General features: G+C 62.7%; 95 protein-coding genes, 2 tRNA genes and 1 pseudogene (1 of these 98 running past the window's edge). 38 read left to right on the top strand and 60 right to left on the bottom strand.

The window, feature by feature from the left end:
• Nucleotides 1-330: 330 nt before the first annotated feature.
• Nucleotides 331-1,590: a UDP-N-acetylglucosamine 1-carboxyvinyltransferase gene (gene murA / locus M1L53_RS23995; RefSeq protein ID WP_003941314.1), complete on the bottom strand. Its 1,260-nt coding sequence runs from the start codon at nucleotides 1,588-1,590 to the stop codon at nucleotides 331-333.
• 54 nt (nucleotides 1,591-1,644) lie between these two features.
• On the opposite strand from murA, the gene M1L53_RS23990 reads away from it, so the two are divergent.
• Nucleotides 1,645-2,217, top strand: coding sequence for a cob(I)yrinic acid a,c-diamide adenosyltransferase (locus tag M1L53_RS23990; protein WP_030537338.1), 573 nt, complete (start codon nucleotides 1,645-1,647; stop codon nucleotides 2,215-2,217).
• A 10-nt stretch (nucleotides 2,218-2,227) separates the two neighbouring features.
• Here the strand turns inward: M1L53_RS23990 and M1L53_RS23985 are convergent, their stop codons facing one another.
• The 22 genes from M1L53_RS23985 to argS all read right to left on the bottom strand — a co-directional run bounded on the left by M1L53_RS23985 (nucleotide 2,228) and on the right by argS (nucleotide 25,574).
• Nucleotides 2,228-2,650 (bottom strand): DUF2550 domain-containing protein, encoded by a 423-nt coding sequence (locus M1L53_RS23985; protein WP_029255703.1) that lies wholly within the window; start codon nucleotides 2,648-2,650, stop codon nucleotides 2,228-2,230.
• Nucleotides 2,651-2,699: 49 nt separating this feature from the next.
• Nucleotides 2,700-3,068: a F0F1 ATP synthase subunit epsilon gene (locus M1L53_RS23980; protein ID WP_054186742.1), complete on the bottom strand. Its 369-nt coding sequence runs from the start codon at nucleotides 3,066-3,068 to the stop codon at nucleotides 2,700-2,702.
• Between the two features lie 6 nt (nucleotides 3,069-3,074).
• Nucleotides 3,075-4,526 (bottom strand): F0F1 ATP synthase subunit beta, encoded by a 1,452-nt coding sequence (gene atpD, locus M1L53_RS23975; RefSeq protein WP_003941349.1) that lies wholly within the window; start codon nucleotides 4,524-4,526, stop codon nucleotides 3,075-3,077.
• A gap of 3 nt (nucleotides 4,527-4,529) precedes the next feature.
• Complete coding sequence (locus M1L53_RS23970) at nucleotides 4,530-5,513, bottom strand: F0F1 ATP synthase subunit gamma (protein WP_003941320.1); 984 nt, start codon at nucleotides 5,511-5,513, stop codon at nucleotides 4,530-4,532.
• A gap of 48 nt (nucleotides 5,514-5,561) precedes the next feature.
• Nucleotides 5,562-7,205, bottom strand: a complete 1,644-nt coding sequence (gene atpA, locus M1L53_RS23965; protein WP_007726218.1) for a F0F1 ATP synthase subunit alpha — start codon at nucleotides 7,203-7,205, stop codon at nucleotides 5,562-5,564.
• Nucleotides 7,206-7,267: 62 nt separating this feature from the next.
• Nucleotides 7,268-8,092 carry a F0F1 ATP synthase subunit delta gene (locus M1L53_RS23960; protein ID WP_003941304.1) on the bottom strand — a complete coding sequence of 275 codons (825 nt, stop codon included), beginning with the start codon at nucleotides 8,090-8,092 and terminating at the stop codon, nucleotides 7,268-7,270.
• A gap of 5 nt (nucleotides 8,093-8,097) precedes the next feature.
• Nucleotides 8,098-8,658: a F0F1 ATP synthase subunit B gene (locus M1L53_RS23955; RefSeq protein WP_003941337.1), complete on the bottom strand. Its 561-nt coding sequence runs from the start codon at nucleotides 8,656-8,658 to the stop codon at nucleotides 8,098-8,100.
• Nucleotides 8,659-8,665: 7 nt separating this feature from the next.
• The gene (locus M1L53_RS23950; protein WP_003941327.1) at nucleotides 8,666-8,908 is read right to left on the bottom strand and encodes an ATP synthase F0 subunit C; all 243 of its coding nucleotides are present in this window, start codon (nucleotides 8,906-8,908) and stop codon (nucleotides 8,666-8,668) included.
• Nucleotides 8,909-8,991: 83 nt separating this feature from the next.
• Complete coding sequence (gene atpB / locus M1L53_RS23945; RefSeq protein ID WP_042445557.1) at nucleotides 8,992-9,819, bottom strand: F0F1 ATP synthase subunit A; 828 nt, start codon at nucleotides 9,817-9,819, stop codon at nucleotides 8,992-8,994.
• A gap of 280 nt (nucleotides 9,820-10,099) precedes the next feature.
• Nucleotides 10,100-10,570, bottom strand: coding sequence for a glycine zipper family protein (locus M1L53_RS23940; protein ID WP_030537336.1), 471 nt, complete (start codon nucleotides 10,568-10,570; stop codon nucleotides 10,100-10,102).
• Nucleotides 10,571-10,602: 32 nt separating this feature from the next.
• Nucleotides 10,603-11,790, bottom strand: coding sequence for a glycosyltransferase family 4 protein (locus M1L53_RS23935; protein ID WP_083471113.1), 1,188 nt, complete (start codon nucleotides 11,788-11,790; stop codon nucleotides 10,603-10,605).
• Nucleotides 11,787-13,112, bottom strand: coding sequence for a serine hydroxymethyltransferase (gene glyA, locus M1L53_RS23930; RefSeq protein WP_054186743.1), 1,326 nt, complete (start codon nucleotides 13,110-13,112; stop codon nucleotides 11,787-11,789). The genes M1L53_RS23935 and glyA overlap by 4 nt, the downstream gene beginning before the upstream one ends.
• A gap of 2 nt (nucleotides 13,113-13,114) precedes the next feature.
• Nucleotides 13,115-13,777: an L-threonylcarbamoyladenylate synthase gene (locus M1L53_RS23925; protein WP_003941345.1), complete on the bottom strand. Its 663-nt coding sequence runs from the start codon at nucleotides 13,775-13,777 to the stop codon at nucleotides 13,115-13,117.
• Nucleotides 13,774-14,706, bottom strand: coding sequence for a peptide chain release factor N(5)-glutamine methyltransferase (gene prmC / locus M1L53_RS23920; RefSeq protein WP_054186744.1), 933 nt, complete (start codon nucleotides 14,704-14,706; stop codon nucleotides 13,774-13,776). Before prmC ends, M1L53_RS23925 begins: the two co-directional genes overlap by 4 nt.
• Nucleotides 14,707-14,783: 77 nt before the next feature.
• Complete coding sequence (prfA, locus tag M1L53_RS23915; protein WP_003941341.1) at nucleotides 14,784-15,863, bottom strand: peptide chain release factor 1; 1,080 nt, start codon at nucleotides 15,861-15,863, stop codon at nucleotides 14,784-14,786.
• 146 nt (nucleotides 15,864-16,009) lie between these two features.
• Nucleotides 16,010-16,246: a 50S ribosomal protein L31 gene (rpmE, locus tag M1L53_RS23910; protein WP_003941310.1), complete on the bottom strand. Its 237-nt coding sequence runs from the start codon at nucleotides 16,244-16,246 to the stop codon at nucleotides 16,010-16,012.
• A gap of 225 nt (nucleotides 16,247-16,471) precedes the next feature.
• Nucleotides 16,472-18,622, bottom strand: coding sequence for a transcription termination factor Rho (rho, locus tag M1L53_RS23905; RefSeq protein ID WP_054186745.1), 2,151 nt, complete (start codon nucleotides 18,620-18,622; stop codon nucleotides 16,472-16,474).
• A gap of 503 nt (nucleotides 18,623-19,125) precedes the next feature.
• Nucleotides 19,126-20,070 carry a homoserine kinase gene (gene thrB / locus M1L53_RS23900; protein ID WP_054186746.1) on the bottom strand — a complete coding sequence of 315 codons (945 nt, stop codon included), beginning with the start codon at nucleotides 20,068-20,070 and terminating at the stop codon, nucleotides 19,126-19,128.
• Between the two features lie 44 nt (nucleotides 20,071-20,114).
• A complete protein-coding gene (gene thrC, locus M1L53_RS23895) occupies nucleotides 20,115-21,197 on the bottom strand; it encodes a threonine synthase (protein WP_003941280.1) in 1,083 nt (360 codons plus the stop codon).
• Nucleotides 21,194-22,507, bottom strand: coding sequence for a homoserine dehydrogenase (locus M1L53_RS23890; RefSeq protein ID WP_007726192.1), 1,314 nt, complete (start codon nucleotides 22,505-22,507; stop codon nucleotides 21,194-21,196). The genes thrC and M1L53_RS23890 overlap by 4 nt, the downstream gene beginning before the upstream one ends.
• A complete protein-coding gene (gene lysA / locus M1L53_RS23885) occupies nucleotides 22,504-23,925 on the bottom strand; it encodes a diaminopimelate decarboxylase (protein ID WP_003941384.1) in 1,422 nt (473 codons plus the stop codon). The genes M1L53_RS23890 and lysA overlap by 4 nt, the downstream gene beginning before the upstream one ends.
• Complete coding sequence (gene argS / locus M1L53_RS23880) at nucleotides 23,922-25,574, bottom strand: arginine--tRNA ligase (RefSeq protein ID WP_007726189.1); 1,653 nt, start codon at nucleotides 25,572-25,574, stop codon at nucleotides 23,922-23,924. Before argS ends, lysA begins: the two co-directional genes overlap by 4 nt.
• 216 nt (nucleotides 25,575-25,790) lie before the next feature.
• Between argS and M1L53_RS23875 the strand changes: the two genes are divergently transcribed.
• On the top strand, nucleotides 25,791-26,618 hold the full coding sequence (locus tag M1L53_RS23875) for a DUF3105 domain-containing protein (RefSeq protein WP_003941378.1): 828 nt from the start codon (nucleotides 25,791-25,793) through the stop codon (nucleotides 26,616-26,618).
• The gene (locus M1L53_RS23870) at nucleotides 26,611-27,330 is read left to right on the top strand and encodes a DUF305 domain-containing protein (protein WP_007726186.1); all 720 of its coding nucleotides are present in this window, start codon (nucleotides 26,611-26,613) and stop codon (nucleotides 27,328-27,330) included. The genes M1L53_RS23875 and M1L53_RS23870 overlap by 8 nt, the downstream gene beginning before the upstream one ends.
• Nucleotides 27,331-27,385: 55 nt before the next feature.
• On the opposite strand, the gene M1L53_RS23865 is transcribed toward M1L53_RS23870, so the two are convergent.
• Nucleotides 27,386-29,755, bottom strand: coding sequence for a phosphoketolase (locus tag M1L53_RS23865; protein ID WP_007726185.1), 2,370 nt, complete (start codon nucleotides 29,753-29,755; stop codon nucleotides 27,386-27,388).
• A 243-nt stretch (nucleotides 29,756-29,998) separates the two neighbouring features.
• Between M1L53_RS23865 and M1L53_RS23860 the strand changes: the two genes are divergently transcribed.
• The 4 genes from M1L53_RS23860 (at nucleotide 29,999) to M1L53_RS23845 (ending at nucleotide 34,427) form a co-directional block, all read left to right on the top strand.
• Nucleotides 29,999-30,074 (top strand) — tRNA-Arg (locus tag M1L53_RS23860).
• A gap of 89 nt (nucleotides 30,075-30,163) precedes the next feature.
• The gene (locus tag M1L53_RS23855) at nucleotides 30,164-31,090 is read left to right on the top strand and encodes a LysR substrate-binding domain-containing protein (RefSeq protein ID WP_054186747.1); all 927 of its coding nucleotides are present in this window, start codon (nucleotides 30,164-30,166) and stop codon (nucleotides 31,088-31,090) included.
• Between the two features lie 128 nt (nucleotides 31,091-31,218).
• Nucleotides 31,219-32,547, top strand: coding sequence for an MFS transporter (locus tag M1L53_RS23850; RefSeq protein ID WP_007726181.1), 1,329 nt, complete (start codon nucleotides 31,219-31,221; stop codon nucleotides 32,545-32,547).
• A 2-nt stretch (nucleotides 32,548-32,549) separates the two neighbouring features.
• The gene (locus M1L53_RS23845; RefSeq protein WP_047270164.1) at nucleotides 32,550-34,427 is read left to right on the top strand and encodes an FAD-dependent monooxygenase; all 1,878 of its coding nucleotides are present in this window, start codon (nucleotides 32,550-32,552) and stop codon (nucleotides 34,425-34,427) included.
• Nucleotides 34,428-34,500: 73 nt separating this feature from the next.
• Here M1L53_RS23845 and M1L53_RS23840 read toward each other — a convergent pair whose 3' ends face one another.
• On the bottom strand, nucleotides 34,501-36,030 hold the full coding sequence (locus tag M1L53_RS23840) for an MFS transporter (RefSeq protein ID WP_054186748.1): 1,530 nt from the start codon (nucleotides 36,028-36,030) through the stop codon (nucleotides 34,501-34,503).
• A gap of 85 nt (nucleotides 36,031-36,115) precedes the next feature.
• Here M1L53_RS23840 and M1L53_RS23835 point away from each other — a divergent pair, with 85 nt between their 5' ends.
• Complete coding sequence (locus M1L53_RS23835; protein ID WP_003941367.1) at nucleotides 36,116-36,493, top strand: MarR family winged helix-turn-helix transcriptional regulator; 378 nt, start codon at nucleotides 36,116-36,118, stop codon at nucleotides 36,491-36,493.
• A gap of 233 nt (nucleotides 36,494-36,726) precedes the next feature.
• The gene (locus M1L53_RS23830; protein WP_054186749.1) at nucleotides 36,727-37,878 is read left to right on the top strand and encodes a N(5)-(carboxyethyl)ornithine synthase; all 1,152 of its coding nucleotides are present in this window, start codon (nucleotides 36,727-36,729) and stop codon (nucleotides 37,876-37,878) included.
• Between the two features lie 9 nt (nucleotides 37,879-37,887).
• Here M1L53_RS23830 and M1L53_RS23825 read toward each other — a convergent pair whose 3' ends face one another.
• The 5 genes from M1L53_RS23825 to M1L53_RS23805 form a co-directional block, all read right to left on the bottom strand.
• Entirely contained in the window at nucleotides 37,888-38,259 is a 372-nt protein-coding gene (locus M1L53_RS23825; protein ID WP_054186750.1) for a nuclear transport factor 2 family protein, read from the bottom strand.
• Entirely contained in the window at nucleotides 38,256-39,410 is a 1,155-nt protein-coding gene (locus M1L53_RS23820) for a 3'(2'),5'-bisphosphate nucleotidase CysQ (RefSeq protein ID WP_054186751.1), read from the bottom strand. Before M1L53_RS23820 ends, M1L53_RS23825 begins: the two co-directional genes overlap by 4 nt.
• On the bottom strand, nucleotides 39,407-41,251 hold the full coding sequence (cysC, locus tag M1L53_RS23815) for an adenylyl-sulfate kinase (protein WP_042923180.1): 1,845 nt from the start codon (nucleotides 41,249-41,251) through the stop codon (nucleotides 39,407-39,409). The genes M1L53_RS23820 and cysC overlap by 4 nt, the downstream gene beginning before the upstream one ends.
• On the bottom strand, nucleotides 41,251-42,177 hold the full coding sequence (gene cysD, locus M1L53_RS23810) for a sulfate adenylyltransferase subunit CysD (RefSeq protein WP_003941285.1): 927 nt from the start codon (nucleotides 42,175-42,177) through the stop codon (nucleotides 41,251-41,253). Before cysD ends, cysC begins: the two co-directional genes overlap by 1 nt.
• 143 nt (nucleotides 42,178-42,320) lie before the next feature.
• Complete coding sequence (locus tag M1L53_RS23805) at nucleotides 42,321-43,256, bottom strand: helix-turn-helix domain-containing protein (protein WP_047270168.1); 936 nt, start codon at nucleotides 43,254-43,256, stop codon at nucleotides 42,321-42,323.
• Between the two features lie 116 nt (nucleotides 43,257-43,372).
• On the opposite strand from M1L53_RS23805, the gene M1L53_RS23800 reads away from it, so the two are divergent.
• Genes M1L53_RS23800 through M1L53_RS23790 form a run of 3 tightly spaced genes read left to right on the top strand, consistent with a single transcriptional unit; the run spans nucleotide 43,373 to nucleotide 46,471 of the window.
• Nucleotides 43,373-44,539, top strand: a complete 1,167-nt coding sequence (locus tag M1L53_RS23800) for a hypothetical protein (protein WP_030537322.1) — start codon at nucleotides 43,373-43,375, stop codon at nucleotides 44,537-44,539.
• 2 nt (nucleotides 44,540-44,541) lie between these two features.
• On the top strand, nucleotides 44,542-45,324 hold the full coding sequence (locus M1L53_RS23795) for an SDR family oxidoreductase (RefSeq protein WP_054186752.1): 783 nt from the start codon (nucleotides 44,542-44,544) through the stop codon (nucleotides 45,322-45,324).
• Nucleotides 45,325-45,331: 7 nt separating this feature from the next.
• Nucleotides 45,332-46,471 carry a sulfotransferase gene (locus M1L53_RS23790; protein WP_003941406.1) on the top strand — a complete coding sequence of 380 codons (1,140 nt, stop codon included), beginning with the start codon at nucleotides 45,332-45,334 and terminating at the stop codon, nucleotides 46,469-46,471.
• 73 nt (nucleotides 46,472-46,544) lie between these two features.
• Here M1L53_RS23790 and M1L53_RS23785 read toward each other — a convergent pair whose 3' ends face one another.
• Together M1L53_RS23785 and M1L53_RS23780 are read right to left on the bottom strand one after the other, a co-directional pair.
• Complete coding sequence (locus M1L53_RS23785) at nucleotides 46,545-47,390, bottom strand: alpha/beta fold hydrolase (RefSeq protein WP_054186753.1); 846 nt, start codon at nucleotides 47,388-47,390, stop codon at nucleotides 46,545-46,547.
• On the bottom strand, nucleotides 47,387-49,177 hold the full coding sequence (locus M1L53_RS23780; RefSeq protein WP_054186754.1) for an amidohydrolase family protein: 1,791 nt from the start codon (nucleotides 49,175-49,177) through the stop codon (nucleotides 47,387-47,389). The genes M1L53_RS23785 and M1L53_RS23780 overlap by 4 nt, the downstream gene beginning before the upstream one ends.
• A 97-nt stretch (nucleotides 49,178-49,274) precedes the next feature.
• Here M1L53_RS23780 and M1L53_RS23775 point away from each other — a divergent pair, with 97 nt between their 5' ends.
• A complete protein-coding gene (locus tag M1L53_RS23775; protein WP_054186755.1) occupies nucleotides 49,275-49,922 on the top strand; it encodes a TetR/AcrR family transcriptional regulator in 648 nt (215 codons plus the stop codon).
• A gap of 394 nt (nucleotides 49,923-50,316) precedes the next feature.
• Nucleotides 50,317-50,442, top strand: a complete 126-nt coding sequence (locus tag M1L53_RS23770; RefSeq protein WP_003941303.1) for a hypothetical protein — start codon at nucleotides 50,317-50,319, stop codon at nucleotides 50,440-50,442.
• A gap of 82 nt (nucleotides 50,443-50,524) precedes the next feature.
• Here M1L53_RS23770 and dcm read toward each other — a convergent pair whose 3' ends face one another.
• Together dcm and M1L53_RS23760 are read right to left on the bottom strand one after the other, a co-directional pair.
• Entirely contained in the window at nucleotides 50,525-51,820 is a 1,296-nt protein-coding gene (dcm, locus tag M1L53_RS23765; protein WP_054187334.1) for a DNA (cytosine-5-)-methyltransferase, read from the bottom strand.
• A 159-nt stretch (nucleotides 51,821-51,979) separates the two neighbouring features.
• A tRNA-Cys gene (locus M1L53_RS23760) sits at nucleotides 51,980-52,050 on the bottom strand.
• Between the two features lie 233 nt (nucleotides 52,051-52,283).
• Between M1L53_RS23760 and M1L53_RS23755 the strand changes: the two genes are divergently transcribed.
• Entirely contained in the window at nucleotides 52,284-53,552 is a 1,269-nt protein-coding gene (locus tag M1L53_RS23755) for a multidrug effflux MFS transporter (protein ID WP_142006224.1), read from the top strand.
• Here M1L53_RS23755 and mraY read toward each other — a convergent pair.
• The gene (gene mraY / locus M1L53_RS23750; RefSeq protein ID WP_003941316.1) at nucleotides 53,549-54,625 is read right to left on the bottom strand and encodes a phospho-N-acetylmuramoyl-pentapeptide-transferase; all 1,077 of its coding nucleotides are present in this window, start codon (nucleotides 54,623-54,625) and stop codon (nucleotides 53,549-53,551) included. The genes M1L53_RS23755 and mraY overlap by 4 nt on opposite strands.
• Nucleotides 54,626-54,710: 85 nt before the next feature.
• Between mraY and M1L53_RS23745 the strand changes: the two genes are divergently transcribed.
• Nucleotides 54,711-55,244 (top strand): MarR family winged helix-turn-helix transcriptional regulator, encoded by a 534-nt coding sequence (locus M1L53_RS23745; RefSeq protein ID WP_054187333.1) that lies wholly within the window; start codon nucleotides 54,711-54,713, stop codon nucleotides 55,242-55,244.
• Nucleotides 55,245-55,321: 77 nt separating this feature from the next.
• On the opposite strand, the gene M1L53_RS23740 is transcribed toward M1L53_RS23745, so the two are convergent.
• The 11 genes from M1L53_RS23740 to M1L53_RS23690 form a co-directional block, all read right to left on the bottom strand.
• Nucleotides 55,322-56,098 carry an enoyl-CoA hydratase gene (locus M1L53_RS23740; protein ID WP_003941374.1) on the bottom strand — a complete coding sequence of 259 codons (777 nt, stop codon included), beginning with the start codon at nucleotides 56,096-56,098 and terminating at the stop codon, nucleotides 55,322-55,324.
• Nucleotides 56,098-56,991, bottom strand: a complete 894-nt coding sequence (gene mmsB / locus M1L53_RS23735; protein ID WP_003941308.1) for a 3-hydroxyisobutyrate dehydrogenase — start codon at nucleotides 56,989-56,991, stop codon at nucleotides 56,098-56,100. Before mmsB ends, M1L53_RS23740 begins: the two co-directional genes overlap by 1 nt.
• Before the next feature lie 23 nt (nucleotides 56,992-57,014).
• Nucleotides 57,015-58,073 (bottom strand): enoyl-CoA hydratase/isomerase family protein, encoded by a 1,059-nt coding sequence (locus tag M1L53_RS23730; protein ID WP_054187332.1) that lies wholly within the window; start codon nucleotides 58,071-58,073, stop codon nucleotides 57,015-57,017.
• Nucleotides 58,070-59,230, bottom strand: coding sequence for an isobutyryl-CoA dehydrogenase (locus M1L53_RS23725; RefSeq protein WP_054187331.1), 1,161 nt, complete (start codon nucleotides 59,228-59,230; stop codon nucleotides 58,070-58,072). Before M1L53_RS23725 ends, M1L53_RS23730 begins: the two co-directional genes overlap by 4 nt.
• 14 nt (nucleotides 59,231-59,244) lie before the next feature.
• Entirely contained in the window at nucleotides 59,245-60,762 is a 1,518-nt protein-coding gene (locus M1L53_RS23720; protein ID WP_054187330.1) for a CoA-acylating methylmalonate-semialdehyde dehydrogenase, read from the bottom strand.
• Between the two features lie 88 nt (nucleotides 60,763-60,850).
• Complete coding sequence (locus M1L53_RS23715; protein ID WP_054187329.1) at nucleotides 60,851-61,567, bottom strand: copper homeostasis protein CutC; 717 nt, start codon at nucleotides 61,565-61,567, stop codon at nucleotides 60,851-60,853.
• Nucleotide 61,568: 1 nt separating this feature from the next.
• Nucleotides 61,569-62,348 carry a glucosamine-6-phosphate deaminase gene (gene nagB, locus M1L53_RS23710; protein ID WP_007726140.1) on the bottom strand — a complete coding sequence of 260 codons (780 nt, stop codon included), beginning with the start codon at nucleotides 62,346-62,348 and terminating at the stop codon, nucleotides 61,569-61,571.
• Nucleotides 62,336-63,577, bottom strand: a complete 1,242-nt coding sequence (locus M1L53_RS23705) for an N-acetylglucosamine-6-phosphate deacetylase (protein ID WP_083471163.1) — start codon at nucleotides 63,575-63,577, stop codon at nucleotides 62,336-62,338. The genes nagB and M1L53_RS23705 overlap by 13 nt, the downstream gene beginning before the upstream one ends.
• A complete protein-coding gene (ptsP, locus tag M1L53_RS23700; protein ID WP_054187328.1) occupies nucleotides 63,574-65,247 on the bottom strand; it encodes a phosphoenolpyruvate--protein phosphotransferase in 1,674 nt (557 codons plus the stop codon). Before ptsP ends, M1L53_RS23705 begins: the two co-directional genes overlap by 4 nt.
• Complete coding sequence (locus M1L53_RS23695) at nucleotides 65,247-65,516, bottom strand: HPr family phosphocarrier protein (protein ID WP_003941322.1); 270 nt, start codon at nucleotides 65,514-65,516, stop codon at nucleotides 65,247-65,249. The genes ptsP and M1L53_RS23695 overlap by 1 nt, the downstream gene beginning before the upstream one ends.
• A gap of 2 nt (nucleotides 65,517-65,518) precedes the next feature.
• Entirely contained in the window at nucleotides 65,519-66,862 is a 1,344-nt protein-coding gene (locus M1L53_RS23690) for a PTS transporter subunit EIIC (RefSeq protein ID WP_003941307.1), read from the bottom strand.
• Nucleotides 66,863-67,189: 327 nt separating this feature from the next.
• Here M1L53_RS23690 and M1L53_RS23685 point away from each other — a divergent pair, with 327 nt between their 5' ends.
• Nucleotides 67,190-67,420 (top strand): glucose PTS transporter subunit EIIB, encoded by a 231-nt coding sequence (locus tag M1L53_RS23685; protein ID WP_003941324.1) that lies wholly within the window; start codon nucleotides 67,190-67,192, stop codon nucleotides 67,418-67,420.
• Entirely contained in the window at nucleotides 67,417-67,875 is a 459-nt protein-coding gene (locus M1L53_RS23680; RefSeq protein WP_019749215.1) for a glucose PTS transporter subunit IIA, read from the top strand. The genes M1L53_RS23685 and M1L53_RS23680 overlap by 4 nt, the downstream gene beginning before the upstream one ends.
• 54 nt (nucleotides 67,876-67,929) lie before the next feature.
• Here M1L53_RS23680 and M1L53_RS23675 read toward each other — a convergent pair whose 3' ends face one another.
• The 3 genes from M1L53_RS23675 to M1L53_RS23665 form a co-directional block, all read right to left on the bottom strand.
• The gene (locus M1L53_RS23675; RefSeq protein WP_007726130.1) at nucleotides 67,930-68,679 is read right to left on the bottom strand and encodes a GntR family transcriptional regulator; all 750 of its coding nucleotides are present in this window, start codon (nucleotides 68,677-68,679) and stop codon (nucleotides 67,930-67,932) included.
• 149 nt (nucleotides 68,680-68,828) lie between these two features.
• Complete coding sequence (locus M1L53_RS23670; protein ID WP_047270178.1) at nucleotides 68,829-69,602, bottom strand: SWIM zinc finger family protein; 774 nt, start codon at nucleotides 69,600-69,602, stop codon at nucleotides 68,829-68,831.
• Nucleotides 69,599-72,415, bottom strand: coding sequence for a DEAD/DEAH box helicase (locus M1L53_RS23665; RefSeq protein ID WP_058227690.1), 2,817 nt, complete (start codon nucleotides 72,413-72,415; stop codon nucleotides 69,599-69,601). The genes M1L53_RS23670 and M1L53_RS23665 overlap by 4 nt, the downstream gene beginning before the upstream one ends.
• Nucleotides 72,416-72,478: 63 nt before the next feature.
• On the opposite strand from M1L53_RS23665, the gene M1L53_RS23660 reads away from it, so the two are divergent.
• From M1L53_RS23660 to M1L53_RS23635, 5 genes and pseudogenes are all read left to right on the top strand, one after another.
• Nucleotides 72,479-73,399, top strand: coding sequence for an NADP-dependent oxidoreductase (locus M1L53_RS23660; RefSeq protein ID WP_042445331.1), 921 nt, complete (start codon nucleotides 72,479-72,481; stop codon nucleotides 73,397-73,399).
• A 361-nt stretch (nucleotides 73,400-73,760) separates the two neighbouring features.
• Nucleotides 73,761-75,020, top strand: a complete 1,260-nt coding sequence (locus M1L53_RS23650) for a site-specific integrase (RefSeq protein WP_011133407.1) — start codon at nucleotides 73,761-73,763, stop codon at nucleotides 75,018-75,020.
• On the top strand, nucleotides 75,017-77,503 hold the full coding sequence (locus tag M1L53_RS23645) for a site-specific integrase (RefSeq protein WP_261949274.1): 2,487 nt from the start codon (nucleotides 75,017-75,019) through the stop codon (nucleotides 77,501-77,503). Before M1L53_RS23650 ends, M1L53_RS23645 begins: the two co-directional genes overlap by 4 nt.
• 58 nt (nucleotides 77,504-77,561) lie before the next feature.
• Nucleotides 77,562-78,845, top strand: coding sequence for an IS256 family transposase (locus M1L53_RS23640; RefSeq protein ID WP_047269195.1), 1,284 nt, complete (start codon nucleotides 77,562-77,564; stop codon nucleotides 78,843-78,845).
• Nucleotides 78,846-78,906: 61 nt separating this feature from the next.
• Nucleotides 78,907-79,407, top strand: a pseudogene (locus tag M1L53_RS23635) (HNH endonuclease family protein); the annotation flags it as partial.
• Between the two features lies 1 nt (nucleotide 79,408).
• Here the strand turns inward: M1L53_RS23635 and M1L53_RS23630 are convergent.
• Nucleotides 79,409-80,641 (bottom strand): amidohydrolase family protein, encoded by a 1,233-nt coding sequence (locus tag M1L53_RS23630; RefSeq protein ID WP_054187325.1) that lies wholly within the window; start codon nucleotides 80,639-80,641, stop codon nucleotides 79,409-79,411.
• A 158-nt stretch (nucleotides 80,642-80,799) separates the two neighbouring features.
• Between M1L53_RS23630 and M1L53_RS23625 the strand changes: the two genes are divergently transcribed.
• The gene (locus M1L53_RS23625; RefSeq protein WP_054187324.1) at nucleotides 80,800-81,435 is read left to right on the top strand and encodes a TetR/AcrR family transcriptional regulator C-terminal domain-containing protein; all 636 of its coding nucleotides are present in this window, start codon (nucleotides 80,800-80,802) and stop codon (nucleotides 81,433-81,435) included.
• On the opposite strand, the gene M1L53_RS23620 is transcribed toward M1L53_RS23625, so the two are convergent.
• A complete protein-coding gene (locus M1L53_RS23620; RefSeq protein WP_020908339.1) occupies nucleotides 81,422-82,996 on the bottom strand; it encodes a molybdopterin-dependent oxidoreductase in 1,575 nt (524 codons plus the stop codon). The two genes, M1L53_RS23625 and M1L53_RS23620, sit on opposite strands and share 14 nt — an antisense overlap.
• A 127-nt stretch (nucleotides 82,997-83,123) precedes the next feature.
• Here M1L53_RS23620 and M1L53_RS23615 point away from each other — a divergent pair, with 127 nt between their 5' ends.
• Together M1L53_RS23615 and M1L53_RS23610 are read left to right on the top strand one after the other, a co-directional pair.
• Nucleotides 83,124-83,942: a shikimate 5-dehydrogenase gene (locus M1L53_RS23615; RefSeq protein ID WP_007726117.1), complete on the top strand. Its 819-nt coding sequence runs from the start codon at nucleotides 83,124-83,126 to the stop codon at nucleotides 83,940-83,942.
• A 13-nt stretch (nucleotides 83,943-83,955) separates the two neighbouring features.
• Nucleotides 83,956-84,417 (top strand): DUF6328 family protein, encoded by a 462-nt coding sequence (locus M1L53_RS23610; protein ID WP_042447880.1) that lies wholly within the window; start codon nucleotides 83,956-83,958, stop codon nucleotides 84,415-84,417.
• Nucleotide 84,418: 1 nt separating this feature from the next.
• Here M1L53_RS23610 and M1L53_RS23605 read toward each other — a convergent pair whose 3' ends face one another.
• The gene (locus M1L53_RS23605; protein ID WP_042447884.1) at nucleotides 84,419-85,255 is read right to left on the bottom strand and encodes a sulfurtransferase; all 837 of its coding nucleotides are present in this window, start codon (nucleotides 85,253-85,255) and stop codon (nucleotides 84,419-84,421) included.
• Nucleotides 85,256-85,277: 22 nt separating this feature from the next.
• Nucleotides 85,278-85,901 carry a LysE family translocator gene (locus M1L53_RS23600; protein ID WP_003941342.1) on the bottom strand — a complete coding sequence of 208 codons (624 nt, stop codon included), beginning with the start codon at nucleotides 85,899-85,901 and terminating at the stop codon, nucleotides 85,278-85,280.
• A gap of 102 nt (nucleotides 85,902-86,003) precedes the next feature.
• On the opposite strand from M1L53_RS23600, the gene M1L53_RS23595 reads away from it, so the two are divergent.
• Genes M1L53_RS23595 through M1L53_RS23585 form a run of 3 tightly spaced genes read left to right on the top strand, consistent with a single transcriptional unit; the run spans nucleotide 86,004 to nucleotide 88,198 of the window.
• A complete protein-coding gene (locus tag M1L53_RS23595; RefSeq protein ID WP_003941284.1) occupies nucleotides 86,004-86,477 on the top strand; it encodes an Lrp/AsnC family transcriptional regulator in 474 nt (157 codons plus the stop codon).
• A gap of 36 nt (nucleotides 86,478-86,513) precedes the next feature.
• Nucleotides 86,514-87,752, top strand: coding sequence for a benzoate/H(+) symporter BenE family transporter (locus M1L53_RS23590; protein WP_054187323.1), 1,239 nt, complete (start codon nucleotides 86,514-86,516; stop codon nucleotides 87,750-87,752).
• Nucleotides 87,749-88,198 (top strand): thioesterase family protein, encoded by a 450-nt coding sequence (locus tag M1L53_RS23585; protein WP_042447890.1) that lies wholly within the window; start codon nucleotides 87,749-87,751, stop codon nucleotides 88,196-88,198. Before M1L53_RS23590 ends, M1L53_RS23585 begins: the two co-directional genes overlap by 4 nt.
• On the opposite strand, the gene M1L53_RS23580 is transcribed toward M1L53_RS23585, so the two are convergent.
• A complete protein-coding gene (locus M1L53_RS23580) occupies nucleotides 88,195-89,223 on the bottom strand; it encodes a phosphotransferase family protein (RefSeq protein ID WP_054187322.1) in 1,029 nt (342 codons plus the stop codon). The genes M1L53_RS23585 and M1L53_RS23580 overlap by 4 nt on opposite strands.
• A gap of 221 nt (nucleotides 89,224-89,444) precedes the next feature.
• Here M1L53_RS23580 and pdhA point away from each other — a divergent pair, with 221 nt between their 5' ends.
• From pdhA to M1L53_RS23555, 5 genes are read left to right on the top strand one after another with little or no spacing between them, the layout of a single operon-like run.
• Nucleotides 89,445-90,533, top strand: coding sequence for a pyruvate dehydrogenase (acetyl-transferring) E1 component subunit alpha (pdhA, locus tag M1L53_RS23575; protein WP_047270247.1), 1,089 nt, complete (start codon nucleotides 89,445-89,447; stop codon nucleotides 90,531-90,533).
• Nucleotides 90,530-91,507, top strand: a complete 978-nt coding sequence (locus tag M1L53_RS23570) for an alpha-ketoacid dehydrogenase subunit beta (RefSeq protein WP_054187321.1) — start codon at nucleotides 90,530-90,532, stop codon at nucleotides 91,505-91,507. The genes pdhA and M1L53_RS23570 overlap by 4 nt, the downstream gene beginning before the upstream one ends.
• Entirely contained in the window at nucleotides 91,504-92,712 is a 1,209-nt protein-coding gene (locus M1L53_RS23565; protein ID WP_054187320.1) for a dihydrolipoamide acetyltransferase family protein, read from the top strand. The genes M1L53_RS23570 and M1L53_RS23565 overlap by 4 nt, the downstream gene beginning before the upstream one ends.
• A gap of 10 nt (nucleotides 92,713-92,722) precedes the next feature.
• Nucleotides 92,723-93,928 carry an MFS transporter gene (locus M1L53_RS23560; protein ID WP_054187319.1) on the top strand — a complete coding sequence of 402 codons (1,206 nt, stop codon included), beginning with the start codon at nucleotides 92,723-92,725 and terminating at the stop codon, nucleotides 93,926-93,928.
• A 29-nt stretch (nucleotides 93,929-93,957) separates the two neighbouring features.
• Entirely contained in the window at nucleotides 93,958-94,611 is a 654-nt protein-coding gene (locus M1L53_RS23555; protein ID WP_007726101.1) for a hypothetical protein, read from the top strand.
• Nucleotides 94,612-95,005: 394 nt separating this feature from the next.
• On the opposite strand, the gene M1L53_RS23550 is transcribed toward M1L53_RS23555, so the two are convergent.
• The 4 genes from M1L53_RS23550 to M1L53_RS23535 all read right to left on the bottom strand — a co-directional run bounded on the left by M1L53_RS23550 (nucleotide 95,006) and on the right by M1L53_RS23535 (nucleotide 99,934).
• Nucleotides 95,006-96,436: an NAD(P)(+) transhydrogenase (Re/Si-specific) subunit beta gene (locus tag M1L53_RS23550; protein WP_054187318.1), complete on the bottom strand. Its 1,431-nt coding sequence runs from the start codon at nucleotides 96,434-96,436 to the stop codon at nucleotides 95,006-95,008.
• On the bottom strand, nucleotides 96,436-96,759 hold the full coding sequence (locus tag M1L53_RS23545; protein WP_003941319.1) for an NAD(P) transhydrogenase subunit alpha: 324 nt from the start codon (nucleotides 96,757-96,759) through the stop codon (nucleotides 96,436-96,438). Before M1L53_RS23545 ends, M1L53_RS23550 begins: the two co-directional genes overlap by 1 nt.
• Nucleotides 96,759-97,868, bottom strand: coding sequence for a Re/Si-specific NAD(P)(+) transhydrogenase subunit alpha (locus M1L53_RS23540; protein WP_261949273.1), 1,110 nt, complete (start codon nucleotides 97,866-97,868; stop codon nucleotides 96,759-96,761). The genes M1L53_RS23545 and M1L53_RS23540 overlap by 1 nt, the downstream gene beginning before the upstream one ends.
• Before the next feature lie 527 nt (nucleotides 97,869-98,395).
• Entirely contained in the window at nucleotides 98,396-99,934 is a 1,539-nt protein-coding gene (locus M1L53_RS23535; protein ID WP_054187317.1) for an AMP-binding protein, read from the bottom strand.
• Nucleotides 99,935-100,125: 191 nt separating this feature from the next.
• Between M1L53_RS23535 and M1L53_RS23530 the strand changes: the two genes are divergently transcribed.
• Nucleotides 100,126-100,944, top strand: a complete 819-nt coding sequence (locus tag M1L53_RS23530) for a maleylpyruvate isomerase family mycothiol-dependent enzyme (protein ID WP_054187316.1) — start codon at nucleotides 100,126-100,128, stop codon at nucleotides 100,942-100,944.
• Between the two features lie 34 nt (nucleotides 100,945-100,978).
• The gene (locus M1L53_RS23525) at nucleotides 100,979-101,602 is read left to right on the top strand and encodes a Type 1 glutamine amidotransferase-like domain-containing protein (RefSeq protein ID WP_003941379.1); all 624 of its coding nucleotides are present in this window, start codon (nucleotides 100,979-100,981) and stop codon (nucleotides 101,600-101,602) included.
• Nucleotides 101,603-101,659: 57 nt separating this feature from the next.
• Here the strand turns inward: M1L53_RS23525 and M1L53_RS23520 are convergent, their stop codons facing one another.
• On the bottom strand, nucleotides 101,660-101,986 hold the full coding sequence (locus M1L53_RS23520; protein WP_003941297.1) for a hypothetical protein: 327 nt from the start codon (nucleotides 101,984-101,986) through the stop codon (nucleotides 101,660-101,662).
• 574 nt (nucleotides 101,987-102,560) lie between these two features.
• Between M1L53_RS23520 and M1L53_RS23515 the strand changes: the two genes are divergently transcribed.
• On the top strand, nucleotides 102,561-102,830 hold the full coding sequence (locus M1L53_RS23515; protein ID WP_007726096.1) for a GNAT family N-acetyltransferase: 270 nt from the start codon (nucleotides 102,561-102,563) through the stop codon (nucleotides 102,828-102,830).
• Between the two features lie 161 nt (nucleotides 102,831-102,991).
• Complete coding sequence (locus M1L53_RS23510) at nucleotides 102,992-104,218, top strand: MFS transporter (RefSeq protein ID WP_039972654.1); 1,227 nt, start codon at nucleotides 102,992-102,994, stop codon at nucleotides 104,216-104,218.
• Here M1L53_RS23510 and M1L53_RS23505 read toward each other — a convergent pair.
• A protein-coding gene (locus M1L53_RS23505; RefSeq protein ID WP_007726092.1) for a carboxylesterase/lipase family protein crosses the window boundary here: on the bottom strand, nucleotides 104,211-105,367 show its 3' portion. It continues 412 nt past the right edge of the window; the window shows 1,157 of its 1,569 coding nt (coding positions 413-1,569); its start codon lies beyond the right edge, outside the window — the gene reads right to left on this strand; it ends in the stop codon at nucleotides 104,211-104,213. The two genes, M1L53_RS23510 and M1L53_RS23505, sit on opposite strands and share 8 nt — an antisense overlap.

Genomic DNA, 105,367 nt, shown 5'->3' with positions numbered 1-105,367 from the left:
GCCGCTCCGGGGCAACTTTTCCAGCCTATCCCAACCTGGCCACCGGCGCAAACCGCTGAACATTCGGGGAAGAACTGGAGGTGAAGCACAACCATACACGATGGAAACTACTTCGAAATTTGGTCAGGCACTTCGTACAACCTCGTGTCACTCGCCGTAAAGGCGGGAGTCGGCGTCCGTGTCGCTCTGACTTGGAATAAGTTACGCGAACCTTCAATCAATTCACAAATCGCCTGGTCACTACAGCGATTGGCCGGCTAAGGCCAGGTCAGACTGTTGCGCCTATCTGCCAATCGCGAATAGACCCGAGTGTGACGCCGAGCACCGAACCTATTCGGAGCCCACCCGCTCGATCACTCCCCCAAGTCCACGGAGATTCTCGACGAATCGCGGGTACCCACGGTCGATGTGGAAGATGTCGTGAACTTCGGTGGTTCCGTCCGCAACCAACCCCGCAAGCACGAGCCCGGCGCCGGCCCGAATGTCCGAAGACCACACCGGTGCACTCGACAACACCGGAACTCCGCGGATCACCGCATGGTGACCGTCAGTACGAGCGTCGGCGCCGAGTCGGATCATTTCCTCGACAAATCGGAAACGCGATTCGAATACGTTCTCGGTGATCATCGACGTGCCTTCGGCAACCGCAGCCAAACCGATTGCCATCGGCTGCAGGTCGGTCGGGAATCCGGGGTACGGCAATGTTGCGAAATTGACCGCTTTAGGCCGTTCACGCTGAATGACGCGGAAACCGTCAACCTCGGGAGTCACCTCCGCGCCGGCCGTCCGAAGCTTGTCGAGGACCAGTCCGAGATGCTTGTGGTTCACCCCACGAACGCGGACGTCACCCCTGGTCATGGATGCCGCGACACCCCACGTTGCAGCGACGATCCGATCGCCGATGACACGGTGCGTAGTCGGTTCCAACTTGCGGACGCCTTGAATGGTGAGCGTCGAACTTCCGCCGCCAGATACCTTGGCGCCCATCTCGTTGAGCATGTTGCACAGATCCACGATCTCGGGCTCACGTGCAGCGTTGTCGATCACTGTCTCACCACGGGCGAGGACCGCTGCCATCAAGATGTTCTCGGTTGCACCCACAGACGGGAAGACCAGGCGGATGTTCGCTCCATGCAGGTCGTCTGCCTCGGCCACTACACATCCGTGTTCGATCTCGCTGCGCGCACCCAACAGGCGGAGCCCGGATTGGTGCATGTCGAGGGGCCTCGAACCGATGGCGTCACCGCCAGGCAAGGCAACAACAGCGCGTCTACAACGCGCGACCAGCGGACCGAGAACACACACTGACGCTCGGAACTGTTTCACCGCATCGAAGTCAGCGTGATACTTCGGCTCGGCCGGCGTCGTGATCCGCACTTCGGAATCTTCGAGTTCGACTTCGCAGCCCAGACCTCGCAGAACGTCCGCCATCAGCGGTACGTCGAGAATGTCCGGGCAGTTGGTCACGACAGTGGTGCCTTCGGCCAACAGCGCCGCGGCCATCAGCTTCAGCACACTGTTCTTGGCCCCTCCCACCAGTACTTCACCTTCGAGGCGGTTACCCCCGGTCACAAGAAAGTGCTCACTCACGGTTCACAGCCTAGAGCCACAACCTCGTCGGCACCGCGCCGGTACCGTAGCCCTATGTCTGTTCACCTGACGAAGATCTACACCCGGACCGGCGACGACGGGACCACGGGCCTCAGCGATTTTTCCCGCGTGTCCAAGAACGATCCGCGTCTGATCGCCTACGCGGATTGCGACGAGACCAATGCAGCGATCGGTGTGGCCGTTGCCCTCGGCACTCCCCCGGAGAATCTCCTCGCAATGCTGCGCCAGATCCAGAACGACCTTTTCGACGCAGGGGCCGACTTGTCCACCCCCGTGGTCGAGAACCCGAAGTACCCGCCGCTACGAGTGACTCAGTCCTACATCGATCGACTCGAAGGATGGTGCGATGAACTCAATGAGCAACTGGCACCGTTGAATTCGTTCATTCTGCCGGGCGGAACCGCCTTGGGAGCCCTGCTTCACGTAGCAAGAACCGTCTCGCGGCGTGCTGAGCGTGCGGCTTGGTCCGCCATCAATGCGAACCCGGAGGACACGAGCGTGCTCCCCGCGAAATACCTCAACAGATTGTCGGATCTGCTCTTCATCATGGGAAGAGTGGCAAATCCTGAAGGCGATGTGCTCTGGAAGCCCGGCGCCGGGGCTTGAGCGGGACCGGTCAGGCGGTGCGTCGCCTACGGGCGCGCCCGTCCGGCCGCGATTCCACCCAGGACAGGAACGCTGTCAATGCTCCACTGTCCAAAGCGATTTCGTAGGCCGACGAGCCGTCATTGACCTTGACCACGACGATGTCGTCGCTCATGATGTCGAATTCGGTACCCGAGGGAGAACGACGGCTCTCGACCTCGATACCTTGACGATCGATCCTGGAGTCCGGGCCCGGCCGCAGACTCGACAGTTTGAAAAAGACAAAGGTGCTTTCGCCGTAGCGAATGATTCCGTGACGCCACCCGCTGTCCCCCGGGGACGGCAGAACACGAAGCAGTGCAGCGGTACCGCCGCGACGCAGAACCAGCAGACGATACAGAAAAGCCGCGACGAGAACCGCGAGCAGCACAACCAGAATGATCAACACAGTCATTCCGAATGTCACTGTTCGTCGGCTCCCGTCGCGGCTTTACTCGAGTAACTTACGCGCGCTCGACGGCCCGGAGCTGACCCTTGGCGACCGCAGTCGCTTCGAGGTCGCCCGAGTTCTCGGCCAAGACAGCCTTGGCTGCCTCGACGTCGATGTCCTGTGCCATGTCCGCGGACTCGGCAAGGATCGTCACCGTCGTCGCAGTGACGGAGAGAAATCCTCCGTGTACCGCAGCAACGATACGCTCGCCGTCGACCGAGGTGATCGACACGGTTCCGCCCTCGATCAGCTGGCCGAGGACCGGCTCATGCCCAGGCATGATTCCGATTTCACCCTCGGTGGTCTGAGCGCTGACCAGCGTCGCCGAACCAGACCACAAGCGCTGCTCGACGGCAACGAGTTCTACGGTCATCTCAGCCATCGTGGACTACTTCCCGGCCATCTTCTTGGCTGCAGCCTCGACGTCGTCGAGTCCACCGCAGCTGTTGAATGCCTGCTCGGGCAGGTGATCGAACTCGCCCTTGCAGACGCGGTCGAAGGCTTCGATCGTGTCGCGGAGCGGCACGACGGAGCCGGGCTCACCGGTGAACTTCTCGGCAACGATGAAGTTCTGGCCGAGGAACTTCTGGATACGACGGGCGCGGCCGACGAGGACCTTGTCCTCTTCCTGAAGCTCGTCCATACCGAGGATGGCGATGATGTCCTGCAGTTCCTTGTACTTCTGCAGAATGCGCTTGACCTCGTTGGCAACGCGGAAGTGCTCGGCACCGACGATGCCGGGCTCCAGGATGCGGGAGGTCGAGCTCAGCGGATCCACAGCGGGGTAGATACCCATCTGCGAAATCGGGCGCGAAAGCTCGGTGGTGGCATCGAGGTGCGCGAACGTCGTAGCCGGCGCGGGGTCGGTGTAGTCGTCGGCGGGCACATAAATAGCCTGCAGCGAGGTGATCGAGCGACCGCGAGTCGAGGTGATGCGCTCCTGGAGCTCACCCATCTCGTCCGCCAGCGTGGGCTGGTAGCCCACTGCCGAAGGCATACGGCCGAGGAGGGTGGAAACCTCGGAGCCTGCCTGCGTGAAGCGGAAGATGTTGTCGATGAACAGCAGAACGTCCTGGCCCTGAACGTCGCGGAAGTACTCCGCCATCGTCAGTGCGGACAGGGCGACGCGCATACGCGTTCCGGGCGGCTCGTCCATCTGGCCGAAGACAAGGGCGGTGTCCTGGAGGACGCCCATCTCTTCCATTTCCAGGTGGAGGTCGGTGCCCTCACGGGTACGCTCACCGACGCCTGCGAACACCGAGGTGCCCGAGAACTCGCGAGCGATACGCGTGATCATTTCCTGGATCAGAACGGTCTTGCCGACGCCGGCGCCACCGAACAGGCCGATCTTTCCACCCTTGACGTACGGGGTGAGAAGGTCGATGACCTTGATGCCGGTCTCGAGGATCTCGGTCTTACCTTCGAGCTGATCGAAGGCTGGTGGCTTGCGGTGGATGCCCCACTGCTCGCCGTCGCGGCCGAGGCCGGGGGTGTCGAGGCAATCGCCCAGGGCGTTGAACACGTGGCCCTTGACGACGTCACCGACGGGAACCGAGATCGGCTTGCCCGAGTCGGTCACTGCAGTGCCGCGGACGAGGCCGTCGGTGGGCTGCATGGAGACGGTGCGGACCAGGTTGTCACCGAGGTGCTGTGCAACCTCGAGCGTCAGCGTCTTGGCGACCGAGGGAAGCGTGATCTCGGCGTTCAGGGCGTTGAACAGTTCAGGAACAGCGCCACGCGGGAATTCAACGTCCACGACGGGACCGATGACCCGCACGACGCGGCCGGCTACGGCCGAAGCCGAACCTGCCCCGTTGTTTTCGGTTACTGCTGCGGTCATGTGCTAGTCACTTCCTGCGCTCGAGGCGAGCGCGTTGGCGCCGCCGACGATCTCGCTGATTTCCTGGGTGATCTGGGCCTGGCGAGCCTGGTTGGCCTGACGGCTCAACGTGTTCACCAGTTCGTTTGCGTTGTCCGTCGCGGCCTTCATGGCAGTACGACGGGCTGCCGACTCCGATGCCGCAGCATCGAGAAGCGACGAGAAGATACGAGTGCTGACGTACTTCGGGAGAAGAGCGCCGAGAAGCTTCTCGGGCTCGGGCTCGAAGCTGAAGTCCGCGACGGGGCCATTGTCATGGTCGTCGTCGTGGCCGTTGGTCAGCATGTCGTCACCGAGTTCGATGCGCTCTTCCGACACGAAGACCTCGAGAGGAGCCATACGGCGAACCTCGGGAGTCTGCGTCAGCATCGACACGAAGCGGGTGTAGACGATATGGAGTTCGTCGACGCCCTCGATCGTGCCTTCACCGTTCGGAGCGGCAACCTGGTTACCCGAACCAGCCATGAACAGCTCCACCAGGTGGCGGCTGGCCTTCGCTGCATCCGAGTAACCCGGATCCTGCGAGAAGCCCGTCCACGCAGCACCGATGTCGCGGCCGCGGAACGTGTAGTAGCCGAGCCCCTTGGAACCGAGCACGTACACGACCGGCTCCTTGCCCTCGCTGCGGAGGAGAGCCATGAGCTCTTCTGCCTGCTTGAGGACGTTGGAGTTGTAGCCACCACACATGCCGCGGTCACTGGTGACAACGAGGACCGCTGCCCGCTTGGGCTCCGGACGCTCGTTGAGCAACGGGTGATCGAGCGAAGCAGACGCACTCGCCAATTCGGTGAGTACCTTCGTGATCTCCTCGGCATACGGCTTGGACGCGGCGACGCGAATCTGAGCCTTGGTGATACGCGAAGTCGCGATCAGTTCCTGTGCCTTGGTGATCTTCTTGGTCGAGTTGACCGACTTGATACGAGACCGCAATTCGAGAATGCTCGCCATCGATCAATCACTCTCCCTTCGGAATTCGCAGTGTCATGGGCGCGTACGTCACTTGCTGACGGTCTTGCGCTTGACGTTGATCTGCTCGTTCGCGACCTCGTCGGCGCCCAAAGCGTCAGCCTCGGCTTCGTTCACGACCCGGCTTCCGTCGGATGCGATGAAGCCTTCCTTGAACTTGTTCGTCGCGGCGATCAGCTCAGCAGCGTTGTCGGCATCGAGTGCCTTACCGCCGTTGATGCTGGAGTAGACGCCAGCAGCCGAGTGCTTGAGGTCTTCGAGCAGTTCCTTCTCGAAGCGACGGACGTCGCCGATCGGAACGCTGTCGAAGATGCCTTCGCCGGCCAGGTAGATCGAGACGATCTGGTCCTCGACGGGGATCGGGCTGTACTGATCCTGCTTGAGTAGCTCGACCAGACGGGCGCCGCGCTCGAGCTGAGCCTTGGAGGCAGCGTCGAGGTCGGAAGCGAAGGCGGAGAACGCTTCGAGCTCACGGAACTGAGCCAGTTCCAGACGCAGCGAACCGGAAACCTTCTTCATGCCCTTGGTCTGTGCAGCGCCACCGACGCGGGAGACCGAGATACCGACGTTGATCGCGGGGCGAACGCCCTTGTTGAACAGGTCGGACTCGAGGAACACCTGACCGTCGGTGATGGAGATGACGTTGGTCGGGATGTAAGCCGAGACGTCGTTCGCCTTGGTCTCGATGATCGGCAGAGCCGTCAGCGAGCCACCGCCGAGTGCGTCGGACAGCTTCGCCGAACGCTCCAGCAGACGGGAGTGCAAGTAGAAGACGTCACCGGGGTAAGCCTCGCGTCCCGGCGGGCGACGCAGCAGCAGCGAGATGGCGCGGTACGCCTCTGCCTGCTTGGTCAGGTCGTCGAACACGACCAGAACGTGCTTGCCCTGGTACATCCAGTGCTGGCCGATGGCCGAGCCGGTGTACGGTGCGAGCCACTTGAAGCCTGCGGAATCAGATGCCGGAGCAGCAACGATGGTGGTGTATTCCATCGCGCCCTTCTCCTCGAGGGCAGCCTTGACGCCCGCGATGGTGGAACCCTTCTGACCGATGGCAACGTAGATGCAGCGCACCTGCTTGTTGACATCGCCGGAATCCCAGTTGGCCTTCTGGTTCAGGATGGCGTCGATGCAGACCGCGGTCTTGCCGGTCTTGCGGTCGCCGATGATGAGCTGGCGCTGGCCGCGGCCGATCGGGGTCATGGCGTCGATAGCCTTGATACCGGTCTGGAGCGGCTCTTCGACCGGCTGGCGCTCGAGCACCGAAGCGGCCTGGAGCTCGAGTGCACGGTTCTCGGTGCTCTCGATCTCGCCGAGGCCGTCGATGGGCGCACCCAGCGGGTCGATGACGCGGCCGAGGAAAGCATCGCCGACGGGAACCGACAGAACGTCGCCCGTGCGCTTTACTTCCTGGCCTTCTTGAATGTTCTGGTAATCGCCAAGGATGACGGCACCGATTTCGGTGGCATCCAGGTTGAGCGCGACGCCGACGATTCCACCGGGGAACTCCAACAGCTCGTTGGACATAGCCGAAGGCAGGCCAGAGACGTGCGCAATGCCGTCACTGGTGTCGGTCACTGTGCCGACCTCCTCACGGGAGGCCTCCGGGGAGTAGCTCGCGGTGTAGTTGTCGATCGCGCTACGGATCTCGTCGGAGGAGATCGTCAGCTCCGCCATGTTTTTCCTGCTCTCGGTGTCTGGTCTTCGAAAAGATCTGGAGTATGTGTTCGGCTGAAGGACTACTTGAGGTTCTTCCGCAGTGCTGCGAGTCGACCCGCTGCGCTGCCGTCGATAACCTCGTCGCCCACCCGGACGACCAAGCCGCTGAGGAGTTCTGGATCGACCTCGACGTGCACTGCTACCGGCTTCCCGTAGGTGCGGGTAAGAGTGCTCGCCAAGCGATCCGACTGCTCCGAGCTCAACGCCGAGGCGCTGCGAACGTGAGCAACGGTGGTATCGCGCTGCGCTGCGGCAAGATTCGACAGCTGATCGAAAGTGTCTGCGGGTGCAGACTTCAACCGGCCGACAGCCTGTCCGGCGAGTGCCTCGGTGACCGCGGTGACCTTGCCGTAGAGCAAGCGGGAGAGGAACTCACGCTTGCGGGCTGCGGGAACCGACAGATCCGAGAGCGTCTGCTCCAGGCTGGGATCCCCTGCCACGATGCGACCGAGACGGAAGAGCTCGTCCTCAACGGTGTCCAACTGGCTCTGATCGGCTGCGGCGCGGAGCAGAGCTTCGCGTCCGAGCAGTTCGAGCGAGTTGACCAAGTCGCGGGCCGCAGACCAGTCCTGGCCTGCAGCTGCCTTCACGGTGGCGAGCGCCTCGGCGCCGACCTTTCCGGAGAACAACTGCTCTGCCAAAGCCTGGCGACCAGCGGCCGGTGCCGAAGCGTCAGCCAGCGCGCTGCGAAGAGCGCGCTGGCCGTCGAGTACCTCGACCACCGAGAAGAGCTCGGACCCAGCCTGAGCAGAAGCAGCAGTTGCGGCTCCTGCAGAGACGGCGCCCAGGGCACTGCTCAGCGCAGAACGAGTCTGCGCCAAGGCTTCACGGCTCGCTGCGTACATGTTGCTCACTTCCTGGCTGAATCAGCGCTGACGGTGTCGAGCTCGTTGAGGAAACGATCAACCGTTCCGGCGCGCTTCACGTCGTCGGCGAGGGACTCCCCGATGACCTTCTCGGCCAGGTCTACAGCGGTCTTGCCGAGATCCGAGCGGAGCTCAGCGACAATCTGCTGACGCTGGGCGACGAGCTGGCTGTGGCCTGCGGCCACGATGCGGTCGCTCTCGTCCTGCGCCTGAACCTTCATGTCAGCGATGATCTGCTGACCCTGGGTACGCGCTTCCTCACGGATCTGCGCTGCCTCGGTACGAGCTTCGGCGAGCTGCGCGCGGTACTGCTCGAGCGCTGCTGCTGCCTCCGCCTGTGCGTCTTCGGCTTTCTTGATGCCGCCCTCGATCTGCTCGGTGCGTTCGGCCAAGACCTTCTGGAACTTCGGAAGAACGAGCTTCCAGAAGACGAAACCAACTACTACGAGCGCGACCGCGGACCACACGATGTCGTATGTCTCGGGGATGAGGGGATTGTGTTCAGTCGTCCCCTCCGCCGCGAGAATTGCGATGGTGGCTGCCATGTCGGTCTTAGAAGATGAAGCCGGCGACGAGGCCGATCAGCGCGAGGGCCTCGGTGAATGCAATACCGAGGAACATGGTGGTACGAACCTGGCCGGCCATCTCGGGCTGGCGGACCATGCCTTCGATTGCCTTGCCCACAACGATGCCCACGCCGATGCCGGGGCCGATTGCTGCGAGGCCGTAGCCGATGGCTCCGTAGCCGCGCGACTTGGTCTCGACAACTTCCTGAGCGAGGTAAGCGATGCTCATGGTGTTCCATTCCCTTTCTGTTGACCTCCGCCGGATTCGGCAAGAGGCTCAGTTCTTGGTGTAGCTGGTGAGGAGGTAAAAGGTCAGTGCTCGTCGGCGTGGAGCGCCAGATCGATGTACACCGCGGTCAGCAGCGCGAACACGTAAGCCTGCAGGAAGATGACCAGCAGCTCGAAGAACGTGAATGCGATACCGGCAATGATCGACGGAACACCGAAGATCGCCTGGAATCCGCCGGACACGAAGAAGAAGTAGTTCGTCGCGCTGAAGAACAGCACCAGCAGGATGTGGCCGGCCAACATGTTGGCCATGAGACGAACCATCAGCGTGAACGGGCGCAGGATGAAGGTCGAGATGAACTCGATGGGCACCAACAAGAAGTGCAGGGGCAGCGGGACGCCGGGAACGACGATGCTGCTCTTGACGTACTTGAAGAAGCCGTACTTCTTGATTCCGACGTAGTTGAACACGATGTAGGCGAGCGCCGCGAGTACCAGGGGCATACCGATTCGTGCGTTCGGCGAGATGTTCAGGAAAGGAATGATGCTGGCCAGGTTGCTGGCGACCACGATGAAGAAGATCGTCGTGATGACCGGCAGGAAGCGCTTGCCCTGTTCCTTGCCCAGGATCTCCTCGGCGATGTTGATCCGAACGAAGTCGAGCGCAAGCTCAGCGGCGTTCTGAAGTCCGCGGGGAACCAATCGAGGGCTGCGCATCGCGATCACGAAGAAGGCTGCGACCAGCACCGACATCAGCAGACGAATCAGCATCAGACGGTCGAGCTCGAAGGGGCCCGCGTGGATCAACACGGAGGGCGGGAAAAAATCGTCTAGTGACGGCGCATGGAATTCATCCGCGGCCAGGGTGGTGACGCTCAGCGTTCTCTCCCGTAGTCGGTCCGCAGCCATCATTGACTGCGGTTCGATCGGACATTGACGATCTACAAGTCGACAAGTTCGACTCGCGCATTCGTCAGCAGCTGGAGAACCCTAGAGGGGCCTGGCGTCTGTCGGTGTCGGCGACTCTCGTCGACTCAGTGGTCAGAATTTCGACCACCTGCGAGCACATGGCATCGTCGGCTGAGTGTTACTCGGCCCACCATTGCTCTCGCTTGAACCGAACCTTATCAAGTCATCTACGACATTGTGTAGATGGGGTACCTGGAAGTCCGATTAGTTACCTCTTGTAGTACTACTCGTCGTCGTCGACGTTGCTGCTGGGAGCGGGATCGACGTACGGAGTTTTGGTTCCCAGGACGCCGTAAGTCTCCGCACCGAGCACCACGACCAGCGACATGATGATGACCAGGACGAGGGCGGTCTTGTTGTAGAAATCCATGTCCGAGAGGACAAAGAGAACCACCATCGCGAGAATCATCTTCAGCAGCCAGGTACCGAGCAGAACGGCACCGGCCGTGAGCGCAGGCAGCTTCGCTGTGAGCAGCACGCCCAACGCCGTGAACAAGATGAACCCGCCGCCGACGGCTGCGCCGATCAGAGCGCCGTAGACGCCTTCCTTACCGGCGAAGAGCCCGCCCAGGAGCGCGCCGACCACGGCCAGCGCGATCAGCCCCATCACACCCCACTTCACGGCCGACTTCATGGCGGCGGTCGAATCAGGGATGGGTTGCGAGGCAGGTACAGGCTGCGGCGTGTTCGTCACGATGCCCAAGGGTAATGGATCGGAAAACTTGGCTAGCGACGCTGCTGCTTGCGATCGATCAGGGAAGGCACCGCAGTGAAGAACAACGCAAGAACCAAACCGGCCGCGACGAGTACAACAACCAGCTGACGATTGAGCAGCGAGGATCCGACGGCACCGAACGCCAGGACGCTGACCCACAGGTAGATGACCAGCACAACTCGTCGGTGCGTGTGTCCGATCTGCAAGAGGCGATGATGCAGGTGCATCTTGTCCGGACTGAACGGACTGACGCCCGCTTTCGTCCGGCGGATCACGGCCATGAGCATGTCCAGCATCGGGATGAACATCACAGCCCCGACCAGCAACAACGGCGCGAGGAGGCCGACGAGGTCGCGGGTTCCGTAAGCAGCGAGCGGAATACGACCGGATGCACTGGTGGAGATCGCGGCCAGCATGAGACCGATCAACATCGACCCGGAATCGCCCATGAAAATGCGCGCTGGATTGAAGTTGTGTGGAAGAAAACCGAGACAAGCGCCTGCCAAAGCCGCCGCGATCATCGCCGGCGGGTAGACACTCGCGTCGCCGCCCTGATCGTGGAGAAGACCGATCGAGAAGATGAGGATGGCGAGCGCCGCAATCAGACCCAACCCGGCGGCCAATCCGTCGAGACCGTCGACAAAATTCATGGCGTTGATGGTCGCGACGGCAACAGCAACGGTGAACAGTCCGGATTGAATCTGATCGAGGATGATGGTGGACCCACCGTCACCGCCGAACGGGTTGTAGATGATGAACCAGCTGACGCCCATCACCACGAGAACGCCGGCAGCAGTCACCTGACCGACAAATTTGGTGAGGGCGTCGAGGCCCCACCTGTCGTCGATCACACCCACGAGGACGATGACGGCGCCAGCTACGAGCGCAGCGTGTACGTCAGGACTGCCGAAGCCGAAACCTCTTGTGAGCGCGGGTAATTGCTGCGCAAACAGCAGACCGACAGCCATGCCGATATACATTCCGACGCCACCGAGGCGCGGAATCGGCTCGACGTGAACGTCCCGATCACGAGGAATCGCGACAGCGCCGAACCGCAGCGCCAACAACCGGACTGCGCCAGTCGCCAGGTAGGTCACCACCGCCGCCGTACACAGCACGAGCAAAAGTTCACGGATGGGAACACCCGCTCCCCCGCCACCCTGTGCCAGATACGTGGTCGCCTCGTAGGAAGTGATCACTGCTCGAGATCACCCGTCTGGCGGGCATAGGCAGGCTTTGCCCGGACCAGTTCGCGAACGCCGTCGGCAACTGCTGCCAACTCGGCCTCTCCTGACGTGGTGGCGGGGTCCGCGACAACTGCGCGCGCGATCAACTCCCCCACCACGCTCATGTCGGAGCGGTTGAAACCCTGGGTCGTCACGGCCGCGGACCCGACGCGGATTCCGGACGTGACGGCGGGCGACTGCGGATCGAACGGAATCGCGTTCTTGTTGAGCGTGATCGAAGCCAGTCCGCACCTACGCTCGGCGTCGACGCCGGTGACACCGCTTGCGCGCAGGTCGAGAAGCGCCAGATGTGTGTCGGTTCCACCGGACACGGTGCGCAGACCGCGAGCTTCCAACGACAGCGCGAGCGCCGATGCGTTGGCAACCACTTCCTGTGCATACCAACGATATTCCGGCGTCGACGCCTCTTTGAACGCAACCGCTTTCCCGGCGATCGCATGCATCATCGGGCCGCCTTGAATGAAGGGGAACACCGCGCGATCTACAGCCGAGGCATGCTCGCTGCGGCACAGGATCATTCCGCCGCGCGGGCCTCTGAGGACTTTGTGCGTCGTCGCGGAGACGACGTCGGCGTACGGAACGCACGAAGGTATCGCCCGGCCTGCCACCAGTCCGATGAAGTGGGCGGCGTCGACCCACAGGATCGCACCGACCTCGTCTGCGATCGAGCGGAAGGCTGCGAAGTCGATGGTGCGGGAGTACGCGGTCGCGCCGGCGACGATGATTTTCGGCTTGTGCGCCAGAGCCAGGGTGCGAACCTCGTCGTAGTCGATCAATTCGGTGGCCGAATCGACGTGATAGGGAACGGTGGTGAACCACTGCCCAGAAAAGCTGACGCGAGACCCGTGAGTCAGATGCCCACCGTGCGGCAGACTCATCGCCAATACGGTGTCGCCGGGCTTGGCGAATGCGGCGTACACCGCGAGATTCGCAGTGGCCCCCGAATGCGGTTGGACGTTGACGTGCTCGGCGCCGAACAGCGCCTTTGCCCGATCGATCGCCAGATTCTCGGCTACGTCGACGTACTCGCACCCGCCGTAGTAACGCCGACCCGGATAGCCCTCGGCGTACTTGTTGCTCAGGGTCGAACCCAAGGCAGCCAGTACCGAGGGGCTGGTGAAGTTCTCGCTCGCGATGAGTTGAAGTCCGTCGCGTTGACGCTCGAGTTCGGCCAGCGCAACAGCCGCGATCTCGGGGTCTGCCGTGGCAAGCTCACCGAAATCCGGTCCCCAATACGTGGATTCCCCCGCGCGCTCGCCGCCGGCGCCGACCATCGTTACGAAACTCCCTCTACGAGACTTTCCGGACTGGTGCCCAATACCTCGGCGATGGATTCTGCCGAGACGGCACCCACTCGCAAGATACGCGGTGAATTGCCGGTCAGGTCGACGATCGTGGAAGCAACGGCGTGTTCGGCCTTGCCCCCGTCGAGATACACGCTGGCAGATCCGCCGAGCTGATCTCGGGCCTCCTCGACGGTAGTTGCCGGCGGACGCCCCGAAATGTTGGCGCTCGAGACGGCAAGCGGTCCGACATCGCGCAACAGTTCGAGAGCAACCGGGTGCAAGGGCATGCGGAGCATGACGGTTCCGCGGGTGTCACCGAGGTCCCAGGCAAGTGAAGGCGCCTGCTCGACGACCAAACTCAGTCCGCCGGGCCAGAATGCGCGGATCAGATCCCGTGCCTGCGGGCGCACGCTGTAGACGAGCCCGTCGATGGTGTTCCACGATCCGACCAGAACCGGGACGGGCATGTCTCGCCCGCGTCCCTTGGCGCGCAACAGACTCGTGACAGCTTCGCTGTCGAACGCGTCGGCGGCGAGTCCGTAAAGGGTGTCGGTAGGGAGAACTACGAGTCGGCCGGCCTTGAGCGCGTTCTTCGCGGCGGCCAAGCCTGCGGTTCGGGAATCTGTCTGACTGCAGTCGTACACGGTACTCACTCAGCCATCCTTTCACTCTGCGCTTCGGGCGTTCGATTCCGCTGTGCTTCGACGTCGGTGGCGACACGTCTGGCGACGACGAATCGCGGACGACCGGCAAGATCTGGATGCTGCGCGACCTCGCCGAATACCCGGCGCGCCGAGAACAGCGCAGCGACGCCGTCCCCGTTGGTGTCGTCGTGCTCGATGCCTGCCGCGCCGCCGATTCGAAGCCACCGCGCGATGTTGCTGATCATGGGTTTGATGACGGACAGACCGTCGACGCCACCGAACAACGCGGTGTGCGGGTCGTAATCCATGACCTCAGGCTGCAATTGCGCGCCTTCGGGGATGTACGGCGGATTGGAAACGACCAGATCGACGCCGCCCTCGAGCCCTGGCAACAGGTTCCGATCGGTGACATCGCCCTGATGCAGATGGATCGGTGTATCACCGGCTGCCTCGCGGTCGGCAGCATTACGACGCGCCCACGCCAGGGCGGCGGGCTCCTTCTCCACGGCGTGAACGACGGCGTCCGGACGGGCCTCGGCGATGGACAGCGCGAGTACACCCGATCCCGTGCACAGGTCCAGAACTACCGGCGGCTTGCTTCCGCAACCTTCGAGGAACGAGAGTGCCCAACCCATGAGCAGTTCGGTTTCCGGCCGCGGAATGAAGACACCCGGCCCGACAGCGACGTCGATGTTGCCCATCGACGCGACTCCGATGATGTGCTGCAACGGAATCCGCTTCACCCGTTGCGCAACCAACTCGTCGAACGCCGCGATGACCTCGGGATCGACCAACGGAATCAGCCCGAGACGCGTGCGTTCGACCCCGAGCAGGTGGGATGCCAACAACTCGGCGTCGGTGCGTGGGCTGGGCACACCTGCGGCGTCGAGCTGTTTTGCAGCTTCGATCAGCGCCAAACGAAGTGGAAGTCGACTCACGGGTACAGCCTGCCACGCTCGACCGACACGCGGTTCACCGAGTTCCCGGCGGGATGGAGGTCAGTCATGGTCTGCATCTACTCGGCCGCGAGACGCGCCTCTCGGTCCGCCTTGCCCAATGCATCGAGAAGTGCGTCGAGCTCACCGTCGAGCACCGCGTCGAGGTTGTGCGACTTGAATCCGATGCGGTGATCGGTGATGCGGTTCTCGGGGAAGTTGTAGGTGCGGATGCGCTCCGAACGGTCCACCGTCCGAACCTGACTCTGGCGACCTGCCGACGCTTCAGCGTCCGCGGCTTCCTCGGCGACTACCTGCAAACGGGCTGCAAGGACCTGCATGGCGCGCGCCTTGTTCTGGAGCTGCGAACGCTCGTTCTGGCAGGTGACGACGATGCCGGTCGGAAGGTGCGTGATTCGGACAGCAGAGTCGGTCGTGTTGACGCCCTGACCGCCCTTGCCGGACGAACGGTAGACGTCGATACGCAGGTCACTTTCGTCGATCTGGACCTGCTCGACCTCTTCGGGCTCCGGGTAGACCAGAACGCCGGCAGCCGAAGTGTGAACGCGCCCCTGGGATTCGGTGACGGGCACTCGCTGGACGCGGTGAACGCCGCCCTCGAACTTCAGCCGCGCCCACACTCCGTCCGGGGTGTCCGACTTGCTCTTGATCGACAGCGTGGCTTCCTTGTATCCGCCGAGATCGGAGACCGTCGCGTCGAGAATCTCGACGCGCCAGCCATGCCGTTCCGCGTAGCGGACGTACATGCGGGCCAGGTCCGAGGCGAAGAGCGCGGATTCTTCGCCGCCCTCACCGGACTTCACTTCGAGGACGATGTCGTCGCCGTCATGCGGATCACGCGGCGCCAACTGATCGGTAAGCGTCTGCTCGAGCTGCGCGACCTCGGCTTCGAGATCGGGGATCTCGGCGGCGAAGCTGGAATCGTCGGCGGCTAGTTCGCGCGCGGCTTCCAGATCGTCCTGCGCAGCGGTGAGCTTGTTGTACGTCGACATGATCGGCGAGAGCTCGGAGAACCGTTTACCGACGCGCCTGGCAGCGGCAGGGTCGTTGTGCAGCGCCGGATCGGACATCTGTGCTTCGAGACCGGCGTGCTCCGCCAAGATGTCGTCGATGGCCGAGGGCTGGGTTGCGCCTGCCATGGTTCGCTCCGCTCTGAGTTTCGATTCCTACGGTGCGCGCTTGAAGGTATTTCGACGCCGGGACCCGGGAAACGCGCAAACCGAGTGCAGGCACAAAAAAGCCGACGCCCGATCTGCGCATGGCAGATCGGGCGTCGGCGGAACAGCTAGGACTCGGTGGCCGGGACCTTGCTGTCTGCGCGCTTGCCGTAGCGAGCCTCGAAGCGAGCGACGCGTCCACCGGTGTCGAGAATCTTCTGCTTGCCCGTGTAGAACGGGTGGCACTGCGAGCAAACCTCGACGTTGATGCGTCCGGACTCCTTGGTGCTGTGGGTCTCGAACGTGTTACCGCAACCGCAGACGACGGTGGTCGCTACGTAGGTTGGGTGGATTCCTGCCTTCATGGTGTCCCTTTCAATGGTCGCCGGGTCGACGTCGCCAATCGACATCGTGAACCGGAACCGGACTCGGCCGTTCAGTATGCCAGATGCGGTACCTCACCGGATAATCCGCGTCTCGCACGCCTCGGGGTGGCTGTACGAAGTTGTCAACGCACTGCCCCTCGGTTTTGTTCCGCCCACGCAAAAGGCCCACAACCAGCTGGTTGTGGGCCTTTGACGTCGAGCCGATCAGTCGTCGATCGCACCCGGTGCGGTCTTGGAGACCTGCATCAGGAACTCGAGGTTGTTCTTGCTCTTCTTCAGTCGATCGATCAGCAGATCGATGGCCTGATGCGAGTCCAGACCGGACAGGACGCGGCGGAGCTTGTGCAGCACCGCAGCTTCGTCCGGGCTCAGGAGCAACTCGTCCTTACGCGTGCTGGACGGGTTGACGTCCACGGCCGGGAACACGCGGCGTTCGGCGATCTTGCGATCGAGCTTGAGCTCGGCGTTGCCGGTGCCCTTGAACTCTTCGAAGATCACGGTGTCGCCGGTGGATCCGGTCTCGACCATTGCGGTAGCGATGATGGTGAGCGATCCACCGTTCTCGATGTTGCGGGCAGCACCGAGGAAACGCTTCGGCGGGTAGAGCGCCGTCGAGTCGACACCACCGGAGAGGATGCGTCCCGACGCCGGCGAGGAGTTGTTGTACGCACGACCCAGACGCGTGATGGAGTCGAGCAGTACGACGACGTCCTTACCCATCTCGACCAGGCGCTTCGCACGCTCGATTGCCAGCTCGGCAACTGCGGTGTGATCTCCCGGCGGGCGGTCGAAGGTGGAGGAAATGACCTCACCCTTCACGCTGCGCTGCATGTCGGTCACTTCCTCGGGACGCTCGTCCACGAGGATGACCATCAGGTAGCACTCAGGATTGTTGGTGGCGACGGCATTCGCGATCGCCTGCAACACGCTGGTCTTACCGGCCTTGGGCGGGCTCACGATGAGGGCGCGCTGGCCCTTACCGATGGGCATCACCAGGTCGATGACACGCGTGGTGAGAATGTGCTGCTCGGTCTCGAGGCGCAGACGCTGGTTCGGGTACAGCGGCGTGAGCTTGTTGAACTCGGGGCGCTTCTTCGCGGCCTCGACGTCGCCGCCGTTGACCGTGTCGATACGGACCAGCGGGTTGAACTTCTGACGCTGGCTGCCCTGCTCACCGTCACGCGAGACGCGGACGGCACCGGTGATGGCGTCGCCACGGCGAAGGCCGTTCTTGCGGATCAGGTTCATGGAGACGTAGACGTCGTTGGGACCGGCGAGGTACCCGGACGTACGCACGAAGGCGTAATTGTCGAGGACGTCGAGGATGCCGGCGACCGGCTGCAGGACGTCGTCCTCACGAATCTCGGTCTCGCGTGAATCGTTGGGTGCGCCACCCTCACCGCGATCGCGACCACGGCCACGGCGCTCGCGGAAACGGCGTCCGCGGCGTCCGCGTCCACCCTCTTCGTCGTCGTCCGGTCCGTTGTTGCGGTTGTCCGTGCGAGGACCGGCGTTGTTCTGATTGCCGCGGTCCTGGCGGTCCTGGCGATCCTGGTTGCCCCGGTTGCCCTGGTTCTCACGCTGGCCCTGGTTGTCCCGATGGCCCTGGTTGTCCCGCTGGCCCTGGTTGTCGCGCTGGCCCTGGTTGTCGCGGTTGCGCTCGCGGCGGGGACGCTCGTTGCCCTGCTCGGCGGGAGCCTGATCAGCGTCGGACTTGCCCTCGGTGCGCGCAGGACGCTCGGCCGAAGCCTCGGCCTTGGCGGTCTCGGCGACCTTCGAAGAATCGGCGGCCTTCGCGGTGTCCGCGTCGGACTTCGCCGAAGGAGCTTCCTGCTCGATGCTCAGTTCGCCCTGGTCGGGTGAACCTGCACGACGAGCGGCGCCACGACGCTGACGTCCGCGACGGGGTGCGCTCTGATCGGAATCCTCGGCGGATTCGGTACGCGCAGGCGCGGCCTCGGCAGGAGCCGATTCGGCTGCCGGAGCTGTTTCGGCTGCGGGGGTTTCGGTGCGTGCGGCGCGAGTGCTCTTGGCACGAGTGCGCGCAACGGGTGCGTCGTCGAGAGTGAGTTCACTCTGTGCGGGTGCAGCCTTTGCGCTGCCGCCCTGGCGCTCTTTGATGGCTGCGATCAGGTCACCCTTGCGCATGCCGGAAGTGCCTTTGATGCCCAGTTCACCCGCAAGAGTGCGGAGTTCGGTGAGCACCATGCCGGAGAGTCCGGCACCACGGCGCGTTTCGGCACGCTTCGTGGAGGTCGCCACCGCACCGTTCGATGCTGAAGATGACGCCTGAGAATTGTCGCCTGATTCCGACCCGGCGGGTGCAGAAGTGGCGATGAGGTCCGTATCGGTCACGGAGGTCCTTTCCTTCCCTCACTCGCACTGCGCAAAGTCGAGGGTTCGTCCCGCAGTTCGATTGAATACCGAACTCGGTGGTGCCGTACGTGGTTGCTGTCCAGAACTGCCGGCTTGTCCGCCGTCACATGATTGTCGGAAACTCTCGCCTCAAACTTTTCATGCGCTCGCAAACCTGCCCAACGCGCCTTCGTCGACGATTCACTCCCCCGTGTGTTGAACCCCAGAGTGATGGAACCTCTGAGTGTTCGATCCGCGGAGGATTCAAACCTTCGGAGAAGGTACAAGCGTGAGGATCATGCCTGCGAGAATCATGCCAAGGACTGTGGACCCCGATTGGGAAGGAGTTTTGCCCCCTGGTGATGCACCGGCGACTGACGCGCACGATGTACGGACATAGCCCAGGATAGCGCCCAAACCTGAGTCCGGCAAGAATTTGGACGACTGGGTGTGTCAGTTCACTACCGATCGGTAGTGGGCGATCACCTGGACCAAGGCAGGGATCAGACCGTCGTCGTGGATACTTCGACGCCGTCGGCGATGTCCAATTCGAGCACACGTAGTCCGTCTGCCCGCGCCGCTTCCGCGAGTTCGTCGGGGAAAGGTTCTGTGCTGAGCGCCAACACGGTGGGGCCGGCTCCCGAAACGGTCGCAGCAATACCCGCCTCGCGCAGGATCCCGATCCATCGCGTCGTGAGCGGAAGCGCGGGTGCGCGCTGTGCCTGATGCAGGCGATCCTCGGTGGCCGCCATCAACAGATCGGGCCGAGCAGTGAGCGCAACGACGGCGAGCGCGCTGCGGCTCGCGTTGAACGAGGCATCCTGGTGCGGAACCAATTCGGGCAGGAGCCCGCGAGTGTGTGCGGTGGACGACCGCTCCTCGGGAACCAGTGCCACAGCACGGATGTCGGGATGGACGTCGAGTTTGGCCGCGGAGTAGATCGGCTCGTCGCCTTCGACGGCCGGTGGGCAACTCCACGAGACGACTGCGCCACCGAGAACACTGGCAGACGCGTTGTCCGGGTGACCTTCGAACTCGGACGAGAGTTGAACCAACTGCTCTTCCGTCAAGCCGATCTCGGCATCGAGCGCGCGCGCCAGACCGTTGGCTGCTGCCAATCCGCCGACAGCCGCGGAAGCCGAGGATCCCAACCCGCGCGAATGCGGAATCGCGTTGCGGCACAACACGTCCAGGCCACTGGCCCACACTCCGGCCGCTTCGAGACCACGCTCGATGGCGCGGACCACGAGATGCGAAGGACCCCAGGGCACGTCGGCAGCGCCTTCACCTTCGACGCGAATCTGAAGGCCTGAATCCGTTGTGGTGACCACGATTTCGTCGTACAACCCCAACGCCAGACCGAGGGTGTCGAACCCCGGCCCCAAGTTCGCACTCGAGGCCGGGACGCGAGCAGTCACCGAAAGGCCGATAGGCAGGGTTATAGTCATGTCAGACACCGGATTCCGCGGAGTGGTCGATGAATCCACGGACACTATGCAAGCTCGAGGGCAGCCGCGACGGCAACGGGATCGACACCGATCGGCTCGACGTTCGGCATACCCTTCAAAGCCGTGTCAGGATCCTTGAGACCGTTACCGGTCACCGTGCACACGACGGTCAGGCCCGGCTCGAGCCAGCCCTCTGCACGTGCGGCGAGCAGGCCGGCGACGCTGGCTGCCGACGCCGGTTCGACGAAGACGCCCTCGGTGGCGGCGATCAGACGGTAAGCCTCGAGGATCTTCTCGTCGGTGGCGGCACGGAATGCACCGTTCGACTCTTCCTTCGCGGCGACAGCGCCGTTCCAGGAAGCGGGAGAACCGATTCGGATTGCGGTGGCGATGGTTTCGGGATCCTTGACGGGTGCACCGTTGACCAGCGGAGCCGCTCCGGCTGCCTGGACGCCGAGCATGCGGGGCTTGACCGTGGTCAGACCGTCCGCGTAGTACTCGGAGTATCCGCGCCAGTACGCGGTGATGTTACCGGCGTTTCCGACCGGGAGTGCGTGCACGTCGGGAGCCTTGCCGAGGACGTCCATGATCTCGAATGCCGCGGTCTTCTGGCCTTCGATGCGCACCGGGTTGACCGAGTTGACGAGACCGATGGTGGGGAATTCGGCCGTGGTCTTGCGTGCCAGCTCGAGGCAGTCGTCGAAGTTGCCCTGGACCTGAATGATCTTGGCGCCGTGCATGACTGCCTGCGCAAGCTTGCCCATGGCGATCTTGCCCTGCGGGATGAGCACGGCGCAGGTCATGCCGGCCTTGGCTGCATACGCAGCGGCCGAGGCGGAGGTGTTGCCGGTGGACGCGCACAGAACTGCGCGCTGGCCACGGGCCAAGGCGTCGGTGACGGCCATCGTCATGCCGCGGTCCTTGAAGGAACCGGTGGGGTTGAGGCCCTCGACCTTGAGGTAGACGTCGCAGCCGGTGATCTCGGAGAGGTGGCCGGCCGGCAGGAGCGGGGTGCCGCCTTCGCGCAGGGTGACGGTCTTCCAGTTGTCACCGATCGCGAGACGGTCCCGGTATGCCTCGATGAGACCCGGCCATGCCTTGTGGACGGGGTTGACGATGCCGGTCATTGTTCAGTGCCTTCCAGTCGCAGCACGCTGGTCACAGCGGTGACGAATTCGAGTTCGTTGAGGGCCGCCACGGTCTCGGAGAGAGCCGCGTCGGTTGCTACATGAGTGACGACCACCAGACGCGCGCCGGCGCCGGCGCCCTCCTGGCGGACGACGGAGATGCTCACGCCGTGCTTGGCGAACTCGGCGGCGACTGCGGAAAGCACACCTTCCTTGTCCGCGACCTCCATGTTCACGTAGTAGCGCGTGAGGATGTCGCCCATCGGGGCGACCTTGAGCTTGGCGTACTTGGACTCGCGGGGGCCGCGGCCGCCGTGAACCTTGTTGCGCGCAGCCATCACCAGGTCACCCATCACCGCGGAAGCGGTGGGGGCGCCGCCTGCGCCCTGGCCGTAGAACATGAGCCGGCCGGCGTTCTCTGCTTCCACGACAACGGCGTTGAACGCGCCGTTGACCGAGGCCAGCGGATGGCTGAGCGGAACCAGCGCCGGGTACACGCGAGCGGAAATCCGCTCCTTGCCCTTGGGCGTGACGATGCGCTCGCAGATCGAGAGCAACTTGATCGTGCAGTCGAGTGCCTTCGCCGAAGCCAGGTCGGCGGAGGTGATCGTGGAGATTCCTTCGCGGTACACGTCCGCGGCAGTGACGCGGGTGTGGAACGCGATCGACGCGAGGATCGCTGCCTTCGCCGCGGCGTCGTAGCCTTCGACGTCCGCGGTCGGGTCGGCTTCCGCGTATCCGAGGCGTCCGGCTTCGGCCAAGGTCTCTTCGTAGTCGGCGCCGGTCTCGTCCATCGCCGAAAGGATGAAATTGGTGGTGCCGTTCACGATTCCGGCGACCTTGTTGACACGGTCTCCGGCCAACGACTGTGTGAGCGGGCGGATCACGGGGATCGCGCCGGCAACAGCGGCCTCGAAGTACAGGTCGACAGAGTTGGCCTCTGCAGCCTCCGCCAATTCACCGGTGTGGTCCGCGAGCAGCGCCTTGTTGGCGGTTACGACCGACTTACCGGAGTTGAGGGAAGAGAGAATCAGCTTGCGAGGGAGCTCGATTCCGCCGATCACCTCGACCACGATGTCGACGTCGTCACGACCGACCAGGGACTCGGCGTCCGTCGTCTGCAGTTCCTCGGGAATTCCGCGGTCCGAGCCGATACGGCGGACGGCAACCCCCCGCAGTTCCAACGGGGCGCCGACGCGAGCTTCGAGTTCCTCGGCCTGCTCACGAATGATCCGGACGACCTCGCTCCCGACGTTGCCGAGGCCGAGAACGGCCACACCGATAGCGCGATGCGCCGATTCGCTCGTCACTGCGATACCTCCAAGCTGAGCAGATCTTCCACTGTTTCCCTCCGCAGAATCACGCGTGAGACTCCGTCACGCACCGCCACCACGGCTGGGCGGGTGAGCAGGTTGTACCTGCTCGACATCGAATAGCAGTATGCACCGGTCGCTGCTACCGCTAGTAAATCACCGGGCCCGACGTCCTCGGGCATCCAGGTGTCCCGAATGACCACGTCACCGGACTCGCAGTGCTTACCGACGATACGTGCAACGACGGGATCAGCCTCGGAAGTTCGCGAAACCAACTTGGCTTCGTACTCCGCACCGTAGAGGGACGTGCGGATGTTGTCGCTCATCCCGCCGTCGACGCTGATGTAGCGGCGTGTCAGCGAGCTACCCACCGTGACGTCCTTGATGGTGCCGACCTCGTAGAGCGTCACCGTGCCAGGTCCGGCGATGGCGCGGCCGGGTTCGACGGCAAGCGTCGGCTCCGGCAATCCGGCCAGTGCGGACTCGTTGCGCACGATGTGGCCGAGCTTTGCTGCCAGTTCGTCGACGGGCGGCGGGTCGTCGGAGGGGATGTACGAGATCCCCATGCCGCCGCCGAGGTCGATGATCGAAATCTGCTTGGTCTTCTCGACTCCGAACTCGGTGACGACGTCGCGGAGCAAACCGATCACGCGGTGCGCTGCCACCTCGAAACCGTCGACGTCGAAGATCTGCGAACCGATGTGGCTGTGCAGGCCGACCAGGCGCAAGTTGTCGGCAGCGAAGACGCGACGGACCGCGTCGATCGCCGCTCCCCCGGCCAGCGAGAAACCGAACTTCTGGTCCTCGTGTGCGGTGGAGATGAATTCGTGAGTATGCGCTTCGACGCCGACGGTCAGTCGGATCAACACGTCCTGAACGACACCGGCCTCACCGGCGACACGATCGAGTCGGTCGATCTCGATCGACGAGTCGAGCACGACGTGTCCGACGCCCGCGGCGACACCAGCGGCCAGTTCGGCGACTGACTTGTTGTTGCCGTGCATGGCAATTCGCTCGGCCGGGAAGTCCGCGTGCAACGCGATCGCCAGTTCGCCGCCGGAGCAGACGTCGAGCGAGAGGCCTTCGTCGGCGACCCAGCGTGCGATCTCGCCACAGAGGAATGCCTTGGATGCGTAGTGCACCTTGGCATCCGGGCCGAAGGCGCGGGCCATGTCACGGCAGCGCGAGCGGAAGTCGTCCTCGTCGATGACGAACAGCGGGGTGCCGTACTTCTCGGCAAGTTCACCGACCTTGACACCCGCGAGGGTCACTTCACCGTCGTCGCCACGAGAAGCGTTGCGCGGCCACACCTGCGGTGAGAGTTCGCCGAAGGCTTCGGGGCTGGTCGGACGGTCGGGCAAGCCGGGGGCCTGCAACTGCTCGGCGTGCTTGGGGCCGGCGGGGTGCGCGTTCACATTTGCTCCGGTGCGGTGACGCCGAGCAGTTCGAGACCGTTGGCCAGGACCTGTCGGGTGGCGGCGCAGAGAGCCAGACGCGCGCGGTGCACGTCGGTGGCGTCTTCGTCGCCTTGCGGAAGGATGCGGCACGCGCCGTAGAAGCGGTGGTACGCACCCGCGAGTTCTTCGAGGTAGCGGGCAATACGGTGCGGCTCACGCAGATTCGCAGCGCTCGACACGACGCGTGGATACTCGCCGATCGTGCGGATGAGGTCACCCTCCTGCTCGACGGTGAGCAGGGCGAGGTTGCTCGCGTCGGCGGACAGACCGAGGTCTGCGGCGTTGCGGGCGATCGCCGAGAGGCGTGCGTGCGCGTACTGCACGTAGTAGACGGGGTTCTCGCTGCTGGTCTTGGTCCACAGGTCGAGGTCGATGTCGATGCTCGAGTCGACCGACGAGCGGATCATGACGTAACGCGAGGCGTCGACGCCGATTGCCTCGACCAGGTCGTCGAGGGTGATGACGGTGCCTGCACGCTTGCTCATCTTGACGGCAGTGCCGTCCTTGACGAGGTTGACCATCTGGCCGATCAGCACCTCGACGGTGTCCGGATCGTCGCCGAATGCGGCAGCGGCAGCCTTGAGACGGCCGATGTAACCGTGATGGTCGGCGCCGAGCATGTAGATACAGAGGTCGAACCCACGGGCGCGCTTGTTCTGGAAGTAGGCGATGTCACCGGCGATGTAGGCGGCGTTGCCATCGCTCTTGATGACGACGCGGTCCTTGTCGTCGCCGTAGTCGGTGCTCTTGAGCCACCACGCACCGTCTTCGTGGAAGAGGTTGCCCGAACCCTTGAGGGATTCGACGGCCTTCTCGACCGCACCGGATTCGAAGAGCGAGTTCTCGTGGAAGTAGACGTCGAAGTCGACGCCGAAGTCGTGCAGGGTCTGCTTGATGTGCGTGAACATCAATTCGACGCCGATGGCGCGGAAGGTTTCCTGCTGCTCGTCGGCAGGCAGATCCATGACGTCGGGACGCTGCTTCAGAACCGAGGCGGCGATGTCGGCGATGTATGCACCGGCGTAACCGTCTTCGGGAGCAGGTTCACCCTTCGCTGCAGCGATCAGCGAACGCGAGAAGCGGTCGATCTGGGCACCGTGATCGTTGAAGTAGTACTCACGTGTTACCAAACCACCCTGCGCGGACAGAATGCGTCCGAGCGCGTCTCCGACTGCGGCCCAACGGGTTCCACCGAGGTGAATCGGTCCGGTGGGGTTGGCGGAGACGAATTCGAGGTTGATCTTCTTGCCGGCGAGGGAGTCACCCGAGCCGTACGACGCACCGGCTTCGAGAACCGACACGACGATCCCGCCCTGGGCGTCCTTGTCCAACCGAATGTTGAGGAAGCCGGGCCCGGCGATCTCGGCGGATTCGATTCCGTCGGCAGCGGTGAGGGCTTCGGCGATCCAGCCCGCCAGCTCGCGGGGATTCGTGCCGACCTTCTTGGCTACCTGCATGGCAATGTTGGTGGCGTAATCGCCGTGCTCGGGGTTGCGTGGTCGCTCGACGGTGAGGGTTTCGGGTAGCACGGATACGTCGAGGCCACGATCGGCAAGGACGCTCGCTGCGGTTCCGCGGAGCAGTTCGGCAAGGTCAGCTGGAGTCACAGGTATTCATCCTATTGCCTGCACACCGGAAGTGGAGACTCGCCTCACGCCTCGCTCTCCGTGAACGTGCGCGGGGCCGCTGTGGCGTGTCGCACGCCACTCTCAAAGTTTGCCCTCAGACTCGGAAAGTACAGTGGTAATGCCCGAGCTACCACCGCGTACCTTCATGCGCGGGCGCGCCACACCTCAAGCCCACACACCGAAAGAGCCCAATCGATGCCAAGCGGTTCCGATAGTCGCGGTCCCAACAAGAACTCCGGGGCCAAATCAGCCAAGGCCATCAAGGCCGCCAACAAGAACAGTCGGCCGGCCAAGAAGGGCAAGGGCGGCGTCCCCGCTCCCCGCCAGATCCCCTGGCTGTCGATCGGCGCCGGTGTGGCTGTGCTCGCACTCATCGCCGTGCTCGGTATCAATCTGTGGCCCAAGGTCGAGGAGCGGCAGGCCCTCGAGCCGTACAAGTACAGCTCCGAGAACAAGGATCCGTCCGACAAGATCGACGGCGTCCTCAAGATCGAGTACCCGGCCGGCCAGCACGTCGATTCCACTCAGCGCGTGGCGTACGACCAGACCCCGCCGTTCGGTGGCCCGCACGACGCCACCTGGGCTAACTGCACCGGAACCGTGTACGCCGACCCGATTCGCACCGAGAACGCCGTCCACTCGCTCGAGCACGGCGCCATCTGGATCACGTACAACCCCGATCTCGTCGACCAGGACCAGATCGACAGTCTCGCCGGACGCGTGAACGGCAAGTCCTACATGCTGATGTCGCCGTACCCCGGTCAGAGCAGCCCCATTTCTCTGCAGTCGTGGGGCCATCGCCTCGAGATCGACAAGGCCGACGACGATCGCATCGATCAGTTCATCACTGCGCTGAACCAGAACCCGAACGTCTACCCCGAGGTCGGCGCGAGCTGCACCAACCCGCTGTTCACTCCGTCGACGTCGCCGTTCGATCCGACACCTCCGGGCGCCGACGCCATCCAGATGGACGGCACGGGCGCTACCCCGGCCACCGACGAACAGATTCCCGCCGGTGGATAGTTCGACGAACACCGATCAGTCTTCGAAGCCGAGTCAGCGCACCGCACTGCTGATCATCGGTCTGATCGGCGCGATCGCCGTCGGTTTTGCGCTCGGCGCACTGACCAACCTCCTCGGACCCGATGCGAAGTCGTCACTGACCGTTCCGGCTTCGGATTCGGTGGACGTGGGCTTCGCGCAGGACATGAGCGTGCATCACAGCCAGGCCGTCGACATGGCGGCCATCGCCCTGACGAAGTCCACCGACAACGACGTACGCACGCTCGCGTTCGACATCTTGACCACGCAGCAGAACCAGCTCGGTCAGATGCAGGCGTGGCTGACCATGTGGGATCAGCCGCTGTCCAAGGTGGGCCCGTACATGGAGTGGATGTCGTCCGATTCGGGCTCCGGCCATGGATCGCACGGGACTTCGGCCACGATGGACATGAGTCATTCCGGGCCGGTCGACACGATGCCCGGCATGGCGTCCCCCGAGGACCTTGCGGCTCTCCGCGCAGCGGAAGGTCTGCAACTCGACACCTTGTTCCTGCAGCTGATGCTTCGTCACCACGAAGGTGGGCTTCCGATGATGGAGTACGCAGCAGCCGACGCCACCGAGGGGCCGGTGCGCAGCCTGGCGCAGACGATGGTCAACACGCAGCAGAGCGAGTCCAAGCTGATGACCGACATGTTGGCAGCTCGCGGCGCAGTGCCACTGCCCATGAACTGAGCAGAACTGAACTGAGCCGAAATTGTTCAGACCCAACTGGGCCTGGTCCTGAATTTCAGGACCAGGTCCAGTTTTCTACTTCCGGCATGTCTTCGAGGTGCTCGACGATGTAACGCGAGTGCTTTTCGAGTTGTGTGCGGCAGAACTCCGCCAACTCGGACGCCCCGGCCGGCCGACGCTTGGAGCGTCGTAACGCCTCGATCACCAGGTGGTAGCGGCTCATCTTGTTGAGGACAACCATGTCGAACGGTGTTGTGGTTGTTCCCTGTTCACTGAATCCGCGAACGTGGAAGCGCTCGGGACTCGGACGCCCGTGAATCAGTTCGTGCACGGCACGCGAGTATCCGTGGAATGCGAACACGACGTCGGTCTGCGCGGAGAACAGATCGAGGAAGACCCGCTCCCCGAATCCGTGGGGATGCTCGGTTGGCGTCAGCAAGGCCATCAGATCGACGACGTTGACGACGCGGGTGATCAGTTCGGGTGTGTGATCGCGCAGCAACTGTGCAGCAGCCAGGATCTCCTGCGTCGGCACATCTCCCGCGGCGGCCAGGACCACGTCCGGTTCCTGTCCGCGAGCCTCGGTTCCGGCCCATTCCCAGACCGAAGCGCCCGCCGCGCAGTGCTCGTGCGCTTGCTCGAGCGTGAGGTACTGCAGGTGCGGTTGCTTGTCCACGACTATCAGGTTGACGTGGTCGGTACTACGCAGGCAGTGGTCCGAGATCGAGAGCAAGGTGTTGGAATCCGGCGGCAGCCACACGCGGATCACACTGGGTGCCAAGGGAATAACGGCGTCGATCATGCCGGGGCCCTGATGACTGAATCCGTTGTGATCGTTGCGCCAGCACGTACTGGTCAACAGCACGTTGAGCGAAGCGACGGACGCCCGCCACGGCAGGTCGACGGCATGTTGGAGCCACTTGGCGTGCTGGATGAGCATCGAGACACTTACCATGGCAAATGCTTCGTAGCTCGCGAACATCCCGTGTCGGCCCGACAGCAGATAGCCCTCGAGCCAACCCTCGCAGAGGTGCTCGCTGAGGACCTCCATGACACGACCGTCCGCGGACAGCCCGTCGTCGTAGTCGGTGATCGGCAGTTGCCAGCAGCGATCGGTTGTCTCGAATACGGCGCCGAGGCGATTGCTAGCCGTCTCGTCCGGACAGAAGAGTCGGAAGATCCCGCCGCTGTCCTCGGTTTCCGTGGCGGCGTAGATGTCGCGCAGAAGCTCGCCGAGCACTCGCGTCGTCTCGTGGAAGGTCGAACCCGGCGATTGGATGGGAAGCGCGTACTTTTCGAGCGGCGGCATCGGGAGATCGACGCGAAGTCGTCCACCGTTCGCGTAGGGAGTGCTCCCCATGCGCTTGTCCCCCGTCGGCGAGAGCGCCGCCAGTTCCGCGGCCAGTGATCCGTTGGCGTCGAACAACTCGTCCGGACGGTACGACCGCATCCACTCTTCGAGTTGCCGCAGATGCGATTCGTTGGTTCGCACGCCGGACAACGGCACCTGGTGCGCACGATGTGTGCCCTCGACCAAAATTCCGTCGACGGTGTGTGGACCGGTCCATCCTTTTGGCGTCCGCAACACGATTGCCGGCCACGAACCCGTCCACTCCTCTCCGCGGCGTGCGGCACCCTGCATCTCGCGGATCTTCTCGTGCGCCTGCGAGATCGCTTGATACAGCTGAGGAAACACCGCGTCGGGGTCGTCACCGGAGACGACGATCGGCGCCCACCCCTGTCCACCAAGATAGGCCTGGATGTCTTCGTCGCTGCTGCGTCCGTAGACCGTCGGCCCGGCGATCTTGGCACCGTTCACGTGCAGGATCGGCAACACCGCGCCGTCGCGTCGTGGATTCAGGAACGCCGGGAGCTTCCACGAACCGGACAACGGCCCGGTCTCCGCTTCGCCGTCGCCGATCACACAGGCCACCACGAGGTTCGGATGATCGAAGGCAGCGCCGGCCGCATGGGCAAGGGCGTAGCCGAGTTCGCCGCCTTCGTGGATGCTTCCGGGTGTCTGCACACTCACATGGCTGGGCACTCCGCCGGGAGCGGAGAATCGCCGACACATCCGGTGGATGCCCTCGGCGTCGTCCGAGACTTCCGGATAGATCTCCGAGTACGTTCCCTCGAGATACGTCGACGCGACCAGCGCCGGACCGCCGTGCCCGGGACCGGTCACGTAAAGCCAGTCTGCGCCGGTGGCGACGATGTGCCGATTGAGGAGCGTGTAGATCATCGACAAGCCGGGGCTGGTCCCCCAGTGCCCGAGCAGTCGGGGCTTGATGTGCTCGGCACGCAACGGTTCCCGCAGAAGCGTGTTGTCCTTCAGATAGATCTGCGCGACGGTCAGGTAGTTGGCCGCTGCCCACCACTTCAGGTCGAGCGCGAGCTGGTCTTCGGAATAGTGGTGATCGGTCATCAACGACTCCCGTACCTCACGAGGGTGCCCGAGCAGTCCGCCCGAGCCTGTGCTCAGAGCCGAGCCTAGGCGTAAAAAGCATCCGAGTCAGTCGGTACAGATGATTCGACGACCATGGTCCCCGGCCGCATCCTCGACTACCTCACGCGAGGACGCCATGCCGAGACGGGTGCCGGTTTGGTCTTGTCCCCCCGTGATGCGCTACGCTAACGCAGCCCAATCGGCACACCGAGTATTCGGTGCGCCCCCGTAGCTCAGGGGATAGAGCGTTCGCCTCCGGAGCGAAAGGTCGCAGGTTCGAATCCTGCCGGGGGCACCACGAAGACGCAGGTCAGCGATTGATCGTCGACCTCTTCACGGTGCCACACCAAAATATTCAGGGCAATCTACCCGACTACTGTCGATCTCATGCCTCGCATCGATCCTGCTCCCACGTACACGATGCGTCAGCTGGCCGCGTTTGTCGCGGTAGCCGAGACCGGAACGATCAGTGCCGCGGCCGAGCGCCTGCACCTCTCTCCTTCCACCCTGTCCGCGGCGCTCACCGAACTCGAACGCGCGCTCAAAGTTCAACTGTGCGTTCGCCGTCGCTCATTCGGCATTCAACTGACCCGCACCGGTGAAGCGGTTCTGGTGCGCGCCCGGGCGCTACTTCAGCAAGCCGGGGAACTCGAATCCGATGCGCTCGGAACCGGCGGAAGCGTGTCGGGGCCCATCGCGATCGGCTGTTATCCCGCTCTGGGGCCGACGGTGTTGCCGTCGATGATCGCCGGGTTCACCCGTGAGAATCCTGACGCGCAGGTGGAGTTCCGCGAGGACACTCAGAATCGGCTCCAGACACATCTCGAGAACGGCGAGTTGGACCTCGCGATCGCTTACGACCTGGACCTGTCTCCACAATTGCGCACAGTTCCGTTGGCCGTCCGCGAACCCTTGATCGTCCTGGGTGCAGAACACCCACTCGCGCGGTCCGAGCGACCGATCCATCTTCCGGACCTGGCGGAACACCCGATGGTTCTCCTCGACGCGCCGCCGAGCACCAAACACGCGCTCGACGTCTGTCGCGCAGGCGGATTCGCCCCGAAGGTTGCCTACAGAACTGCGAACTTCGAGACGGCGAGGGCATTTGTCGGCCGTGGCCTCGGCTGGACGCTGCTACTCCAGCGGCCCAAGATCGACGTCACGTACGAGGGGCTCGAGGTGGTCGTCAAGACCATCGCTTCCCCCGCCGTGCCGTCGGTGCACGTAGTTCTCGCTTGGCACCAGAACACTCGCCTCAGCCGCGTCGCACGCGCTTTCATAGAATTCGTTTCACCCTCAGAACCTGCCCAATAGTCCCGCTACCAGGCAGCGGAGCTGGTTCCACGCATTTTCCGTGCAAGAACCTCCAATTCTTTCGCTTTTCAATTGTTGTGGCGCACGTCATTGTTTCTTCAAGCCACATTCATCTCGAAAGGCACTTCATGACCTCCATCGCCTCACCGACCGCAACGCGCGCCGCCGCGACGGTCAAGGCGCGTAAGGCCGCCCTCGGCAGCTTTGTCGGCACCGCCATCGAGTGGTACGACTTCTTCATCTACGGCACCGCCGCCGCGCTCGTACTCGGCAAGCAGTTCTTCCCCGGCACGTCCGATCTGGCCGGCACCCTCGCCGCCTTCGCCACCCTCGCCGTCGGATTCGTCGCGCGTCCCATCGGCGGAATCGTGATGGGCCACTTCGGCGACCGCATCGGACGCAAATCCATGTTGGTCACCTCGTTGATGCTGATGGGCTGCGCCACCGTTGCCATCGGGCTGCTACCCAACTACGCCGCTATCGGCGTCTTTGCCCCCATACTCCTGGTGACCTTGCGATTCGTTCAGGGACTCGGTGTCGGCGGCGAGTGGGGCGGCGCAGTTCTGGTCGCCACCGAAAACGCACCCGAGGGCAGGAAGGGGCTGTACGGCAGCGCACCACAAATCGGTGTTCCCGCAGGCGTACTGGTGGCCAATCTCGTCTATCTCCCCCTCGCCGCCTTCATGGACGACGATGCATTCAACTCCTGGGGATGGCGAATCCCGTTCCTGCTCAGCGCAGTTCTGGTGGGCGTTGCGATGTGGATCCGTCTCGGCCTCGAGGAAAGTGACGAGTTCACCGCGTCGAAGTCCGAGGCACCGGCGGAGTCCATGCCGATTCTCGAGGTTCTCACCAGACACTGGAAGACTGTGCTCCTCGCCGGTGGAACCTTCATCGCCACCAACGGAATCGCGTACGCGTACATGGTTTACGTTCTCAAGTACGGCGAGACCGAACTCGGCTTCAGCAAGACCACGATGCTCTTTCTTCTCATCGCATCCTGCCCGTTCTGGATGGCGGGAATGGCTTTCAGCGCTCACAAGTCGGACACTCTCGGACGCCGGACCGTCTACATCCGCAGTTCGATCACCCTGGTAGTGGCGGCAGCGGTGTTCTTTCCGCTGATCGACACAGCGATCGTTCCGGTGATGCTCGTATCGATGATCGCCCTCGGCTTCACGCTCGGCTGCTGCGCCGGCCCACAAGCGGCACTGTTCGCCGAATTGTTTCCCGCACACATCCGCTACAGCGGAGCGTCACTCGGCTACCAGATCGGCGCAATCCTCGGCGGCGGTCTGGCCCCGATGATCGCCACCGCGCTCTACGCCGCCTTCGACACCTCGTTCGCCATCACCGCCTACTTCGTGATCATTGCCGTGATCAGCCTGGTTTCCATCCTGCTGCTCCCGGAACCTCAATTGATCCCGAAAAACACTGCCGCACAGAAAGCCTCGTGACCATGTCGACCTACTTTCATCCGAAGAAGTACGCACCCGAGGACTTCGCCTCCCTGGCGCCTTCGGCCGACGCACTTCCCGTCGTGATCGTCGGAGCCGGCCCCGTCGGCATGGGCGTAGCCATGGGCTTGGCGCAGCGCGGCATTGCCGTCACGATTCTCGAAGCGGCCGATCAGGTCTCGTTCGGCAGTCGCGCGATCTGCGTGTCACGCCACAGCCTCGAAGTTGCCGAACGCCTCGGCTTCGGTGCCGAGCTCGAAGACCTCGTTCTGCCGTGGGTGGGTGGTCGGAGTTACTACCGCGATCAGGAAGTACTGCAGTTCCGCATGGCATCCGCCGAGCACGACGCGCGTGGACCCATGGTCAACGTCTCGCAATCCGAGTTCGAGCAGATCATGACCGACAAGCTGCTCGCTCACCCACTGGTGAACTTCCACTGGTCGTCGTCGATCGCCGGCATCTCCGTCGGTGACAACGAGGTGACTCTGACCGTCGACACCGCGTTCGGAACCCGCGAACTGCGCGCGGCGTGGGTCGTTGCCGCCGATGGTGGACGCAGCAAGATGCGCGAACTCAGCGGAATCCGCTTGCAGGGCAACAGCTACGAGGGCAACTACGTCATTGCCGACATTCATTGGGAATCGGAACTCCCGGCCGAGCGTCTGGTGTGGTTCGACGCACCCAGCAACCCGGGGTCCACGATCATCATGCATCGCCAACCACGGGACATCTGGCGCATCGACTACCAGCTCGACGCCTCGGACGATCCGGAAGCGGAGACGCAAGAAGATCGCATCCGTGACCGCATCACGCGTCACCTCGAATGGCTCCAGAGCGACATCCCCTGGACCCTGGAATGGTTCGGCTTCTACCGCGCCCACGCACTCGCTCTGGAAGATTTCACTCACGGCCGTGTGCTTTTTGCCGGCGACGCCGCGCATCTCGTTCCGATCTTCGGTGTTCGCGGCCTGAACTCGGGCATGGAAGACGCCGAGACCTTGGTGTGGCAACTAGCCGCCGTCATCAACGGAGCTGCCGATTCCACCATCCTCGACGCGTATTCGAAGGAACGTCGCAGCGCGTGGCAGCAGAACGTCGACAACGCAGGCAAGTCGACGCTCATCATGTCGCCGGGAAGTCACGGCTACCGGACCACCCGCGATGCCGTACTCGAACTCGCCACCAAGCGAAGCGAATTCGCGCACCTCATCAACCCGCGCCAGTCGAGTGCGACGCACGCCCGGCTCTCCCCGCTGACGTGGCCGACAGCTGCGGGCGCCGAGGGCGTACTACCCGGCGATCCGTTGGAAGACAGGGTCGTCCAGGTCTCGGCGGACGGTTCATCTACCTCCTTGAACAGTCTGCGCGGTACTGGATTCGGCCTGCTGGCTTTCGGACTGTCAGCTGAGCTGGTATCCGAACTCGACACGCAAGCCGAAATCCTTGCTCAGGCCCTTGCACCGGAAACCGTACGCGTGATCACCGTGGGAACTACCGACTCCACGGTTCCCGATGCCGAAGGCAATCTCGCATCTGCCCTCGGCGCACGTGTCGGCGAGATCTTCGTGATTCGGCCCGACGGACTGGCGCTGTGCCGCATCAGCGATCCCACGCAATTGAACGGCGTGGCCAAACACCTCACCGCCGGCACTGCGCCGACGCACTTCGATACGGCACAGTCGGCGACAACTGCGGTGGTCGACGACGAAGGCCATCGCGAGCACGTCTGGTTGACACTGTCGAACGCACTCGATCAGGCTGATCCGTCCGACCGCGAAGCCATGTTGGTGCGCCTTGCCTTGATTCTCGGTTCGCAAGCTACGTCGACGAGCTTCGACGTAGCACTGAAAGACGCTGCCCTGAAATCTGCCACCCGATAGTTCAGACACAGCAACTCGGCCGCGCAGGATTGTCTCCTACGCGGCCGAGCGCATTCGCGGATGAAGCAAGTATTCAGTTGACCTCGGCCAATTCCTTTTCGCCCTCAGCGCGCCTTTCACGCACGGATCTTCCCCGCTGCGACCTTCCACGTAACAGCGGCGAGACGGTGATCGCCAAGCCCACCAGCGCGACTCCGGTAACCAGGATCAGTCCGGGATGGAACTGCTCGAATCCGGCGGTACCGGCGCCGGACGCGGTGTGCGATCCAGCGGTCACGAGGGCAGTGGTCAGAGCGAGCACGAGCGCCGCACCGACCTGAGCGGAGGTGTTCACCAGCCCGGACGCCAAACCCTGCTCCGAGTCGTCGACACCCGAGGTGGCCTGGGCCATGATCGAGGTGTACCCCAGCGCGAATCCGAGTCCGAGCAGGATGACGCTCGGCAGAATCGCCACGACGTACGACGGTGAATCGCTGCCCGCGAAGAGGAACCAGAGGTACCCGACGCTGAGCGAGGTCAGTGCCGCGATGATGAGCTTGGCACTGCCGTACAGGTCGACCAGCCGTCCGACGAACGGCGATCCGAATGCGACGATGATGCCCGCGGGCAGCAGTGCCATCGCCATCTTCAGGGGCGACCAGCCGAGGGCCGACTGCAGGAAGATCGTCATCATGAACTGGAAGCTCAGGTAGGAACCGAAGAGCGCGATGATGGCCAGATTTGCACGAACGATGGTGCCGACGCGCAGAAGCCCAAGTCGCACAAGCGGATGCGCCACCTTCTTCTCCACGAAGAAGAACGTCGCCAGAAGCACGGCTGCGACAGCGAACGAACCCAGCGTCATCGGGTGTGCCCATCCACGGGTCGGAGCCGAAACCATCGTGTACACCGTGAGAAGCATTCCCGTCACCAGGGTGACGGCGCCGACGAGGTCGTGTCCCCCGGTATCTGCGGGACGGTCCCGCGGAATGAGGAGGTACCCACCGATCAGCGCGATGACGGCAAACGGAACCGGCATCAGGAACGTGAATCGCCAACCGGCACTGGTCAACAGCCCACCGAGGATCAGACCGGACGAGTAACCACTGGCGCCGAACACGGAGAACACCGACAGCGCACGGTTACGGGCCGGACCTTCCTTGAACGTCGTGGTGAGAATGGACATTGCGGTCGGAGCGGTGAAGGCCGCAGCCAATCCCTTCACGAATCGTGATGCGATCAGCAGTGTTCCGTTGTCGACAAGGCCACCGACCAGCGAGGCGATTGCGAACACGGTCAGTGCGATCAGGAAGACCTTCCTGCGCCCGAGAAGATCGGCGGTACGTCCACCGAGTAGCAACAGGCCGCCGAATCCGAGGACGTAGCCGTTGATGATCCACTGCAGCGAGGTAGTGGACAGGCCCAGTTCATTGCCGATGGACGGAAGCGCGACGCCCACCATCGACACATCGAGACCGTCGAGGAACAACACGAGGCAGAGCACCGCGAGGATGCCCCACAGCTTGAGGGACCAGCCCTCCCCTGTGGCCGGATCCGAGGATTCCGTAGAAACCGGGGCGTCCGGCGAATCGAATGGTTTGAGTGTCGAGTCTGTGCAAGTCACGTCAGCGAGAATAGATGCACATGCACATAATGCACAAGCATTTAATGCAATTGCACGTAATCGAGTCTTCAACTAGAATGCGGTCGTGACGTCGGAATCCGAATTGCGCAACACCTGGCGCTCGCTGTCGACCAGCTACAACGACATCGCGTGCGAACTCGATCGCCAGATGCAGTCGGCGCATGGGCTGAGCATGAGCGACTTCGAGGCTCTCGACCGACTCATGGACGCCACGTGCGAACGTCCACGCATGCAGGAGCTTGCCTCGGAGATGTACCTGAGTCCCAGCGCGCTCTCCCGTAGCGTGGCCCGTCTCGAGAAGGCCGGACTGGTTCAGCGAGCACTGTGCGAGGCCGACCGGCGCGGAGTCTTCGTCGACGTCACCGACAAAGGACGTCAGGTACACGCGGACGCCAGCAAAATTCAACTGGCCGTACTGGATTCACGCCTGCGCGAGCAGTAGCCACACGTCAGCGGAGCACAACACAGCGCCCGGCCACCGGGTGAGGGCCGTTCCGGACTAGACTGAGCACATACCGACGCGCCTTTCTGTTGCCGTCGGCGATCGACAGCAGCGCAGCCAGCACGCTTTCACGCGGTCCTGGCCGAGGCAATCTGCCAGCGTTCCTGCGGCTTCTGCTAGTCCCTCAGGCTCCTGCCTGACATCTCTACCTGCTCCTATCGAGAGATACACAATTGAACAACGCACGCACCCTTGGAGTCATCGGACAGTCGAGCAAACCGGCAGAACGCCGGTTGCCGATCCATCCTGCGCATTTCGATCGCATCGATGCCGAACTACGTTCTCGGATCTACCTCGAAGAAGGCTACGGTCACCCCTTCGGCTACTCCGACGACTACCTCTCGCGCCTCGTTGCCGGAATCCGCACGCGCAAGCAGATTTTGGCGGAAACCGATGTGGTTCTGCTACCGAAGCCGTTGGTGCGTGACCTCGCCGAGCTACGATCAGGTCAGGTTCTCTGGGGCTGGCCGCACTGTGTCCAGGACACCGAACTGACACAGATCGCGATCGACAAGAAACTGACTCTCATCGCCTTCGAGGCCATGAACTTCTGGCACAGCGACGGATCGTTCAATCTGCATGTGTTCCACAAGAACAACGAGCTCGCCGGTTATTGCTCGGTACTGCACGCCCTGCAGTTGATCGGTTCCACCGGTGACTACGGCCGGCGTCTCACCGCTGCCGTGATCGGTTTCGGAGCCACTGCACGCGGCGCGGTCACAGCACTCAAGGCGCACGGTATCCACGAAGTGGACGTCCTCACCCAGCGTGGAGTCACCGCCGTCAGCTCCCCCATCCACTCGGCGCGCATGGTCTCGTTCGACAACAACAACGGTGACGTCCGTGGCAGCCACGTCATGCTCGACAACCACAGCGTGCCGGTGCCCGGTTTCTTGGCCGAGCACGACATCGTCGTCAACTGCGTACTGCAGAACACGGACGCCCCACTGACGTTCCTGACCGAGGAAGACCTCATGGACTTCCAACCCGGCAGCCTCATCGTGGACGTATCGTGCGACGAAGGCATGGGCTTCAGTTGGGCTCGCCCCACCTCGTTTGCCGAGCCGACCTTCATCGTCGGTGACAACATCACCTACTACGGTGTCGACCACAGTCCGTCATACCTGTGGAACTCCGCGTCGTGGGAGATCAGCGAATCACTTCTTCCCTACCTGCCCACTGTGATGGCAGGAGAGACGGCCTGGAAGGCAGACGAGACCGTCGACCGCGCCATCGAAATCCGTGACGGCGTCATCGTGAATCCCGCCATTACGCGTTTCCAGCACCGTTCGGCGGACTACCCGCACGCCTTCATCGCGGAGTAGGCGCCCCGATCAGGCCTGGCCGGCTGCCGCATTGATCGGTGCCATGTCGAAATAGTCGCGCCAGGCTTTGATCTTTCCGTCCTCGACTTCGAACACCCCCATGACCGGGAGCGCTACCTCGGCGCCGTTGATGGTGAAGACGTCGACGCGCTCGTTCATGACGGTGTTGCCGTCCGCGACCTGACGCTTGATCTGAAAGTCGATGTTGCCGAAGGCACCGACAAACTGCTCGATGAACGCCCGGACGGCCTCGCGACCGACCACGGGCTCCATCGGGATGTTGTGATAAACGACGTCATCGGTGAAGTACTCGACGATTTTCGCGACATCGGCATTTGCCCACAGTGCGCAGAATTCGGTGACCAGCTTGTCCGGTGTCATTGTGTGCCAGCCTCTTTCGAATCGTCTCCGTGGGGTTCGATGATTGCCATGATGCTTTCGATCTCACCTGCCGGTATCCCGAAGTACTCGGTCACGAAAACCGTGACGGCCGGTGCCTGGCCAGGTGTTCCGAGGTCGAGCAGATACCGGGCTACGACGCTCTCGCCCCACTCACGCAGCGCGAGTTCACGTATCGCCACGATTCCGCGATATTGCTGGCCTTGTTCGAGCTCGTTGCTGATGAAGGCTCCGCTGTCACCGGTTCGCTGACCGTTCTCGACCCGCCAGGCGTCGGCGGCGAAGCGGACCTTCCTTGCGTCATGAGTGAGCAATGCGTTCACGTATTCACGCGCCATGGCGACGCGTCCGCTTACCGCAGACTCCGTGGAGTGCTTGGCAATTGCGCCCAGGATCGACTCCGACAACTCCGGTCGGCAGATCACGAGATCCGGCAGGTACGGATGCGATTCGTTGTAGAGCAGCGGCGAACCGTCGATGCGGCTGCAATGCAGTCCCGCCGCCTGTGCGACGCCGACGGGTGCAGCCGAATCCCATTCCCACTGCCCACCGGCGTGCAGGTACGCGTCGACCTCGCCGCGCACCACCGCCATCGCCTTGGCGCCGGCCGATCCCATGTGCACCACGTCGGCGCCGAGTTCGGCTGCCACCGCTTCGGTGAATGCGGGTGGTCGCGATCCGCTGACTACTACGCGGAGCGGCGAGTTGGCGGCAACCGAAGCTGCCTCGTCGCCACTGGAGTACACCGCTCCGAGCGCCGGCTGAGCAACCGCGGCTGCGGTAATTCCGCTACCGCGCTCCCAAAGCGCCACGTGCACTGCCCAATCCGCATGATTCGGCAAGCCGTATTCCTTGGAGCCGTCCAGCGGATCGATGATCCAGACCCGAGCTGCATCCAGACGACTGCGATCGTCGGCAGATTCCTCAGAGAGCACGGCATCGCCCGGCCGCTCGGCAGCCAACCGGTCGAGGATGTAGGAATCGGCGGCCTTGTCGCCCCGGCGACCCAGTTCACGACCGTCGTCGACACCCAGACCCTCGGCTCGGATCCCCAGGAGGATCGCACCGGCGGCCTGCGCCAATTCCGCCGCGAGTGCCTCGTCGGCGATTCTGCTGTGTGTGGATTCGCTCACCGGTCCAACACTTCCATAATTCGCAGCGCAAGTTCGGTAGGCGTTCCGTCTTCGGGTCTGATCACCAGCTCGGGACTTGTCGGAGCTTCGTAGGGATCGTCGACTCCGGTGAATCCCGTGATTTCCCCGGCCCTGGCCTTGGCGTACATGCCCTTGGGGTCTCGGGCTTCACATTGCTCGATCGGGGTGTCGACGTAGACCTCGACGAACTTCAGCCCGGCGGCCTCGTGCGCCGCCCGCACTCGATCACGATCTGCGCGGTACGGGCTGATCAGGCAGGCCACTGCCACTGCACCTGAATCAGCGAACAACTGCGCCACCGAGCCGACTCGGCGGACGTTCTCGGCGCGGTCATCGGCACTGAATCCCAGATCCGCGTTCAATCCGTGCCGGAGGTTGTCGCCGTCGAGGCGGTACGCCGGGATACCCGCGGCCACCAACCGCCGCTCGAGTTCCACCGCGATCGTCGACTTACCCGAGGCCGAGAGACCGGTGAGCCAGACGGTGGCGCCGGCAGTCGCACGTTCCTCGCGAGAAACCTCCGAACTGTGCCAGACGACGCGCGATTCCTTGAGTGTCGGACCATTGATCATTCCGGCGGCGACGGTATTGCCCGTGGTCTCGTCCACGAGAATGAAGCTGCCCGTCACGCGGTTGCGGCGGTAGGGATCGAACATCAACGGCTGCTGCGTCTTGATCGAGATGCGGCCGATCTCGTTGAGGGACAGAGATTCTGCCTTCTCGTCGCGGTGCAGAGAATTGACGTCCAGCCGGTAGTCGAGCTTGACGATCTGCGCTTTCGTGGAGCGCGTGGTGTGCAGCAACGAGTAGCGATTGTTCTCCGACAGAGTTGTCTGTTCGGTCAACCAACAGACCATCGCATCGATTTCCTGCCCGACCTGCGGCCGGTTGTTGAGCCGACACAATTGGTCCCCGCGGCTGACGTCGAGGTCGTCGGTCAGCTCGATGCATACGGCCGAGGGCGCAAACGCTTCGTCGATCACGTCACCACCCGGCCCGTGGACTGCCTTCACCGTCGAGGTGAATCCTGAAGGCAAAGCCACGATTTCGTCGCCGGGCTTGAAGACGCCACTGGCCACCGTTCCGGCGTATCCACGGAAATCGTGGAGGTCGGCGTCGGTCTGCTTCTGCGGACGGATCACGTACTGCACCGGGAAACGCGCGTCGATCAAATTGCGATCCGACGCGATGTGCACCTGCTCGAGATGGTGCAGCAGAGAAGGCCCGTCGTACCAGGACATGTTCTCGGTCCGGGCAACGATGTTGTCCCCCAACAGCGCCGAGACCGGAATGAACGTCAGGTCGTGGACGTCCAACTTGATCGCGAACTGTCGGAATTCTTCCTTGATCTCCTCGAACCGTTCCTGAGACCAGCCCACGAGGTCCATTTTGTTCACACACAGCACGAGGTGCGGTATCCCCAGGAGAGTGGACAAGAAGGCGTGCCGCCGCGTCTGTTCGAGCACCCCTTTGCGAGCATCCACCAGGATCAGGGCAAGATCGGCCGTCGACGCGCCGGTCACCATGTTGCGGGTGTACTGCTCGTGCCCGGGAGTGTCCGCAATGATGAACTTCCGATGAGGGGTCGCGAAATACCGGTGGGCCACGTCGATCGTGATGCCCTGTTCACGCTCGGCGCGCAATCCGTCGGTCAGTAGCGCGAGGTTGGCGTACTCGTCGCCGCGTTCTCGACTGCTCCGTTCCACGGCCTCGAGTTGGTCCTCGAAGATCGACTTGGAGTCGTAGAGCAACCGGCCGATGAGTGTCGATTTTCCGTCGTCGACACTGCCCGCTGTAGCGACTCTCAGCAGTTGCGGCATCAGAAGTACCCCTCTTTCTTACGATCTTCCATGCCAGCTTCGGAAATCCGGTCATCAGCCCTGGTTGCGCCACGCTCCGTGATACGGCTCGCCGCAACTTCTTCCACGACAGCGCCCGGTGTTTCGGCCGACGATTCGACACATCCGGTACACGTTGCGTCGCCGACCGTACGGAAGCGCACCAACGCCTCGTAGGACTCTTCGCCGGCGCGAAGCTCGAGGAAACGGGTGCGTGCCAACAACATTCCGTCGCGTGGAACCACCTCGCGACGATGGGCGTAGTAGATGCCGGGGAGGTCGATCTGCTCGCTCTCGATGTACTGCCAGATGTCGAGCTCTGTCCAGTTCGAGAGCGGGAAGATCCGAATATGTTCGCCCTTACGGTGTTTGCCGTTGTACAGGTTCCACAGTTCAGGTCGCTGCACCTTCGGATCCCATTGCCCGAACTCGTCCCGGAAGCTGAACACCCTCTCTTTGGCGCGCGCCTTCTCCTCGTCTCGGCGAGCACCACCGAACACGGCGTCGAACTTGTTGTCGCGAATTCCGCGCAGCAACGCGTGCGTCTGGAGGCGATTGCGACTGGAACCGACTCCGGTGTCCTCGATGACGCGACCGGCGTCGATGTCGTCCTGCACGCTGGAGACGACAAGACGCAGGTTGAAGCGATCGACCGTCTGATCGCGGAATTCGATCACCTCGTCGAAATTGTGACCGGTGTCGACGTGCATCACAGCGAACGGCAGTGGGGCAGGCCAGAATGCCTTGGCCGCTACGTGCAGCATCACGACGGAATCCTTACCTCCGGAGAACAGGAGGACCGGCTTTTCGAAAGTCGCTGCGACTTCGCGGAAAATATGGACCGCCTCCGCTTCGAGTGCTCGCAGATGCGACAACTCGTAGGCGGGCGGGGTCTGGAGTGTTGCCATGTCTTTCGCTCCTGAGCATCACGTACTCCGTGCGGAACACCATTTCCGCATCGGTACATTTATGTACCGGACTGGTTCTAAATTGAACGCAATCACAGAATAGAACTCGTTCTACCCAAAGGTCAATGACCGGCAATAAGACGTCACAGACCGCGAACCGGACTCCTGCCACCAACTTCCGCCGTCACCGCATCCGCCGCCGCAACCAGCACCGCGGCGCGGCGCTCGATCTCGGCGCCCGTGATCGCCCCACCCACATAAAGTGTCAGCACAAGGGCCTGATGCCCCTCGGCGTCGTAGGTCGGGGCCGCGATGAGACTGACGGGATGCTCGTCGTCAGAGCTGATGTCGCGTCCGAGATACACCCTCTCGCCCAGGCTCGACACCATCTCACCGAGCAGTTCACGCACCTCCGGCGGAAGATCGTGCGTCGCAACGCCCGCCATCAGCGTGTGCAGTCGCTGCCCGACGGGATCCAGACTCTCGACCAGATATCCCGCAGCCCGACACTCGCGGACCACGTTCCACAGACGCTCGCGATCCAAGCGCACCGGCAGGCTCGGCTCTTTGCTCAGCCAACTGTCCATGTCGTGATCCGAACCCCAGAGGACGTACATCAGCCCGACCGGCGGAGCGAACGGGTACACCTGACCGACCTTGGCAGCGCGACGCGCGCCGATCGGTCCGGTCACTTCGAGAACGCTGATCTGATCACCGATCACACCGGACGCCGTGCACGTCGTCCCGAACTCCGTGCTCACTTTCTCCAGATGGGTACGGGCAATGGGTCCGACGGCAAATCCTCGCTGAGCTGCACGTCCGGCCGCGATCAAGGCCGGACCGAGCCCATAGGTCTTCGACACCTCGTCCCGAGTCAGGTATCCACGATCAGCCAGCGCCGTGAGGATTCCCAAGCAGGTGGGCTTGCTGATCTCGAGCGCGCGGGCCAGTTCCGACAGCCCGAACCGCTGATCAGGGCGGCCGACGAGGTAGTCGAGCACCTGAACCACCCGTTCGGTGGGAGGCGATTGTCTCCCCCTCGGGCGTCCCTCTTCAGGCGTCTTCTCCGGTCCACCCATTGACCACTCCCTAGAACGCGTTCTATTGTCGAAATACCCAACATCTACCAAATAGGTACATATTTGTACCACGACGCTCTGGACCGGCGACATAGTCGGAACTGTGAGGAGCCAGCGTGCTGACGGACCCGTTTGCCGAGGCGATCGCCGAAGCCGAGAAATTGATCGAGACTGCGCCGCACATCAGATCCGAACAGGATCTACTGGAGGGATACCAATATCTGGCCGGCGGAATCATCGCGACGACGCATGCCGCCTGGGCCGGCGAAAAGACCCATCCGAGTTTCATCCAGGGCACCGGACCATTCACCAAGATGGGCCTCGACAACCCCGACACTCTGTACTTCGGCGCCCGAATCAACGACGACAAGGAATACAAGGTCACCGGAAAGCGCGGCACCACAGCCGATCTCAGCTTCCAAGTGTTGAGTGGGAACTACACCAACTCGAACGTTCCCGGAAGCGAAATCGCCTTCGACGACCGCGAGCTGGAGATAGACGACGACGGCAACTTCGTCGCTTGGTTCGGCCCCGGCCCCGCCGACGGACGAGCCAACTACTACACCCTGGCGCCCGGATCCTCGCAGCTGGTTGTTCGCGAGGTCTACAGCGACTGGAGTCAGCAGCGCGGCGTGATCCGCATCGAGCGCACCGATTCGATCGGGATCGCGCCGCCACCTCTCACCGCCGAAGAGACCGAGAAGCGTTACGCCCGGGCTGGGAAGGCACTGGTCACGCGGGTCAAGACGTGGCTCCAGTTCCCGGAGTGGTTCTACCTCAAGCTCGCGGTCAACACCATGACCGAACCACGCCTGACACCGGGCGGGCTGGCAACGCAGTACTCGTCGGTGGGACATTACGAACTCACCGACGAGCAGGCGATGATCATCACCGTTCCCGCCTCCGACGCACCGTATCTCGGCTTCCAACTGGGGAGCCTCTGGTACATCTCACTGGACTACGTCAATCATCAGACCTCCCTCAACAACGGCCAGGCACAGGTCGATCCGGACGGGATGGTTCGAATGGTGGTCAGCGAGAAGAACCCCGGTGTCACCAACTGGATCGAAACCGTCGGACATCCGCGCGGCATTCTGCAGTTCCGTTGGCAGCGCGTGTCCCGCGAGCTGACGCCGCAGGACGGTCCCACCGTCGAAATCGTCGCCGTCGCAGATATTGCGAAGCACCTGCCGCATTTCGACACCAACGCCATCACCGCCGAGGACTGGGCAGCACGCATTGCCCAGCGCCAGGCCGCCATCGACAACCGAATGCTGGGGTAATCATGACCGCCTTGCTCGAAGACCGTGTAGTAGTCATCTCCGGAGTCGGCCCGGCACTCGGCCGCGCTCTGGCCCTTCGATGTGCGTCGGCCGGCGCGAGTCTTGTTCTCGCAGCACGTACGCAATCGCGACTCGACGACGTTGCGAAAGAAATAGTCGATGCCGGTGGGCGCGCCGTCACCGTTGCCACCGACATCACCGACCAGGCTTCCGCCGAGAATCTGGTGGCCGAGTCCATTGCCGCCTACGGCAAAGTGGACACTCTGATCAACAATGCATTCTCGATTCCGTCGATGACACCGTTGGCTCGCACCGATTACCAGCACATCCGCGACAGCATCGAACTGACCGTTCTCGGGGCGTTGCGCCTGACTCAGCTGTTCACGCCGGCACTTGCCGAGTCGGACGGCTCCGTGGTGAACATCAATTCGATGGTGTTGCGGCATTCGCAAGAGCGTTACGGCAGCTACAAGATGGCGAAGTCGGCCCTGCTCGCCATGTCGCAGTCCCTGGCCACCGAACTCGGCCCGCAGGGAATTCGTGTCAATTCGATTGCACCCGGCTATATCTGGGGTGACACCCTCAAGGGATACTTCGCGCACCAGGCGGAGAAGTTCGGCATGACTGTCGAGCAGATCTACGAGCACACTGCGTCGAACACCGACCTCAAGCGCCTGCCGACGACGGATGAAGTATCCGATGCGGCGATCTTCCTGGCGTCCCCGATGGCCAGCGCGATCACCGGCCAATGCATCGACGTCAACTGCGGCGAATTCCATCACTAGGAGCACCATGACTGAACGCACTCACGTCGGCACCGTCGAGGATCTCCATGCCTCGGCGACGCGGATGACCGGCCTGACGGACTTCGGCGTCGACGATTACACCGAGGCTCTGTCGGTCCTCCTCGAGTCTTACGACCGCGACGAGGATCTGACGCCCTTCGGCAGCAAGATCTCTCGGGTATTCCTTCGCGGCGCCCTGGTGGCCCGTCTCCTCAGCGAATCGGCGTGGAAGGAGCATCCGGAACACGCCGACGTCAAGATCGAGCGGCCGATCTTCGTCACCGGATTGCCACGCACGGGCACCACTGCCTTGCACCGCCTCCTCACGGTCGACCCGGCTCACCAGGGCCTCGAGATGTGGCTGACCGAGTTCCCTCAGCCTCGCCCGCCTCGCGATACGTGGGAATCGAACCCGGTCTTCGCCAAGATCGAGGAGACATTCGGTCAACACCACGTCGAGCATCCCGAATTCATGGGCGTGCACTACATGTCGGCCAGCGAAGTCGAAGAATGTTGGCAACTCTTGCGTCAGACGTTCAAGTCCGTGTCGTACGAGTGTCTGGCCAATCTACCCACGTACTCCGCATGGCTGAAGGACCAGGAGTGGTCGAACGCCTATGCACGACACAAGAAGAACCTGCAGCTGATCGGTCTGCCCGATCAGGATCGACGGTGGGTCCTCAAGAACCCGAGCCACCTGTTCGCGCTCGACGAATTGATGGAGGCGTACCCCGACGCGCTCGTCATTCAGACTCACCGCTCCCCTACGACGATCATTCCGTCGGTGTGCAGCCTGGCCGCCCAGGCGACAGAGGGTTGGTCGAACACGTTCACCGACAAGGTGATCGGCGAAAGTCAGCTCGAATTGTGGGCCAGGGGGCTCGAGCAGTTCGACAGTGCACGCGCACACCACAATCCCGCGCAGTTCATCGACGTCGACTATCAGGACTTCGTCACCGATCCGCTGGGAACCGTCGAGAACATCTACACGCACTTCGACATCCCGTTGACAGCTGCCGCGCAGCAGTCGATGGAGGCCATGCACGAGGAAAGCCGCTCGGGTGCTCGCAAACCTTCGCACAAGTACACGCTCGAGGAGTTCGGTCTGACGAAGGAGCAGGTGGAAGAGCGATTCGGAACTCGCTGACCACCGCTGGCCGACGACCTTGCTGACAACTGAAGCCCCGCCGATCGGCGGGGCTTCAGTGATCAAAACGCGGTCAGCTGCTGAGATGCTCACCCAGCAGTCGGTCCAACTCGACCGGCGCCTCGTCCGGAATCCAGTGGCTCACGCCGCTGAGAACCTCGAACCGGTACGGGCCGTCGACAAACGCGGGGGTGAGCGCAGACCCTTTGGGGCCGATGGCGGCGTCGCCGTCACTCCAGACGTGCAGGGTCGGCACGGTGACCCTGGCAGTTGCGGGGTTCGGCTTGGTCATCCACATCGCGCGGTACCAGTTCAGACCGCCGCGTAGCCGACCGGGAGCCAGCATGGCGTTCAGATCGCGCCGCGCGTTCTCCGGCGTCTGCCCGCTCGAAATCAGGAACTTTTCACCTGCCGACGTGGAGGACAGAATCTTCTCGGGGACGAAGGGTAATTGGAACGCCCCCATGTACCACGACTTCAGTCCCTGTGTGCTGGTCACCATCGCCTTGACGAACGCCAGTGGGTGCGGAACCGACACCGCGGTCACGGTATCGAGCAAGTCCGGCCGTTCGGCGGCCACCTGCCATGCGACTGCGGCACCCCAGTCGTGGCCGACCAGGTGCACTTTGCCCACCGCGAGCGCGTCGATCAGTGCGACAGTGTCAGCGGCGAGTTCGGACCCACGGTACGCCCAGCGCGCTTTCGGCCTGGCGCCGGGTGAGTACCCTCGCTGATCCGGTGCGACGGTCCGGAAGCCGCGGGCGTGCAGTAACGGCGCAAGGTGATCCCATGAGCGGGAATCCTGCGGAAACCCGTGCAGGAGAACCACGACCGGACCGTCGGCGGGTCCTTCGTCGCGTACGTCGAAGGTCAGCCCGGACCGGGAGTACGAGGTGAGGCGATCCGCCGGTGTAGTCATAGCGCCACGCTAGTCTTCGCGGCCCTGGTAACCGGAGCCTTTTCACCGGCACGCAGGAACTGACCTGTCTTTTCGATTCCGAATCCGGGGGCGAATTCACCTTCGCGGTAGACGAGTCGGCCGTTGATCACCGTAGCGACCGCTGCGTCGTCGCTGCGGTTGACCATCCGGCTGATCCCGCCGTACTCGGGAACCTTTGCCTCGAACAACCCGTCCACCGACTCGTCGAGCCCGGCCGGGTCGATGACAACGAAGTCCGCGCGGTCACCCTGGCGTAGATGCCCGGCGTCGATGCCGTACCAGTCCGCCAGTTCGCCCGTCAGGCGGTGGATTGCGCGCTCGATGGTGAGGAACGGCTTGCGGTCACTCTGAGCGTCCTTGACGCGCTTGAGGAGTCGCACCGGGTAGTTGTAGAACGCCATGTTGCGCAGATGCGCGCCGGCATCGCCGAAGCCCATCTGCACACCGGAACTCGCGGCGAGTTTCTTCGCGAACTTGGGCCGGTGATTGGCAATGGTGGTGCGCCAGCGAAGATCTCGCCCGTACTTCACCACCAGGTCGAGGTACGCGTCCACCGGGTGCACTCCGCGGATGTCACCGACCTGACCGAAGTTCTTGCCGATCAACGTCTCGTCCGGGCATCCCACGATGACCGCATCGTAGAAATTGCGATGCCAAATGCGGGGTGAGAACTTGTTGTCGTAGTCCTTACGGAATGCGCGACGGTACGACTCGTCCTGGAGCAGTTCGTTGCGCTCCACCTGGTCCTTGAGGTGCAAAGCGGCGGCGCCGGCACCGAACTCCTCGAACACGACCAGGTCGATTCCATCCGCGTAGACGGTGAAGGGAACCGGAAGGTGCTGCCACTTGAAATCGGTCTTCGCGAAGCGATTGAGCAGTGGGGCCGCAGCGAGCATGAAGTACACGATCACCGGGTAGGCCTTCGAATCCGCACCGGAGAGCAGCGACGTCTTGAGCGGTTTCTTGCGTCCGATCGCCGAGCTTTCGGCGAAGAACGCCGCGACGTTCGGATGCAGGTTGATGGTCGGAGCGCTCTGCAAGATCTTTCCGCGATCACGAAGGATGCGATTGAGGAATCGGAACTCTTTCCACCGTGCATACGTCGACGGCAAAGAGCGAGAACGATATTCGTCGCCGTCGATCTTGTCGAGGGCATTGGTCATCGACGACAGGCCCAGCATCCCAGCGTCGATGGCGTCCTCGAGCATCGAGCCCATCCGGCCGAGTTCCGAGCGAGTCGGCTTGACCTTCTTGTCGGTGCCGCGCCCCAGTCCGAGTACGTGCGTGCGGATGTCGGAATGACCGATGAAGGCCGCGACATTGGGTCCGAGGGGAAGGGCTTCGAGGGCGGCGGTGTACGCCGCGGGACCGGTCCAGGTCTTGTTCGCATCGAGGATGCGCAGCACCGCGTCGTGGGGAACTGCTTCGACCCGGCTGAACAGATCCGCGATCTCGCGCGGCGTCGAATACACCGTCGACAGCGAGCAATTGCCGAGCACGACCGTCGTGACGCCGTGGCGAACCGATTCCGGAAGCCCTGGACTGACCAAGGCTTCGGCGTCGTAGTGCGTGTGGACGTCGACAAAGCCGGGGAGAACCCATTTGCCGGCCGCGTCGATCACTTCTGTGTCCGTCCCGATCTCGAGGCGCGTCGTGGACACCTCCGCGACCACGCCGTCTCGAATTCCGAGATTACGACGCAGACCTGGAGCCCCCGTCCCGTCGAACCACAACCCGTCGTTGACCACGATGTCGAAAGCAGACACTGTCGGACTCCTCACCTCACGTATGTGTTACCTCACGTTATAGACAGCGTTGAGTAAAAGTCAATGAACCTTCCGAACCAATACATAAGATGACGGAATGGCTGCAGTCCCCCGCTCCCCCGAAGACCGTCAGAGGCAAATCCTCGAGGTGGCAGTACAGATGCTGCGGACCGAGCCTTTCGACCAACTGTCGATGGATCGCGTCGCAGCCGAGGCCGGTGTCTCGCCGCCACTGCTGTTCCACTACTTCAAGAACAAGAAGGGTTTCCAGAACGCCATCCTCGAGGCCGCCTCGGCCGATCTCGAAGATCGAATGCGACCGGATCCCGAGCTACCCATCACGTCCCAGCTGCGCTCAGGTATCGAGACATTCGTCGACGCCGTTATCGAGCACCCCACCATTTACCTCGCCGTGATGCGTATGGCCGGCAGTGGCGACGTTCGAATGCGCACGATCTACCGAGGCATGCGCCGCACTTTCACCACGTGGATCGTCGCTGCGCTGACGAATCTAGGCATCGAATCGAACGCGACCGTGGAGGCGACAATCGCCGGGTGGCAGGCATTCATGGAGGAAATCGTCGTCAACTGGATCGACGAGCCGACGCTCGAGCGAGGCGAAATGGTCGACCTTTGCGAACGAATCTTCTACCACTGCCTACCGGCAGCGGGCATCAGCGTGGAGCAAATAGTGGCAGCCACCGTTGCCGCGACGGCCAGTGAGTCCGGCGCAACACAACTGTGATCTTCGTGCCGGGGTTTCACAGGTGGTCACGATTGGGTATCTTGCTTGCAGTGGCACTGGACCACGACCCCAACACATGAAGGATCCAACATGGAGTCTGTCGAAAACGTATTGCCCGAGGGTGTCAAGCTCGAAGACGTCTTGAGTGTCCTCAAGGTCGCAGTTGCGGGCATCGGCCTCATCAGCGCACTTTCGGCATTCAGCTGATCGCAAAGCGTCATCGACAGGCCGGACTTCGGGGAGTCCGGCCTGTTTTTTGTTTACGTTCCTGAACAATCCGTGAACTTTTCAGCAACTTCAGCGCAAAGCGGTCATTTCGACCCAAACAAGCGTCCAGTTTGCTAACTTGTGTCTGCGACACAAGGTCGTACAGAAACACCACGCAGACACAACCTTGTACATACACACCTGTACATACGACACGGAGGACCGAAACATGGGTTCCATCAACACCCTCAGCGCCGTCATCGACATCATCAAGGTCGTCCAGCCGTTGATCGCCAAGCTCAACCTCAGCTGATTCGCTTGCACCACACCCCTGCCAGGGCGTAACTCGAAATGGGGCCGACATCGTCGGCCCCATTTTCCGTAGGTGCTCTATCTCAGCCGAGTGCCTTCTTGATCTCTCCTGCCAGTACCGACGCCAGCTGCGGCGGCACCGCATTGCCGATCATCGTGCGCACCGCTCCCCACTTGCCCTCGAAGACGTAGTCGTCGGGAAAGGTCTGGAGGCGAGCAGCTTCTCGAACGGTCAACGATCGCGTGTGTTTCGGATGCACGTTGCGTGAAGCCGAGATCATCCCGAAAGTGGTTCCGACCGTGGACGCCGGCTCGTCCCACCGGAGGCGCTTGTACGTCGTGTTGTACCCGGACGACGGTCGCATGGCCGGATCTTCGTTGTCGTGCGCCGACATTCCTTCCGGTACATCACGCAGCCACCGCAAGACGTGCTCGGGATGCTCGACGGCCCAGTGCAGCGGGTCCGTCTCGCAAGCCTGCCCGGATTCCAGCGGGGCCAGGTCGACGGTGGCATCGCGAAAAGTCCTCAGCGGCGCAACACCATTCACGCCGTGAGTCTTCGGCGGAAAACGCAGCGGCCCGATACCACTGTCGCGGCGGGTCGCCACGATGAACACTCGTTCCCGGAACTGCGGGACGCCGTAATCCTGCGCATTGACCGTGTTGACCGACGCGTCGTAACCGCATGCAGCCATCTCGCCGAGAATCCGGTCGACGACCATCCCACCGTCCGGGTCTTTCATGCTCAGCAGCAGCCGAACATTTTCCATCACCACGACCTTCGGCCTCACCAGATCGGCGAGCTCGAGTAGGTTCCGGAAGAGATGGTTGCGCGGATCGTCGCGGTCTCGCCGGCCGGCGAGACTGAAACCCTGACACGGCGGCCCCCCGGCCAACACATCGATATTCACCTGTGCCAGAAGATCTTTCACACGGGCTTCGTCGATCGCCCGGATGTCCTCACCGAGGCACTTCGCGCCGGGGAAGTTCCGATCGAAGGTCGCGCGCGCCTCCGGCACGACTTCGATGTATCCCTCCACCGAAAACCCCGCCATCCGAAAGCCTTCGGCCATACCGCCACAACCGGAGAACGCCGTCAATACGGTGGGGCCACCGTTTCCTGCCCCCGCGACCGCACGCCTGGCCACCGAGGCGGGGTCGTTGACCGGTGTCGCTCGACGCGCACGGGTACTACCGCTCGACCGCTTCCGGGGGGCCGCGTACGTGCCCTCACGCTTGGCCGCTTCCAACGCCGAGAGGGCCGTGAGGACTGCTCGCTCAACCGGTGGCTTCGGATATGCCTTGTCGAGTTCCCACGCGGAGACGACTGCTGACGAGACTCCCGCCTGGCGGGCGAACTGGAACTGACTGATCCCCACGTGCAAGCGCCGCGATCGCAGGTCCTGTCCCGAAATCAATTCAGTGCCTCACTCATGTGGTCCGCTCGCTCCGGCAGCCCAGACTATCGCAGCCAACCCCGCGAACCAGGACCACACAAGAGAGACCGGCAGGCGATATGCCTGCCGGTCTCCGACACGAGCGGATGACGGGACTCGAACCCGTGTGAACGGCTTTGCAGGCCGGTGCCTAGCCACTCAGCCACACCCGCGTCAGTGAGTAACTCTGCCCCGAGTCGCGGCGCCGAACCACAGTTCCGCTCAGCATGATTCGAGTGCAATCCCACCAACTGTTCCAGTCTCTGGGAAAACCGTGAGCCCTTCGGGAACAAATCGGTCAGTCTCGATGCTGACTCCCTCGGTGGGCGCAGGTCATTCGATTGCGGCCCGACTTTCGACCGAACGACCGAGCAGTTCGCCAGACCAAGACAACCCAGAAGGTTTCATGAGTGCCGAGAACACCGCCATCGCCCCGCCTGTGAAGGCAGCTCCGCTCTTGGAGACGGCCCCGCTGGATACGAGCAGTGTCGACCGCAAGCCGAGCGTCGGGAAGATTCTTGCCCTCGGTTCCATGACCGCGCTCGGGCCCTTCACCATCGACATGTACCTGCCCGCGCTGCCGGATATCGGCGCCGATCTCGGAGTCTCGTCGTCAACGGTTCAGCTGACGATCACCGGAACCCTCATCGGCCTCGCACTCGGACAGCTGTTGGTCGGGCCGCTCTCGGACACTCTCGGCCGCAAGAAGCCGCTGCTCGCCGGGATCGGTGTGCACATCCTGGCTTCGCTGCTGGCGGTCTTCGCACCGAGCATCGCTGTCCTCGGCATCCTGCGGGTTTTCCAGGGCATGGGCGCGGCGGCCGCGGCAGTGGTCACCATGGCGATCGTCCGCGACCTCTACAGCGGTAACACCGTTGCCGTCGTGATGAGCCGGCTGATGCTCGTGCTCGGCGTTGCGCCGATCCTGGCGCCCAGCATCGGTGGCGCCCTCCTCGTCGCCCTCGACTGGCGCGGGATCTTCGTCGTCCTGGCACTGATCGGCGTCGGCACAGCGATGATCGGTGCGTTCGGACTGTCCGAAACATTGCCGAAGGAAAAGCGTCGCCCGAGCGGATTGACGTCGGTTCTCCGTACCTACGGTTCGCTGCTCGGCGACCGCACGTTCATGGTCCTCACGCTCGTATCCAGCGTCGGCATGGCGTCGTTGTTCGCGTATGTCTCGGGCGCGTCGTTTGTCTATCAAGATCAGTACGGCCTCAATCAACAGGAGTTCGCGCTGCTCTTCAGTGCGGGCGCGATTGCGTTGATCGGCGCTTCGCAGGTCAACGTCCGACTGCTCGATCGGTGGACTCCCCAGCAGATCACCAAGTGGGCCCTCGTGGCTGCCGTTGTCTCCGGGGCCGTCGTCATTGCTGTCGCGGTCCTGGAACTGGGCGGGCTCGCCGGATTCGTGATCGCACTGTGGGTCATGGCCGGTGCCATCGGGTTCGTTCTGCCCAACGCCCCGGCACTGGCGCTCGCTCGTCACGGCGAAGCGGCCGGTACTGCCGCCGCAATGCTCGGTGCATTCCAGTTCGGCGTCGGTGCGGCCATCGCGCCGGCCGTCGGCCTAATGGGAAACACGAGCACAGCCCTGGCCGTCACGATGACGACGTGTGTGTCGCTCGGTCTGATCGCTCTTCTGGCTACGACCCGAAAGAGTGAATCGGTCTAACCGGCAGCGGAGAACCACTCGCTGTAGAAGGTGGCAAGTCCCAGGACGCACGAGATCGCGACGAAGATCCAGAATCTTGCGATCACGACGGTTTCCGGCCAACCGAGTAACTCGAAGTGATGATGGATCGGGGCCATCTTGAATACGCGTCGACCGGACGATCGGAAGACCAGAACCTGGATGATCACCGACAGGATCTCAGCGACGAACAGGGCGCCGATGATGACCATCAGCAGCTCGGTGTGCGTCGTGACGGACAGGCCGACAACCAGGCCGCCGAGTGCCAAGGAGCCGGTGTCGCCCATGAAGATCTGAGCCGGGGCGGCATTCCACCAGAGGAAGCCGAGGCACGCCCCGCCTGCTGCGGCAGCGACGATCGCTAGATCGAGAGGGTCACGAACGTCGTAGCAACCGGCGGCAGGCTCGAGGACACACGAGTTCCGGTACTGCCAACCGGCGATGACGACGTAGGTCCCCAGGATCATGCCCATCGAACCGGCCGCGAGACCGTCGAGGCCGTCGGTGAAATTGACGGCGTTGGACCAGGCGAACACCAGAATGCAGAAGAAGACCACAAAGCCGATGGCACCCATGGAGAACACCGAGATGTCACGAACATGGGACAGGTACTGGCTGCCGGGAGTGACTCCGTTGTTGTTGGAGAACTGCAGGAACAATATGCCGAAGATGATGGCACTCGCCAGCTGACCGACGGTCTTCGCTGTCTTGTTGAGCCCGAGATTGCGCTTCTTACGGATCTTGATGAAGTCGTCGAGAAAGCCGACGATTCCCAGTGACGTGGCGAGCGCGAGAACCAGCCAACCGGATGCAGACAGCCGCGGTAGCCGCGAGCCGAATCCGATGATGTGTGCCGCCAGGTAGCCCGCCCACATGCCGGCGATGATCGCGATGCCGCCCATTGACGGGGTGCCACGCTTGCCCTGATGGCTCTGCGGACCCTCGATCCGAATCTCGTGCCCGAGCCCCTGCCGCGAAAGCACACGAATGAGAAACGGAGTCAGGAAGAGCGCGACGAACAACGAGACGCCACCCGCTACGAGGATTGAAATCACCCGTGGGACTCTACAGACGTAAGCGGCTGCGACACACAATCAGACAAGGCACCCGACCGCTTGCCAGCATGGGATGATCGAACCTATGTCTCCCCCCGCGCCGCTCCCCCTCGACCCCATCGAAGAGGCGCATCGTCAGTGGACGGAGCACGGGTGGAGCGACGTCGCCGACGGTATGGCTGCGGTCACGTCGGTGATGCGTGCGCAGCAGATCATGATGGCGCGGGTCGAAGAGGTACTCAAGCCGCTCGGGTTGACCTTCGCTCGCTACGAACTGCTGACGCTTCTCACCTTCACCAGGTCGGGCGCACTCCCGATGGCCAAGGCGAGCGCCCGACTCCAGGTTCACCCCACCAGCGTCACCAATGCCGTCGACCGTTTGGAGAAAGCGGAGTTGGTCAGGCGGGTCCCGCATCCCAGCGATCGCCGTGCAACGCTCATCGAGATCTCGGACACCGGTCGCGCACTGGCCCTCGAAGCGACCGAAATGCTCAACAGCAAGGTGTTCGCTCACCCCGGACTCCAGCAGGACAAGCTCGAGCAATTGGTGACGATCCTCACTGAACTTCGCAAGACTGCGGGTGACTTCGACACCGGCGGCGCACCGACCAAGTGGTGAACCGACCACCCGTACACACAAAGAAACTGCCCTCACACTCTCGACGAGTGTGAGGGCAGTTTCAGCGCTGTTGAAATTCAGCGGTGCTTGAATTCTGCCGACCGCTTCTCCACGAACGCGGTCATGCCTTCCTTCTGATCCTCCGTCGCGAAGGTCGAGTGGAACACCCGACGCTCGAAGCGGACGCCCTCGGCGAGGGTGGTCTCGAAGGAGCGGTTGACTGCTTCCTTGGCCATCATCGCAATCGGCAGCGACATCTCGGCGATGGTGGTTGCGGTCTTCAAGGCATCGTCGAGCAGATCGGCGGCCGGAACGATCCGGGCAACCAGGCCTGCACGTTCGGCTTCTTCTGCGTCCATGTTGCGGCCGGTGAGGCACAGCTCCATGGCCTTGGCCTTGCCCACGGCGCGCGTAAGGCGCTGCGAGCCACCGATACCCGGAATGACACCGAGCTTGATCTCGGGCTGGCCGAACTTCGCGGTATCCGAAGCGATGATGAAATCGCAGAGCATCGCAAGCTCGCAGCCACCACCGAGCGCGTATCCGGAGACGGCGGCGATCAGCGGCTTACGAGCTGCTGCGACGCGATCCCACGGGGTGAAGAAATCCTCGACGTATGCGTCCATGTACGTCTTGGACTGCATTTCCTTGATGTCGGCACCGGCGGCGAAGGCGCGCTCGGAACCGGTGATCAGGATGGCTCCGATGCCGTTGTCCGCCTCGAGGTCGGCAACCGCGGCGACGACCTCGTTCATCAGCTCGGAGTTCAGCGCGTTGAGAGCCTTCGGGCGGTTGAGCGTGATGACGCCGACGCGACCCTTACGCTCGAGGATGATGGTGTTGAAGTCGGTCACTACTGTCCTTCGGTCGAACGGTCACGGATGTCGTTGATGATGGCAGAGAAGTCCTGACCGCCACCGCCCGCGGCATGGAAGCGACTGTAGAGTTCGGCTGCCTTGAGTCCGATCTCTGCATCGACGCCGTTGTTGCGCAGCGCATTTGCTGCCAGACCCAGGTCCTTGTCCATCAGTGCAACAGCAAAGCCGGGCTGGTAGTCGTTGTTGGCCGGGCTGGTGGGCACAGGCCCCGGAACCGGGCAGTTGGTGGTCAGTGCCCAGCACTGTCCCGAGGCGTTGGACGCCACGTCGAAGAGCGCTTGGTTGCTCAGGCCGAGCTTTTCGCCCAACACGAACGCCTCGCTGATCGCGATCATCGAAATGCCGAGGATCATGTTGTTGCAGATCTTGGCTGCCTGGCCGACACCGGCGTCGCCGCAGTGAACGACCTTGCGGCCCATCACGTCCAGCAACGGTGACGCGGCTTGAAAGTCAGCCTCGGAACCGCCGACCATGAATGCCAGCGTGCCTGCGGTAGCCCCGACGACTCCACCGGAGACCGGAGCGTCGACGCTGCGGTGACCGGCCGCTTCGGCCTTGTCGTGTGCCTCGCGGGCGTCGGCGACGTCGATGGTGGAACAGTCGATGAACAGGGTGCCCGGTGTTGCCACCGGCAGCAGCTCTTCGTACAGACCCAGAACGTGCTTACCGCTCGGCAGCATCGTGATCACGACGTCGGCACCGCGAACGGCGTCGACCGCCGAATCCGCCACCGATGCACCGTCTTTGACTGCCTGCTCCAGCGCCGCAGGTGCCAGGTCGAAACCGACGACCTTGTGTCCGGCCTTGACAAGATTGGCCGCCATCGGGCCACCCATGTGACCGAGTCCGATAAATCCAATGGTGCTCATTAGTGATGCTCCTTCGGCGGTGATCAGTTGCCTTGCGGTTGAGGGGCGAGTCCGAGCTCGTTGTCGCCCAGCGGGGCGAAGTAGGCGTCGACGGATTCTGCCGTGACGTCGTCGAGAGTTGCCGGCAACCACTTCGGGTTTCGGTCCTTCTCCACGACCTGGGCGCGAATGCCCTCGACCAGATCGTGTGAGGCGAGCGCAGCGGTCGAGACCCGGAACTCCTCGTTGAGGACTTCTTCCAAGCTTGCTGCTTCCTTGGCATGCCGCAGAGATCGCAGGGTCACCGACAGTGCAATCGGGGACTTGCCGAGAATCTGCTCCGCTGCCTTCTCCGCTTCGGGGATTCCACTTGCGCGAAGACGCTCGACGATGGTGGATACGTCGTCGGCCGAGTACGCGGCGTCGATCCAGCTCTGCTGGGCCAACAGTTCCGACACCGGAGCCGGCTCCGCGTACTGCGCCACGGCGTCGGCAACCGAAGACGACGCGAGTGCGACGATGAACGTCTCGATGTTCTCCGACGGGATGAAGTGGTCAGCGAAACCTGCTGCGATGGCATCGCCGGCGCTCAGTCGCGCCGTGGTGAGCGCGATGTGCGTCCCGAGTTCACCGGGAGCACGCGAGAGCAGGTAAGTTCCGCCCACGTCTGGAATGAAACCGATTCCGGTCTCGGGCATTCCGATCATCGAGCGCTCGGTCACGATGCGAATGTCGCCGTGTGCGGACACTCCGACGCCACCGCCCATGACGATCCCGTCCATGATCGCGACGTACGGCTTCGGGTAGTTCGCGATCTCGGAGTTGAGGATGTACTCCTCACGCCAGAAGTCGAGCGAACCGGTCTTGCCGTCCTTGGCGTCATGGTAGATCGAGACGATGTCGCCGCCGGCGCACAGACCACGCTCGCCGGCGCCCGTGAGTACGACTGCCTTGACGTCGTCGTCGGACTTCCATTCCTCGAGGGCCTTGGCCATCGCCTTGACCATCGAGTGGTTGAGGGCGTTGATCGCCTTGGGACGGTTGAGAGTGATGAGCCCCAGTCCGTCACGCTTTTCGATCAATACCTCGAGCTCGTCGCTCATGCTGCTCCCTGCTTTCCCTGACCTGATGCGACCACGCTGCGGGCGATGACCACCCTCATGATCTCGTTGCTGCCTTCGAGGATCTGATGAACCCGAAGATCGCGGACGATCTTCTCGATCCCGTACTCAGCAAGATAGCCGTACCCGCCGTGAAGCTGGAGGGCCTTGTTGGCTACGTCGAATCCGGTGTCGGTGGCAAAGCGCTTGGCCATCGCACACAACTCCACGACGTCGGACGCTCCGTCTTCGAGTGCGGCAGCGGCGCGCCACAGCAACGTCCTGGCCGCTTCGAGTTCGGTACGCATGTCGGCGAGCTGGAACTGCAGGGCCTGCGACTCGATCAGTGCCGAACCGAAAGCTTTGCGGTCCACCAGATATGCGACTGCCTTCTCCAGCGCCGCCTGGGCCCCACCAACCGAACAGGCGGCGATGTTCAGCCGGCCGCCGTTGAGACCCTTCATAGCGATGCGGAAGCCGCTGCCCTCTTCACCGAGCATGTTGGCGGCAGGAACTCGCACGTCTTCGAAGATCACCTGACGGGTGGGCTGCGCGTTCCAGCCCATCTTGACCTCGTTGGCACCGAACGACAGTCCGGGCGAATCCTTGGGCACGATGAACGCCGAGATCCCCTTGGCACCGGCAGATCCGGTGCGCGCCATCACGACGTACACGTCGGAAGTGCCTGCGCCGGAGATGAACTGCTTGACGCCGTTGAGGATGTAGTCGTCACCGTCGCGAACGGCCTTGGTGCTCAGGCCCGCAGCATCGGAGCCAGCGCCGGGTTCGGTGAGGCAGTAGCTGCCCAGTTGATCCATCGAGCAGAGTCCGGGGATCCATTTGTGGCGCTGTTCGTCGTTGCCGAACTGGTCGATCATCCACGTGACCATGTTGTGGATGGAGATGTACGCTGCGATCGACGGATCGCCCTTGGCCAGCTCTTCGAAGATCCGGGCAGCGTCGACGCGACTCAGTTCACTGCCACCCACGTCTTCACGAATGTAGATACCGCCCATCCCCAGGGACGCCGCCTTACGGAGGACGTCCACCGGGAAATGCTTGGTCTGATCCCACTCCACTGCGTTGGGCGCCAGATGCTCGGCCGCGAAGTCGCGGGCAGTGTCACGAATCGCCCGCTCGTCATCGGTCAGAGTAAACATGGAAAGTGTTCCGATCAGTTCATCGTGGGGATGACGAAGTGGTTGGTCTCTTCCTTCTTGCCGGAAGGCCAGCGCTGCGTCACGGTCTTGGTCTTGGTGTAAAAGCGGAAGGAGTCGGGACCGTGCTGGTTCAGGTCACCGAATCCGGAGCGCTTCCAGCCACCGAAGGTGTGGTACGCGATCGGGACCGGGATCGGCACGTTCACGCCGACCATGCCGACGTTGACGCGAGCGGTGAAGTCACGCGCGGTGTCGCCGTCGCGGGTGAAGATGGAGACGCCGTTGCCGTACTCGTGTTCGGTCGGAAGACGCAGTGCCTCTTCGTAATCGGCAGCGCGGACCACCTGAAGGACGGGTCCGAAGATCTCTTCCTTGTAGATGCGCATGTCCGAGGTGACGTTGTCGAACAGGGTTGCGCCGGCGAAGAATCCACCTTCGTGGCCTTCGAGGGTGAAGCCGCGGCCGTCGACGACTGCCGTTGCGCCCTCGTCGATGCCGATCTGCACGTAGTTGTTGACGCGGTCGAGGGCATCCTGGCAAACGAGCGGTCCGAAATCGACGCCTTCGTCGTCACTGCGACCGATCTTGAGCTTCGCGACGCGCTCCTTCAGCTTCGCAACAAGAGCGTCCGCGGTCTCCTCGCCGACGGGAACGGCAACCGAGATGGCCATGCAACGCTCGCCGGCGCTGCCGTAGCCTGCACCGATCAGGGCGTCGGCAACCTCGTCGAGGTCCGCGTCCGGCATGACGATCGCATGGTTCTTGGCGCCACCGAAGCACTGTGCGCGCTTGCCGTGAGCTGCGGCCGTCTCGTAGATGTACTGAGCGATCGGCGTGGAGCCGACGAAGCCGACGGCTTTGATGCGGTCGTCGGTGAGCAGGACGTCGACAACTTCCTTGTCACCGTTGACCACGTTGAACGCACCTGCGGGCAGTCCTGCTTCGAGGAACAGCTCGGCCAGGCGCAGCGGGACGGAAGGGTCACGCTCGGAGGGCTTGAGGATGAAGGCGTTACCGGCGGCGAGGGCGGGGCCGGCCTTCCACAGCGGGATCATCGCGGGGAAGTTGAAAGGTGTGATACCGGCGACGACGCCGAGCGGCTGACGCATGGAGTACACGTCGATGCCGGTGCCGGCACTCTCGGTGAATTCACCCTTGAGCAGGTGCGGAGCGCCGACGGCGAACTCGATGACCTCGAGGCCACGCTGGATGTCACCCTTGGCGTCGGCGACGGTCTTGCCGTGCTCGGACGAGAGGAGGCGGGCCAGAGAATCCATCTCGGCCTGAGCGAGCTGCAGGAACTTCATCAGCACGCGGGCACGCTTCTGCGGGTTGAACGCTGCCCACACCTGCTGCGCCTCTTCGGCATTGGCGATGATGGCTTCGGTCTCGGCCTTGCTCGCGAGGGGAACGCGGGCCTGCACCTTGCCGGTGTTGGGATCGAACACGTCCGCAAATCGATCAGATGTCCCGGGAACACGCTTGCCACCGACGAAGTGCGTCAACTCGTGAACCGTCGCATTTTCAACCATTGTGCTAACCCGTTCCTTGCTCGTATGGACCGCCCAGGAGGCAGCAGTGAATATGTCTACCATCCTATAGTTGGATGTCCATGTATGTCTAGCGCACAGCGCGGAGCGCGGCTGCCGCTTCCTGCGCGACTACTGCATCGGTGACGTCGTATCCGTCCGATCCCCCACCAGGTCCGCCGGAAACTGCGACAACCTTGCGCGCCGAGAGATGCACCGCATCGACGCCGACGGCAGCGATTGCCGGGATGTCGTCGACGGTTATTCCGCCACCGGCCATGATCTGGATCCGGCCCGCGGCATGTTCGACCATTCGACCGATCTCGTCGAGTCCCTCATTGCAAGTGTCCGCACCCCCGGACGTCAGCACGCGGGTCACGCCCAGGTCGATCAGTTCGTCCAGCGCGGTCAGACGGTCGGTCACCACGTCCATCGCACGATGTACTGTCACCTCGACTCTCGCCCGGTCCACGCATCCGATGATGCGGCGCAGCACGACGGTGTCGATCGAATTGTCTTCTGTCAGCGCGCCGATCACGATGCCGGAAGCTCCACCGGCCACAGCAGCATGTACGTCGTGCTCCATCACCCACACTTCGTCGGGTGAGAACACAAAACCTCCGGCGCGCGGACGGATCAGCGGGTGAACCGCGATCCCCACTTCCGACACAGCCTCGATCACTCCGATGCTGGGCGTCAGTCCCCCCGTCGGGCCGAGTGCCGCACACAACTCGACTCGAGTCGCTCCCACCGAACGCGCGATCCTCGCCCCCCGCACGTCCTGCACAGCCAGCTCCAGAACCGTCATGTCAGAAGGACTGCCACGACGGCTTGTGTTCGAGCGCATACCGGTAGTAGTCGGCAAGTTTGAGTGAACTGGCCGCAGCTTCGTCGATGACGACGGTGACATGGCGATGCAATTGCATCACCGAAGCCGGGCAGAAAGCAGACAACGGACCTTCGACGGCAGCGGCGATCGCGTCAGCCTTGCCTTCTCCGGTCGCGATCATCACCAGATGCCTTGCATCGCTGATGGTTCCGAGACCCTGGGTGAGCACGTGATGTGGGACGTCGTCCACACCGTCGAAGAAGCGTGCGTTGTCGATCCGGGTCTGCTCGGTCAGCGTCTTCACGCGGGTTCTCGAGGTCAACGACGATCCGGGCTCGTTGAAGCCGATGTGGCCGTCGGTACCGATGCCGAGCAACTGCACGTCCACTCCCCCGGCCGCCGCGATGCTCTGGTCGTACCGGGCGATCTCCTGCTCCGGGCACGGCGCTTCACCGTTGGGACTGGACACCATCGCGGGATCCAGGTTGACGTGATCGACGAACTCCGACCGAATCACCGAGTAGTACGACTGCGGATGGCGTTTCGGCAATCCCAGGTACTCGTCGAGCAGGAATGCCCGAGCCAGCGAGAAGTCGAGTTCGGCGTCGCGATGCCTCGCTGCCAGTTCACGATAGGTTCCGATCGGCGACGACCCCGTTGCGAGACCGAGCGTCGTCGCCCCGGCTCTGACGTAGCCTTCGACGATGTCCGCGACGGTCGAGTCGACCTCCGCGGGTGTCGGCTGAATTACGATTTCCATGATTTTTCCTTTCCGGCGACTTTTCCGCCGAGTAGTACACGCCCCAGGCGCAAGTGACGATCGGTGATCAGGATGTCGGCTCGGCAGCCCACGGCTAGCGATCCGATCAGGTCGCCAAGTCCCAGCAGACGCGCTGGGCTCCGAGTTGCCGCTGCGACAGCATCTTCCAGCGCGACGCCGCCGTCGAAGACGGTGCTGCGCAGGACGTCGAGCAACCTCGCGGTCCCTCCGGCGATCGCGCCGGCCGAGCCGTCGGTCGTCGCGAGCCGTGCGACGCCCGCCTGTACGGTGACGTCGAGCGCACCGAGTTGGTAGTCGCCGTCGTCCATTCCCGCAGCGGCCATCGAATCGCTGACCAAGGCGATCTGGTCCGGTCCGACAGCATCGAAGACCATCGACACGGTCTCGGGTGCAAGATGCACACCGTCTGCGATCAGTTCCACCACCATCTCGCCTCTCGCGGCAGCCGCCAGGCACGCCGCGACGGGACCCGGAGATCGATGGTGCAGGGGCGGCATCCCGTTGAAGAGGTGGGTCGCGCTGATCTGTCCGGCCCAATCCCCGTGCACCGCAGCATCGATCCGCGCCGACGTCGTTGCCGCGTCGGCATCGGTGTGACCGAAACTCGGCACGATGTTGCGATGACGCATGATCGCGAGCAACTCTTCGAAATTCTCGGTCTCGGGCGCCAAGGTCATGGACCGCACGGTCCCACGCGCGGCGTCACACACGGCTTCGAGCAGATCCGGATCACCGGGAATGATCGCTGCCGGATCCTGGGCACCGCAGCGGACGCCGTTGATGAACGGCCCCTCGAGGTGGATACCCAGAAGTTCTCCGCGTTCGACCAGATCGGCGAGCATCGTTGCTTGTCGCACCAGATCTGCGCGCGGTGCGGAGACCAGGCTGGCCAGCATTCCGGTCGTGCCGTGCTCACAATGATGCGCCGCCGCGCGGCTCGCTCCATCGGCGTCGGTGTTCGGGAAACCAGCACCCGCGGCGCCGTGGCTGTGGACATCGATCAAGCCGGGCATGATCACCGCGTCGGTGCGTTCCGGAATGACGACGACGGGTGTGGACGCCACATATTCCGCAGCCGAGCCGACCCAACTGATCTTTTCGCCGTCCACGACGACGACTCCGTCGTGAATCTTCCCGGCCGGAGATCCGATCACAGTTCCCCGCAACACGATCGGATCGCCGACAGCAGCCGAGCCTGATGTACTCATGCCGACTCGCGAATCCGCGCGACGGCCGCTCTACCCTCGATCGGGTTTCGCGCGCCCCGCGCCGCAGCGGCCATGTCCTTGCACACCGCCAGATCGAGAGAGGCCAGTTGCGCGCGAACTGCGCCCAATGCCGGGACCGACATCGACAGACTCGTCACGCCCAAACCGACCAGAACCGGAGCCAACAGCGGGTCAGACGCGGATTCTCCGCACACACCAACAGGTTTCCCGGCATCGGCGCCAGCCTGACCGACCATCGCGATCAGATCGAGGACCGCCGGCTGCCACGGATCGAGCAGTTGGGCCAGGCCTCCGGCCATACGATCCACGGCGCAGGTGTACTGGCTCAGATCATTGGTACCGATACTGACAAAATCGAGGTGCTCGAGGATATCCTTCGCCCGCAACGCTGCAGCTGGAACCTCGATCATTGCTCCGACCTTGCCGATCCCCCGCGAACGCGCAAGTTCTGCAAAGTCTTTCGCCTCGTCGGCCGTAGCTACCATCGGCGCCATGACCCACAGATCGGCGCCCGTCGCATTGCCGGCCGCCGCGAGGGCGTCGAGCTGGCTGATGAGTGTGTCGGGATAAACCGTGCCGACACGGAGCCCGCGGATACCAAGGGCCGGATTCTCCTCGACCCCGAGATCGAGAAACGGCAACGGCTTGTCCGAACCCGAATCGAGAGTGCGGACCACCACCTTCTGTCCGGCGAAGTGCCCGAGCACCGACGCGTACGTCTGTGCTTGCTCCTCCACCGACGGTGCGTCGTGACGCCCGAGATACGAGAATTCGGTACGGAACAGTCCGACGCCCTCGCAATCCGCCGCTCCGGCCCGCGCGGCGTCCTCGAGGGTTCCGATGTTGGCCGACAACCTCACCGCGAACCCGTCACGCGTGCGTCCTGGACCCTGTGCCGAAGCCGACTGCTCTGCCACGAACGATGCTTCGAGGACAGCGCGCTCGCGCGTTTCTGCCGAGGGATCGATGGTGACCGTCCCGGTGGTGCCGTCGAGGATGAGAAGTTTCCCCTCCGCCAGCAGATCGGTTCCCGAACAGTTGACCACGGCCGGGATTCCGAGCGACTTCGCCAAGATAGCCGTATGGCTGGTCGGACCTCCTTCGGCAGTCAACAATCCGACCACGTCACTGGTGCCCAGCGTCGCTGTATCCGCCGGAGCGAGGTCGCGCGCCACCAGTATGTACGGGTAACCGGGAGTGGGGATTCCGGGCATCGGCTCCCCTCGAAGAACGGCCACGGCTCGCTGCCCGAGATCGCGCAGATCGGTTGCCCGTTCGGCCATGTACCCGCCGAGCGCCGTGAGCTTTTCACAGAAGGCGTCGAAGGCGACTGCGACGGCGTGTGCAGTCGGCAGCCCCGATTCCAGGTTCGCCTTGGCCGCCTTCACGATGCCCGCGTCGCGCGCCATCGCAGCCGACGTCGTCAGGATCTCCGCGGAGACGCCCTCGACTGCCTTTGCACGCGAGAGCAGTTCCTCCGCGACGGCGTCCAGTGCCTCACGGATCCTGATCAGCTCCGCCTCGGGACTGCCTGTGATCGGGTCCGACGCCGAGGTCGGCTCAGGCGTGGAGAATCGCAACCACGGCGCGCAGACCGAACCCGCGCTCACTCCGATACCCGCGATGCGGTTGTCCACACTCGCCGTCATCAGGCTTCGTCCAGTTCGGATGCGAGAAGCTCTGCGAGCGAACCGACCGCAGCGTCGGCGCCGTCACCGTCAGCACGCAAGGTCACCGAATCCCCGAATGCTGCACCGAGAGTCATGACAGACAACATGCTGGAGGCATCGACGGGTTCGCCGTCGCCGAGCGCGATGGTGACGTCTACCGGTAGATCGGCTGCGGCGCGCGCGAAGAGCGCTGCGGGTCGTGCGTGGAGTCCGACGCGGGATCCGATTGTCGTGGTTGCGATCGCCATGTTCAGCGTCCTTCCAGTTCCTTGTCGAGCTTGTTTTCCAGTTCGGCGACGAGCGGGGCGTCGGTGCGGCTGTCACCTTCGGCAGCCAGTGCCAGTTCGGCTTCGAGCAGCGCTGGGTCGGGCTCACCTGCAGCCACCTCGACCTCTTCTTCTCGTCCTGGCGTGCGCAGATTCCACTTCTTGATGACGAAGCTGAAAAGGAAGTAGTAGATCACGGCGTAGCCGAGTCCGATCGGGATCAACATCCATGCGTTGGTTGCCTTGCCGAAGTTCAACACGTAGTCGAAGAAGCCTGCGGAGAACGTGAATCCGTCGTGAATCCCGAGCGCATTGACCAAGGCCATCGACGTTCCGGTCAGGAGCGAGTGGATGACGTACAGGGGCCACGCGACGAACATGAAGGAGAATTCGAGCGGCTCGGTGATACCGGTGAGGAATGCGGTCAGGCCGGTGGAGAGCATGATGCCGCCGACGAGCTTCTTCTGAGAAGGCTTGGCGTTACGCCAGATTGCGAAGGCTGCAGCGGGGAGGGCGAACATCATGATCGGGAAGAAGCCGGTCATGAACGTACCGGCGGAGGGGTCGCCGGCGAAGAACCGGTTGAGGTCACCGCGAACGATCTGACCGCTCGCGTCCTGGTAGTCGCCGATCAGGAACCACACGGCGGAGTTCAAGATGTGGTGCAGGCCCGTGGGGATCAGGAGGCGGTTCGCTGCGCCGTAAATGCCGCCGCCCACAACGGTATTGGAAGCAACTGCTTCACCGACCCAGTTGAGGCCGGAGTTGAACAAGGGGTACACGAATGCCATGAGGACACCGACCACAAGACCGGTGATCGCTGTCAGGATGGGAACGAGCCTGCGCCCGTTGAAGAACCCGAGATAATCGGGAAGCTTCGTTCGATAGAACCGCTGCCACAAGATCGCCGACAGCAAGCCCATCACGATACCGGCGAGCACACCGTAGTTGATCAGGGATTGATCCCCGTTCGGGTCCGTCTTCCCTTCGAGGACGATCGGCGACATCGCCTTGAACACGCCGTCGATCACCATGTAGCCGACGACGGCTGCCAAGGCAGTCGATCCGTCGGCCTTCTTGGCCCAGCCGATCGCGATACCGACGGCGAAGATCAGCGGCAGCCACGTGAAGACTGCTTGTCCTGCCGCAGAGATCACTGCAGCAGCACTGTGCATCGAACTGAATCGCCCGAGCAGGTCGTCCTGGCCGAGGCGGAGCAAGATTCCCGCAGCCGGCAGAACGGCGATCGGAAGCATCAAGCTTCGGCCGAGGCGTTGAACCCCGGCGAACACTTTCGATTCCTTCTTCGGGGTGTCTTCGAGAGTCATCAAGGACCTTCTTCGTTCGCCGGGCCGCGTCGCGATCGGCCGCTGGTTCTGGAAATTCGGGTGTCGTACACGTGCAGGTTTCGTGAAAATGCAGGTCACGGTTCTTGCTCGGAAGTGAGGCCGAAACCGTTTTGTCGAAACTGTTGTGGAGCCGGACTTCCAACGGGTACTGTCCGGTCATAACCAGTTGTAGTTTTACCTGGTGGAGGCGAGTTGTCAACACCCAAATGTGACATACGTAACCGGGATAGCCTTGACCAGCAACTAGTCAGCCCACCTGTACGACCGTTCAACGATCACGACCAACCCGACAATCAGGAGCAGCAAATGTCGAAAGCGGAAGCAATCATCAAGGGCCTCGGCGGCGCAGAGAACATCGTCGAGATCGAGGCTTGCATCACCCGCCTGCGTACCGAGGTCAAGGACGGAGCGAAGGTGAACGAGTCCGCTCTCAAGGCTGCCGGCGCACACGGCGTACTCAAGGCCGGAACGGTTGTCCAGGTCATCGTCGGGCCCGAGGCCGACACCCTTGCCGAGGACATCGAGGACATCCTGTGACGGTCGTCCTCGCCCCGCTCCCCGGTCGGGTCGTCGCACTCGCTGACGTACCGGACCCGGTGTTCGCTCAGCAGATGGTCGGCTCGGGCGTCGCGATCGAACCCGCTCGCGGTCAGGGCCCACTCACGGTCGTGGCGCCGATCAGCGGAAAGATCCTGAAACTTCACCCCCACGCGTTCGTGATCTTCGGCGAGAAAGCCACCGGCGTGCTGGTCCATATCGGCATCGACACGGTCAAGCTCGAAGGCGACGGATTCACCCTCATCGCCGCCGAGGGTGACACCGTCGATGCGGGTGATCCCATTGTCAGCTTCGATCCAGCGCACATCGACACGACCGGTTACTCGGCGATCTGCCCGGTAGTCGTGATGGATTCCAAACCGGACACCGTCGAATCCCCTTCCGTCGGTGGGGACGTCGCCACTGGCGACACTCTGTTCGACTGGTCGGCGTAACGCAAAGGGCGAGCACACCGGAAGGTGTGCTCGCCCTTTCGCTTCGAACGATGACTATTGGTCGCCGCGCGTTTTGGGCCGCGCTTGGCCCTGGACTTCCATCTGCAACTGGTAGCGGTCGGATCGGTACCAACTGCGAGTGTGCTCGACCGGTGCGATCTCGCTGAACGACACTCGATCGAAGTACAGAACCGGAGCGCCCTTACGAGTGCCCAGGAGAGTCGCGATCTCCGTACTGGCACCATCGGCACTGACTGTCTGCTCTGCCCGATCGATCGGCTTGTCGTACTTGTCGGCGGTTGCCCGATAGATCGAACCCGTCAAGTCCATGTCGAGTAAACCCGGCAACAGTTCGGGATTGAACCAGCCGTCGTCCACGCTCACCGGCTCGCCGTCGGCAAGGCGCAAGCGCTTGACGTGGTAACCGTCGGAACCCGGTCGCATATTCAGTGCGGCAGCAGTATTTTCGGGGACCGGCCCCTGTTCGCTGACCAGGACCACTGTCGTGGGGTGATGCCCCTGGGCGCGCATTTCCTCGGTGAAGGATGCAAGGTGCAGCTTGGATTGGACAGCACGGTGCGCAACGAAGGTTCCCTTGCCACGCACGCGAACGAGGTGTCCGTCATTGACCAGTTGCCCGATTGCCTCGCGAACGGTGATCCGACTGACGCCGTAGTCCTGCATCAGGTTTCGCTCGCTGGTCATCAAGTCGCCAGGCTGGAGTTCTTGGGTGCACTTGCGCAGGAGAATGGTGCGCAACTGTTCGTGTTTGGGTATTGCGCTGTCGCGCAAATGAACGGGCATCACAGCGACTGTCCCTCCGAGAAATGAATAGTCGTCTATTCGCCGACGACAACGACCTGAAATCGCAGGCAGGTCCCGACCGGACCGGTCCAATTAACGATACTGGAATTTACGACAGGAAACTAGCACCAGTCCGGAGTTGTCCGATTTCAACCGTCCAACCGTCGGTAGATGGACCGTATTTCGTCCAAGGCGACGTTCTGCTGAGCCATGTCCAATCCCAATGCCGCAACCGCCTCGCGCAACCGCCTGATATCCAGATCGTCGATCGCCGCGCGAAAAGGCACCTTCGGTAGCGCAGGGAGGGCAGCCGCGATTCCGAACCAATTCTCGACGTCCACCGAAACAGTCGACTCGTCTTCCACTCCCCCGATCAACTGCTCCAGGTCGACCCCGCGAAGTCTCAGCAACCTGAGCGGATCGGTGTCGATTCGCTCCGCGGTCAAGAACGCCACGGCCGCAGCGTGTTTGCACGGCCAACCGACATCGGGGCAGGTGCAGTCGAAGCGAAAAGCCGACGGGCCGTCCGGTATCAGTTGAGCAGCAAGCATGTCCGGGACAACGCCGGACACCAGTGCGGCAAGACTTCCCGGCACGCGGCGGATCTTGGTGATGATGTCGTCGATATCCGATTGGTCAAGGGTGTCGATCGACAGCGTGGAAACGAACGGTTGAAGTTGGCTGCCCTGAACCTCGGCCGTCACCACTCCTGGTTCGATGTCGAGCGCCAAGACCTGACCCGAACGCGCATACGTTCGCCCACGCGTGACACGAGGTTTGTCGCCGATCTCTTCGACGACCCGAACAAAAGCCTTGCCCCAGAACGTCCTCCCGAACGCTGGACGAGGCTTGACCGGCGCGGGTGCTCGCCGTCGAGGCCCGGTGTACTCACTGAAATCGGGGCCTTTACCGCGCGGACTCATTCGCCCACCGCGTCGTCGCCGAGTCGCAACAACTCGTCCAGTTGCTCGACGCTCATCTCCGTCACCCAGTTCTCACCGGTCCCGACTGCAAGTTCGGCGAGTTCACTTTTACTCGCGATCATCGTGTCGATTCGCTCTTCCAAGGTTCCGACGCACACCATCTTGCGTACCTGAACGTTCTTTCTCTGACCGATGCGGAAGACACGGTCCGTCGCCTGGTTCTCTACCGCCGGGTTCCACCATCTGTCGAGGTGAACCACATGGTTGGCCGCCGTGAGATTCAGACCCGTGCCGCCGGCCTTGAGCGAGAGCACCATGATGGGCGGGCCGCCTTCACCTTGGAATGCCTCGACCATGGCGTCGCGCCCGGCTTTCGACACTCCGCCGTGGAGAAACGGAACTTCGGTGGTGAACCGGTCGGCCAGGTACGGCACCACCAATTCGCCGAACTCACGAAACTGTGTGAACAACAGAACCTTCTCGTCGTCGCCGATGACCGACTCGACGATGTCCTCGACCAGTCCGAGCTTTCCCGAACGGTGTTGCCCGCGGCGCATCACCGGCGAACCGTCGCGCAGGAAGTGCGCGGGATGATTGCACACCTGTTTGAGTTTGGTCAGCGCAGACAGGACGGCGCCCTTGCGCTTCATCCCTTCCGTCCCCTTGATCTGCGCCATCATCTCGTCCACCACGGCGCGGTACAACGCGGCCTGCTCTTCGCTGAGATTCGCTCGAACCGTCATCTCCAACTTCTCCGGGAGATCCGCGATCACGGCGGGATCGGTCTTCACGCGCCGCAGCACAAAGGGGGACGTGACGGCTCGCAGTCGCGAGACGGCAAGCTGATCTTTTTCCCGCTCGATCGGTACGACAAACCTTTTGCGGAACATCTGCTCCGAGCCGAGTACACCGCGATTGGCAAAATCGAGGATTGACCGCAGCTCGTCCAGTCGGTTCTCCACCGGCGTTCCGGTCAGAGCAACGCGATGATCCGCGGGGATGCTGCGAGCAGCGCGGGCCTGAGATGTCTTGGCGTTCTTGATGTGTTGAGCCTCGTCGAGCACTACGCGCCGCCAGTCGAGATCCTTGAGGGCCGCGACGTCGCGGGTCATGAGCGCGTAGGTGGTGATCACGAGGTCACTCTCACGAACTGCCTGTTCCAACTCCGCCCCGGTAGCGCGATCCGAACCGTGATGAACGTAGACGCGCAAGCTCGGCACGAATCGCGCCGATTCACGCTGCCAGTTACCCACAACCGACATCGGGCACACCAAAAGGGTTGCTGTCTTGGACTTCTCGTGCGCAAGTAACGCCAACAGTTGCAGCGTCTTACCCAGACCCATGTCGTCGGCCAGAACAGCGCCGAGCCCGAGAGCACTCATGTACGCCAACCAGTCGAGACCGCGTCGTTGATACGGACGCAAAGTCGCGTTGACCGTCGACGGTACCGCGACCTGCCGCGGAGCCACCGACTGGTCGAGCAGTGCCGAGGCCCATCCGGTTGCCTTCACTTCCTCGACCGGCAGGTCTTTGAGGTCGTCGGCGATCAAGTCCTTGATCAGATCGACGATCGCTCGGTCCCCGCTCGAATGCCGCTGACTGACAAAACGAGCCGCGCGGGCCAGGACGTCTTTGTCCGCCTGAACCCACTCGCCGCGCAACTGGACCAGATCGGACTTCGCATCGACCAGTCGGGTCATTTCCTCGGCGGTGAGTACCTTGTCTCCGAGCGCCAATTCCCAATCGTATTCCAGCAATTGGTCCATACCGACCGTACGATTCTCCGCAACGATCGGAGACGCCGCCGAGGTCACCCGCACACGCAGGGATGGAGACACCACGTTCCAGGCACGCGGAAGCAGCAGCGTGATCCCTCGCTCTCGCAGGACTATCGCGCCGTGTCCGACCAGGTCCATCACTACAGGAGTGGGCAGCAACAGGTCGAGACTGTCCTCGTCGCGCGGCACGTCGCGAAAACGTGGGTAAGCCTTGATTGCCTCTTCGAGTTTGCGGCTGCCGAGCTGGATACGTTTGGGATCGGCCCGGTGCAGTCGAACACGTTCGGGCGCTTCACCTTCAGGACGCAAACACACTTGCAGACGCCACAGCGCATCGTCGTCGGGATCGGAATTGTCGTCGAGTTCAGGCTCGATCAGCCGCAGAACCAGGTCCGGCTCTCCGGCGGTGAACGTCGACCCCCATTCGGCGAGTCCCTCGGCCGCTCGTACCGACACGTCGTCGAAAGCATCCCCGGACAACACGGCCTGCCACAGCGGGGTCTGCACCACCGGATGCGAGTCCCCGAGAGCACGACGGACGATCGGGTCCGTGAGTTCGTTCGTGATGTCTTCGATCGTCGCCCTCGGCGAACCGACCGCCCGCTGCACCGGCGGCATCGCCACTACCAGTTCGCCGATCCAGGCGCGCTGGCGTTCCCCCACCGACAACTGCCAGCGTGGCCACCAACTTCCTTCAGCCCGCGTCAGTGCGGGGACCACCCGTCCGGCGCGCACCCACCGGTCTATTCCTCGCGCCACATGTACGAGAAAGTGCAGGTCTCCCGCAATTCGCTGATCGTCGGCCTTGAACCGCAGCAGGAGATCGACTGCGTCCGGCGGCGCTAACGCAACAGCTGCGTACTCACTCTGCAAAGGCCCGCCAGGTACGGGCGGCATAGCGACATTCACACGATGACGGAACTTGCGATGCAGGACAGCACTGACCGGATCACGGGGATCGTCGGTCCCGGCACCGTCGTGCCCGTCGACCCACAGTTTGAGCCCCGATCCCGGTGACCAGAGTCCATGCAGCATCCGACCATCCAATCAGGTGCCACCGACACCACTTCCCGCCTACCGGGCAATAGGCTGGCAGGCATGACGACGGCATACGGCTTCACCGAGTACGGCGGACCCGACACACAGTCCTACTTCGACGTCACCTTGCCCCCACCGGGTGCCGGCCAACTGCTGGTGTCGGTCCGAGCGGCGGGCGTCAACCCCGCTGACTGGAAAGTTCGCGCGGGTACTCGAAAAGATACTGTCCCGGTGACGCTGCCTGCGGTTCTGGGCCGCGAAGTGTCCGGTGTTGTCATCGGAGTAGGTCCGCGGGTCACCGAGTTCGAGGTCGGCGACGAAGTGTTCGGCGCTACCGCGACCGGCTTCGGCGGCTACGCCGCGTCGACATTGCTCAACGTCTCCTCGACAGCACACAAGCCGCCTACCGTGTCCTGGGCCGATGCCGCAGTGCTGACGGTTGCGGCAGGAACGGCCTACGACGCACTCCACGATCTCGGTCTGAAACCCGGGGCGACACTCCTGCTGCTCGGCGCCGGCGGCGGCGTTGGTCGCAGCACGATCGCGCTTGCACTGGCGCGGAGTATCAACGTGATCGGTGTCGCGAGCGAGTCCAAGAGAACCGCGATCGAGGAAGCGGGAGCACGTTGGGTTGCGTCGGGGGACGGCTTCGCAGACGACGTGTCCGCGTTGTCCCCAGTCGGAGTGGACGCGGTTTTCGACCTGGTCGGCGGGGACACTCTCACTCGCGGCGCTGAGCTCGCCCGACCGGACGCACCGATCCTGAGCATCGCCGATCCTCTGGCGGCGAGCCGACTCGGCGGCGGTGGTGTCGAACGCCGAAGAACTACAGCAGTATTCACGGAGATCGCGGCGCTCGTGGCCGACGGGATCCTCGACCCGTCCGTGTCCGGGCGGTACCCATTCTCCCGCGCTGGGGAAGCGCTCGCTGCAGTCGAAGACGGCCATGCCGCCGGCAAAGTGGTGATCGAGTTCGGCTGATTCCTGTCGGCCCCCGATGGTTCAATCACCGTCTACGACGGACGGCGTTGAATCACCGTCTACGACGGACGGGGGCACAGGTGGTTGCACGGTTATTTGCGATCCTGTCGACGCTCGCGCTCGTATGTCTCGTCGCGTCCTGCGGATGGTTCGGGGACGAGCGTCTCGAGTCGGCCCCTGGCAGCCCCACGCGATCGGAACTGGAAGAGTTGCTGTCCCGGACAGCGATTGTCGACACCCGACCACATCCGGGTGGATACCAGCGCGGCTGCGGTAACGGCGAGGCCCCGTTGACTGAACTAAATGCCGAATGGTGCAGGTCTGAAGGGGTGGGGTCGATGTGGGTCGGTAGCTTGCGGACATGAGCGAAGGGGAAAGTTCGAGAGATCTGTCGGGGCTTGTGGTGGCCCGAGTGGGTCGGTTGATAGCGACAGGTCAGGCGGCGGAGCCTTACGTCTTGCAGGGCAGCGACGGTGAACGAGTGGAGTCCGTCGAGGTGTTCTTCCGGGAGCTGATCGCTTCCGGGAGGTCGGTGGCGACGGTGCGTTCGTACGGTATGGATCTGCTCAGATGGTGGCGGTTCCTTCACGCTGTGGACGTGGCGTGGGATCGTGCCGATCGGGTCGATGCCCGCGATTTCAGTTGTTGGATCCAGTTGACGGCGAAGGCACGACAAGGATCAGTGGTGCCGGCCAGCGCCGAGGCGGCTGCTACTGCTGCGGCATCGCCGAATCCTGTCACCGGCAAACCGGCTCTGGGGGCCGGGTACTCGCCGGCGACAGTGGCGCACAGTGAGACGGTGCTGCGAAGTTTCTACGATTTTCATCGGGACGCGGGGACTGGCCCGCTTCTGAATCCGTTCCCTCTCGATCTCTCTCGCCGGTCGAGACGGGCTCATGCGCACCACAATCCGATGGATCATTGGGCACCTGAGCGTGTGGGGCGCTACCGGCCTCGGGTCTCGCAGCGGATTCCCCGAGCGATTCCCGAGGATCTGTTCGATAAGTTGTTCGCGGCGTTGTCGTCGGATCGGGACCGGGCGTTGGTGGCGTTCTGGATTTCATCGGGGGTGCGAGCGTCGGAGCTGTTGGGAGTCCGCGAGTGCGATGTCGACCCGGGGCAGCAGTTGATTACTGTGGTGCGCAAGGGAACACGTGCGGTGGAGCAGGTACCCGCGTCGGCGGACGCGTTCGTCTGGTTGCGGTTGTATCAGGAGCAGTTGCGGGGCGAGGTGCCACTCGGACGGATGCAACCGTTGTGGTGGACACTGCGAAGGCCTCGCCGCCCGTTGAATTACCATGCGGCGCATCGGATGTTCGAGCGTGCGAATGCTACCCTCGGTTCGGATTGGACTCTGCACGACTTACGTCACAGTGCAGCGAGGCGGATGGCCAACGACCCGCACTTGTCCTTGGTGGAGGTCAAAGAGGTGTTGGGGCACGCCCATTTGTCGACGACCGAAATTTATCTGACACCCGATAAGGACGAGGTGATCGCCAGCGTCCTGGCCCACCACGCTCGTACTGCTGATCAGCGGGAACATCCGCGGGCTCCGTCGCCGCCTCCTGCTCCTGGATACGATCCGGCAGCGTTGAGCGTGCTGTTCGGGAGGCCGTTGTGAGCACTGCCGTCAAGCACATGACCCGCCCGGAACGCTTCGAGGTCACACCGGTGCCGCATTCGAGGATTCGCCAACTGCACAAACAGTTTCCACCACGCGAAGGTGAACTCTGGTGGCCGCACACCGCTGCCTCTGCTGAGGAGGTCGAGGCCCGACTGAACTGCTCGGTGCTTGCTGAGGCTGCGGTCACCACCCGAGCCGGACGGCACCGGGGCGTGATCAAGATACTGACCTGGTTGGCTTCGGTGCCAGGCGATACCTGGCAAGCCCGGTGGCTCGCCAGCGGCGCCGAGAACATCCGCGGGTCTCGTTACGGCGCGACAACCTCCTGGGCCGATCTCCCGGTGGAATGGATTGCCGGACACGGGCGCCCTGTCAGACATGATCGCAACGACCTGGCTGCAGGACTGCTGATGTTGCTGTGCCTGGACGTGATCCGGCCGCAGTTGCCGTGGATGCTCTCCCGGGCGCACCCGTTTCTCGCGCCGATGATGGCAAAGCTGCGAGATCCGGACGGATTCGCGCGGTTGGACGAGCTTGCTGCCACTCAGCCGGATACCTCGCGAGACGATGCACGACTCGCAGCGACCAGAATCGCGACCCTGCTGGTATCCAAAGGCGGGACGGTCGCGGAGATCACTGTCGGCGATTGCGTGGAGCTGATCGAAACGATGGCGCAGGTGCACTCCCGCCGCGGTCAGAAGAAGATCGATTTCTACCTGCGACTACGTGCGATGGGCATCTTTCCCGAGGATGCACCACACAGCATCCGTGCGTTCGGCGCTCCGGTCGGACAGTTGACGATCGAACAACTCGTCGACCGCTACCCGATCGAGAACCAACCGATCCGAGCTCTGCTCATCGACTATCTGCGCGAGCGTCAACCCGCGCTGGACTACACCAGTCTCAACTCTCGTGCCCGAGGACTCGCCGGGCTGTTCTGGAGCCGCGTCGAGACACTCGCCCCCGGTATCGACACCCTGGCGCTGCCGCCTGACGTTGCCCGAGCATGGAAGGACGACCTGAGATCGATCACACGCACCGCCGTCGACGCGGCGGGACGAAAGCACGAAACAACTTCGCCCCGAAAGAATTACAAAGACAATCTGTTGCAAGTGCGTGCGTTCTATCTCGACCTCGCGCACTGGGCCGTCGAAGATCCGGCACGCTGGGCGCAGTGGGTGGCGCCCTGCCCGATCAGCGACGCCGAGGTCAAAAGAGGCAAGGAACTCAAACACCGTAAAGCGCGGATGGATCAGCGCACTCGCGAGCGATTGCCTGTCCTGTCGCAGTTGGTTCGGTCCGCAGCTGACCGCCGCGCGGCCGCAGCGGCTCTACTTGTTGCGGCGCAGAACACCGAACCAGGTGAGGTGATCGCGGGAACCGACGGAGAACTGCGACGATCCTTGATCCGTCGGGGAACTGGCCGCGTCGTATGGGCCGACAATACTGTTACCGGTGTTCGCCGCGATCTCACCTACGAGGACGAGGAAGCATTCTGGGCATTCGCCACTATCGAAGTGTTGCGGCTCAGCGGTATCCGTCATGAAGAGCTCCTCGAGCTCAGTCACCACAGCATCACCGAATATCGACTACCTAGTACCGGTGAACTGGTTCCGCTGCTGCAGATAGCTCCATCGAAGACCGATACCGAGCGGCTGATCTTGGTCAGTCCCGAGCTTGCGGAAGTCCTCAGTGCGGTAGTTCAGCGTTCGCGGCAACCCAACGGATCGATACCGCTCGTGGCTGCCTACGATACGCAGGAGAAGCTGTGGAATCCGCCGATGCCGCTGCTCTTTCAGCGGGGAATCGGAAACGAACGCCGAGCGATCCCACCGAGTTTCGTCCGCAAGCTCCTCATCAATGCGCTCACCGTGGCAGCTCTCACCGATGCCAGTGGCGATCCGTTGATGTTTCAGCCCCACGACTTCCGGCGAATATTCGTCACCGACGCGATCATGAACGGCCTGCCACCCCATATCGCACAGGTTATTTGCGGGCACAAGACAATTGACACGACGATGGGCTACAAGGCCGTCTACCCCTCGGAAACGATCGAAGCGCATCGAGCGTTCATCGCGCGTCGTCGTTCGATGAGACCCAGTGAGGAATACCGGACACCGACCGACGAGGAATGGGATGCGTTCTTGTCTCATTTCGAGAAGCGGAAAGTATCGGTCGGGACCTGCGCACGGTCGTTCGGCACACCCTGCATCCATGAGCATGCTTGCGTCAGATGCTCACTCCTGCGGCCGGATCCAACGCAGCGAGGCAGGCTCGAAGAAATCCGAGACAACCTCGAAGCCCGCATCATCGAAGCCAAACAGGAAGGCTGGCTGGGTGAAGTCGAAGGACTGCAGGTCAGCTACACCGGAGTCAGGGACAAGATCGCACAGGTCGATGCCACGATGAAACGAGGATCGGCAACAACTGACCTCGGAATGCCTGGATTCGGATCGATCTCGGGAAGGACTTCCACATGATTACCAAGCTTGGGGACTGTAAGAACAACGGTGTAACTCTGAAAGGAGATACGCCACTATGACTGATGTGATTGATCGTGAGACAGAGACGAACTCGGCTCAGCCGGGTATCAGCGATGCGCGGCTCAAAGAGCTGGTCGAGCAGGCGCGAGCCGAAGGGCTGCAGTTGACCGGAGATGGTGGATTGCTGTCGAAGCTGACCAAGCTAGTCGTGGAGTCCGCGCTCGAAGGCGAGATGGACGACCACCTCGGATACGGCAAGAGCGACCCGGCAGGGAGGGGCAGCGGCAACTCCCGCAACGGCAGACGAGCCAAGAACGTGTTGACCGAGGCCGGCCCGGTCGAACTCGAGGTGCCCCGTGACCGGGATTCCTCCTTCGAGCCGAAGATCGTGGCCAAGCGGCAGCGTCGGCTCTCAGGCGTGGAGGACATGGTGATCTCATTGTCGGCCAAGGGTTTGACGACTGGTGAGATCGCTGCACACCTGGCCGAGGTGTACGGAGCCGATGTGTCCAAGCAGACGATCTCGACGATCACCGAGCGGGTGATGGAAGGCATGGCCGAGTGGCAGAACCGGCCGTTGGACCCTGTGTACCCGGTGTTGTTCATCGACTGCATCCACGTCAAGATTCGCGAGGGCAACGTCGCTAACCGGCCGATCTACGTCGCGATGGGGGTGACTGTCGACGGCACCCGCGACATCCTCGGATTGTGGGTCGGTGAGCACGGCGACGGGGAGGGAGCGAAGTACTGGCTTCGGGTGTTGTCCGAGCTGAAAAACCGTGGTGTGCAGGATGTTCTGATCGTCGTGTGCGACGGTCTCAAGCATCTACCTGACTCGATCGAGCAAGTGTGGCCACAGACCATCGTGCAGACTTGTGTGGTCCATCTTCTCCGTAACACCTACGCCTATGCCTCCCGCAAGGACTGGTCCGATATCGCCAAGGACCTCAAACCCGTCTACACGGCTCCGTCGGAGCAGGCCGCGCTCGACCGATTCGCAGAGTTCAGTGACAAATGGGAGAAACGCTATCCCGCGATCATCAGGCTCTGGACCAACGCCTGGGCTGAGTTCGTGCCGTTCCTACAATTCGACAACGCCATCCGGCAGGTCATTTACACGACCAACGCCATCGAGAGTGTCAACGCCCGAATCCGCAGGGCTGTCAAGGCCCGTGGACACTTTCCGACCGAGGCCGCGGCCTTGAAATGCGTGTATCTGGCCATCATGAGCCTCGATCCCAAAGGTACCGCCCGCCAACGCTGGTCCAACCGATGGAAGGCAGCACTGAATGCCTTCGAGATAACGTTCGACGGACGGCTGTCTGCCGGACGAAAGTAGTTAGAAATCAACCAATTACACCGTTTTCTGGACAGACCCCAAGCTTGAATTCTTGTTCAGAGAAGCCTGCGTCTTCGGCCCCGCGTGGTCCGACGACCAGGACGCACCTGGTGGCCACGACGGGTGCGATACCCGCAACAACGTCCTGGCCCAAGATCTCTCGGACGTGGTGTTCAAACCAGGAACACGTGACTGCGTCGTACTGTCCGGCGCGATGACCGACCCGTACTCCGGAGATCGCATCGAATTCGAACGCAGCCAGGCCAAGTCCGTCCAGATCGACCACGTCTTCCCGCTCGCCGCGGCCTGGGACTTCGGCGCGAACTCCTGGACTCCTGCGTTGCGGATGAGGTTCGCGAACGACATGTCTCTGAACCTGTTGGCCGTCAACGGCCCCGACAACCAGGCGAAAGGCGACAGCACGCCCAGTGACTGGTTGCCGCCCGATCCTGCTTACCGATGCTTCTACGCCGGCAAGTACCTGACCGTCGCGATTTCCTATGGCTTACCAGTCAGCCGAGCTGATCATTCGACCCTGACGGACCTTGCCACTCGCTGCTGATCTAGCGGCAGTCCTTCACCACTCGCCCACTCTGGATGACGAGTGCGATCCGCTCACGATCGGCAAAGATCGAGGGATCCGTCAACGGATTGCCGCGGAAGGCAACGAGGTCGGCGAACTTACCGACTTCGATGGTGCCGACCTCGTCGGCGATTCCGAGAATGTCGGCGTTGATCCGGGTAGCGGAAACCAGTGCATCCATGGGTGTTTCGACCTTGGCGCGCAGGACCAACTCCATCCCACGGCCCGTTTGATCGGTACCGATGAGGTCCGATCCCAAGCCCACTCTGACGCCGGCATTTCGAGCAGCAAGAAGCCCGTCGATCTGACCTTGCATCATCTGGCCGATCCGAGCCGAAATCGATTCGGGTAGACCTGCTGACGCCGCGCTGTCCGAGAGCGCCTGCACCACAGCCAACGTCGGCACCAAGGCGACGTCGTGCTCGGCCATCAACTTGGCGGTCTCGTCGTCGATATCAGAGCCGTGCTCGACGCATTTCGCGCCGGCAGTGACAGCGTTACGGATTCCCTCGTTGTTGTGAGCATGCACCGTGACATAGGTACCGCGCGCATTGGCTTCCTCGACGGCAACTTCGATCTCGTCGACCGTGAACTGGGTATCGGTGAGCTTGTCATGAGTGGATACCACTCCCCCGGTAACACACAGTTTGAGGAAGTCCGCACCCCTGCGGAACGTCTCGCGAACGTTCTTTCGCATTTCGTGCGGACCGTCGGAAAGCAGAGACATACACCGTAATCCGGGGATGTCATGATCGGACCAGTCCGAAGTCGGCTCCCATTCGGCCGCCAGGTGTCCGTGTCCACCGGTCTGGCACTGGATCGGGCCGCACTGAATGATCCGCGGACCCGGAATCTTGCCCGAGGCGACAACTCCGGCGAGTCCACCGTCGATTCCGCCGCAGTCACGAACAGTGGTGAATCCCCCGTCGAGGGTCGATGCGCAGGTCGCGAACATGTCTGCAGCGAGCTCGGCTACCGAGATCTGACGCCGCAGGCTCGGTGCGAGATCGCTCGATCCACCGAGATGAACGTGTGCGTCGATGAGGCCGGGCGTGATTGTCAGCCCAGCGCAGTCCAGCACCTCCGCCCCCGTGGGTGGCGTGCCACCGAGTGCACTGATGCGCCCGTTTTCCACAGCAACAGCGCAGTTCTCGATCGGGTCGGCGCCCGTCCCGTCGATGATCGTTGCACCGGTCAGCCATACGACAGACATATTGAATGTTCCTCCGACGTGTACCGATCGCCGGAAGATTCCGCCGACATACCGAATAGGGTTCGGTTAGTATGATGCATATCGGCTCCCGAAATCAAGGAGTTGTCATCACTCGATGAAGTCCGAGATTGCTGACGAATCCCTCACCAGGAGAATCGATGCCGCGTCCCACCCAGCCGATACTGTCCACGCGAAACATCACCGACGCGGCTCTGGATGCTGTCGACGCGACCGGCGACTTCACCATGCCCGGGATCGCCAAGCAATTGAACGTGACTCCGTCTTCGCTCTACACACATATTTCGGGTCGATCCGAGATCGTCGAACTCATGCGCATCCGCGTGATGTCGTCGATCTCTGTCCCCCACCCACCCCCAGGATGGAGCGAACGGATCAGCGCGTGGGGGTGGGCCTATCGCCGAGCTGCCGTCGAACATTGGCGCCTCATCCCGCTACTCATGACACGCAGCGTCCGCACCGAGGTGACTTTTGATATCGATACTGCACTGGTTCAAGCATTTTCGGACGGCGGTTTCGATCCGACCGACACTCGTCACGCAATCTCCACGCTGGACAGTTTGGTTCTCGGATCCGTCGTGAAACTCTCGACGCCGGATGTCGCGTGGACTCAATCCTCGAACCCGAGCGAGGTCACGCGCGAGGCTACGACCCCGCTGCGAACCGACGACACGTTCGACTTCGGCCTGCGAACCCTGATCGCCGGATGGATGGCTCAACGCGTTGTTCGTCTGTATACCGAACCTCATTCGGATTCCGACGTCACTTCACGGTGAACGACCTGGTGTGCCATCCCGTGGCACCACCGGGAATCGGCGGAGTGCGCTCTTCCACCTGAACGTTCCCGTCCAAATCCGTCGCTCTGACCTGCACCGTGTGCAAACCCGAGCCTGCATCCCACATCCACGACCATTGACGCCAGGTGTCGATCGAGTACTCCTGCGCCAGTGTCGCCGGTTGCCATTCACCGTTGTCGACGCGAACCTCGACCTTCTCGATCCCGCGATGCTGCGCCCAGGCCGTTCCCGCCACCAGCACCTGGCCCGGCTCGATGGGAGCCAGAGCTGCCGGCACCTCGATACGCGAGGACGTCTTGATCGGTGCCTGCGCACCCCAACCGCGCTGGGTCCAATAGGCCTCGACCTTGTCGAAACGCGTGAGTTCCCACTCCGTCACCCACTTGGTGGCGGAGACGAAACCGTACAGACCGGGAACGACCTGCCGAACGGGATAGCCGTGCTCGAACGGCAACGGCTCACCGTTCATCGCCACGGCGAGAATCGCGTCACGGCCGTCGGTGACTATCTCGACCGGGGTGCCGACTGTGAAGCCGTCGACGCTGGTCGAGAGGAGCATGTCGGCGTCGGGATGGACACCGACTTCGTCGAGCAGGTCCTTCATGGGATAACCGATCCACTTCGCGTTCCCGGCCAGAACGCCGCCCACCTCGTTCGAGACACACGTCAGCGTGATGACTCGCTCGATGGGCGTTCGCGCCACCAGATCGTCGAACGACAACGTCATCTCGCGGTCCACCATTCCGTGAATCCGCAGTTCCCACGAATCCGTCGTCAATTGCGGAACGAGGAGTGCAGTGTCGATTCGGTAGAAGTCGTCGTTGGGCGTGATGTACGTCGACGCACCCGCAATCGCGATGTCCGCACCCGCCGGAATCGGCGGCGCCGGGTCAGCGGCGGTGGGCACGACAAAATCTTCACGATTCGCTACTGCTCCGGCGATTCTCTGCCCCACGAACTTCCCGGCCGCACCCGCTGCCGCAGCCACTGCCAACGCCGCACCCGCAAGCAGGAGGAACTGACGACGAGGCAACCACGAGTCGGCGACGCCCGGCGAGAGCGGCACTTCGAGTTGTGTGATCAGCAACCGCAAGGTTGCGACGCCCGCCACCACACCGACCAGCGTCGGGAACACGTACATCGCATCGGCAGTCGGGCGCTGCATCGCCGCATACACACCAACCGCGCCCAGAAGAACGAGAATGACGCTGCCGATCGGGCGGCGTCGCCGTTCCAGGAGCCCGGCCACCGCACCGAGCAGAACGATCAAGATCGACATTCCGATGAACAGCGCCGGCTTGTCATTGGTACCGAAAGTGTCGATCGCGAACTCGCGAGCCCACGCCGGCGTTCGGTCGACGGTAGTCGCACCTACCGCGTAGAAGGGCGACGCGTCCGGGTTGATCGGCAACGCAACCAGTTCACCGACGCCCAGGACGACAGCCGCGGCCAAGACCCCGGAGATCGCGTGAGCAGCCCATCTACGACGCGGTGGACGAGATTCGGTGCTCGGGTGCTCGTCGATGTTCTGTGTGACCATGTCGTCTCGGCTCTGTCGGTGCGAGTGGTGCTTCGATCGGATACCCGACATTCGGCGCTGCGGGCCATCCGGATGGGTGCACTCCTCCATCAAGAACTACTCCGAACTCGCGATTAGAGTGGGAACGATGACCGTCGACCTCAACAAGGACACGCTCCTGTGCATGTCGCTCTCCGGGCGACCGAGCAACATCGGCACCAGATTTCACAATTACCTCTACGAGGAATTGGGCCTGAACTTCGTCTACAAAGCCTTCACCACCGAAGACGTGCCAGCCGCGATCGGCGGCATCCGAGCACTCGGGATTCGAGGCTGCGGGGTGTCGATGCCGTTCAAGGAACAGGTCATCGAGCACATCGACGTCATGCATGATTCGGCCAGCGCCATCGACTCCGTCAACACGATCGTCAACGAGTCCGGAGTGCTGCACGCCTACAACACCGACTATCAGGCGGTGGCCGATCTACTGCGTGACAACAACGTCGACACGAGCCTGTCCGTCGCTGTCGCCGGCAGCGGTGGCATGGCAAAAGCAGTCGTCGCCGCGGTGCGCGACACCGGATTCACCGACGTCACCGTGATCGCCCGCAACCAGCAAGTGGGGTCATCGCTTGCGAAGCAGTACGGCTTCGACTGGCAGGCCGAACTCGGTGAGCTTCGTCCAGGTGTGCTGATCAACGCCACCCCGATCGGTATGTCCGGCGGCGCAGAAGCAGATGCACTGTCGTTCCCCGAGCACGCAGTGCGCGCAGCCGATGTCGTCTTCGACGTCGTCGCGATGCCTTCGAAGACGCCACTGATCGCGTTGGCGACCGAACTCGGCAAAACGGCGATCACAGGAGCGTCGGTCATTGCCCTTCAGGCCGCCGAGCAGTTCGTTCTCTACACCGGTGTGCGCCCGAGCGCGGAGCAGATCCAGCGAGCGTCGGAATACTCACGGGCGTAGGAACCACGTCGCCGTGAACGAGACCGGGGAGACTCCACCTCAACAACTCGCGCGGAACTTCAACGAGTTGTTGCAAGAACTGCGCGTCGCGCTCTCTGGTGTGCAGATCCTGTTTGCCTTCCTGCTGGCCGTGGCATTCACCGAACGCTACGAGGAAGCGTCGGCGTACATCCGCGGCATCCACTTGGTGACAGTGATCCTTGTTGCCATCTCGTTCGGGTTCCTGATGGCACCCGCGGTCTGGCATCGCATGCTTTTCCGCCGTGGGCACCGCGAGAACATATTGCCCGTGGCCAACCGATTCGCCCTGTGCGGCATAGCCTTTCTGGCCGCCTCCATGACCGGCACGGTCCTGTTGATCGCCGAGGTCGCCGTCGGCGGAGTTGCCGCAAAGGTTTTGGCAGCGTGCGCCGCGATCATGTTCACGGCGCTGTGGTTTCTCGTGCCGTCATTCATCGATCGCATCAAGAGCTGACTCAGGCTCCGGTGTCGACGGCGCGAGTGCTGTCGTTGGACCACTGTGACCACGAGCCCGGGAACAGCGTCGCGTCGTAACCGGCGATCGCGAGTGCCGCAATCTCATGCGCTGCAGTTACTCCGGATCCGCAGTACACCGCGACACTGTCTCCGGCGCCCAGTCCGGCGAACCGCTCACGCAGGCGGGTCGCATCCAGGAACCGCCCGTCGCCGGTGATGTTCTCCGCGGTCGGCGCGCTCACCGCACCGGGGATGTGCCCTGCGACGGGATCCATCGGCTCGACCTCGCCGCGGTACCGCTCCCCTGCTCGGGCGTCGAGAAGCACACCGCCCGCACGCGTCCAGTCGCCGACGCCGTCGATGTCGACCGTCGGCATGTTGCCGCCGGTGAAAGTCACGCTGCCCGGAGTGACCGACTCACCGATACCGGCCGCCAACGGCAGTCCCGCGGACTCCCAGGCCTGTAGCCCGCCGTCGAGCAGTCGGACATCCGAGAGCCCGGCCCACCGCAGCAGCCACCAACCACGGGCAGCGGCCGTGTTGCCGGTGGCGTCGTAGAGCACCACCGAATCACCGTCGTCGATTCCCCAACGACGCGCAGCGGCCTGCAGGTCTTCGAGACTCGGCAGCGGATGCCTCCCCTCGTCCGGCGACGGCGGCGAGGCAAGTTCCTCGTCGAGGTTCACGAATACCGCACCGGGAATATGGCCGTCGCGAAAATGCTGCTCGCCGTTCGAATCACCCAGCGCCCATCGGACATCGAGCAATCGCGGCGCAGCGCCGGCCTCGATGAGAGCGGACAGTTCTTCGACGTCGATCAGCACGGGAAGTGTCATGAGCCCATCCTGACACGACCACTCATGCAACCCCGAAGAAGGCACCGAGGCCCACCAACAACACTCCCGTCACCACGTCGATTCGCTTCCCGACGCCAGGGCGACGCAGCTTCTTGCCGGCTCCGGCCGCCAACACCACCACGATCGCCCACCACAGTGCCGCGGCGACCACCGTCGCGCCCGCCAACATCAACGTCCGCAGCCCTGCGCCTTCACCCGGCTCGATGAATTGCGGGAGTAGCCCGAGAAAGAACAACAACGCCTTCGGGTTCAGCAGGTTCGAGAGGAAGCCGTAGCGAAATGCCGTGGTGACCGCGATCGGTTCTTTCGCTGCCGGAATTCCCTCGTCCGAGGCGCGGGCTTTGAAAGCACTTCGAATCGCGGAGATGCCGAGCCAGGTCAGATATGCCGCCCCGGCGTAGGTGAGCGCGGAGAGCAACTGTGGCCGTGTCGCCACAAGTGCGGAGAGACCCAGTGACGCGGCAGCGGTGTGAACGAAGAGCCCGGAAATCACACCGGCGGCCACCACCGCGCCGGTCCGACGATCTGCCAGAGAATGACGCAGGATCAGGACAAAATCCGGTCCCGGCGTGAACAGGACGATGGATAGCAGGGAGCCGAAAGCGAGCCATTGACCGACACTCATCCGAAATACCTCACACCCGAGCTGATTCGAGACACATGTTCATGCCAGGAGTGTGCAACTGGATCCGGGAAGTTCAAAACGACTCCGGATATAGTTCGGCAGATGACGAAGAATGAGCCTCTGGATCCGGTGGACTGGAAGATTTTGGCCGAATTGCAGAACGACGCGTCGATCACCAACAAGGTGTTGGCCGATCGAGTCGGTTTGGCGACGTCCTCGTGCCACGAGCGCGTACGACGCCTACGCGCCAACGGCACGATCAGCGGCATCCATGCGGTTGTCGATCCGGCAGCCGTTGGCCGGTCGATGCAGGCGATCATCGCCGTTCAATTGCGACCACACCGCCGCGACCTCGTCGACCGGTTCACCGCCGACGCGCTAGCGCTGCCGGAAACGCTTGCGCTCTTCAACGTCTCGGGGCCCGAGGACTTCTTCCTCCACGTCGCGGTCCGTGACAGCGCTCATCTACAACGGGTATTGATCGACCACCTCGCCGCACATCCCGAGGTCTGGCACGCCCAAACGCACCTCATCTACGGCAAAGCGGTCACCTCACCCATCCGACCGGACAGGTAAATCGGGTCTGGAGCGGGTCGGGCAGAATCACTGACCATGTCGGACTCCACAGATACCACCGAACCGGAAGCCGTTCGCAGCAACTCGCAACCGATGAGCGCAGGCATCGTCACGGCCCTCGTCGGCTTCACCAGTTCGTTCGCGGTGGTGCTCACCGGCCTCGCGGCTGTCGGTGCGGACGCAACCGAGGCGGCGTCCGGACTGCTGGTTCTGTGTGTGACCCAAGCGTTGGGAATGCTCTGGCTCTCACGCCGGTATCGGATGCCGATCACCCTGGCCTGGTCGACGCCCGGTGCCGCTCTGCTCGCCGGCGCCGGAGCGGTCGAGGGTGGGTGGCCGGCCGCGGTCGGAGCATTCATCGTCGTCGGAATCGCGATCGTGCTGACCGGACTGTGGCCGACGCTCGGAAGGATCATCTCGGCAATCCCGACGCCCCTCGCGCAAGCGATGCTCGCCGGGGTTCTGATGCCGTTGTGCCTGGCGCCGATCATCGCCGTCCGGGACGCACCGGCAGCGGTCGCGCCCGTCATCCTGGTTTGGCTTGCCGCGCAGCGCTTCTCCAAGCGATGGGCGGTTCCGCTCGCGTTTCTCACAGCAGCGGTCGTGATCGGGATCAGCCTCGTCACGTCGGATCGAGTGCTCGACGCCGGCGCCATGATTCCCCGCATCGATCTCACCGCGCCGTCGTGGACCTGGCAGGCAATGATCGGCATTGCGATTCCCCTCTACATCGTCACGATGGCTTCGCAGAACATTCCCGGTGTGGCCGTGATGAATTCGTTCGGCTACACCGTTCCCTGGCGGCCGTCGATGATCGTGACGGGTATCGGCACCATCGTCGGCGCACCGGCCGGTGGCCATGCGATCAACCTCGCGGCGATCAGCGCAGCCCTGGCCGCCGCCCCCACTGCACATCCGGATCCCAAACGTCGATGGATCGCTGCCTTCACCGCAGGCTGGGCGTATCTCGTTCTCGCTGCCGGCGCGGCCGCGGTGGCCGCTCTGGTAGCCGCCGCACCGGCCGGAGTCGTGGAAACTGTTGCCGGACTGGCGCTCCTGGCAACGCTTGCCGGCGCCCTCACGGCGGCGCTGAGCGAGGCGAGTGAACGTGAAGGCGCCGTGGTCACGTTTCTGATCGCCGCATCCGGGGTCAGTATCCTGGGAATCGGATCGGCATTCTGGGCGCTGTTAGTGGGGCTGATCGTGCGTGCAGTCCTACAGGGCACCACCCTGCCCCCACTCTCGCGAAAGTCCTCACTACAGTCGAAGCCGTGAGCACAGCGCAGACGCCCCCGTCGATCAGCGAGTTTCCCGTTCTCTGGCCCGTCCCGACGCGGTGGGACGACAACGATCACTACGGCCACGTCAACAACGTGACCTACTACTCGTACTTCGACACCGCGGTCAACGCCTGGCTGATGTCTTCCACTGGAACCGACATCCGCACCCTGCCTGCCATCGGCGTCGTCGCCGAGACGTCGTGCCGGTACCTGAGCGAACTGTCGTTCCCCGAGCAGTTGCAGGTGGGTATCTCCGTCGAGAAGCTGGGCACCAAGAGCATCGTCTACGCCCTGGCGATATTCCACGAGGTCGACGGTGGCAATTGGGAACCCGCTGCCACCGGCCGCTTTGTCCACGTCTACGTCGACGCCGACACCCGTAAGCCGGTGGAGATCCCGGCGGCCATCAGATCTGCAGCCGGGACCTTGACCGAAAACTAGCTCAGACCGAGCTGACCTGCCGTCAAGACGGCGCGTGCAACGATTCCGTCGATCAGCGCGACCGTCGGGCCGCCGTGCTCGGCCTTGTTGCGCGGATCGTCGAGGATACGTCGCAGCACGCCCTCCGCGATGATCGAGAGCTTCCACAGAGCGAGTACGTGCCAGTATCCGACCGCTGACACGTCGCGGCCAGTCGCCTCGACGTAGGCAGCGACCAGCTCGTCACGGTTCGGGAAGCCTTCCAGCGTGGACGCCATGAACGGACCGGCAACCTTGTCACCGGCTTCCGGCCAGTACGCGAGTAGCGCACCGAGGTCCGCGAGCGGCTCCCCCAACGTGCACAGCTCCCAGTCGACGACGGCAACGATGCGCCCCTCGGCCGGATCGGTGATGACGTTGTTGAGGTGGAAGTCGCCGTGAACCAACGTCACTTCGTTCTGTTCCGGAATGTTTCGGTGCAGAATCTCGGCCAATCGGTCGACATCCGGAACATCGCGGGTCTTCGACTTCTCCCACTGCGCCGACCACCGCTTGAGCTGACGCTTGGCAAAGGGCTTGCGGCTGGCCAGGTCGTCCAGCCCGGTCTCTTCCAGGTCAACTCCGTGGATGCTGGCGAGGGTTTTGGGCATCGCCAAGCCGACCGCGCGACGCTCGTCCTCGGTCAACTTCTGAGCCACCGGAACGCCGTCGATCACAACGCCGTCGATGTAGCTCATGAGGACCAGCGGAGCGTCCGTGATCTCCGGATCTTCCGTGATGCCGAGGATCTTCGGAACCGGCACTTTGGTTCCCTGGAGCGAGGACAGGATGCGGTGCTCGCGAACGACGTCGTGCGCGGACGCCAACAACGTGCCGAGTGGAGGTCTGCGCAGTACCCACCGTCCTCCGCCCGCATCCGTCACGGAGTAGGTCAGGTTCGATTGCCCGTTACCGATCCTCTCGAAAGTCAGTGGTGTCGTGGCGCCGACCCCCAGTTCGGCGATCCACGCGGAAACAGCTTCTTCGTTCAAACCGACTGCAGTCACCGCACCGATGCTAGCGGTTGAAGTCCGATCGGTTGGCCGTACCGACACGTTTGTTACTCGCCAGTTCGCAGTTCAGGTCTTGATACGGCAGTGAAAATACTTGCGGATTTCCCAATCAGGGGGATCCTGATGGTAGAGCGACAACTGCATACGACACATCGGGATTGTGCGGCGTACTCACGAGGCGCGCCGGGCATGAGCAGAAACCGAGGTGAGCGAAGATGATCGACAACCTCGATTATCCGGTCCAACTCATCCAACCGAACGGCGCACGGGTGTGCCGTCCCGAATTCGACCGCCTGATAACGGACATCGGGCCTGACGAACTGCTGTCGTTGTATCGCGATCTCGTCGTGAGTCGCCGAATCGACACCGAAGCTGTTGCCCTGCAGCGTCAAGGCGAAATCGGTTTGTGGGCTCCGATGCTCGGTCAGGAAGCCGCGCAGGTCGGTTCCGCGAGAGCGCTCGCCCCAGACGACTTCGCGTTCACCAGCTACCGCGAACATGCCGTCGCGTACTGCCGGGGTGTTCCCCCCGAATTGCTGACCACCATGTGGCGAGGAATCTCCCATTCCGGTTGGGATCCAGAACAATTCAACGTCACCAATCCGGCGATCGTCGTCGGCTCCCAAGGGCTGCACGCCACCGGATACGCACTCGGCGCACACCTGGACGGCGCCGAGATCGCAACGATCGCGTACTTCGGCGACGGCGCCACAAGTCAGGGTGACATCGCCGAGGCGATGGGATTTGCCGCCAGTTTCCGTGTCGGCGTTGTCTTCTTCTGCCAGAACAACCAGTGGGCAATCAGTGAACCGGTATCCCTGCAGTCCCGTACACCCATCTCGCATCGGGCGATCGGTTACGGTATTCCGGCGATCCGCGTCGACGGTAACGACGTCCTTGCCGTGCTCGCCGTGACGCGCTCGGCGCTCTATCGCGCACGCGAAGGCAGCGGCCCGACGTTCATCGAGGCGATCACCTGCCGGATGGGCCCGCACACGACCTCCGACGATCCGAGCAGGTACCGCACCGATACGGATATGTCGGAGTGGAAAAGCCGCGATCCGCTCGAGCGAATGCGTCTGCTCCTCGGCCGTCGCGATCTTCTCGGAGAAAACGAACTCAGCACCATCGCGGCAGCCGCCGACGACGTCGCCGCTGGACTGCGACGCGCAACCATCGCGCTCGCCGATCCGCCCCCGTCAGCGCTATTCGATCACGTCTACGCCGAGGCACACCCACTGGTCGACGCTGAACGCGAAGAGCATCGCGCGTATCTGGGCAGCCTGGAAGGGGCTTCGTCATGACCGTCATGAATCTGGTGACCGCGCTCAACACCGGCCTTCGACGCGCACTCGAAGACGATCGTCGCGTTGTTATCATGGGCGAGGACGTCGGCCGTCTCGGCGGCGTATTCCGGGTTACCGACGCCCTGCAGAAGGACTTCGGCGACACTCGGGTGATCGACATGCCCCTCGCCGAATCAGGGATCGTGGGAACAGCTTTCGGGCTTGCCTTGCGCGGATATCGGCCTGTCTGCGAAATTCAATTCGACGGGTTTGTCTACCCGGCTTTCGATCAGATCGTCTCGCAGGTGGCCAAGATCCAGTACCGCACCCGAGGCGCTGCCTCTGCGCCACTGACGATTCGGATTCCCAGTGGCGGCGGAATCGGCGCGGTGGAACATCATTCGGAGTCGCCGGAAGCGTACTTCGCTCACACCGCAGGGCTGCGGGTGGTGTACCCGAGCAATCCGATCGACGGTTTTCACATGATCCGCCAATCCATTGCCGGCGACGACCCGGTGATATTCCTCGAACCCAAACGGCGCTACTGGGACACCGCCGACGTGGATACCGATGCCGCGCCCGAGCTTCCGCTCCACCGTGCCCGCGTCGCTCGCCCTGGAGACGACGCGACAGTGGTTGCGTACGGATCCATGGTCGCCACCGCACTCGAGGCCGCGCGGATTGCCGAAGAAGAAGGCCACGATCTGGAGGTCGTGGATCTGCGTTCACTCTCCCCCGTCGACTTCGACACGATCGAGGCGTCGGTGAACAAGACAGGCCGGCTGGTCGTCGTCCACGAGGCTCCGAAGTTTCTCGGCGTCGGCGCCGAAATCGCAGCACACGTCGCGGAACACTGCTTCTATCAGCTGGAGTCACCGATCCTGCGGGTCACCGGATTCGACATCCCCTACCCGCCCGCCAAGCTCGAGCGATTTCACCTTCCGGACGCCGACCGGATCCTCGCAGCACTCGACCGGACGCTGGCAGCATGAGTACAGGGCACGAATTCCGGTTGCCGGATCTCGGCGAGGGCCTGACGTCCGCCGATCTGGTCGAGTGGACGGTCGGCGTCGGCGACACGGTGGCACTCAATCAAGTTCTCGCCCAGGTAGAGACAGCCAAAGCTCTTGTCGAACTGCCGTCGCCCTACGTCGGCGTTGTCAGAGAACTCCTCGTCGAACCTGGCACTACCGTTCCGGTGGGTACTCCGATCATCCGTATCGAGGAGCCTGCAGATTCACCGTCTCCAAGTGATTCACAGTCTCCGAGCGTGCTGGTCGGATACGGACCCGCGGCCGAGAGACCGAGCCGCCGACGGAGCAAGATCACGCCCGCCTCGCAATCCGCGGCGAATACCGAACGACAGCCCGCAACACCCGCGGCGCGGCGCGCGGCCCGCGAAGCCGGCATCGAACTGAGCGAAATCACCGGCAGCGGATTCGACGGCGCCGTCACCGCAGCTGACGTCGCAGACGCGCTTACCGTGCAGGCGCCTTCGGATAACGCGACACGCCTGGCCTCGTCCGGGCTACGAAAACAGATGGCGTCGGCGATGGTTGCCAGCGTCCGCGCTCCGCAGGCCAGCGTCTTCCTCACCGCCGATATCACGCCTTCGATGGAACTGCTCGGCAGGCTCCGTTCTTCGGAGGCGTTCACCGGACTGTCCCTCACTCCGCTGACTCTCGCTGCCAAGGCAATGGTGGCCGCCATCGCCTCGCACCCGATGGTGAACGCGCATTGGGACGAGGCCCGCGGCGACGCCGCCGTCGACGATGACGTGAATCTCGGCATCGCCGTCGCCTCCGAACGTGGACTGTCCGTGCCCAACATCAAAAGCGCCGAGACACTCAGCCTGGTCCAACTCGCACGCGCGGTGACCGAACTGACCGTTGCTGCCCGTGAGGGAAAGACGGACGTCCGTCACCTGACGGGTGGCACCGTCACGATCACCAATGTCGGAGTCTTCGGCGTCGAGGGCGGCATTCCGCTTCTCAATCCGGGAGAAGCCGTCATTCTCTGTCTGGGCTCGGTGAGCGAGCGTCCGTGGGTGATCGAGCGCAAGATCGAAGTGCGGAGCGTCGTGACACTGACGTTGACGTTCGACCACCGCGTGCTGACCGGTGAGCAGGCCGCGAGATTCCTCTCATTTGTCGCAGAGATGCTCGCGAACCCGGACCTGTTGCTGACTCACCTGTAAAAAGGAACGAGTGAGCGTCAACCCCACCGACCGCGCAGTCCCCACCGCCGCCCTGGTGCGCGCCCGCGCCGGCATCTTCGGCATTTTCGGCATCAACGGATTTCTCCTCGCGATGTGGGTCGTCCACATCCCGTCCATCGAACACCGTGTGGGAATCAGTCACTCGACGCTCGGCTCACTTCTTCTCCTTCTTGCAGTCGGAGCCATTGCCGGCATGCAGTTGAGCGGCCCGCTCGCAGATCGATACGGCAGCAGACGCATGGTCGTCCTGGCGGGTAGCGGGCTGGCATTCGCCACTCTCGGCCCGGGGTTTGCCACGAACACCTGGCAACTGGGCGCTGCACTTGTCGTGTTCGGCTTTGCGAATGGCGCATTGGACGTGTCGATGAACTCGCAGGCCGTCGAGGCCGAACGGCTGTACCGGCGCCCGATCATGGCGGCGTTTCACGGTATGTTCTCGGTCGGTGGCGTATTGGGGTCCGTCATCGGATTCGGCACTCTCGCACTGGATCTTCCGCCGTACGTCACGCTCAGCATCGCGTCGGCAATCGGCTTGCTGGCAGTCTGGTTGTGCTCGCGCCCCCTGCTCCCTCACGTCGACGTTCATGCCGAAACTGCGTCGACAACCGGAAAGACACACGGCAGATTCTCGGCTCGGGTGCTCGCTCTCGGAACCCTCGCCTTTGTTCTGATGCTGGCCGAGGGAGTGGCTAACGACTGGAGCGCGCTGCAGGTCAAGGAAGATCTCGGTGTTTCGAATGCCGTTGCCGCACTGTCGTTCGGCGCATTCTCCGCCATGATGACCGTCGGCCGGTTCACCGCGGATCGAATCAGCGCGGCGGTAGGCCCGGTGGCCGTGGTTCGCTACGGCGCGTTGCTGTCGTCCGTCGGCATGCTGACCGTCGTGGTATCCGGCTGGCTACCACTGACGTTGCTCGGTTGGGCACTGTTCGGCGCAGGCCTGTCGGGATGTATTCCGCAGATCTTCACCACGGCCGGAAATCTGGGCTCAGGTTCGGCCGGTACCAACATGTCTCGCGTCGTCGGCATGGGATACATCGGATTCCTCGCCGGGCCGGCAACCATCGGGTGGGTCACCAAGCTTGTGCCTCTCACCACAGCAATGTTGATCCCGTTTGCATGCGTCCTGGTCGCAGCGGGTTGTGCGGGTGTCGTTCGGCGCGATTCTCCGACCGCCTACAGACCTCACAGCTGATCCTCACGATCGGCACAGACTCAACAGGGATGCTGGTACTCGTGACCGTCTCGACCTCCACCCAGCACCCCGCTCCCTCCACAACCACTCGCTTCCTCGTCCTTGCCGCGATCGCCGTCGTAGCGCTGGGCGTCTTGTATTTCGTGCGACCCACCTCGCCCGGTTTGAGCGTCCCGGAACAGGTGCGCGCACTTGCCGAGTGGACGGTAGGCCGATTCGACGTCACCGCTGTACTCGCAGCCACTACCGCTCTGGCCGTCGTCTCGATGGTCCGCGGACTGCCATACGGCATCGGCGCGATCCTGCTCCTCGGAATGGGCGCCAATCTCACCAACGCGGCATTCGGTTCCTGGCTCCCCGATGTGCCCCAGGACCTATTGCCCAGCGGTCACGTCGCAGCGGCGACCGCGCTGTACTGCTCGGCGATCTTGATCTCCGCCCCGCAGTGGCGTCCGGTGGTCGCCGGGCTCGGATTCGTCGGAGTTGCTGCGATCGGTGCCAGCGCGCTCGCCGCCGAGCTGAGCGGCCTTTTCGGAGTGATAGCTGGCATTCTGATCACCCTGGTATGGGCCTGTGCCGCAGCCATTTTGATGGCACGATCGCCCATCGCCGCGAAACGTGAAGAGCTACGCCCGGATACGGCAGCCATCGCGTTTTCCAGGCACCGGAGCATCCGACTTTAGTCCTAAATCTTTGGGATTCAGAGATTTTCGCCGATAGCTCTCCCGCCACGGTTGGACATGACGTATGTTCTGAAATGTCCGAATCAAGTAGTTCCACAGCGAAGGAGTCTTTACCGTGAGCCTCGAAGATCTGAACCCGCTCGAACTGATCCAGAAGTTGATCGAACTACTTTCCGGCTTCTCTTCCGACCCCGAAACCCCCGAGGTTCCGTAAAACGTCGCCAGAGGCGCCTGTTCCGAGTTTCGTCTCGGACCAGGCGCCTTTGTCGTTTCAGCACAAGAAGTCGTTTCAGCACAAGAAGTCGTTGCATCACACGACATCTTTGCAACACACGGCCACGAAAAAAGGCGTCCACACGCAGCTGCGAGTGGACGCCCCTTCCGAGCTCGAGCGCTAGAGCGCCTTGAGTTCCTCGGTTACTTCGGAGACCGACTTCTTGGCGTCACCGAAGAGCATCGAGGTGCCCTCGGCGAAGAAGAGTGGGTTCTCGATACCTGCGAAACCGGAGTTCATCGAGCGCTTGAGCACGATGACGGACTTCGACTGGTCGACGTTGAGGATCGGCATTCCGTGAATCGGTGAGCTCGGATCGTTGCGCGCCGCCGGGTTGGTGACGTCGTTCGCACCGATCACCAAGGTGACATCGGTACGAGAGAACTCGTCGTTGATGTCGTCCATTTCCTTCATCGCGTCGTACGAGACATCCGCCTCTGCGAGAAGAACGTTCATGTGACCGGGCATACGGCCGGCGACCGGGTGAATGGCGTACGTGACCTCGACGCCCTTCGACTCGAGCAGTTTCGCCATGTCCTTGACCGCGTGCTGAGCCTGCGCGACGGCAAGTCCGTATCCGGGTACGACGATGACCTGGTTGGCGTAGGCCATCTGGATGGCCGCGTCGGCGGCCGAGGTCGCCTTTGCCGTGCGCACGACGCCGTCGGAGGATGCGGCTTCACCGCCACCACCACCGAAGCCGCCGGCAACGATGGCCGGGATGGACCGGTTCATGGCCTTGGCCATGAGGTTGGTCAAGATGGTGCCCGAAGCACCGACGATCATGCCGGCGACGATCATCGCCTGGTTGTTGAGCGCCAAACCTGCAGCAGCAGCTGACAAACCGGTCAGAGCGTTGAGCAGCGAGATGACGACGGGCATGTCCGCGCCGCCGATGGGCAGCACGACCATCAGTCCGAGGATGCCCGAGAGCACGAGCACGCCGACGATCCACAGTGAGCTGGTCGGGCCTTCCGGTGAGATCGCCTTGATACCGATGATCACCGAGAACGCGACGGCGGCAATGAGCAGCAGAGCATTGAGCGGCTGCTGGAGCTTGCCGATTCCGATCGGACGACCAGGCAGAGTTTCCTGCAGCTTCAGGAACGCGATCACGCTGCCCCAGAAGGAGATCGATCCGATCACCGCGGCAAAGAGCGAAGCGATGACGATGTGTACCGTCGGCGACTCGCCGTGCTGGAATGCGGTGAAACCGTCCGAGTCCAGGAACTCCGCGTACGCGATCAACGCGACCGTGCCGCCGCCGACACCGTTGAACAGTGCCACCAACTGCGGCATGGCCGTCATCTTCGTCCGGAGCGCCGGCGGAACGCCGAGCACGACACCGATGACAAGGCCGGCAGCGATGAGGATCCAGTTCCCCATCTCCGCATCACGAATGGAGATCAGAGTTGCAACGACGGCGATGAGCATGCCGACCGCGGCGATCTGGTTGCCGCGGACTGCGGTCTTCGGGCCGGTAAGACCCATGAGGCCGTAGATGAACATCGAGAACGCGACAATGTAGAGCGCATTGACCAGGTATTCCATTACTGGTCACCATCCTTCGACACAGACTTGGCAGCCGGCTTGGCCTTGAACATCGCCAACATGCGGTCCGTGACGACAAAACCACCGACAACGTTCACGGTTCCGAAGACGAGCGCGACGAACAAGATGATCTGCAACCCGATCGAGGGATCGTGCACCTTGCCCAGGACGACCAACGCACCCAGGACGACGATGCCGTGGATGGCGTTCGTACCGGACATCAACGGGGTGTGCAGGGTGTTCGGAACTTTGGAGATCACAGCGAAACCGACGAACCCGGACAACACCAGGATCGCGATGTTCGCCAGCAGTGATGTGTACATCAGGCGCCCTTCTCTTCACGGGTGACGCACGCACCGGCCAGAACCTCGTCGGAGAAATCAGGCGCCAAGGCACCTTCCACCAACATGAGTTCGATCAGCGCGGAAATGTTCTTCGAGTACAACTCGGACGCATGCTGCGGCATGGACGCCGGCAAATTCAACGGAGAGCAAATGGTCACGCCGTGCTTGACGACGGTTTGACCCGGCTCGGTCAGCTCGCAGTTACCACCGGTTTCACCCGCGAGGTCGACCACCACACTGCCCGGCTTCATGCCTTCGACCGCGGCAGCGGTCACCAGGCGCGGCGCCGGACGACCCGGAACCAGAGCAGTGGTGATCACAACGTCGAAGCCCTTGATCGCATCTTCGAGTGCCTGCTGCTGCTTCGCTCGCTCGTCGTCGGTCAACTCGCGGGCGTATCCACCCTCGCCCGCCGCATCGATTCCGAGGTCGAGCCACTGTGCACCCACCGAACGCACCTGGTCGGCGACCTCAGGACGCACGTCGTACCCGGTAGCGCGGCCACCGAGACGCTTGGCTGTCGCCAGCGCCTGCAGACCTGCCACTCCCACTCCGAGGACCAGAACCGTCGCAGGCTTCACCGTGCCCGCAGCGGTGGTGAGCATCGGGAAGAACCGCGTCGACTCCGATGCTGCCAACAGAACAGCCTTGTACCCGGACACGTTCGCCTGCGAGGACAACGCGTCCATCACCTGCGCGCGAGAGATACGAGGAATCGCCTCCACGGCGTATCCCTCGATGCCGGCAGCCTTCAACTCGGCGATGCGGTTGTCCGCATTACGCGGATTCAGGAAACCGATGAGCTTCGCGCCGGTACTGATCCGGGCGATCTCTTCTGTCGACGGAGGCGCAACCTTGACCACCACGTCAGCAGTCCACGGATCGCCGATTTTCGCGCCGGCAGCGGTGTACAACTCGTCGGGAATCAACGCCCCGAGACCGGCCCCGGACTCGACGACCACGTCGACACCCTTGCCGATCAAAGCGGACACAATTTTCGGCACCAATGCGACCCGACGCTCACCATCACTCGATTCTCGAGGGACGCCGACCGACGGACGCACTTGTGCGCTCTTCGATGTTTCCATTTTCCATTACCTTCTGCGGTTGGTGGTTCGCCTGCTGCGACGAGCGGCAACCAGCATGTGATGAGCGGAAGATGACCCGCTTTTGGGTGAATGGTGACTGATAGTAGCCAGAGTTAACGCGGCGTAGGGAAACCGACGACGCACTTTCTCCATCTGAATCGAGTCCGAACAGTATGTTTGGACATACCTGAAGAAGCCTACTGTGAGGCCGATCACACCGGAATGGCGGACTATTCCACTATTTGAAACGGCCGAAAGACGTAAAGGCATCAGAATGACGCGCCGAATAATCACCGTCGAGCGAGTTTACGAACCGGCTTCCGAATGTAACGCCGTCCGACTCCGCGTAGACCGACTCCGGCCACGCGGCCTCAAACGCGAAAACCTGCAGTACGCCTCGCACCGGCCTCGGATGCTCGACCCGTTGTTCTACTGACAGCAAGCAAGGACCTGCCATACGGTCACGCGCAGGTCCTTGCCGACTATCTCGCAGAATTACTCTGATGTCCTAGCATTTCACTAGAGCATCAATCGCTCACATATTGAGACCGCAACTTGTGCTTGACGAGCTTTCCTGTAGCGGTCCTAGGCAATTCGTCGGCAAAGTCAATGCTTCTCGGAGCTTTGAAATGTGCGACCTGACTGCGAACGTATTCCAGCAATTCCTCGGCGACATGGGCACCAGGCTCGATTCCCTCCGCTAGTTGGACAACCGCCTTGACCTGCTCACCCATTTCTTCGTCGGGAACACCGATGACCGCCACGTCGAACACCTTCGGGTGCAAAGTAAGGATGTTCTCGGACTCCTGTGGGTAGATATTCACACCACCGGAGATAATCGTAAACGCGGCGCGGTCGGTCAGATAAAGGAAACGCTCGGAGTCGATATAGCCGATATCTCCACTCGTCGTCCACGTCGGATGATCCGGATGCTGCGCGGCAGCCGTTTTCTCGGGATCATTGTGGTACCGGAACGGCAAAGTCTCCCGCTCCCAGAACACGGTACCGATCTCGCCGACCGGAAGATCGCGCCCGGCGTCGTCACAGATGTGCACGATCCCCATCACTCCGTCACGCCCGACGGAACCCGGATGCGACAAGGCCTGCTCACTGTTGATGAAGGTAGCGCCCGAACCCTCGGTCGAGGCGTAGTACTCGTAGATCACCGGCCCCCACCAGTCGATCATTGCCGTCTTCACTTCGGGCGGGCAGGGAGCAGCAGCGTGAATGGCGACCTTCACCGTCGAGACGTCGTAACGATCACGGGTCTCCTTCGGAAGTTTCAACATTCGAACGAACATCGTCGGTACCCACTGACTGTGCGTCACAGCGTATTTACCGATCAACTCCAGCGCGGTTTCGGCTTCGAATGCATCCATCAAGATCACGGTTCCGCCGACCGAATTGATCACGCCGCAAAAACGCAGGGGCGCCGCGTGATAGACCGGAGCCGGGCACAAATAGACTGTGTCGGAATCGAACCCGTACATCGGTGCGAACACCGCGGTGTACGGATCCATGGTGGTGTTCACCTCACCCTCCGGGAGATCTCCTTTGATCCCCTTCGGCCTGCCGGTGGTTCCCGACGAATACAGCATGTCAGCCCCACGCGGCTGCGAGTCGAGTGGAGCAGTGGACTGCGCATCGACCGCGTCTTCGTAGTCGTCGAAACCCTCGAGGGCGCCGCCGTACACCAATCGGTGACGCACGCGTGGAATCAGCTTCTCGTCCAACGGAACTGCTGCGGACGCCTGCCCCGACGCCACCAGAATTGTCGCCTCGCAGTCGTCGACGATGTAGGCAGCCTCCGCAGCCGTGAGATGCCAGTTCACCGCGGTGATGTAGAGGCCGGATCTCAACGCTGCCCAGTACACCTCGAACGCCCGGAGATCGTTGTTCGAGATGAGAGCGACGTGGTCCCCAGGCTTGGCACCGACACTTCGGAAGTATCGCGCCAACTGCGTCGACCGTTCGTCGAGTTCCCGATAGGTGATGGACTCACCCGTCGCAGGGCGAATGACGGCGGGCTTGTCCGGCGTGGAGTGGACAAAATTTCCTGGAAACACGAAGACTCCTCTGTCGGTGACGACAACGCCGCGTGAGCCTGCTTCGGCGTCGACAATCCTGGTCTACCACAGGAACTCTGCCACCCTCGGAGGTTTGGTGACACCGACTCGAAGCATGGGAATGCCCGCTCACTTATCCGCCGGGACATACAGTGAGGAGAACCGCACCGTCCGAAACAGGAGATGTCCACATGAGTGGTTGGCCCCAGGACTCAGTAGTCGACGCATTGACCGAGGAATGGAGAGTCATCGACGCACTGCTGGCCGAACTCGACGGCGATCAGTGGTTGGCACCGTCGAACCTTCCGGGGTGGACGGTTCACGACATCGTGTCCCATCTGATCGGTACGGAATCACTGCTCTCGGGCATCAATCCGCCGTCGATCAATCTGGACGTGCACGCATTGCCCCACGTCCACAACGAGATTGCGGCGTTCAACGAGCGCTGGGTCGAAGGCCTGCGGCGGACACCGCACTCGGACCTGCTGACCCGATATCGCGAGATCACCGCCGAACGAACCGAAGCGCTGCGCTCGATGACCAGCGCGGACTGGGACGCCGAGACACAAACACCGGTCGGTCTTGCGCCCTATGGCCGGTTCATGCGTATTCGGACCTTCGACTGTTGGATGCACGAACTCGACATCAGAGATGCAGCTGGCATTCCGGGTGAGGAAGGCGGATTGCGCGCGGAGACTGCATTCGGCGAAATCACCAGCGCGCTCGGATTCGTCGTCGGAAAACGAGGAAAGGCGCCAGAGGGAGCACGGATCACTTTCGAACTCGAAGGGCCACTTGCCCGTTCACTTCACGTCTCGGTCGACGCGCGAGCAACACTCGTCCCGGAGCTGGACGGTCCGGCGACCACGACCATCTCGATGAGCTCACCGCTCTTCACCCGAATTGCCGGTGGCCGCGTCCACGCGTCGGATCACCGAACCGACATCTCGCTTCGCGGTGACACCACGGTGGGCACACGCGTCGTCGACAATCTGGCGTTCACGATTTGAGGGCTGGGTGGGTAGGTCGCGAAGGTACTGAGAAGTGAAACTGTTTCTCTCGTCCTACCGATTCGGCGACCACCGCGAGGCCTTTGTCGATCTCGTAGGCCGCGGCGCTCGCATCGCAGTCATCGCCGCGGCTGCAGATTCGTGGCCCGTCAATGCCCGCAGTTCAGCAGTCACCAGCGAACTGACTCCACTACGGGCAGCCGGCTTCACCGCAGAGGAAGTGGATGTCCGAGACTTCCTGGGTGCACCGGAAGCACTGGAACTCCGGCTCCGCGATTTCGACTGCCTGTGGGTTCGCGGCGGAAACACGTTCGTCCTGCGAGCTCAGCTAGCTCGAAGTGGCGCTGACCGGGTCATCGAGATGCTGGTTCGTTCAGGCGTCGTGGCCTATGCGGGATACAGCGCCGGAGCGTGCCTGGCGACTCCGACTCTGATCGGGCTGGACGCGTCGGACGACCCCGCTGAAGTCATGCCAACGTGCGGTATCGACCCGATCTGGTCCGGGCTCGCGCTGATCGACTTCGCGATAGTGCCGCACGGCGGCGATTCGCTACTCGAAGATCCACAGGTGACTGCGCGGACGGTTGCGGCCCTGACCACGGCGGGCGTGCAATTCACCGTGCTCACCGATTACGAGGTGATACTCGTCGACCGTTGATGTAACGCAGACGGTTGATCTTGACGCAGACTGAGCAGTCGACTCGGCCCGACCGGATCAGCCGTGCTCTGCCACCGCGGTTCCGGCTGCCGGCGACTGACGCTCGAGCCTCGTCCACGCGATCTCCCAGCGCTTGACAGAGACCTCGTCAGCGTCCTCGAGAAGGGCGTCGAGGAGCAGGCGTGGATTTTCGCGCCATGCCAGTTCAGCGGCATGGACTTCCGCAGCCGAGAACAACCCGGAAGCCTCGAGATCACGAATCCATTCGCAGATCTCGCCTCGGTGAATCCGTGCGATGGTCTCGTATCCCAGACCTTCGTCAAGGAAGTCGTACGAAAAAATTGCGGCAAAGTAACTGTTCGACTCACGCTGCCCGAAAATCATGTGCGTTCCTTCCTCGAAGTTGTCCGACGAAGACTCGAAATCGAACCGTTGAGCAGCGACGCCAAAGTTTTTTTGGCGAAGTTGTAACGCTTCTTCTATCCCCGACGATTCAAACGCTAACCCCCCGAGCGGGTCTTTGGGATCACGTCCGAGAAACGATCTGATGACCAACGCAATACCCCTGGGGTTTCCGGCCACTCGCACCCATCATCGACACGCAACCAGCGCGCCGCTGACCTGCAATTTGCCCGTTTCAGGCCCTCCACTTAATCCATCCGAACAGACGACAAAAAACTTTGTGACCGGTCCCACATATTGGGATAGTTACGATCGTGATGCATATGTATCACCCGTTGTGGGCACAAAAGTACGGGCAAATCGGCACGTACAGACCAGTTTTGTTCGTTCTCCATGGCGACGAAGGTCCCTTGAACGGTCGTCCAGTTGTAGTTGCGCTAAGTAACGGATCCCACGTCGGCAACCGATATTGCGGACGGCCTGCCAGGTAGCGTGCTCCAGAGAACGTAGACGCGGCGCGGCGCAACCGGCCGCCCTTTCGAAACGGAGCCCGAAGATGACCGAGACAGTGGCGCACAATCCCGCGGAAACGCGTTTCGAGATCCGAGTCGACGGCGAACTCGCCGGTTTCGCCGAGTACTCGGACCATTCCGGCGTCCGTGATTTCCACCACACGGTGACCTATCCGCAGTTTCGTGGGCGCGGGCTTGCCGCCATCGTGGTGCGTGAAGCGCTCGATCAGACCCGGAACGAGGGATTGAAGATCCTTCCGACGTGCTCGTACGTCGAGAAGTTTGTTGCGGAGAACCCCGTCTACCAGGCATAACCGAACGAGAACGGCCGGCGAAAAACCAGTCGCGAACCTGCAGACCCCGCTGCTAGCGTCGATGGTGCCGTCGTCGAAATCCTGGGCGGCACCATCTCGGGGAAGGAAAGAACGTGGTCGCCTCAGCAGATCGGCGTCCACCTGCGTCCCCGGACGTAGCTATCCCCAGCTATCTCCCTCTCGTACTGGTCAATCTCGCGACGCTGTTCTCGGCGATCGGCAACGGTATCGCCATCGTCGTGCTCCCCTGGCTGGTTCTCGAACGAACCGGTAAGGCTACCGACGCGGCGATAGTTGCCGGCGCAGCAGCCATTCCGCTACTCGTGTCGAGCCTGTTTTCGGGGACATTCGTCGACAAGTTCGGACGCCGTCGAACGTCGATGATTTCCGACGCTCTCTCCGCGATGTCCGTTGCAGCGATTCCGATCATCGCGGCCACCGCGGGCTTGACGATCCCGGTGATCGCGGCGTTGGCCGCACTCGGCGCCGTGTTCGACCCCGCCGGAATGGCGGCGAGGGAGTCCATGCTGCCTGCAGCGACTCGGACCGCCAAGTGGAAGCTCGATCGAACCAACAGTGTGTACGAGGCCAACTTCAACGTCGCGTATCTGATCGGCCCTGGCATCGGCGGTGTCCTCATCGCAACGATCGGAGCGGTGAACACGCTCTGGGTCACGGCGGCAGGTTTTGTGTTCTCGATCGTCGTGGTCGCCTTCATCCGGCTTCCCGGCGCCGGAGTGCCCGAACACGAACACCGTCCGAAATCGATCTGGCACGGCACACTCGACGGTCTTCGGTTCGTCTGGAACAACAAACTGCTGCGCACCCTGGCGCTGATCGACATGGCAGTCGTCGCGCTCTACATGCCTGTGGAGAGTGTCGTGTTCCCGGTGTACTTCACAGAGTTGGATCAACCGGCCCAACTCGGATCGGTGTTGATGGCCTTGGCGATCGGCGGCATCATCGGCTCTCTCGCCTACGCCCCACTGGCGCCGATCATGTCCCGGCGGCTGATCATGATTTTTGCCGTCGCCGTTCTCGGCATAGCGATGCTGGCCATGGCGCTCCTACCTCCACTGTGGGTGATCCTCGTACTTGCCGGACTGCAGGGCCTCGTCTACGGACCAGTCGGCCCGATCGCCAACTACGCCATGCAGACGCACAGCCCGGAGCACATGCGTGGACGCGTCGTCGGTGTCATGACGTCGACGGCCTACGCCGCAGGCCCGCTCGGCTACCTCGCGGTCGGCCCGCTGCTCGATCAACTCGGAATCGCATCGACCTTTGTGGCCCTGTCGATTCCGATCATCCTGATCGCCGCAGTCTGTGCCTCTCTGCCGGTGCTTCGCGAACTGGATCGTCCGCGGCACTCGACCGACGTCAGTTGAACCCCATCACGTCGTTGCCCCAGGCGACGCGCAATCCGTGATCGGGGTCGCTGACGAGGGTGTCGGCGGAGTCGATCAACAGCGTCGACCGCTTCTCTTCCTCGTACGGCGCCCAGTGCTTCGAGCCGTCGAGGGCCGCCGGCACGGCATGCCTGGCGAAGGCCAACCATCGCCGTTGGATACGGCCGGCCACCTCCATCGCGGCCTTCCGACCGCCGAGCCAGAACGTGGGGTCGACGTTCAGGGTTCCGAAATTGCCGAATACATAAGGTAATTCGGTCGCGTGGCCCGCGCCGATCCGCGCCGCCTTGAGCATCGGCGTCGCGTGATCGAAGCGGTAGACCCATGTAGGGGAATGCCTGCAGTGCGCGTCTGCGATCCAGAGGGTCGGCATGCGAAACGCAGCGTCCCGTGACAGTGCCAGCGCGCCACTCGGTTTCGCATGGTCAGGGTAAGCCGACATGATCTCGGCAAGTTTGGTCGCGGAGATGTCGGGGTGATCGTCGGCCAGTAATTGGAGCATTGCCTCGACGGACTGCGCACTCACCGGCATCAGCGGAGACTTCATGAACTTGAAGATCGACGCCTCGTCCTTGTTGGAACCGATGATCAGTGGGATTCGGTGCGCGTAACCCTTCTGGAAAGCCGCAACCGGGTAGTGCGGCACCAGATCGCGATCGACAACGGGTGCCATCGCCAAAGTTCCCGGAATCCGGGTCGGAATTTCGTTGACCAAATCATCGCTTGCCTTGACGAGCAGTTCCAGATCCGTGGTCAGCAGATCGCCTGCGTCTTCGGGGTCGATCGAGAGCAGTTCGAGAAACCGCTCCGCCACGGTCTTGGCGCGCTCGGCCCCGTAGACGGAGGTCGCGGGCGGACTCTGGGCAATCGCACGATGGAACAGACCTTCGGCGCTCGGACAGGTCATGAGCGTCGTGATGGATCCTGCGCCGGAGGACTCACCGAACACGGTCACCGCACTCGGGTCACCACCGAAGGCGTCGATGTTGTCTCGAACCCATTCGAGTGCCGCAATCTGGTCTCGCAGACCACAGTTCGATTCGAAAACAGTATCCGCGGTGGAGAATGCAGACAGGTCCAGGAATCCGAGTGCGCCGACGCGATAGTTGAAGGAGACGAGAACGACGT

Origin of the sequence: Rhodococcus sp. T9N, assembly GCF_024436645.1 — a bacterium.
Lineage (GTDB): Bacteria > Actinomycetota > Actinomycetes > Mycobacteriales > Mycobacteriaceae > Rhodococcus_F > Rhodococcus_F qingshengii.
This window is presented reverse-complemented; position numbering and strand designations above follow the sequence as displayed.

Excerpts from the sequence above, each read along its gene's own strand:
- M1L53_RS23990 (WP_030537338.1), top strand. The coding sequence starts at position 1,645 with ATGTCTGTTCACCTGACGAAGATCTACACCCGGACCGGCGACGACGGG.
- M1L53_RS23985 (WP_029255703.1), bottom strand. The coding sequence starts at position 2,650 with ATGACTGTGTTGATCATTCTGGTTGTGCTGCTCGCGGTTCTCGTCGCG.
- M1L53_RS23980 (WP_054186742.1), bottom strand. The coding sequence starts at position 3,068 with ATGGCTGAGATGACCGTAGAACTCGTTGCCGTCGAGCAGCGCTTGTGG.
- atpD (WP_003941349.1), bottom strand. The coding sequence starts at position 4,526 with ATGACCGCAGCAGTAACCGAAAACAACGGGGCAGGTTCGGCTTCGGCC.
- M1L53_RS23970 (WP_003941320.1), bottom strand. The coding sequence starts at position 5,513 with ATGGCGAGCATTCTCGAATTGCGGTCTCGTATCAAGTCGGTCAACTCG.
- atpA (WP_007726218.1), bottom strand. The coding sequence starts at position 7,205 with ATGGCGGAGCTGACGATCTCCTCCGACGAGATCCGTAGCGCGATCGAC.
- M1L53_RS23960 (WP_003941304.1), bottom strand. The coding sequence starts at position 8,092 with ATGTACGCAGCGAGCCGTGAAGCCTTGGCGCAGACTCGTTCTGCGCTG.
- M1L53_RS23955 (WP_003941337.1), bottom strand. The coding sequence starts at position 8,658 with ATGGCAGCCACCATCGCAATTCTCGCGGCGGAGGGGACGACTGAACAC.
- M1L53_RS23950 (WP_003941327.1), bottom strand. The coding sequence starts at position 8,908 with ATGAGCATCGCTTACCTCGCTCAGGAAGTTGTCGAGACCAAGTCGCGC.
- atpB (WP_042445557.1), bottom strand. The coding sequence starts at position 9,819 with ATGATGGCTGCGGACCGACTACGGGAGAGAACGCTGAGCGTCACCACC.
- glyA (WP_054186743.1), bottom strand. The coding sequence starts at position 13,112 with ATGGTCGGCGCCGGCGGCGAGCGCGCGGGGGAATCCACGTATTGGGGA.
- prfA (WP_003941341.1), bottom strand. The coding sequence starts at position 15,863 with ATGGCAGGCGCAACCCAGCCCTCGGCCATCGACGACATCTTGGCGGAG.
- rpmE (WP_003941310.1), bottom strand. The coding sequence starts at position 16,246 with ATGAAGGCAGGAATCCACCCAACCTACGTAGCGACCACCGTCGTCTGC.
- thrB (WP_054186746.1), bottom strand. The coding sequence starts at position 20,070 with ATGACTATAACCCTGCCTATCGGCCTTTCGGTGACTGCTCGCGTCCCG.
- thrC (WP_003941280.1), bottom strand. The coding sequence starts at position 21,197 with ATGACCGGCATCGTCAACCCCGTCCACAAGGCATGGCCGGGTCTCATC.
- M1L53_RS23875 (WP_003941378.1), top strand. The coding sequence starts at position 25,791 with ATGCCAAGCGGTTCCGATAGTCGCGGTCCCAACAAGAACTCCGGGGCC.
- M1L53_RS23865 (WP_007726185.1), bottom strand. The coding sequence starts at position 29,755 with ATGACCGATCACCACTATTCCGAAGACCAGCTCGCGCTCGACCTGAAG.
- M1L53_RS23855 (WP_054186747.1), top strand. The coding sequence starts at position 30,164 with ATGCCTCGCATCGATCCTGCTCCCACGTACACGATGCGTCAGCTGGCC.
- M1L53_RS23850 (WP_007726181.1), top strand. The coding sequence starts at position 31,219 with ATGACCTCCATCGCCTCACCGACCGCAACGCGCGCCGCCGCGACGGTC.
- M1L53_RS23845 (WP_047270164.1), top strand. The coding sequence starts at position 32,550 with ATGTCGACCTACTTTCATCCGAAGAAGTACGCACCCGAGGACTTCGCC.
- M1L53_RS23825 (WP_054186750.1), bottom strand. The coding sequence starts at position 38,259 with ATGACACCGGACAAGCTGGTCACCGAATTCTGCGCACTGTGGGCAAAT.
- cysC (WP_042923180.1), bottom strand. The coding sequence starts at position 41,251 with ATGCCGCAACTGCTGAGAGTCGCTACAGCGGGCAGTGTCGACGACGGA.
- cysD (WP_003941285.1), bottom strand. The coding sequence starts at position 42,177 with ATGGCAACACTCCAGACCCCGCCCGCCTACGAGTTGTCGCATCTGCGA.
- M1L53_RS23805 (WP_047270168.1), bottom strand. The coding sequence starts at position 43,256 with ATGGGTGGACCGGAGAAGACGCCTGAAGAGGGACGCCCGAGGGGGAGA.
- M1L53_RS23795 (WP_054186752.1), top strand. The coding sequence starts at position 44,542 with ATGACCGCCTTGCTCGAAGACCGTGTAGTAGTCATCTCCGGAGTCGGC.
- M1L53_RS23790 (WP_003941406.1), top strand. The coding sequence starts at position 45,332 with ATGACTGAACGCACTCACGTCGGCACCGTCGAGGATCTCCATGCCTCG.
- M1L53_RS23785 (WP_054186753.1), bottom strand. The coding sequence starts at position 47,390 with ATGACTACACCGGCGGATCGCCTCACCTCGTACTCCCGGTCCGGGCTG.
- M1L53_RS23775 (WP_054186755.1), top strand. The coding sequence starts at position 49,275 with ATGGCTGCAGTCCCCCGCTCCCCCGAAGACCGTCAGAGGCAAATCCTC.
- M1L53_RS23755 (WP_142006224.1), top strand. The coding sequence starts at position 52,284 with ATGAGTGCCGAGAACACCGCCATCGCCCCGCCTGTGAAGGCAGCTCCG.
- M1L53_RS23745 (WP_054187333.1), top strand. The coding sequence starts at position 54,711 with ATGTCTCCCCCCGCGCCGCTCCCCCTCGACCCCATCGAAGAGGCGCAT.
- mmsB (WP_003941308.1), bottom strand. The coding sequence starts at position 56,991 with ATGAGCACCATTGGATTTATCGGACTCGGTCACATGGGTGGCCCGATG.
- M1L53_RS23730 (WP_054187332.1), bottom strand. The coding sequence starts at position 58,073 with ATGAGCGACGAGCTCGAGGTATTGATCGAAAAGCGTGACGGACTGGGG.
- M1L53_RS23725 (WP_054187331.1), bottom strand. The coding sequence starts at position 59,230 with ATGTTTACTCTGACCGATGACGAGCGGGCGATTCGTGACACTGCCCGC.
- M1L53_RS23720 (WP_054187330.1), bottom strand. The coding sequence starts at position 60,762 with ATGGTTGAAAATGCGACGGTTCACGAGTTGACGCACTTCGTCGGTGGC.
- M1L53_RS23715 (WP_054187329.1), bottom strand. The coding sequence starts at position 61,567 with ATGACGGTTCTGGAGCTGGCTGTGCAGGACGTGCGGGGGGCGAGGATC.
- nagB (WP_007726140.1), bottom strand. The coding sequence starts at position 62,348 with ATGGAAATCGTAATTCAGCCGACACCCGCGGAGGTCGACTCGACCGTC.
- M1L53_RS23705 (WP_083471163.1), bottom strand. The coding sequence starts at position 63,577 with ATGAGTACATCAGGCTCGGCTGCTGTCGGCGATCCGATCGTGTTGCGG.
- ptsP (WP_054187328.1), bottom strand. The coding sequence starts at position 65,247 with ATGACGGCGAGTGTGGACAACCGCATCGCGGGTATCGGAGTGAGCGCG.
- M1L53_RS23695 (WP_003941322.1), bottom strand. The coding sequence starts at position 65,516 with ATGGCGATCGCAACCACGACAATCGGATCCCGCGTCGGACTCCACGCA.
- M1L53_RS23690 (WP_003941307.1), bottom strand. The coding sequence starts at position 66,862 with ATGACTCTCGAAGACACCCCGAAGAAGGAATCGAAAGTGTTCGCCGGG.
- M1L53_RS23685 (WP_003941324.1), top strand. The coding sequence starts at position 67,190 with ATGTCGAAAGCGGAAGCAATCATCAAGGGCCTCGGCGGCGCAGAGAAC.
- M1L53_RS23675 (WP_007726130.1), bottom strand. The coding sequence starts at position 68,679 with ATGCCCGTTCATTTGCGCGACAGCGCAATACCCAAACACGAACAGTTG.
- M1L53_RS23670 (WP_047270178.1), bottom strand. The coding sequence starts at position 69,602 with ATGAGTCCGCGCGGTAAAGGCCCCGATTTCAGTGAGTACACCGGGCCT.
- M1L53_RS23665 (WP_058227690.1), bottom strand. The coding sequence starts at position 72,415 with ATGCTGCATGGACTCTGGTCACCGGGATCGGGGCTCAAACTGTGGGTC.
- M1L53_RS23660 (WP_042445331.1), top strand. The coding sequence starts at position 72,479 with ATGACGACGGCATACGGCTTCACCGAGTACGGCGGACCCGACACACAG.
- M1L53_RS23650 (WP_011133407.1), top strand. The coding sequence starts at position 73,761 with ATGAGCGAAGGGGAAAGTTCGAGAGATCTGTCGGGGCTTGTGGTGGCC.
- M1L53_RS23640 (WP_047269195.1), top strand. The coding sequence starts at position 77,562 with ATGACTGATGTGATTGATCGTGAGACAGAGACGAACTCGGCTCAGCCG.
- M1L53_RS23630 (WP_054187325.1), bottom strand. The coding sequence starts at position 80,641 with ATGTCTGTCGTATGGCTGACCGGTGCAACGATCATCGACGGGACGGGC.
- M1L53_RS23625 (WP_054187324.1), top strand. The coding sequence starts at position 80,800 with ATGCCGCGTCCCACCCAGCCGATACTGTCCACGCGAAACATCACCGAC.
- M1L53_RS23620 (WP_020908339.1), bottom strand. The coding sequence starts at position 82,996 with ATGGTCACACAGAACATCGACGAGCACCCGAGCACCGAATCTCGTCCA.
- M1L53_RS23615 (WP_007726117.1), top strand. The coding sequence starts at position 83,124 with ATGACCGTCGACCTCAACAAGGACACGCTCCTGTGCATGTCGCTCTCC.
- M1L53_RS23605 (WP_042447884.1), bottom strand. The coding sequence starts at position 85,255 with ATGACACTTCCCGTGCTGATCGACGTCGAAGAACTGTCCGCTCTCATC.
- M1L53_RS23600 (WP_003941342.1), bottom strand. The coding sequence starts at position 85,901 with ATGAGTGTCGGTCAATGGCTCGCTTTCGGCTCCCTGCTATCCATCGTC.
- M1L53_RS23595 (WP_003941284.1), top strand. The coding sequence starts at position 86,004 with ATGACGAAGAATGAGCCTCTGGATCCGGTGGACTGGAAGATTTTGGCC.
- M1L53_RS23590 (WP_054187323.1), top strand. The coding sequence starts at position 86,514 with ATGTCGGACTCCACAGATACCACCGAACCGGAAGCCGTTCGCAGCAAC.
- pdhA (WP_047270247.1), top strand. The coding sequence starts at position 89,445 with ATGATCGACAACCTCGATTATCCGGTCCAACTCATCCAACCGAACGGC.
- M1L53_RS23570 (WP_054187321.1), top strand. The coding sequence starts at position 90,530 with ATGACCGTCATGAATCTGGTGACCGCGCTCAACACCGGCCTTCGACGC.
- M1L53_RS23565 (WP_054187320.1), top strand. The coding sequence starts at position 91,504 with ATGAGTACAGGGCACGAATTCCGGTTGCCGGATCTCGGCGAGGGCCTG.
- M1L53_RS23555 (WP_007726101.1), top strand. The coding sequence starts at position 93,958 with ATGCTGGTACTCGTGACCGTCTCGACCTCCACCCAGCACCCCGCTCCC.
- M1L53_RS23550 (WP_054187318.1), bottom strand. The coding sequence starts at position 96,436 with ATGGAATACCTGGTCAATGCGCTCTACATTGTCGCGTTCTCGATGTTC.
- M1L53_RS23545 (WP_003941319.1), bottom strand. The coding sequence starts at position 96,759 with ATGTACACATCACTGCTGGCGAACATCGCGATCCTGGTGTTGTCCGGG.
- M1L53_RS23540 (WP_261949273.1), bottom strand. The coding sequence starts at position 97,868 with ATGGAAACATCGAAGAGCGCACAAGTGCGTCCGTCGGTCGGCGTCCCT.
- M1L53_RS23530 (WP_054187316.1), top strand. The coding sequence starts at position 100,126 with ATGAGTGGTTGGCCCCAGGACTCAGTAGTCGACGCATTGACCGAGGAA.
- M1L53_RS23520 (WP_003941297.1), bottom strand. The coding sequence starts at position 101,986 with ATGATTTTCGGGCAGCGTGAGTCGAACAGTTACTTTGCCGCAATTTTT.
- M1L53_RS23515 (WP_007726096.1), top strand. The coding sequence starts at position 102,561 with ATGACCGAGACAGTGGCGCACAATCCCGCGGAAACGCGTTTCGAGATC.